General features: G+C 63.3%; 101 protein-coding genes and 4 pseudogenes (1 of these 105 cut by a window edge). 67 read left to right on the top strand and 38 right to left on the bottom strand.

All coding sequences use genetic code 11. The annotated features are described in order from the left end of the window. The first annotated feature begins 213 nt into the window (after positions 1-213). From NKH36_RS05160 to NKH36_RS05135, 6 genes are all read left to right on the top strand, one after another. Positions 214-591 (top strand): hypothetical protein, encoded by a 378-nt coding sequence (locus NKH36_RS05160; protein WP_352960621.1) that lies wholly within the window; start codon positions 214-216, stop codon positions 589-591. Next, positions 588-716, top strand: coding sequence for a hypothetical protein (locus NKH36_RS05155; RefSeq protein ID WP_352960619.1), 129 nt, complete (start codon positions 588-590; stop codon positions 714-716). The genes NKH36_RS05160 and NKH36_RS05155 overlap by 4 nt, the downstream gene beginning before the upstream one ends. Then, entirely contained in the window at positions 700-1104 is a 405-nt protein-coding gene (locus NKH36_RS05150; protein WP_352960618.1) for a hypothetical protein, read from the top strand. The genes NKH36_RS05155 and NKH36_RS05150 overlap by 17 nt, the downstream gene beginning before the upstream one ends. 171 nt (positions 1105-1275) lie before the next feature. Further along, a complete protein-coding gene (locus NKH36_RS05145; protein WP_352960616.1) occupies positions 1276-1641 on the top strand; it encodes a VanZ family protein in 366 nt (121 codons plus the stop codon). Between the two features lie 161 nt (positions 1642-1802). After that, entirely contained in the window at positions 1803-4985 is a 3183-nt protein-coding gene (locus tag NKH36_RS05140) for an SGNH/GDSL hydrolase family protein (RefSeq protein WP_352960614.1), read from the top strand. A 415-nt stretch (positions 4986-5400) separates the two neighbouring features. Beyond that, positions 5401-5766, top strand: coding sequence for a hypothetical protein (locus tag NKH36_RS05135; RefSeq protein ID WP_352960612.1), 366 nt, complete (start codon positions 5401-5403; stop codon positions 5764-5766). A gap of 155 nt (positions 5767-5921) precedes the next feature. On the opposite strand, the gene NKH36_RS05130 is transcribed toward NKH36_RS05135, so the two are convergent. The 3 genes from NKH36_RS05130 to NKH36_RS05120 all read right to left on the bottom strand — a co-directional run bounded on the left by NKH36_RS05130 (position 5922) and on the right by NKH36_RS05120 (position 8879). Continuing rightward, positions 5922-6470 carry an acyltransferase gene (locus tag NKH36_RS05130; protein ID WP_352960610.1) on the bottom strand — a complete coding sequence of 183 codons (549 nt, stop codon included), beginning with the start codon at positions 6468-6470 and terminating at the stop codon, positions 5922-5924. Between the two features lie 318 nt (positions 6471-6788). Further along, positions 6789-7700, bottom strand: coding sequence for an O-methyltransferase (locus tag NKH36_RS05125; RefSeq protein ID WP_352960608.1), 912 nt, complete (start codon positions 7698-7700; stop codon positions 6789-6791). Positions 7701-8699: 999 nt separating this feature from the next. Beyond that, complete coding sequence (locus tag NKH36_RS05120; protein ID WP_352960606.1) at positions 8700-8879, bottom strand: hypothetical protein; 180 nt, start codon at positions 8877-8879, stop codon at positions 8700-8702. A gap of 85 nt (positions 8880-8964) precedes the next feature. Between NKH36_RS05120 and NKH36_RS05115 the strand changes: the two genes are divergently transcribed. The 10 genes from NKH36_RS05115 to NKH36_RS05070 all read left to right on the top strand — a co-directional run bounded on the left by NKH36_RS05115 (position 8965) and on the right by NKH36_RS05070 (position 13236). Continuing rightward, positions 8965-9768, top strand: coding sequence for an N-acetylmuramidase family protein (locus NKH36_RS05115; protein ID WP_352960604.1), 804 nt, complete (start codon positions 8965-8967; stop codon positions 9766-9768). Next, the gene (locus NKH36_RS05110) at positions 9765-9983 is read left to right on the top strand and encodes a hypothetical protein (RefSeq protein WP_352960602.1); all 219 of its coding nucleotides are present in this window, start codon (positions 9765-9767) and stop codon (positions 9981-9983) included. The genes NKH36_RS05115 and NKH36_RS05110 overlap by 4 nt, the downstream gene beginning before the upstream one ends. A 1-nt stretch (position 9984) precedes the next feature. Continuing rightward, entirely contained in the window at positions 9985-10251 is a 267-nt protein-coding gene (locus NKH36_RS05105; RefSeq protein ID WP_352960600.1) for a hypothetical protein, read from the top strand. Further along, entirely contained in the window at positions 10236-10448 is a 213-nt protein-coding gene (locus NKH36_RS05100) for a hypothetical protein (RefSeq protein ID WP_352960598.1), read from the top strand. Before NKH36_RS05105 ends, NKH36_RS05100 begins: the two co-directional genes overlap by 16 nt. Continuing rightward, positions 10427-10771: a hypothetical protein gene (locus NKH36_RS05095; RefSeq protein ID WP_352960596.1), complete on the top strand. Its 345-nt coding sequence runs from the start codon at positions 10427-10429 to the stop codon at positions 10769-10771. Before NKH36_RS05100 ends, NKH36_RS05095 begins: the two co-directional genes overlap by 22 nt. 118 nt (positions 10772-10889) lie before the next feature. Beyond that, positions 10890-11183, top strand: coding sequence for a hypothetical protein (locus NKH36_RS05090; protein ID WP_352960594.1), 294 nt, complete (start codon positions 10890-10892; stop codon positions 11181-11183). Positions 11184-11616: 433 nt separating this feature from the next. Beyond that, positions 11617-11949 carry a hypothetical protein gene (locus NKH36_RS05085; protein WP_352960593.1) on the top strand — a complete coding sequence of 111 codons (333 nt, stop codon included), beginning with the start codon at positions 11617-11619 and terminating at the stop codon, positions 11947-11949. A 365-nt stretch (positions 11950-12314) separates the two neighbouring features. Then, entirely contained in the window at positions 12315-12620 is a 306-nt protein-coding gene (locus tag NKH36_RS05080) for a DUF1236 domain-containing protein (RefSeq protein WP_352960665.1), read from the top strand. Positions 12621-12719: 99 nt separating this feature from the next. Further along, positions 12720-12920, top strand: a complete 201-nt coding sequence (locus tag NKH36_RS05075; protein WP_127212224.1) for a hypothetical protein — start codon at positions 12720-12722, stop codon at positions 12918-12920. Positions 12921-12999: 79 nt separating this feature from the next. After that, a complete protein-coding gene (locus NKH36_RS05070) occupies positions 13000-13236 on the top strand; it encodes a DUF2934 domain-containing protein (RefSeq protein WP_352960590.1) in 237 nt (78 codons plus the stop codon). A 73-nt stretch (positions 13237-13309) separates the two neighbouring features. Here the strand turns inward: NKH36_RS05070 and NKH36_RS05065 are convergent, their stop codons facing one another. After that, entirely contained in the window at positions 13310-13639 is a 330-nt protein-coding gene (locus NKH36_RS05065; protein ID WP_352960588.1) for a hypothetical protein, read from the bottom strand. Between the two features lie 237 nt (positions 13640-13876). Here NKH36_RS05065 and NKH36_RS05060 point away from each other — a divergent pair, with 237 nt between their 5' ends. From NKH36_RS05060 to NKH36_RS05020, 9 genes are all read left to right on the top strand, one after another. After that, complete coding sequence (locus tag NKH36_RS05060) at positions 13877-14602, top strand: GntR family transcriptional regulator (RefSeq protein WP_352960586.1); 726 nt, start codon at positions 13877-13879, stop codon at positions 14600-14602. Positions 14603-14604: 2 nt separating this feature from the next. Beyond that, positions 14605-15639 carry an ADP-ribosylglycohydrolase family protein gene (locus NKH36_RS05055; protein WP_352960584.1) on the top strand — a complete coding sequence of 345 codons (1035 nt, stop codon included), beginning with the start codon at positions 14605-14607 and terminating at the stop codon, positions 15637-15639. Beyond that, on the top strand, positions 15636-16604 hold the full coding sequence (locus tag NKH36_RS05050) for a PfkB family carbohydrate kinase (RefSeq protein WP_352960582.1): 969 nt from the start codon (positions 15636-15638) through the stop codon (positions 16602-16604). The genes NKH36_RS05055 and NKH36_RS05050 overlap by 4 nt, the downstream gene beginning before the upstream one ends. Before the next feature lie 56 nt (positions 16605-16660). After that, on the top strand, positions 16661-17722 hold the full coding sequence (locus NKH36_RS05045; RefSeq protein ID WP_352960580.1) for an ABC transporter substrate-binding protein: 1062 nt from the start codon (positions 16661-16663) through the stop codon (positions 17720-17722). 28 nt (positions 17723-17750) lie between these two features. After that, the gene (locus NKH36_RS05040; protein WP_352960578.1) at positions 17751-18620 is read left to right on the top strand and encodes an ABC transporter permease; all 870 of its coding nucleotides are present in this window, start codon (positions 17751-17753) and stop codon (positions 18618-18620) included. After that, positions 18620-19408: an ABC transporter permease gene (locus NKH36_RS05035; protein ID WP_352960576.1), complete on the top strand. Its 789-nt coding sequence runs from the start codon at positions 18620-18622 to the stop codon at positions 19406-19408. Before NKH36_RS05040 ends, NKH36_RS05035 begins: the two co-directional genes overlap by 1 nt. Beyond that, the gene (locus NKH36_RS05030; RefSeq protein WP_352960574.1) at positions 19408-20475 is read left to right on the top strand and encodes an ABC transporter ATP-binding protein; all 1068 of its coding nucleotides are present in this window, start codon (positions 19408-19410) and stop codon (positions 20473-20475) included. The genes NKH36_RS05035 and NKH36_RS05030 overlap by 1 nt, the downstream gene beginning before the upstream one ends. 66 nt (positions 20476-20541) lie before the next feature. Then, on the top strand, positions 20542-21789 hold the full coding sequence (locus NKH36_RS05025; protein ID WP_352960572.1) for an aconitase X: 1248 nt from the start codon (positions 20542-20544) through the stop codon (positions 21787-21789). Next, positions 21786-22223: an aconitase X swivel domain-containing protein gene (locus NKH36_RS05020; RefSeq protein WP_352960570.1), complete on the top strand. Its 438-nt coding sequence runs from the start codon at positions 21786-21788 to the stop codon at positions 22221-22223. Before NKH36_RS05025 ends, NKH36_RS05020 begins: the two co-directional genes overlap by 4 nt. Here the strand turns inward: NKH36_RS05020 and NKH36_RS05015 are convergent. The 5 genes and pseudogenes from NKH36_RS05015 to NKH36_RS04995 form a co-directional block, all read right to left on the bottom strand. Continuing rightward, positions 22220-22648, bottom strand: a complete 429-nt coding sequence (locus NKH36_RS05015; RefSeq protein ID WP_352960568.1) for a siderophore-interacting protein — start codon at positions 22646-22648, stop codon at positions 22220-22222. The genes NKH36_RS05020 and NKH36_RS05015 overlap by 4 nt on opposite strands. Continuing rightward, positions 22645-23301, bottom strand: a complete 657-nt coding sequence (locus tag NKH36_RS05010) for a siderophore-interacting protein (RefSeq protein ID WP_352960566.1) — start codon at positions 23299-23301, stop codon at positions 22645-22647. The genes NKH36_RS05015 and NKH36_RS05010 overlap by 4 nt, the downstream gene beginning before the upstream one ends. Positions 23302-23303: 2 nt before the next feature. Then, positions 23304-23879 (bottom strand): TonB-dependent receptor domain-containing protein, encoded by a 576-nt coding sequence (locus tag NKH36_RS05005; protein ID WP_352960564.1) that lies wholly within the window; start codon positions 23877-23879, stop codon positions 23304-23306. A 52-nt stretch (positions 23880-23931) separates the two neighbouring features. Continuing rightward, positions 23932-25203: pseudogene (locus tag NKH36_RS05000) on the bottom strand (TonB-dependent receptor domain-containing protein); the annotation flags it as partial. 327 nt (positions 25204-25530) lie between these two features. Then, positions 25531-25797, bottom strand: coding sequence for a hypothetical protein (locus NKH36_RS04995; protein ID WP_352960562.1), 267 nt, complete (start codon positions 25795-25797; stop codon positions 25531-25533). A 32-nt stretch (positions 25798-25829) separates the two neighbouring features. Between NKH36_RS04995 and NKH36_RS04990 the strand changes: the two genes are divergently transcribed. Next, a complete protein-coding gene (locus tag NKH36_RS04990; RefSeq protein ID WP_352960560.1) occupies positions 25830-26234 on the top strand; it encodes an ABC transporter substrate-binding protein in 405 nt (134 codons plus the stop codon). Further along, positions 26138-26566, top strand: a complete 429-nt coding sequence (locus NKH36_RS04985; RefSeq protein WP_352960558.1) for an ABC transporter substrate-binding protein — start codon at positions 26138-26140, stop codon at positions 26564-26566. The genes NKH36_RS04990 and NKH36_RS04985 overlap by 97 nt, the downstream gene beginning before the upstream one ends. 66 nt (positions 26567-26632) lie before the next feature. On the opposite strand, the gene NKH36_RS04980 is transcribed toward NKH36_RS04985, so the two are convergent. Next, entirely contained in the window at positions 26633-27664 is a 1032-nt protein-coding gene (locus NKH36_RS04980) for a LacI family DNA-binding transcriptional regulator (RefSeq protein WP_352960556.1), read from the bottom strand. Between the two features lie 367 nt (positions 27665-28031). On the opposite strand from NKH36_RS04980, the gene NKH36_RS04975 reads away from it, so the two are divergent. From NKH36_RS04975 to NKH36_RS04910, 14 genes are all read left to right on the top strand, one after another. Continuing rightward, positions 28032-29645: an extracellular solute-binding protein gene (locus NKH36_RS04975; RefSeq protein ID WP_352960554.1), complete on the top strand. Its 1614-nt coding sequence runs from the start codon at positions 28032-28034 to the stop codon at positions 29643-29645. 77 nt (positions 29646-29722) lie between these two features. Further along, positions 29723-30583, top strand: coding sequence for a carbohydrate ABC transporter permease (locus tag NKH36_RS04970; RefSeq protein ID WP_352960552.1), 861 nt, complete (start codon positions 29723-29725; stop codon positions 30581-30583). Further along, the gene (locus NKH36_RS04965) at positions 30580-31539 is read left to right on the top strand and encodes a carbohydrate ABC transporter permease (RefSeq protein ID WP_352960550.1); all 960 of its coding nucleotides are present in this window, start codon (positions 30580-30582) and stop codon (positions 31537-31539) included. Before NKH36_RS04970 ends, NKH36_RS04965 begins: the two co-directional genes overlap by 4 nt. Continuing rightward, positions 31536-32627, top strand: coding sequence for an ABC transporter ATP-binding protein (locus NKH36_RS04960; protein ID WP_352960548.1), 1092 nt, complete (start codon positions 31536-31538; stop codon positions 32625-32627). The genes NKH36_RS04965 and NKH36_RS04960 overlap by 4 nt, the downstream gene beginning before the upstream one ends. Before the next feature lie 4 nt (positions 32628-32631). Next, entirely contained in the window at positions 32632-33708 is a 1077-nt protein-coding gene (locus NKH36_RS04955) for an ABC transporter ATP-binding protein (protein WP_352960546.1), read from the top strand. Between the two features lie 35 nt (positions 33709-33743). Continuing rightward, positions 33744-34841, top strand: a complete 1098-nt coding sequence (locus NKH36_RS04950; RefSeq protein WP_352960544.1) for a Gfo/Idh/MocA family protein — start codon at positions 33744-33746, stop codon at positions 34839-34841. A 26-nt stretch (positions 34842-34867) separates the two neighbouring features. Beyond that, positions 34868-35782, top strand: a complete 915-nt coding sequence (locus NKH36_RS04945) for a sugar phosphate isomerase/epimerase family protein (protein WP_352960542.1) — start codon at positions 34868-34870, stop codon at positions 35780-35782. A 68-nt stretch (positions 35783-35850) separates the two neighbouring features. After that, positions 35851-36792: a sugar ABC transporter substrate-binding protein gene (locus NKH36_RS04940; protein WP_352960540.1), complete on the top strand. Its 942-nt coding sequence runs from the start codon at positions 35851-35853 to the stop codon at positions 36790-36792. Positions 36793-36838: 46 nt separating this feature from the next. After that, on the top strand, positions 36839-37858 hold the full coding sequence (locus NKH36_RS04935) for an ABC transporter permease (RefSeq protein ID WP_502911963.1): 1020 nt from the start codon (positions 36839-36841) through the stop codon (positions 37856-37858). Positions 37859-37860: 2 nt separating this feature from the next. Then, positions 37861-38637: an ATP-binding cassette domain-containing protein gene (locus NKH36_RS04930; RefSeq protein ID WP_352960537.1), complete on the top strand. Its 777-nt coding sequence runs from the start codon at positions 37861-37863 to the stop codon at positions 38635-38637. 33 nt (positions 38638-38670) lie between these two features. Further along, on the top strand, positions 38671-39852 hold the full coding sequence (locus tag NKH36_RS04925) for an aldose 1-epimerase family protein (protein WP_352960535.1): 1182 nt from the start codon (positions 38671-38673) through the stop codon (positions 39850-39852). A 90-nt stretch (positions 39853-39942) separates the two neighbouring features. Beyond that, the gene (locus NKH36_RS04920; protein ID WP_352960533.1) at positions 39943-41031 is read left to right on the top strand and encodes a fatty acid desaturase family protein; all 1089 of its coding nucleotides are present in this window, start codon (positions 39943-39945) and stop codon (positions 41029-41031) included. A gap of 44 nt (positions 41032-41075) precedes the next feature. Continuing rightward, positions 41076-41390, top strand: a complete 315-nt coding sequence (locus NKH36_RS04915) for a MocE family 2Fe-2S type ferredoxin (RefSeq protein ID WP_352960531.1) — start codon at positions 41076-41078, stop codon at positions 41388-41390. A 36-nt stretch (positions 41391-41426) separates the two neighbouring features. Next, positions 41427-42227: a 3-methyl-2-oxobutanoate hydroxymethyltransferase gene (locus NKH36_RS04910; RefSeq protein ID WP_352960529.1), complete on the top strand. Its 801-nt coding sequence runs from the start codon at positions 41427-41429 to the stop codon at positions 42225-42227. Positions 42228-42359: 132 nt separating this feature from the next. On the opposite strand, the pseudogene NKH36_RS04905 reads toward NKH36_RS04910, so the two are convergent. Together NKH36_RS04905 and NKH36_RS04900 are read right to left on the bottom strand one after the other, a co-directional pair. Continuing rightward, positions 42360-43765: pseudogene (locus NKH36_RS04905) on the bottom strand (aromatic amino acid ammonia-lyase). Further along, complete coding sequence (locus NKH36_RS04900; RefSeq protein WP_352960663.1) at positions 43762-44763, bottom strand: ornithine cyclodeaminase family protein; 1002 nt, start codon at positions 44761-44763, stop codon at positions 43762-43764. The pseudogene NKH36_RS04905 and the gene NKH36_RS04900 overlap by 4 nt, the downstream one beginning before the upstream one ends. Here NKH36_RS04900 and NKH36_RS04895 point away from each other — a divergent pair. Further along, positions 44746-45690, top strand: a pseudogene (locus NKH36_RS04895) (MFS transporter); the annotation flags it as partial. The gene NKH36_RS04900 and the pseudogene NKH36_RS04895 sit on opposite strands and share 18 nt — an antisense overlap. Positions 45691-45840: 150 nt before the next feature. On the opposite strand, the gene NKH36_RS04890 reads toward NKH36_RS04895, so the two are convergent. The 11 genes from NKH36_RS04890 to NKH36_RS04840 form a co-directional block, all read right to left on the bottom strand. Further along, positions 45841-46728, bottom strand: a complete 888-nt coding sequence (locus NKH36_RS04890) for an amidohydrolase family protein (RefSeq protein ID WP_352960661.1) — start codon at positions 46726-46728, stop codon at positions 45841-45843. Further along, positions 46728-47861: a vWA domain-containing protein gene (locus NKH36_RS04885; RefSeq protein WP_502911962.1), complete on the bottom strand. Its 1134-nt coding sequence runs from the start codon at positions 47859-47861 to the stop codon at positions 46728-46730. The genes NKH36_RS04890 and NKH36_RS04885 overlap by 1 nt, the downstream gene beginning before the upstream one ends. Beyond that, positions 47858-48739, bottom strand: coding sequence for an AAA family ATPase (locus NKH36_RS04880; protein ID WP_352960527.1), 882 nt, complete (start codon positions 48737-48739; stop codon positions 47858-47860). The genes NKH36_RS04885 and NKH36_RS04880 overlap by 4 nt, the downstream gene beginning before the upstream one ends. 9 nt (positions 48740-48748) lie before the next feature. Next, entirely contained in the window at positions 48749-49753 is a 1005-nt protein-coding gene (locus NKH36_RS04875) for a xanthine dehydrogenase family protein molybdopterin-binding subunit (RefSeq protein ID WP_352571738.1), read from the bottom strand. 1 nt (position 49754) lies between these two features. Continuing rightward, positions 49755-51122, bottom strand: coding sequence for a xanthine dehydrogenase family protein molybdopterin-binding subunit (locus NKH36_RS04870; protein WP_352960524.1), 1368 nt, complete (start codon positions 51120-51122; stop codon positions 49755-49757). Between the two features lie 13 nt (positions 51123-51135). After that, on the bottom strand, positions 51136-51651 hold the full coding sequence (locus tag NKH36_RS04865; protein ID WP_352960522.1) for a (2Fe-2S)-binding protein: 516 nt from the start codon (positions 51649-51651) through the stop codon (positions 51136-51138). Positions 51652-51672: 21 nt separating this feature from the next. Further along, positions 51673-52467: an FAD binding domain-containing protein gene (locus NKH36_RS04860; RefSeq protein ID WP_352960520.1), complete on the bottom strand. Its 795-nt coding sequence runs from the start codon at positions 52465-52467 to the stop codon at positions 51673-51675. Between the two features lie 30 nt (positions 52468-52497). After that, the gene (locus tag NKH36_RS04855; protein WP_352960518.1) at positions 52498-52941 is read right to left on the bottom strand and encodes an SRPBCC family protein; all 444 of its coding nucleotides are present in this window, start codon (positions 52939-52941) and stop codon (positions 52498-52500) included. A gap of 97 nt (positions 52942-53038) precedes the next feature. Further along, a complete protein-coding gene (locus NKH36_RS04850) occupies positions 53039-53866 on the bottom strand; it encodes an AraC family transcriptional regulator (RefSeq protein ID WP_352960516.1) in 828 nt (275 codons plus the stop codon). Positions 53867-54041: 175 nt separating this feature from the next. After that, positions 54042-55040: an ABC transporter permease gene (locus NKH36_RS04845; protein ID WP_352954780.1), complete on the bottom strand. Its 999-nt coding sequence runs from the start codon at positions 55038-55040 to the stop codon at positions 54042-54044. 40 nt (positions 55041-55080) lie between these two features. After that, positions 55081-55821 carry an ATP-binding cassette domain-containing protein gene (locus NKH36_RS04840; protein ID WP_029351636.1) on the bottom strand — a complete coding sequence of 247 codons (741 nt, stop codon included), beginning with the start codon at positions 55819-55821 and terminating at the stop codon, positions 55081-55083. A 428-nt stretch (positions 55822-56249) separates the two neighbouring features. On the opposite strand from NKH36_RS04840, the gene NKH36_RS04835 reads away from it, so the two are divergent. Next, entirely contained in the window at positions 56250-57239 is a 990-nt protein-coding gene (locus NKH36_RS04835) for a sugar-binding protein (protein WP_135935564.1), read from the top strand. 135 nt (positions 57240-57374) lie between these two features. Continuing rightward, positions 57375-58190 carry a FadR/GntR family transcriptional regulator gene (locus NKH36_RS04830; protein WP_352960513.1) on the top strand — a complete coding sequence of 272 codons (816 nt, stop codon included), beginning with the start codon at positions 57375-57377 and terminating at the stop codon, positions 58188-58190. A gap of 289 nt (positions 58191-58479) precedes the next feature. On the opposite strand, the gene NKH36_RS04825 is transcribed toward NKH36_RS04830, so the two are convergent. Continuing rightward, the gene (locus tag NKH36_RS04825; RefSeq protein ID WP_352960511.1) at positions 58480-59418 is read right to left on the bottom strand and encodes an NAD(P)-dependent oxidoreductase; all 939 of its coding nucleotides are present in this window, start codon (positions 59416-59418) and stop codon (positions 58480-58482) included. Positions 59419-59571: 153 nt separating this feature from the next. Here NKH36_RS04825 and NKH36_RS04820 point away from each other — a divergent pair, with 153 nt between their 5' ends. Together NKH36_RS04820 and NKH36_RS04815 are read left to right on the top strand one after the other, a co-directional pair. Beyond that, entirely contained in the window at positions 59572-60468 is an 897-nt protein-coding gene (locus NKH36_RS04820; RefSeq protein WP_352960509.1) for an NAD-dependent epimerase/dehydratase family protein, read from the top strand. A gap of 98 nt (positions 60469-60566) precedes the next feature. After that, entirely contained in the window at positions 60567-61343 is a 777-nt protein-coding gene (locus tag NKH36_RS04815; RefSeq protein WP_352960507.1) for a FadR/GntR family transcriptional regulator, read from the top strand. A gap of 9 nt (positions 61344-61352) precedes the next feature. On the opposite strand, the gene NKH36_RS04810 is transcribed toward NKH36_RS04815, so the two are convergent. Next, positions 61353-61655, bottom strand: coding sequence for a DUF3175 domain-containing protein (locus NKH36_RS04810; RefSeq protein ID WP_352960657.1), 303 nt, complete (start codon positions 61653-61655; stop codon positions 61353-61355). 162 nt (positions 61656-61817) lie between these two features. On the opposite strand from NKH36_RS04810, the gene NKH36_RS04805 reads away from it, so the two are divergent. The 10 genes from NKH36_RS04805 to NKH36_RS04760 all read left to right on the top strand — a co-directional run bounded on the left by NKH36_RS04805 (position 61818) and on the right by NKH36_RS04760 (position 71061). Next, positions 61818-63050, top strand: a complete 1233-nt coding sequence (locus tag NKH36_RS04805; protein WP_352960505.1) for an MFS transporter — start codon at positions 61818-61820, stop codon at positions 63048-63050. Between the two features lie 117 nt (positions 63051-63167). Continuing rightward, positions 63168-63491 carry an ArsR/SmtB family transcription factor gene (locus tag NKH36_RS04800; RefSeq protein ID WP_352960655.1) on the top strand — a complete coding sequence of 108 codons (324 nt, stop codon included), beginning with the start codon at positions 63168-63170 and terminating at the stop codon, positions 63489-63491. Beyond that, positions 63488-63898: an SRPBCC family protein gene (locus NKH36_RS04795; protein WP_352960503.1), complete on the top strand. Its 411-nt coding sequence runs from the start codon at positions 63488-63490 to the stop codon at positions 63896-63898. Before NKH36_RS04800 ends, NKH36_RS04795 begins: the two co-directional genes overlap by 4 nt. A gap of 122 nt (positions 63899-64020) precedes the next feature. After that, entirely contained in the window at positions 64021-64242 is a 222-nt protein-coding gene (locus NKH36_RS04790) for a hypothetical protein (RefSeq protein WP_352960501.1), read from the top strand. A gap of 235 nt (positions 64243-64477) precedes the next feature. Next, a complete protein-coding gene (gene gntR / locus NKH36_RS04785) occupies positions 64478-65506 on the top strand; it encodes an HTH-type transcriptional regulator GntR (protein ID WP_352960499.1) in 1029 nt (342 codons plus the stop codon). A 295-nt stretch (positions 65507-65801) separates the two neighbouring features. Next, positions 65802-66926 (top strand): sugar ABC transporter substrate-binding protein, encoded by a 1125-nt coding sequence (locus NKH36_RS04780; protein WP_352960497.1) that lies wholly within the window; start codon positions 65802-65804, stop codon positions 66924-66926. 70 nt (positions 66927-66996) lie between these two features. Continuing rightward, positions 66997-68544 carry a sugar ABC transporter ATP-binding protein gene (locus NKH36_RS04775; RefSeq protein ID WP_352960495.1) on the top strand — a complete coding sequence of 516 codons (1548 nt, stop codon included), beginning with the start codon at positions 66997-66999 and terminating at the stop codon, positions 68542-68544. Next, positions 68541-69521, top strand: a complete 981-nt coding sequence (locus NKH36_RS04770; protein ID WP_352960493.1) for an ABC transporter permease — start codon at positions 68541-68543, stop codon at positions 69519-69521. The genes NKH36_RS04775 and NKH36_RS04770 overlap by 4 nt, the downstream gene beginning before the upstream one ends. Next, positions 69518-70504 carry an ABC transporter permease gene (locus NKH36_RS04765; protein ID WP_127314952.1) on the top strand — a complete coding sequence of 329 codons (987 nt, stop codon included), beginning with the start codon at positions 69518-69520 and terminating at the stop codon, positions 70502-70504. Before NKH36_RS04770 ends, NKH36_RS04765 begins: the two co-directional genes overlap by 4 nt. Before the next feature lie 29 nt (positions 70505-70533). Continuing rightward, positions 70534-71061 (top strand): gluconokinase, encoded by a 528-nt coding sequence (locus NKH36_RS04760; RefSeq protein ID WP_352960490.1) that lies wholly within the window; start codon positions 70534-70536, stop codon positions 71059-71061. A gap of 151 nt (positions 71062-71212) precedes the next feature. Here NKH36_RS04760 and NKH36_RS04755 read toward each other — a convergent pair whose 3' ends face one another. From NKH36_RS04755 to NKH36_RS04715, 9 genes are all read right to left on the bottom strand, one after another. Beyond that, the gene (locus NKH36_RS04755; RefSeq protein WP_352960488.1) at positions 71213-71662 is read right to left on the bottom strand and encodes an RrF2 family transcriptional regulator; all 450 of its coding nucleotides are present in this window, start codon (positions 71660-71662) and stop codon (positions 71213-71215) included. A gap of 254 nt (positions 71663-71916) precedes the next feature. Further along, entirely contained in the window at positions 71917-72903 is a 987-nt protein-coding gene (locus tag NKH36_RS04750; protein ID WP_352960486.1) for a sulfate ABC transporter substrate-binding protein, read from the bottom strand. 191 nt (positions 72904-73094) lie between these two features. Then, the gene (locus NKH36_RS04745) at positions 73095-74144 is read right to left on the bottom strand and encodes a sulfate/molybdate ABC transporter ATP-binding protein (protein ID WP_352960484.1); all 1050 of its coding nucleotides are present in this window, start codon (positions 74142-74144) and stop codon (positions 73095-73097) included. Positions 74145-74271: 127 nt separating this feature from the next. Next, positions 74272-75156 carry a sulfate ABC transporter permease subunit CysW gene (gene cysW / locus NKH36_RS04740; RefSeq protein WP_352960482.1) on the bottom strand — a complete coding sequence of 295 codons (885 nt, stop codon included), beginning with the start codon at positions 75154-75156 and terminating at the stop codon, positions 74272-74274. Next, positions 75149-76000, bottom strand: a complete 852-nt coding sequence (gene cysT / locus NKH36_RS04735) for a sulfate ABC transporter permease subunit CysT (protein ID WP_352960480.1) — start codon at positions 75998-76000, stop codon at positions 75149-75151. The genes cysW and cysT overlap by 8 nt, the downstream gene beginning before the upstream one ends. Positions 76001-76032: 32 nt before the next feature. Further along, the gene (locus NKH36_RS04730; protein WP_352960478.1) at positions 76033-77061 is read right to left on the bottom strand and encodes a sulfate ABC transporter substrate-binding protein; all 1029 of its coding nucleotides are present in this window, start codon (positions 77059-77061) and stop codon (positions 76033-76035) included. 243 nt (positions 77062-77304) lie between these two features. Next, positions 77305-78027 (bottom strand): M15 family metallopeptidase, encoded by a 723-nt coding sequence (locus tag NKH36_RS04725; protein ID WP_352960476.1) that lies wholly within the window; start codon positions 78025-78027, stop codon positions 77305-77307. 1 nt (position 78028) lies between these two features. Next, complete coding sequence (pbpC, locus tag NKH36_RS04720) at positions 78029-80119, bottom strand: penicillin-binding protein 1C (RefSeq protein ID WP_352960474.1); 2091 nt, start codon at positions 80117-80119, stop codon at positions 78029-78031. A 263-nt stretch (positions 80120-80382) separates the two neighbouring features. After that, on the bottom strand, positions 80383-85863 hold the full coding sequence (locus NKH36_RS04715; RefSeq protein ID WP_352960472.1) for an alpha-2-macroglobulin family protein: 5481 nt from the start codon (positions 85861-85863) through the stop codon (positions 80383-80385). 288 nt (positions 85864-86151) lie between these two features. Between NKH36_RS04715 and NKH36_RS04710 the strand changes: the two genes are divergently transcribed. The 6 genes from NKH36_RS04710 (at position 86152) to NKH36_RS04685 (ending at position 100891) form a co-directional block, all read left to right on the top strand. Then, on the top strand, positions 86152-88080 hold the full coding sequence (locus NKH36_RS04710) for an autotransporter assembly complex protein TamA (protein ID WP_352960470.1): 1929 nt from the start codon (positions 86152-86154) through the stop codon (positions 88078-88080). After that, a complete protein-coding gene (locus NKH36_RS04705; RefSeq protein WP_352960468.1) occupies positions 88080-94127 on the top strand; it encodes a translocation/assembly module TamB domain-containing protein in 6048 nt (2015 codons plus the stop codon). Before NKH36_RS04710 ends, NKH36_RS04705 begins: the two co-directional genes overlap by 1 nt. Positions 94128-94525: 398 nt before the next feature. Then, on the top strand, positions 94526-96178 hold the full coding sequence (locus tag NKH36_RS04700) for an ABC transporter substrate-binding protein (protein ID WP_352960466.1): 1653 nt from the start codon (positions 94526-94528) through the stop codon (positions 96176-96178). A gap of 227 nt (positions 96179-96405) precedes the next feature. After that, a complete protein-coding gene (locus NKH36_RS04695) occupies positions 96406-97440 on the top strand; it encodes an ABC transporter permease (RefSeq protein ID WP_352960464.1) in 1035 nt (344 codons plus the stop codon). 12 nt (positions 97441-97452) lie between these two features. After that, on the top strand, positions 97453-98610 hold the full coding sequence (locus tag NKH36_RS04690) for an ABC transporter permease (protein ID WP_352955132.1): 1158 nt from the start codon (positions 97453-97455) through the stop codon (positions 98608-98610). Positions 98611-98662: 52 nt separating this feature from the next. Beyond that, positions 98663-100891, top strand: coding sequence for a dipeptide ABC transporter ATP-binding protein (locus NKH36_RS04685; protein ID WP_352960462.1), 2229 nt, complete (start codon positions 98663-98665; stop codon positions 100889-100891). A 13-nt stretch (positions 100892-100904) separates the two neighbouring features. Here NKH36_RS04685 and NKH36_RS04680 read toward each other — a convergent pair whose 3' ends face one another. Further along, positions 100905-101495 (bottom strand): transglycosylase SLT domain-containing protein, encoded by a 591-nt coding sequence (locus tag NKH36_RS04680; RefSeq protein ID WP_352960460.1) that lies wholly within the window; start codon positions 101493-101495, stop codon positions 100905-100907. Between the two features lie 218 nt (positions 101496-101713). On the opposite strand from NKH36_RS04680, the gene NKH36_RS04675 reads away from it, so the two are divergent. The 3 genes and pseudogenes from NKH36_RS04675 (at position 101714) to NKH36_RS04665 (ending at position 106490) form a co-directional block, all read left to right on the top strand. Continuing rightward, positions 101714-103252 (top strand): trimethylamine methyltransferase family protein, encoded by a 1539-nt coding sequence (locus NKH36_RS04675; protein WP_352960458.1) that lies wholly within the window; start codon positions 101714-101716, stop codon positions 103250-103252. Between the two features lie 81 nt (positions 103253-103333). After that, complete coding sequence (locus NKH36_RS04670; RefSeq protein ID WP_352960456.1) at positions 103334-105775, top strand: GcvT family protein; 2442 nt, start codon at positions 103334-103336, stop codon at positions 105773-105775. A gap of 209 nt (positions 105776-105984) precedes the next feature. Beyond that, positions 105985-106490 (top strand): annotated as a pseudogene (locus NKH36_RS04665) (hypothetical protein). Between the two features lie 84 nt (positions 106491-106574). Here NKH36_RS04665 and NKH36_RS04660 read toward each other — a convergent pair. Both NKH36_RS04660 and NKH36_RS04655 read right to left on the bottom strand, forming a co-directional pair. Beyond that, a complete protein-coding gene (locus NKH36_RS04660; protein WP_352960453.1) occupies positions 106575-106757 on the bottom strand; it encodes a hypothetical protein in 183 nt (60 codons plus the stop codon). A gap of 84 nt (positions 106758-106841) precedes the next feature. Then, positions 106842-107618, bottom strand: coding sequence for a VOC family protein (locus NKH36_RS04655; RefSeq protein WP_352960451.1), 777 nt, complete (start codon positions 107616-107618; stop codon positions 106842-106844). A 176-nt stretch (positions 107619-107794) separates the two neighbouring features. Here NKH36_RS04655 and NKH36_RS04650 point away from each other — a divergent pair, with 176 nt between their 5' ends. Beyond that, positions 107795-108511: a gamma-glutamylcyclotransferase gene (locus tag NKH36_RS04650; RefSeq protein WP_352960449.1), complete on the top strand. Its 717-nt coding sequence runs from the start codon at positions 107795-107797 to the stop codon at positions 108509-108511. A gap of 166 nt (positions 108512-108677) precedes the next feature. Here NKH36_RS04650 and NKH36_RS04645 read toward each other — a convergent pair whose 3' ends face one another. After that, complete coding sequence (locus tag NKH36_RS04645) at positions 108678-108935, bottom strand: hypothetical protein (RefSeq protein WP_352960447.1); 258 nt, start codon at positions 108933-108935, stop codon at positions 108678-108680. A 207-nt stretch (positions 108936-109142) separates the two neighbouring features. On the opposite strand from NKH36_RS04645, the gene NKH36_RS04640 reads away from it, so the two are divergent. Next, positions 109143-109551 carry the beginning of an NAD(P)-dependent oxidoreductase gene (locus tag NKH36_RS04640; RefSeq protein ID WP_352960445.1) on the top strand. Its footprint extends 956 nt past the window's final position, so only the first 409 of its 1365 coding nucleotides appear in the window; its start codon is at positions 109143-109145; its stop codon lies off the right edge, out of view.

Genomic DNA, 109551 nt, shown 5'->3' with positions numbered 1-109551 from the left:
CCCTCGATCTTATCTAGGTCTTCCGGTCGGGGTGCTTATAGGTAGCGCTCGCCGTCTTCGCGGTGCTCGAAACAGAACCAGTGCGATGGCTGCCGCGGCTTGGCGAAACCCCATCCGGCATTCTTGCCGCAGTCGGGATGCTCACAGGAATGATGCTGGACGCCTGGCGCGGTGGCCTGCTCTGGTCTGGGAAGCCGAATTTCATCGCTCAAAATGGGCGCCTCCACCTGGTCGAATTTGTGGAAAGATTCCACAGCCCGTCTTGACGATCAAGGAAAATGTTCCTTATTCGTTCTCATGGCGCACGATCCGATCGACACGCTGGGCAAGGCGACCCGGCACAACATGCTCGTCAAGGCCGAGTGCAGCTGCGGCAACGTGCGCTACTGCCGTTCGGCGGACCTGATGATGGTCTACGGCGGCGGTGCCGATCCGCTGAAGCTGAACTTCGACTGCAGCCGTTGCAAGCCAACGGTGAAGATCACATTGCTTGAGGTTCATCCCGAGCACCTGCCAAAGCGCCTGATGATCCATAAGCCGATGAAGATCGGCGGCAAGATCCATTGGACCACGGAGCGGTTTCGGGGATGAGCGAGCGCCTCAAGGTGCGCCTCGCCTACCAGCGCGGCTTCCAGATCGTCGAAGGCAGCACCAACCGCCGCCGTTCGCCTGTTGACCGGCGAACGAGAACCCGTGCGCTTGGCGACAACGGCTAAGATCGCCCTCTATGGGCTGCAGACCATCGACAGCGTATTGGCGCAAGTGGGCGATCGGGTGCTGGTTAAGGACCAGCCGAATGCCGCGCAGAACGGCATCTATACGGCGAGCGAAGGCCACTGGTATCGGGCCGCCGACGCCCGCAGCGCGCACGCCTTGCAGAAGGGCACCACAGTGCGCGTGCAGCGGGGCAGGGTCTCGGCGCATTGCGTCTATGCCTTCGAAACGGCTGATCCAGTCATCGGCGCCGATGCCATTACACTCGCGTTCTACCTTTCCGACGACACGTTGGGCGACGCGATGGGCGCGGCAAGCGCCGCCGCGGCGACTGCGGCCGCGTGTCCCTTGCTCCTGAAATCGTCGCTGGGAATGGACCCAAGTCTGTAGTCGTTTCAAGGGCGATGAGAGCGACGGCCGCCTTTCTTACAACACAGGCTTGTGGTTCTGGCTTTGAAATTCCCAAACTGATGCGATCATTGGAACGGAAATCCACCTGGCCCATCCAGGCTTTTCAGATGAAGGACTGCCCCTATCTTGTTGCGCTTAGAGTCTTATCCGATGCTGGCAAGATTCGCCTTCCTGGTGACGTTGGCCGGGGTTCTCCTGCTTACTCTTCTGCCGGTGCGGTTCTTGCCGGATCTCGGCATGGCCGTCACGCTTCACGATGACAAGCTCCAACACGCTATCGCCTTCGCGGTGCTGGCGGCCCTGGGAAGCCTCGGCTGGCCGGAACACACGGCAAGGCTGGTTGTTCTCCTCGCCTTTACCGGCGCGGCGATCGAGGTTCTTCAGGGCGCGCAACTGATCGGGCGCGATCTGGATGGGTTCGACTGGGTTGCCGACTGCGCCGGCATGGCGTTCGGGCTGACAGTCGCCGGCTGGACAAAGAGGCGCGTTGGGAGGCGCGTTGGCGGATTGCCATAGGTCGCAGCGTTTTTGGGCTCCCTTTTTCTTTCGGGACCGAATAGCCCAGCCGCGCCGCCACCCTATGTGCGCCATGGGCCGCGTGTCCCGTAAGCGCACGCTGAAATCATAGAGCACTTTCAAGCCTCGCTTCGCGGGGCTTTTTTCATGGAGCAAGCCTGATGGCCCGACCTGCAACTGCCGCCGTTCGACTTCTGACCGGCGAACGCGAACCCGTGCGTCTGGCGACCACGGCCAACATCCTCCTTCATGGCCTGAAAACCATCGACGGCGTGCCATGCGAGGTTGGCGACCGCGTGCTGGTCAAGGACCAGTCCGACCCGACGCAGAACGGGATCTACACGGTGAGCGAAGGCGAATGGTTTCGCGCCGCCGATGCCCGTACCGCCCGCACCTTGCAGAAGGGAACGACGGTCCACACCCAGGTAGGGACAGTCAATGCCGACCGGGTGTTTCAGTTTACGGCCGAAGAGCCGGTCGTGGGCACCGACGCCATCGCCATTATCCCGTTTGTGCCGCCCGACGTTTCAGGTGTTGTCGATGAGGTGGAAGCGCTGCGCGATGAAACGCAGGTGCTGAAGGATGCCACTGAGGCCAGTGCCGGCCAGGCAGTTGCCAGCGCCTCCACCTCCGCCGCCAATGCCGGACAAACCGCCGCCGATGTCGTCACCACCGCGGCCAATCTGGCCAGCGCGCAGGCGGCACGCGACGCGTCCCTGTATGGCAAGGGCATCTTCCCGACGATCGCGGCGGCGATCGGCTTTGGTATCGTTGGCTACGGCGCGCTTGTGGGCGGTGCTGGCGGGACTGATGGGACGTTCGATCTCGCCATTACCGGCGGTGTTGGCTCTGGCGCTGCCGGTCGGTTCATCGTCGCTGGCGGCGTAGTCACTATGATCCTCATCACAGCGCCGGGTTCTTTTACTACCGCGCCTGCTTTTAGCTTTGGCGCGTCAGCCGGCCTCGCTGGTGCCAGCGCCCCACCGGTTCTTGCCCGGAATGTTGAGGTTGGTGAATACTTTTGGACCGAAATCGGCGCCGGTATCCTCGGAATGTACAACGTGGTGGCCGGGCCGGTTGCCATCGACACGGGCGTTCGCGCGTCAGCGGCGGAAGTCATCGCCTTGATCGGATCGCGGACAGTGGGTCCGGTTGCCATTACCGGCTCGGTCGGCGGCACGGCTATTACTAACACTTCTGTCTACTACTGGCCGGGGTCTCTGTCCGCGATAGATGAATATCTGTCGAGCGTAGAGCTCGGCTTCGGTGTGACAGGCGGGACCATTCATGTCGTCTTTGCCCACGTCGAGGACGATGGCACGCTGAGTCTCGTCTCTGAACAAACCATCCTTGTCGTTGCCGGCCCGTCCTCCGTCAACTCGGGGCTCTCGATCCTGAAACCGGCCGGCAGTGTCATGGGCCTCCAGCGCACCGGCTCCGGCACCTGGTACTACACGGCGGGGGCCATTCCGAACAGCGAAGCCGAGTGGTTCACGGCCGCGGTTCCTACGTTGAACACCGCCAAGACCATCGGCTTTACCAATGGCCCGCAATGGAAGGCAACTTTCACGGGCGAAATCGGCGTCAAGGCGCGTGCTGCCTATGCTACCGCAAACGAACTGGCCGATATTGTCGGATCAGAGCAGGTGGTTGGCTGGCCGTCACTGGTCAACACAGGCACGAATACCCCGTCGAACTACAGCGTTGTCATGCAAACGCCAGCGCCGTCCGATGGTTACATTACCGAAGTTGATGCCGGGGCAAGCGGTTCCGGCGCGGCCAACATTCACGTTATCCAGTACAACGGCGACCTGACCGTCAACGTGATCAGCACACATCAGATCACGCTGGCCAATGGTGTGACCGAAATTCCCCTAAGCATCCGGATTGCAGCGGGGCAATATCCTGCGATCAGCGGCGGCGGCTACAAATTTCAGAACAGCCTCAATCCGCAGGGCATTCCCGCATGGATCAAGGCCGGCGTGCTGTCGAACGGCACCACTGTGGCATCATCGACCCAGCACCGCTATGAGGTCGCGTTCACGATCAAAACTGGCCTCATCGCCGATGCTTCGCGGGCTTTGACCGGCGGTGCGCAAAACACCGGCATGAACCTGCTGGCGGACGCCGACCCGAATGGGGTCGTTGACGCGACCGCAATCTTTACTTCGGCCGGGGCCGCTCATCCAAATCCCTATGTGCCGCCCGGCAGCTTCGCGCTGACGGCCATGCCCAAGTCAGGCGACGGCTTTTGGGGGCCTGGAAAGCCGTTCGTCGGCGGCCGGAGGTTTTTCGTTCCGGCTCGCCCGTCGCTGTTCAATCTTTATGATGGCTTCCGGGCCAAGATGGCAGAGCATATCGCCAACAACGACGTGCTCTGCCTGATCGCCGACAGCATCGGTCATTGGGCGCTGGCCAGCAACGGCCCCGCACACTGGTTCAATCGCGTCACGCAGTTCGCAAATGTCGGTATTGCTGACGATGAACCGGGCATGACGGCGCTGCGGCCAAGCTCTACCTACACGCCCGCCTTCTATGGCGTCACGACCAGCGGAATCGTGTCAACGGGAACGCGCGGGCCGCTCGGCGAAAGCATCATCCTTGCGGATGGCGCGTCCCTGGCGTTCACGGGCGCCTATGAACAGGTCGACGTTCACTACACCCAGGACGCCGGTCAAGGCTCGCTCGCCTTCGCCTTCAACGGCGGTGCGGCGTACAAGACTGTGAACGCTGCCGGTGCTCTGGCACTCGATCAATATTCCGGCCCGTCCCTGACAGGGCAGGCGGCGAGCGGAAACTATACCCTCACGGTGGCAGGCGGACCTGTGGAGATCACTGGGCTTATCCGTCTCGGCATAAAGGCGGCCGGCTCGCGCCCGCGCCTGCGGACGCTGCGCGCCGCGCACGGAAGCTATACGTTCGCGTCCTTCAATGCGCCGCGCCTTGCTTCTGCGGTCGCACAATGCGGCTATGCTGGTGGCAAGATCGTGCCGGTCCTCGCCCTGGGCATCAACGACAGCTTTGGCACGCCGCCGGGGACGATTTCAACGAACATCACGTCGATCATCAACACGCTGGAAGCGGCCCTGGCGCCCCGCATCATTGTGATGCCGCCAACGCGCCCGTCCTCGTCTTGGGATGGCAGCTATACGGGCGGCCGAACATACGACGCAGCGCTTGGCGCGATCCGCCAAACCTACCGGTCGCGCAATGTGCTGACGATCCCGATCGACGGGTTCGATTACATCAACTCGGGGGCCTATCAAGAGGGCCTGCACTTCAACGACGCCGGCCACGACGGCAATGCGTTGCGCTTCATCGAATATGTCGCGGAAAGGGGATAAGGCCACGCCATCCGCAATTCAGTGCAAGGGTAAAGTGATCGCGACGCTCGAAAAGGGGAGGAACGGGTGATCGTCAGCAAGGAGATCCTGATCACGAAGCCAATGACCCGACTTATAGTCGAAAAATCACAGTGCCTAAGGACGATGCCTAAGGACGATGCCGAAGGACTCTTCGAAGTGTGGCTGGGAGGCGTCTAGTCCGCACTGGACGCGGTTCGCGCGCTGTGGCACGGTTGGCTTGGCGGGGGCGATCCTTCGCCGACAGCATTATAGCGATCTATGATGACTACTACGCAGATGGCAAAGTAGCCGCGAAACGCGAAATTGCTTCGCAGCAATCAGTTGGTCACATAGAAGCGATCCTCCCGGGGGAGACCTTCGAAAAGGTCCTTGATATGGGGCCGGTGAAGGGGCTGTGCTGGACAAGCTCAACAAGCGAAACCTGGCAAAGACACTCGGAGCCGTCGAGATTTCGACCTCGGGTATTGAGGCCATCAAGGCACGGAAAATCCCTGGTCTGAAGAGACTCGATGTTTTTGATGGCTCCCACATTCCGCACTCCGACAAGTCGTTCGATCTGGGGTTGGCCATCGTCGAGCACGAACGGATGTTTTTGATGGAGGCGGCGAGGGTGTGCAAGAAGCTCTACATCGAAGTGCCGCTGGAGCATACGAGAAACCTCAGTCGCCATTCGGATGTCCGGGCCGTATGGGCATATCAATTTCTACACGCCGCTGACGTTCGAAAATCTGCTCAAAACTTCCGGGCTCAAGGTCGATAGGCTGATGACGTTTGCTCACGATCTCGCTTATGAACAGCACCTGGCCGGGCGGTCCAAAGGATGGGTGAAATACAAGTTGCGGACCGAATTTCTCAAGGTCGCGCCCAAGATTGCGGTGCGGAACATGGCGTACATGGCCGGAGCGCTCTGCAGCACTAAGTACTTGATTCTGACAGGTTGCGGACCTTTTTAGCCGGAACTCCGGCAACGACCGTGAAGGGCTCTACGTCCTTCGTGACGACAGACGCTGCGCCGACGACCGCGCCCTTGCCGATCGTGACGCCTTTCAAGATTGTCACGCCAAAGCCGATCCAGACATTCTCATCGATTGTGACCGGCGCGATGCTGACACCCGACCAGTTCTTTTTGCCTTGATGCCACTCGGCGACATCGCTTGTTCGCTGCTTCCAATCCAGCGAGTGCGAGTTATGGTCAACGATCGTCGTACCCCATGAGATAACGACATCATCGCCAATAGTGATGTGTTCTGCAGCGACTAGGTGGCTCTTGCCGATGTAGCAGCGCCGTCCGATCGTGATCCGCGCTTCTGGTCGATCAAACGAGAAGTAGCAGTTGATGATCCCGTCCTCGCCGACCGAGTGATGGCCACGGCGGGCGGTGCGGACGCTCTGAATGGCCATCTTCGTGCCGGCGCCGACATTGACGCCCGCTAGGCGTTGCAGGAAGGGCGGCACAAAAGGCATGTCAGTGTCTTCCGTATCGTGTTTGTTGCTGCCTCTCGGCGATAACCTGCAAACCGTTGCAGAGCATGAGGTGCCGTGGTGGCATTCGCGTACCAAGTTCCTTTAATGCTGCCGCGCATCGTGCTCGTCGTCGGCTTCCATCATTGAGGCTGGGATGTGCCGGCCATCAATTGCTTGGACCGAAAAGCGCTTGAGGATTTGTGCGCCACCGGCATTTGCGGCAAGCACCTCCGAACTAGCTCGTCGGTCACAGCGGCGCCCCGGAGCTTAGAGCACTCAAGATGCACAAAAAAAGGCGCGCGCTACCGACCTGACCGCCTAAGCAGCTGCAGCGGCCTCTCTCCACCCGTGAGGGTTGCCTACCGCTTTGCTGACGCCGGCTATTGCGCGGAGGTCCCATTTACGCGGCGGCTTGGAGCCGTCCTTCCGGTAGATGCAAACGCCGACAATGCCGAAGTCCATCGCATCGGAAAAGTGTGGCTCTCGGACCAACTCATTCCAGCCGTCGCGCATATCCTGCGACCAAGAGATGTCATCGAACACGACAACCGCCCCATCGCTAAGTTTGGGACGGATGCGCTGCCAATAATGGATCGTTGCAATCTTTTCGTGGTGTCCGTCAATGAAGAGGAAGTCAATTGGGTCGATCGTTGGAAGGATATCGTCCAAAGCGTCATCAAAGAGTGCGTTAATCACGGTCGGGTTTTTGACTGTTAGCGGCAGCACCGATCTAGCGAGTTCGGCCAGGGCCGGGGAGCCTTCAATAGTCCTAAGCTGCCCGCAATGCGGTGATGATCCAATGTAGGAGCCGGAGATACCCGCACACGTTCCCAATTCGAGAATGTTGGCGGATCGATGCTCGCGGGCAAGAAGGTGCATGAACAGTCCCCAACGCCTCGTTTTCCCCGTCCTCGCAACCTGCTCCATGCTAAACTGCATTACCTCGCCGTGTGACGGGCGAAGATCAGCTGTAACTGTCGATCCAGCTGACCCGGGTTTTGGTGAATACAGAATATCCACCTTCTGGCTTCCGAACGAGGCTAGCCGATCCCTCTCTGCCTCGATGCGGTCTGCGATCTTTTCAGCCCTGTCGTCGGCCTTTTCAGAGACCAGATAAGTGGCAGCGGGAAGAGCAGTTTGTGGGAACCCGTTACTGGGCAAGCTTCGCAGCTTCGATTTGGCCACAATTTTTCGTGCACCGCGCACAAGTGGCCGAACGGCATTCAACATGATTCCTCCCCAGGATCGTTTTGGCGGCTGTTCAAATATCAGGACAAGTTCACAAAGACCAGTGCTTCTAATTCGCGTCCGGTTTCTGCTTTCCCGGCCACCAGATGAAGTAGATCGATCCAACCTTCCAAACCGGCACGTGCCGGTCGCGTTCGCGGGTTCTCAACTCGCGATAGGTCTTCATCTTCAGGTGCCGCCCGGCAATTTGATACGCACTGCCATCGGTTCAAACTCCCGCCGGCTGGGCAATGATGATGTGCAATGCAGCAAGTAGAGAACTTCCCCAAGGGAAGAGTCAACAGCCGATGGGCGCGTTTCCGACTGTTTCCGGAAGGATTGAGCGCAGGCGCCCGATAACGGGTTTTCAGGGCGTCAAACGCGTTGCCTGGTGTTGGTCAGAATCGTCCGGTGTACCCGGCTGGCCATCTAAAGGACGCTGGCGGTTCGACCACCAGGTGAAATACAGCGAACCCATCTTCAGAACCGGTATGCGGCGGTTGCGTTCGCGCCCCCGCAATTCCCGATACACCTTCATCTTCAAGGTGCCGCCCGGCAACTTGATACGAACGCCATCAGCCCAACCCCCATTGTGCAGCGCAGCAACTAGAGAGCTTCCGTTGCGGAAGAGTCAATGGCCGGTCATCGACTTTTTCTGGGGCTATCTTCTGGAATTTTTTCCGGAAGGGTCGGTGCGGCTCGGGATCATCGTTTTGGCGGGCGTCCGGACGGACGATCCGATATACTGCTCGGCCACCAGACGATGAAGTAATTTCCGACCTGCCAGACCGGAACTTCGCGCTTCTGTTCGCGGCGGCGCAGCTCGTCCCTCGTCTTGATCTTCAAGGTCCCGCCCGGAAGCCTGATCCTTATTGTCACGTGCCCTCCCGCACCCTGTGTCCCACAAGCTACGAACGGTTCATGGGAGCAGTTTCATCCCGGCTAAGCAATTTCGGATCGGGTGGCAAGACGGATAGAGCTGTTCTCAAATGGTCAACACCGTCACTTGAAGAAATCCGCCATGCCCTGGATGGCCAGGAACGCATAGAGGATCGGCCCGGCGACCAGCCCGCAATAGAGGCACAGGATCGCTGCCAGCGCCACAAGCAGGGGCCTGTCGCGGCCGACCGCGCATAGCTCGGCCTTCACCGTCCAGCGCGCCGTTCCTTCATCTTGCGACATGGGCCGCTGTCCTCCCCTTTGGGGCTCATTTCACACAATCGCTTGCAAACATCAACCTGCCCGCGAGGGCGGAAAGGACACGAACATGGACATGTCATTCAAGGGCGCCGCAAGGCGCCTGGACGACCTCGATCTGCCAAAACTTGGCGCCAGGATCGGCGTCGGCGAGGACGAGATCCACGCCTTTCTCGATGTCGAGACCAGCGGGCATGGCTTCGACGCCCATGGCCGGCCGATCATCCTGTTCGAGCCGCATGTCTTTTTCCGCAACCTGTCGGGGGCGAAGCGGGCGCAAGCTGTCGCGGCCGGACTTGCCTATGTCAGGTGGGGCGAAAAGCCTTATCCCCGGGACAGCTATCCGCGCCTGAAAGCCGCTATCGCGATCGACGAGACGGCGGCGCTCAGATCGGCATCGTGGGGCCTCGGCCAGGTCCTCGGCGAGAATTTCAAGGCGGCCGGCTTCCTCACCGTGCAGGCCATGGTCGAAGCCATGATGGAGGACGAGGCGCTGCAGCTGGCGGCGGCGGTCAATTTCATCGCCGCCAACCGGCTCGACGGCAAATTGCGCAAGCATGATTGGGCCGGCTTTGCCAAGGGCTACAACGGCGCGTCCTTTGGGAAAAACGCCTACGATATCAGGCTTGCCGATGCGTTCCGCAAATGGTCTGGGATCAAGGACACGCCGTGGCCGCCCGCTGCCCCAGCGCAGCCTCCAGCGCCTGTACCGATCCCGCAGACTCCGCAACTGAACGGTCCTCCGACTTCGGCCCCGGAGGCAGAGCCGGGCCAGGCTGGAGTGCGGCCCGGACTCTGGCCCGGACTCTGGGCCGCAGTCCTAGCCCCGTTGGTCGCCGCAATCCTCTCCTTATTTCGAAAGGTAAAGCCATGACGTGGTTCAATGCCAATGCCGCGCACAATCTGATCAATGTGCTGATCCTGTTGCTCACCGGCCTGGTCGGCTTCGACTGGACGCTGTTCGGCATCGACGCGGCCCTGGCGCTCAAGATCACCGGGATGCTGAGCCTGCTCAAGATCCTGATGAATGTCGTCCGCGACGGCGTCGCCGGCCTCGTCAGAAGACAGCCCGCCGTGGAGGGCAATTGAGATGTGGGTGCTTTCCATGCTGAGCGCGCTCGCCGGCAATACGACGATCATGGCGATCCTCGCCGCGCTGGTCGGCGGCATCGGCCTCTTTGTCGCCGGCGGCATCGGCCGGGCCAACAAGGATACGGCCAGGCGAGCGGCGGAAAAACTCGCCGCCGCGCAGGATCGCCTCGAGATGGACCGCGAGGCGACCGATGCCGAACGCGCGGCGCGCGACCTGCCGGACAAAGCGGCACGGCGGGAGGCGATGCGATGGGCAAAGCACTGATGATCGGTCTGCTGCTGGGGGGTCTGTTGCTCGCCGGATGCACAACGCCGGTTTCGCCGGCGCGCCAGGTCTGGTGCGACCACAACCAGGCGCGCCGTCCCTCCACCCTCGTCGTCGCCGCCATGACGCGGCCCGAGCTCGATGAGGTGAACGCCTACAACGCGAAGGGCGCCAGATGGTGCGGGTGGAAGCCATGATACAGGAATTTCTCGATGCTCTCGGCATCAAGGCGCCGGTGGTGGTCGCCGGCCTTTCCGGCGGCATTTTGCGCGCCTTGTCGCGCCACCGCTACAAGGTTCGCGAGATGGTGGCGTCGCCGATCTGCGGCGCGCTTGCGGCGGCCTACCTGACGCTTCCCGTGGTGCATTACTTCCGCGCTACCGGGGTGTCGATACCGGCGCCCGACGACGGCACCACGACGCTGGCCGCGGCGTTCCTCATCGGCGTCTCGGCGATGTGGATCTCGGACATCGTCTTCGAGGTGGTCGTGAGGCGGTTCAAGCCGGAGAAGGACGAGTGAGATCGCGCCTGTCTCGCGCCGCAGAAACAGCCTCTTGCGGGCGATGCCGCTCCGGGTGAAGGTTGCGGGAACCACGGGCGAAGGTGCGCGTTGGGCACGACCCTTGAGAGGATCTACCATGCCAGCTCGCCCAATCGTCTCGACAGCCGCAGCGATCCTGCTCGCCGCCACAAGCATGGCTTACGGCCGGCCGGATGCGCGCACCATGACATGCGAACAGACACAGCAGCTGATCCAGAGCCGGCGCGCGATCGTCCTGACCACCGGCCGCAATACCTATGATCGATATGTCCGCCAATATGGCAATGAGTGCGACTGGCCCGAAGTGCCTGTCACCTCCTATATCAGGACGCTTGACGGTCAATGTCGGGTCCATCGATGCGAGGAGCCGGTTTTCGATTTCCCGGACTGAGAGGCAGGCGACGCCTGATCCAAGGTCTCTTCGTGACACCGAGGCCGCCGATGCGCTAGAAACCGAAGAATTGCCGGCCTATCAAATATCCAACCGCAACGACCGCCAGGGGAAACAAGGCCGGCGCCAGCCGGCTGAGGACGGAACGCCTTGCCGGCTCCTTTGCGGCGCTCCTTTCGGCGTTTCCGAGGTTCTTGGTCATGGTCCAATATAGTAGCAATCGCTGATTAACGATTCCCCAACATGCTGCGCCCGCTCCGGAAACGGCGCGGTTTTTTCGCGTCTTCCACGGGGTTCGTCGCCATTGCCCCTCAAAACTGTCGTGCCGGTCGATTGAACCAGCATGGAGCCGGGCGCGTCGCAGTATACGGGAACCAATCGCTGCCCACCTGCTTTGGCAAGGAGGTGATCCTTCGCGGGAAAGGAGTTCGACATGAAACCTTTCGCATTCCTGCCGAGCGCGTTGATGATGGGCGTGCTCGGCGCATTGGCGTTAGCGGCGCCGGCTGCCGCCCAGACGGATAACCAGACACAAGACCAGGCGCCTGCCGGCCCCTGCCAGGCCCAGCCGCAGAACGGCCAGCAGCAGAAGCCGCCAGTCAACAACGGTGCCAGCGACAGCCTGACCGACGCGCTTGATCCCTGCGACGGCGTGCTGCAGCCGCCGCCGACCGGCGATCAGGGCATGGCCGCACCGCCGCCGGACCAGGGCAGGACACCGGTGCTCAAGCCCGGCGAGGTGCCGGCGCAGCCGCCGAAGCAATAGGAAGCAATAGGTTGGAGCCTTTGCTGTCCAGCCCCCTGACGCGTGCCCCGACGCCGGCAGGCTTTTTTGCCGCTGGGCGGAACATTAGCTCTCGCTAAATGTTCCTCTCGAAGCAGTCGATATCACCCCCTCCGGTATCGCTGCTGATCGGGCAAACCGATCGGCCCGCGTGCCTGCAACAGGAACGCGGGCCATTGCGGTCGGTCGCAGCAACGCACCCGGGCGGCGCCACTGCGGCGCCAATTAGCCCACGGAACAAGAAGGTTGCGCGAGCGTTTTTAAAGCAGGACCCGCCGATTCCCGACCGTGATGTGCTGTTGCCCCCCGTGGAAGGCGACGTCCGCCAACAAGAACAGGAGAAGACGATGAAGATCCACCTTGTTCCTGCCGCCGCCGGGCTGCTTCTGCTCACCGGTATCGGCGTGGCCACTGCAGACCAGGTGATTGTCACGCCAGAGCAGCAGACAGTCATCCGCGAATATGTGGACAGGCACCCGCTGGCCTCGATCAGCCTTCTGGGAGTGGAGCTCAACATCGGTTCCACTTTGCCCGACACGGTTGAACTTCACCCGATCGAGGTTCCCGACGTGCAATACAGATACGTAGTTGTCGACGATCGCACCGTGCTGGTCGATCCCGGCACGCGCAGGATCGTGCAGGTCATCGACTGACCTTCACCCGCCGCTCTCTCGGGAAGACGCGAGAGGAGCGGCGGCTCGCCGGCAGGCAGCCGGCTGTTGATCGTCTTGTCGCGGGAAGGAGCCATTTCCATGTTGCCGCATGTCGAGTCACGCAATGTGGCCGCATCCGTCGACAAGCTGCTTGCTGAACGGGGCACTGCCCTGTTGTCGATGAAGGAGTTGATTGCAGCGGTGCGTGAGCGAACCGGAACGGAGCGCTCGGACGCCGATCTGGCGGGGCTGATCACCAAAAAGGCGGCACTTCTCGGTGTCGCGGTTCTGTCCGACTAGGGCTGAAGCCGCTCAAGACGCCGACCGAAATTTCAGCTAAAAGTTGTCGCTCACGGATTTGAGCCGATGGAGGCAACAGGTGACGGACGACAGGCAGGAACGCATTCGCCGGCGGGCCCACGCAATCTGGGAGCAGACCGGCCGCCCCGACGGCGCGCATCAGCAGCACTGGGACCAAGCCTCAGCCGAAATCGACGGTGAGGAGAACCTGCCGAAAGCCAAGGCGGCTCGACCGAAGGAACCGGCGGCCGCCAAAGCCAAGCCCAAGGACAGTAAGCCAAAGACTGCTCGGCCGCGCAAAGGTTCGGCGAGCTAGAACAATAACGCTTCGGCCACGGGACGAAGCTCCGTACCGCGGCCGAAAGCGTAAGTCCCGAAATCGATCTCGGCTACTTGCCGCAATGGTTGTCGTTGACGGTCGGTGAAACCGTGCCGGGAGCCTTGTGCGTTGCATCAGGCATCGCACCCTGCGGGCCGACAGGGCAATTCTGATCGGCATTGGAATTCATGCCGTCAGGGTCCGCAATAATGCTACCGGTAATCCCGGGATCGACAGCATCCGGCTCGGCCAGGTTCGGATCGATCGGGGCCGGGTCCGTTACGACGCTTCTGTCGCTGCCGGTACCCATGTCAGCGTCTGGGTCGCTGGCATTCTGGGCCATCGCAGAGGTGGCCAGACCGGCGGCGAGTACGGACGCTGCGAGAATCTTCGTAAGCATGATTTGCCTCCATTTGTCTCCATTTTTTCGATTGTTGCCGCATCGCGACTACAGAAAAAACCGCTCGGGGGTGGTGAAGGTTCCCATAAATTCCAGCCTGCGACGAACCGTCGTGATCAGCAGGGCAATCTTGCCCGGATGCCGGGAACTCAAAAGCGTGCTCGGCACGAGCCGTTGACATGACTGCCATGGCACGATATTGAACAGGATTATACAGGTTTACTGAACAGGTATTCCATGGCGCGTCGCAGAACTCTGTCGTCTCCCGGAACGGGCAAGCCCGAACGGATCGCCACCGTCCTCGAACACGAGATCCGCTCCGGCGTGCTCGGCTTCGGCGACCGCCTGCAGAGCGAGAACGAGCTCGTCCAGCGTTTTTCCGTCAGCCGCAACACCATACGCAAGGGTCTCGAGGAGTTGTCCAGCCGCGGGCTGATCACCACCAAAGTCGGCATCGGCTCGTTCGTCACCTTCGACGGCATGCCGGTCGACGACGCCGTCGGCTGGTCGCGGGCGCTGGCCAATGCCGGCGCCAATGCCGAGACCCGCACGCTCAGGCTCGAAGTGATGCAGGATGCCAAGCTCGCTGGCAGGCTCGGCATCGAAAGCCCGTTCTTCATCGCCGTTGACCGGGTGCGCTCCAACGCCGATGACGGCCATGCCATCTCGATCGAGCGGAGCCGCTTGCCGCTGTCGCCCGAGCTGGAGGACGTGCCGCTGCGCGGACTGCGCGAGGGCTCGTTGCACCAGACGCTGCGAGAGGCGGGGCTTGTCCCCGATCACGGCGAGGAGTGGGTCGATATCGAAATGCTGAGCGCCGAGGACGCGGCCATTCTCGATTGCGCGCCCGGCTCGCCGTTCCTGCGCACGCGGCGGTTGACGCGCGCCGCCGACGGCCGCGCCATCGAATTTGTCACCAGCCTGCTCAATCCGGCGCATTTCGCGCTGCACCTGGAGTTCTGAGCATGGACACGGCCGAGGCGATCGACCGGGCGATGGGTGCGCTTATCGGCGGTGCGCTGGGCGATGCGCTCGGCATGCCGACGCAGCTGCTGTCGCCGGCCCGCATCGCCGAGCTCTACGGCCGTGTCGAGCATTTCGTCGCGCCAGTCGCCGACCATCCGGTGTCGAAAGGCTTGGCCGCCGGCACTGTTACCGACGATACTGAACAGGCGCTGCTGCTCGGCCGCATCCTGGTTGTTTCAGGCGACGGCTTCGACCACACGCGCTGGGTCAAGGCGCTGCTCGACTGGGAGCGCGAGGTCAAGGCGCGCGGCAGCTACGATCTGCTCGGACCTTCTACCAAGCGCGCCATCGACGCCATCAATGACGGCGTGCCGGCCGAGGAAGCAGGGCGCAGCGGCGACACCAATGGCGCGGCGATGCGCATCGCGCCGGTCGGCATCATGATGCCGCTGGAGCCGCTCGACGGGCTGGTCGCCAAGGTGGCGGAAACCTGCCGGGCGACGCACAACACCTCGATTGCTATCGCCTCGGCCGCAGCCGTAGCCGCCGCAGTCAGCTGCGGCGTTGTTGGCGGCGACTGGCGCGTCGCTTCGGCTTGCGCGGTTGTGGCGGCGGGGCGAGGCGCGGCGCTCGGCCACTGGACCACCGGCGGCGACATCGCCGCGCGTATCGACTGGGCGAGGGGCCTGGTTCGCGGCAAGGCTGTCGCTGACGGAATCCGGCTGATCGTCGATCTGGTCGGCACCGGCGTCGCCAGCCAAGAATCGGTTCCTGCGGCCTTCGCGGTGCTGGAAATCGCCGGCGGCGATCCCTGGCAAGCGGCCATCATCAGCGCCAATCTTGGCGGCGACACCGATACGATCGGCGCCATTGCCACCGGCATGGCCGGCGCCTGCGCCGGTTTTTCCCGATTGCCACAGGAAAACATCGCCCGGCTCAAAGGCCTCGACATTGCTCAAGTGCGCGCGCTCGCCGCCGACCTGGTCGCCGTGCGGATGGCGAAAGGCAGTTCCGGCAAGGATGCGCCGGCATGAGCGGGCGTCTCGTCCATATCGGCAGCGCGGTGGTCGACTATGTCTACCGCATCGACGCCTTGCCGGCGCTCGGCACCGAAAAGACGGCATCGAGCTTTGCCCAGGTCGCCGGCGGCGGCTTCAACATGATGGTCGCGGCCAGCCGCACCGGCATGAAGGTCGTCTTCGGCGGCCAGCTCGGCAGCGGACCCAATGGCGATTTCCTGCGTGCCGCTTTTGCCGCCGAAAGGATCGCAACGCTGACGCCGCCATCACCCGTGATGGACAGCGGCAATTGCGTCGCCATGATCAGTGGCGACGCCGAGCGCACCTTCGTGTCATGGCCTGGCGCCGAGAGTGTGCTCAGCCTCGGCATGATGGCGCCGGTCCGGGTTGCACCGGGGGATTGGGTGTTCGCCTCCGGCTATACGCTGAGCTATGTCGGGAGCCGCGACGCGCTGGCCGACTGGATCGAGGCGCTGCCGGCGGAAATTCCCTTCGTCTTCGATCCGACGCCTGTCGTCTCGGACATTCCGCGCGACATTCTCGACCGGGTGCTGGCGCGCACGAGCTGGCTGAGCTGCAACATAATGGAGGCGGCCGAGATCGCCGGCCACGGCGACGTCGAGGCCATTGCTGCCAGGCTTCTTTCCAATCACTGCCCGAGCGCCGAGGGGGTCATCATCCGCGCCGGGGCGAAAGGCTGCTTCGTGCGGCTGGCTGACGGCACCGCGCAGGCTGTGCCCGGTCTTAAGGTCGCCGCCGTCGATACCAACGGCGCCGGCGACACCCATATCGGCGCCTTCGTCAGCGCGCTGTCGCGCGGCGTGCCGCCCTTCGAAGCGGCGCGCTACGCCAATGCGGCGGCGGCGCTCTCGGTCACCCGCCATGGCGGGTCGTCGGCGCCGACCGACCAGGAGATCCAGACATTTTTCAGCCATGACGATCGATCCGCGCACGGCCGGAATCAAGAGGCCCATTTGTGAAAGCCTAAATGACGCAACAAGCCCGCCAACCGGGCAGAACAATGAGAGGAACGAACATGCGCATGCCCAAACTGACTGCTTTCCTGACGGCGACTGCCGTCGTCACCTCCGCGCTCACGCTGGCCGCCAGGGCCGCCGAAGTGCATGTGCTCAACTGGAAGGGCTACGGGGCCGACGAGCCCTGGGCCATTGCCGCCTTCGAGAAGGCGACCGGCAACAAGGTCGTCAACGACTTCTTCAATTCCGAACAGGAAATGCTGACAAAGCTCAGGACCAATCCCGGCCTCTACGACGTCGTCATGATCAACGCCGCCTTCAACGACCAAGCCATGGCGGAAAAGCTGATCCAGCCGATCGATGTCTCGAAGATCTCCAACTATGCCGACATCAGCCCGGACAAGGCAGGCTCGCCGATGCTCGCCCGCGACGGCAAGGTCTATGGCGTGCCATGGGTGTGGGGCTTGACCGCGCTCGCAATCAACGAAAAGGCCTTCGAGACGCCGCCGACCAGCGTCACCGAAATGTGGAACGAGGCCCATAAGGGCCGCGTGGTCATTCGCGACGACGCGGTCGAAGCGGTTCAGTTCGGCGCCATCGCGACCGGCCAGAACATTAACGACATCAAGGACATGGAAGCGGTCAAGGCGAAGCTGACCTCGCTGATGCCGCAGATCAAGACGTTCTGGAGCTCCGAGAACGACTGGAATCAGATGGTCGCCTCCAACCAGATCGACATCGGCACCTATTGGAGCGGCTCGGCCGACCGCGCCAAGACGCATTTCAAGCTGCCGGTCTCGCTGGTCATCCCAAGGGAAGGCGCCGTCGCTTGGCTCGACGCCTTTTCCATCCCGGTCGGTGCTAAGAATGTCGCAGGCGCCGAGGCCTTCATCAACTACATGATCGATCCCGGCTTCTACGTTGAATGGGTCACTAAGGTCGGTGCGCCGGTGTCGGCCAATACCAAGGCAGTCGCCGCGCTCCCGGAAGATGCCTTCAATCGCAAGGTGATGGGCGATCCTGATGTCGCCAAGCGCATCCAGTTCCAGGCGCCGATCACCGACGCGCAGCGCGAGGCTTATCTGGCGCTGTGGCAAGAGCTCAAGGTCAACGTGAAGTAACGGCGGGCTTTTCGGGGAGGAGGAGCATATGGCTGGACAGGTCGCGACCGGTTCGAGGAGCGGATTGCGATCGGCTTTGCCCCTGCTCCTGCCTGCCTATCTCTGGCTGACGGTGGCGATCTTCCTGCCGCTGTCGGCCATGGTGTTCTTCTCGTTTATGACCGAATTGCCCCTGGCAGGGAAGGTGTGGGCGTTCACGCTCGACAACTACGCCACCTTCTTCTCAGAGCGGCTGTATTTGACGCTGCTGCTGGCGTCGCTCAGGCTCGGGCTCGAGGTGACGCTGTGGTGCGTCGTCATCGGCTATCCCGCGGCCTATGTGCTGGCCAAGGTGCTGAAGGGGCGCAGCCGCGAGGCGATCTTCCTGCTCGTCATCCTGCCGTTCTGGTCGAACGGGCTGGTGCGCATCTTCTCCTGGGCGATGGTGCTGCGCGAAGGCGGCATTCTCGACACCGCGCTCAACGCCGTGCTGCCGTTCAAGATCAACATCGACCTGATGTATTCCTATCCGGCGGTCATCATCGGGCTGGTGCACTCCTACGTGCCCTACATGGTGCTGACCTGTTATCTCACGCTGCAGGCGATCGACGATTCGCTGATCGAGGCAGGACGTTCGCTCGGCGCCTCGCGGCTGCAAATGCTGAGACGGGTGATCATCCCGCTGTCCATGCCGGGGCTGGTCGCCGGAGCGGCGCTGATCTTCGTGCCCGTCGTCGGCTCGTTCATGGAGCCGCGTATCCTCGGCGGGCGCACCGGCACCTTCTACGGCACGGTTATCGAGGACCAGTTCGTTGCCGTCTTCAACTGGCCGCTGGGTGCAGCACTCTCCTTCATCCTGCTGGCCGTCGTGCTGGTCATCCTGGCATTGGCGTCGCCGGTACTGCGGAGGGCTGCGTGATGGCGACGACGCGTATCCTGGAATGGCTCGGCCGGCTCTACATCTGGCTGCTGCTCGCCTTCCTCTATCTCCCGATCGTCATCATGGCGCTGATGTCGTTCAACGTCTCGCCCTTCTACCAATTGCCGTTCGAATGGACGACTGAATGGTACGCGTCGCTGTGGCAGAACGACCAGTTGATCTCCGCAACCTGGAACAGCATAGAGATCGCGATCATCACCACCATCATCTGCGTCGTGCTCGGCTCGGCGGCGTCGCTAGCGCTTTTCCGCTACGAATTTCGCGGCAAGAAATTCCTGCAGGCGCTGCTGTTTCCGCCGATCGCCATTCCGTGGCTGATCACCGGCACGGCGATGCTGATCTTCTTCTTCGGCGTCGGTATCGGGCGTGGTCTGTTTGCAATCCTGCTCGGACATGTGGCGCTGGCGCTGCCCTATGTCATCGTCGTCGTCTCGGCCCGGCTGCAGACGTTTGCGCCGGAACTGGAGGAGGCGGCGCGTTCGCTCGGCGCCAACCAGTGGCAGGTGACTTCGCGCGTGACGCTGCCGTGGATCATGCCGGGCGTCATCGCCGGCGGGCTGTTCGCCTTCGCCGTGTCGTTCGACCAGTTCGTGGTGTCCTACTTCCTGTCGACGCCGGGCCAGACGACGCTGCCGGTCGAAATCTATGCGGCGATCCGCAAGGGTTTTACGCCAGAGATCAACGCCGTCTCGACGATCATCATCGTCGTCTCGATGGCGCTGATGCTGCTTACGGCACGGTTCTTCAAATTCGGCGGAGAGAAATAATGGCCGGCGTGCAGGTATCGAGTTTGTCGCGCAGCTTCGGCGCGCATAAGGCGCTGGACGACGTCTCCATCGATTTCGCCGACGGCGGTTTCTATGCACTGCTCGGGCCATCGGGCAGCGGCAAGACCACGTTGCTGCGGCAGATCGCGGGCTTCGATTTTCCCGACTCCGGCCGCATCGCGATCGGCGGCGAGAGCGTCGAGCGGGTGCCGGTCGAGAAGCGGCGCATCGGCATGGTGTTCCAGAACTATGCGCTGTTTCCCAATATGAGCGTGGCCGACAATGTCGCCTTCGGCCTTTCGGTGCGTGGCGAACCCAAGGCAACGATCGCAAGCGAGGTGCAGCGTGCGCTCGACCTGGTGCAACTCGGCAAGCTCGGTGGCCGCCGACCGCATCAGCTGTCCGGCGGCCAGCGCCAGCGCGTCGCGCTGGCGCGCGCCATAGTCACCAAGCCGCGCGTGCTTTTGCTCGACGAGCCGCTGGGCGCGCTCGACAAAGCGCTGCGCGTCGACATGCAGATCGAGCTGAAACGCATCCAGCGCGAGATCGGTATCACCACCATCTTTGTTACCCACGACCAGGAAGAGGCGCTGACGATGAGCGATCGCATCGGCATCCTGCGCGACGGCCGGCTGGTGCAGGAAGGACCGCCGGAGGACATCTACGACAGCCCGAAGAGCGAATTCGCCGCCACCTTCCTCGGTGACGCCAACATCTTGCGCGGCGAGACCACCGGCACCGGCATCCGCTTGCCCGACGGGACGGCGATCGCCGCCGGGGCTGGCGCGACGCTTGCCGCTGGCGCCAAAGCGAGCTGCGCGGTGCGGCCCGAACGCATCCGCATCGCCGCCGATTCCGGAGGCGCGGACCAGGCCAATGGCAATGTGCTCCGTGGCCAAGTCTCCAAGCGTATCTTCGCCGGCAACAACAGCACCTATTTCGTCGAACGCGACGGGCAAACGCTCAAGGTCATCGTGCAGAACACAGGCATTGAAAGGTTGGCGGAAGGACAAGAGGTGGTGCTGCGCTGGTCGCCGGAGAGTACGGTGCTGATCGCCGCGAACTGATCTTGCCAGGCGGACCACAATCAGTGAGAGCATGGTCGAGCATAGTGCGGGAAATCGGAGCACCCGATGACGCTTGAACTCAGTGCGGGCGACCAGTCGATGCTGCAGGGCGAGCACGGCCCGGCCGTGGCCGCAGCGATGAGGATCCTGGTCGCCTTTTCGAAGGCGGTCGGCGCGCGCAAGCTGCTGGATATTGCCGGTGCCCATATCGACGGCTGCCTCTATCACGGCCAGGCCAGTCTCGATTTCGTCGAGAGACTGGTCGAAGGCGGTGGCCACGTTCGGGTACCGACCACGCTGAATGTCGGCTCGTTCGACCTCATCCATCCCGGCCTAGTGAAGATGCCGCCGTCGCAAGAGGCGCCGGCGCGGCGGCTGATGAAGGCGCATCTGGAGCTCGGCTGCCAGGCGACCTTCACCTGCGCGCCCTATCAGACGCGGTTTCGCCCGGCTTTCGGCGACCAGATCGCCTGGGGCGAGTCCAACGCCATCGTCTTCGCCAATTCGGTGATTGGAGCGCGGACCAACCGCTATGGCGATTTCATCGACCTGTGCTGCGCGATGACCGGGCGGGCGCCGGCTTGGGGACTGCATTTGAGCGATAACCGACGCGGCCAAATCCTGTTCGAGCTGACCGGTTCTTTCGAGGCCGCCGACGCCCTGTTCGTCGGCGTCGGGCTGATCGTCGGAAAAGCGAGTGGCGACCGCATTCCTGTAATATCGGGGCTGCCGCAGCCGCGCGACGAAGACCAGCTGAAGGCGCTGGGTGCGGCGGCGGCAACGACGGGCGCGGTGGCGCTGTTTCATGCCGTCGGCATCACGCCGGAAGCAAAGACGCTCGACGAGGCATTTCACGGCATGGCGCCGGAGGAGACGATCCGGATCTCTCGCGCCGACATCGACCACGCGCTGGCCAGGCTGTCGAGTGTCCCCGACGGCGCGCCGCTTGCAGCAGTGTCGCTCGGCACGCCGCATTTTTCCCATGACGAGTGGATGCGCCTGCTGCCGATGCTGCGCCATATCGCGCCAGGCAGAGGCATCCCAATCTACGTCAACACCGGACGCGCGACGCTGACGCGGCTTCACGGCGAGGGCGAACTGGACGATGCGGAGGAGTTCAACCTTATTCCGGTGACCGATACCTGCACCTATGTCACCGCGATTCTGGAACGCCTCGACGGCGTGGTGATGACCAATTCCGGTAAATGGGCGCATTACGCGCCCGGCAACATCGGCGTGTCGGTGGCGTTCGGCGACATGGAAGACTGCGTTCGCTCGGCCGCTGCCGGTCGCGTCGTGCGAGGTGCGCGGTGAGCGAACAGGAAAGTCGAGCCCTGAACAGAGTTGGCACCTTCCAGCTTGCCGGTGAAGCGCAAGGAGCGGCGCTGGTACTTTCGCAAGCGCTCAGCTTCTGGGGCGGGATCGACGCCGAGACCGGCGACATAACAGATCATTCGCATCCGGATCTCGGCAATAATGTCGCCGGCAAGATCCTGGTCATGGCATCCGGGCGCGGCTCGTCGTCCTCGTCTTCGGTTCTGGCCGAGGCGATCCGCCGGGGCACGGCGCCGGCCGGCATTATCCTGGAGCGGCCCGATCCGATCCTGGCCGTCGGCGCCATCGTCGCCGAGTTCCTCTACGAAATCAGCATGCCGCTGGTCGTCTGCGACATATCAGGCATTGTCTCCGGCGACCGGATCACGATCGGCCTCGGCGAGGGTGCGCAAGCGACAGTGAGCAGGATCTAGCCGGCCATCAGTCCAGCCGCGCCACGTTGCCAATAGGCCGCAGCCAGCGTCTCGTCGCGGCCGAGCCCGAGCGTGCCGCGCCAGTGTTCGCGAACGATCCTGGCGGCAGCCGCTTCCGCGGCGAACCAGCCGAATGCCGAACCGTTTGGCCATGCCATCGACAGGATGGCGCGCGCCAGCCTTTCGTCGAGCCCGGCCGGCACGCCGTTTCTCGGCAGCCAGTGCAGCTCTATGCCGGTCGCGTTGTCGATCACCTGCCGTTCGCCATCGTCGGCGATCTCGATGTAGGCCACGCCTTTCGACTCGGCGGGCAGCGTCTCCAGCATCCGCGCCAGTGCCGGCAGGCCGGTTTCGTCGGCGCCCATGAGATACCATGATGCCGGCCGCACCGGGCGGCCGACCGGTCCCATGATGCCGATTTTCATGCCGCAGTTGCGTGCATGGCCCAGTGCGCGCCGACGCTGTCGCCGGGATGGATCAGGAAGTCGACGTCGATGATGCCGTTGGCCACGTCGAGCGCGCGGATCGTGTAAACGCGCGCCACCGGGCGCCTGTCGTCCGAAGGCCAGACCGGCAGACCATTGCTGCCGAGCATGGGCCACAGGGGATCGGGCACTTCCCTGGTCGGGAACAGCATGCGGATGTGCATGCCGCCGAATTTCGCAAAACGCCCCAGATCCTCACCAGCGAAGCGGATGCGGCGCATATGCGGTGTGAGATCGCCAACTTGGGTGACGACCATCTCGCGGAACTGAGCGAGATGGGTTTCCCCGGCCAGGTCGCCGGTCCAGACGATCTCCGGATTTTCTTCCTTGGCATAGACCTCGACGGCGGTGGCCAGCAGGTCCTTGATGCGCGCCAGCCCATCGCGGTCGGCGGCATTGGCCCGCATCACCAGCCGGTCCATGTCGAAGGATGCGCCGCCGAAGGCGAAGCGGAAGTCGAGCCGCTGCCCCTCTTGCGAGGCATCGGCATCGAAACTCTGCAGCCGGTCGCTGATGCGGTCGATGTAAAGCGGCAGGTTGGGCACGTTCAAACGCGCTTCGCAGGCCAGTCCGCTCGCCGATGCTTCGCTCATGCTCAACCTCCGATCCTGCCGGTCAGCGCCACTTTGAAGGTGCGGCCCTTGCCCTGTTCAGTCGCCGCCCACGTCGACCATGCGCTTTGCGGGTCGGTGTAGGCGGTGTCAAACACGTTATCGACGGCGAAATCGAGCCTGGCGTGATCATTGATGCGCCAGTTGGCGAAGACATTGACGAGGTCGAAGCCGTCATTGATTTCGGGCGGCCGATCCGGATCGGTGCGGCTGGTGCGGGTGATCTTGCCGACGCTGAGATATTGCGCGCCGATGGTGAGCTGGTCTTCCAGCATCCTGAAGCCGACGGTCGCCGAGAAGCGGTCGAGCGGCGTGTTGTTCAGCGCCTGGCCGGAATAGACGCCGCTGACGACCTTGGCGTCGATCAGGGCACCGACCAGATTCACGAAGCCCCAGCCATAGTCGTAGACCGCCTCGGCCTCGATTCCTTTCAGCCGTGCGTCGCCGATATTGATCGCCGTGCGCGGCAGGACGGTCAGGTCGACATCGATGTAGTCCTCGATGTCGGTGTGGAAAACGTTGACCTTGGCACGAAACAGGTCGCCCGCGGTCAGCAACATCGTCGTACTTCACATTGACGCCGGCTTCCCAGCTCTTCGCCGTTTCGGGCTGGAGAAGCAGATTGGGCTGGTAGCTGTCGCCACCGCCATGCGCACCGCCGCCGCGATAGACATCCTGCAGGCCCGGCGCCCGGTAGCCTTCGGAATAGGTGCCGTAGAGCTGGAAGCCTTCGATCGGCGTGACACCGACGGTGAGGCGCGGCGACCAGCGGTCGCCCGACATCGAGGCTTCATCCGGCGGCACGGTCTTCGTTTCGCCGTCGAGCTGGTAACCATCATAGCGCATGGCGGCGATGAGCTGCAGCCAGTTCTCATAGTCGCCCTGCCATTGCAGGAAGCCACCATAACCCTGCTGTTCGCCGGCGCCGAAATGCGCGGCTTCCGACGAGGCCTCCAGATAATAGTAGTCGAGCCCATAGGTGAGCGTGTGGGCCATCTCCCAGGCATCGAAGCGCGAGGAGTTCTTCAGGTTGAATCCTGACGTGGCGACGTCGTAGTAACGGAAGTTGCCGATGGCCGACACCGGCCAGACCTGCGTCTGCTCGGCGCGCGTGCGATTGTGGTAGAGATTGGCGCTGAGGTCGATCAGCTCGCTGTCGTCAGGCTTCCAGGTGTAGGCTGCCGTGTAGGTCTGGTTGGTCGTGTTGGTATCGTAGCGGCTCAACGTCGGCGAGGTCGAGCCGCTCGATCCGGTGATCTGGTCGCTGTAGCGCTGCAGGATGGCGCCGAGCTTGAGCTCGTGGCCGTCGGCGGGACGCAGCGCCGCCTTCATATAGCCGCTGGTGATGCTCTCGCCGGTCCATGGCACGGTGTCGCCATTGCCGTCGGTGTAGCTCTCGCGGTCGCGATAGATGAGATTGCCGATGATGTCGGCGTCGTCGCTGAAGCGGTAGGCGCCGGTGGTGCTGGTGGTGAAGCCGTCGCCATTGTCCTCATAGCCGAGCTTCTCGCTAAGCGCCCAGCGTTCCTCCTGCTTGAGGAAATCGCTGGCATCCTTGGTTTCGAAGGAGACGACGCCGCCGATGCCGCCCGAGCCATAGGCATTCGAGACCGGGCCGCGAATAACCGTCGCATCTTTGATCAGCTCGGGCTCGGCATGGAACGAGCCCGAGCCGTGGCCGACCCGCCAGTAATCCTGGCGGGCGCCGTCGAGCGTCACCACCACGCGGCCATATTGTTCCAGTCCGCGAATGTTGATGGCAGTCGCCGGATCGTCGCCGTTCATCGAGGCGGCAACGCCGGGCGTGGTGCGGAAAATGTCGGCGGCGGTGTCTGGATGGATGCGTTCGAGCTCTTCGGAGTCGACGGCGCTGATGGCGGCCATCGAGTCGATGACAGCCGTCTTGATCATCGTCGCCGAGATGGTGATCAGGTCGAGCACGGTCGGCTCGTTCGCTCCAGCCTGCTGGGAGGGCTTGGCCGGATGGTCGGCCTTGGCGGCGGCGCCTGGCTTTTGCTCCTCCTGCGCGGTGGCGGGCGGCGCGGCACACAGGCCGAGAGCGAAGGCGAGCGCTTTGCTCGCCATCAAGGTCTTGTTGCGTGTCAGTCTCATAGCGATGCCGCCCCCGGAAAAAGCAAAGATTGCTGGCGGCGGCCGTCGGCCCTGGCTGGCATAGTGGAGAAGCTCGACCGGCGGGTCGGGCAGGGCTACTTATTGAAACATGATGACACTAGTCAACTTTAATTTTATAGCCACGACCATCATCGAGGAATCTCGAGCGCAGGAGCAAGACGGCATGGTCGGCAGTGGCAGCGGGCGCAGGCAGATGCGCTGGTTTCGATCGGGCAGCATGGCGGTTATGCTGCTGTTGGCGCTTTCTGTTCTTGCGCCGTCTTGCGGATTCAAGACGCTGGCCGCCGAGACGGTCGTCGACGCATCGGGACGGACAGTCGCGACCGGTCCGGGAACCAGGATCATGACGCTCGGTTCCGACGTTACCGAGATCGTCGATGCGCTGGGTGCCGGCGGGCGGATCGTCGCCGTCGATCGCGGCAGCAAAATATCCCGCCTCCGTTGCGCAAAAACCCAGTGTCGGGTATCGACGGCAGTTGTCCGTCGAAGGCTTGGTCGCGCTTCGCCCTGATCTGATCCTGGCGGCGCAGGACAGCGGGCCGCCGGAGGCGATCGAGGTGCTCAAGTCGCTGGCGATCCCGGTCGTCTTCGTGCCGGAAGACAACAGCCAGCAAGGCATCGAGCGCAAGATCACCCTGATTGCGGCAGCGCTTCGCCTCGAGGACAAGGGCAGAATTCAAGGGACGTGCTCGACGCCTTCAAGGCCGCCGCTGATCTCGCCGCGAAAATTGCGCCCGAACGCCGCAAGAAGGTGGTGTTCTTCCACGGCCTCGTGCGGCTGAGCGCTGCCGGTGCCGGCACCGCGGCCGACGCGATCATCCGCTATGCCGGCGGCATCAATCCGATGGCCGTGGTGCAGGGCTACAAGCCAGTGTCGGAGGAAAAGCTGATCGAAATGGCGCCCGACGTGATTCTGATGATGAGCGACGGCAAGGGCGGCCCCACCGCCGAACAGGTGTTCGGCACCCGGGCGCTGAGCGCCACGCCGGCGGCGGAGACAAAGGCGCTGATCGTGCTGGACGGCGCCTATATGATCGGCTTCGGCCCGCGCACCGCCGATGCAATCCGCGACCTCGCGCAGGCTCTCTATCCGGAGGTGGCGGACGCGGATTAGGTCACGGACTTGTGACGCCACGGCCCGCACCTGTTGGCGCGGCCTCTGTTATCACGGGAGCTCCGTTCAGATCTCCGGAATGCTTTCCCTGAAGATTACCTGCAGCCGCGGCTGGTGCAATTCGTAGGGCAAGCCCCTGATCGCGTGGGTCAAAGTGTTCAGTGCTTCGCGGGCCTCGACGCGCGGGTTCTGGTCGATGACCGCGTCGAGCGTTCCGTCGAGTAGAAGCTCTTTGGTGCCTTCCGTCACCTCGTGGCCGAGAAACACGGTCGATAGCGCGCGCCCGCGCTCCTTCAGCGCCCTGGCGATGCCGGTGTTGCCGGCGCCGACATTGTAGATCGCGGCCAGATCCGGATGCCGGTCCAGCAGCGCGGAGGCCTCTGAATAGGCCTTTTCCCGATCGTCGAGCATTTCGCGCATCTCGACGATCTGCAAATTGGGCGATTCCTCCGTCAGGATGTGGCGGAAGCCCATCTCGCGCTCCTCGTGGCCGCGATAGGAGAGCGAGCCGGCGAACAACGCGACCTTGCCCGGACGATCAATGCCCATGAAGCGGTTGAGCAGATAGCCGGCGAGGCGGCCGGCGGCACGATTGTCGATGCCGATATAGGCAACCCTCGGCACGTGCAGGATGTCGGACGCGATGGTGACGACCTTAACGCCGCTGGCCGACAGCGAGCGGATCGCTTCGCGGACGGTCGGATGGTCGAGCGCAATGACGCCGACGCCTTGCGTCTGGCCATGCAAGTCCTGCAGCAGGCGGGCGAGCCGGTCGGGATTGAAGCCTTCGATCGTGGCGACGCGCACGTCGAGATCGGGCCGCGCCTGCGCCTGCGCCTCGATATGCCGGTGCAGCATCTTGATGAAGGAATTGGTGCCGGCGGGCAGCGCGAAGTCGAGCCGCATGACATCGCCGGGCAGCGCCGTACGTGAGTTCGGGCTGTTCGAATTTTCGGCGATGTAGCCTAACCGCTGCGCCGTTTCGAGCACGACTTCGCGGGTGCGCGCCCTGACGCCGGCGCGGTTGTTGAGCACACGGTCGACCGTGGCGGCGGAAACACCGGCTTCCCGGGCTATGTCTGTCAGGGTGGACCGCACAGTCGATCACCTCATGCTAGGCGCTACGGCGCATCAAAATCACGGATTTAACCGACGGATGTCGGACGATGACTTCATTGCCATCCGCGATTCTGATGGGAAATGATGTATCCGGCCTTAGCCGATGCGCAAGCCGGCGCGCTACACCAAATCGCCTGGGCGGACCACAACTTGCTGGCGTGGTGCATGGTCCCCTCAAATGCAAGCATCGGATGCTGTATGGTGATCTCAGCAGAATGCATTTTTCCTCCTCGATTGCGATGTTATGATGTATTTTGATTATTTATGATGTTGACAGCCTTATCCCAGTGCCGTCAATATCCATCACGAGGGCCATGGAGGAACAAGGCCCGAGGGAGGAGTTCCAATGTCGAATTTGATCCGCATGTCGCGGCGCCGTTTGTTGGCGTCCGGTGGAAAGGCGGCAGTGCTTGTTGCCGCAGCAGGTATCGCGCCAAAATTCATCCGTCCCAGCCGCGCCTACGCCGCCGACGCACTCGCGCCGGGCATGATCGGCGGCCCCACGGGTTTCGACGGCTCGGAGCGTTATCAATATGGGCCCGACACTCCGGAAGGCCGCGCCATCGAGGCGGCCAAGGCGATGAAGGGCGCCGGCAAGGCGCCGACCAAGATCGTGCTCGGCCTGTCCGACGGCTCGATCGGCCAGTTGACGCAGCCGTTTCCCGCTGGCGCGCCGTCGATCAAGGATCTGTGGGAGAAGGAAACCGGCATTCCGCTTGAGATCGTCGGCGTGCCGAATGGCCAGGAATTCACCAAGACGATGCAGGACATCTCTACCAAGGGTGGGGCCTATGACATCTATGCCGTCGAGTGGAACCGCCTCGGCGATCTCGCCGAAACTGGCGGCATCCTGAAGCTCGACGACTTCGTTGCCCAGCATAAGCCCGAATGGGACGACCCCGAGCGTGGTTATGTCAACGGCGCCAAGGGCGTCTCGCTACTCAACCAGTATCGCGGCTCGACCTATGGCGTGTCGCTGGACGGCGATTTCCAGACCTGGGTCTACCGCACCGATCTGTTCGGCGACACGGCCGAGAAGAAAGCCTTCTCCGACAAGCATGGCTACGAGCTGGCGCCGCCAAAGACCTGGAAGCAGCATGACGAGATCGCGGCCTTCTTCCAGCGCCCGGACAAGGGTCTGTTCGGCTCGACCGATCTGCGCAACCAGGGCTGGGGCTACACCAACTGGTATCAGCGTTATGTCTCAATGGTTTCGCCCAATCAGTTCCTGTTCGACGATACCGGCAAGCCGCTGATCAATTCCGAGCAAGGCATCGCGGCGACCAACGAATACATTGCATCGCTGGTCCATCATTCGCCAGATGCGATCTCGTGGGGCTGGCCCGAGCAGTACGGCAATTTCGCCAAGGGCGGCGCCGCCATGACCTGCGCTTTCTCCAACCTGCCGAAATTCCTCGACAATGCCGGCAACAAGGATTCAGCTGTCACCGGCAAAATCGGTTCGATGCTGCCGCCCGGCCGCGAGATCGACGGCAAGCTGATCAGCCGTTCGGTACTGTGGCTCAATCTGTCGGCCTCGGTCTCCTCGCAGGCCAAGCATCCGGAGGCCTGCTACCTGTTCCTGCAATGGCTCGGATCGAGCCGTATCTATGCCTGGATGACCGCCAATCCCGGCGGCTATTTCGATCCGTTCCGGCTGTCGGACTTCTCCGATCCGCTGGTCCGCCAGACCTACCACGCCTACCACATGGATGTGGTGCGCGAGACGGTCGCCCGCACCGTGCCGAGCATCAACTATCCCGGCGCCACCGCCTTCCACAATGCGCTGGACGAGAACCTCGTCGCCGCGTTGACCAAGGCAAAGACCGCCGAACAGGCGATGGCCGACACCGAGGCCGAGTGGAAGAAGATCGCGCGCCGGACCGGCGAGGAGAAGCTTCTCGAAGCCATCAAGACCAACAAGGAGGCATGGCCCACCGTTCTCGATCCGATCAGCTGATCCTCCCAGGATCGCGCCAAGGGAGGGGAGGAGTTGCTCTTCCCCTCCGCAAACGATGACTCCAGCAAAGCTGCAAGATGAAGCGTTCAATTCCCTTCGAGATATTCCGCTATGCCGCGATCCTTGCGGCAATGGCGGTGACGCTGGTGCCGATCCTGTGGATGGTGTCGATGGCCTTCAAGCCGATCGCCGAATGGTCGGCGACCGGCGCCGACCTGACCTGGTGGCCGAAGAACCCGACGCTCAGCAATTTCCGTTTCGTCTTCGGTGAATCGACCAACAATCTGATCGTCGCGCTCGACCGCACCGCCCTGAAGCCGATCCTGTCGTCGCTGCTGTCGGCGGTGTTCGGGACGGCGATCGCGATGTCTGCGGGCACCGCGGCGGCCTACGGGCTGTCTCGCTTCGGCTCGGGTCAGAACCTGCCGCTGGCGCTAATCCAGCTTCGCCTGTTTCCGCCCATGGCGGTCATGACCCCGGTGATGATCATGTGGGCCTTTCTCAACTTCACCGACAGCTGGTGGGGGCTGTCGCTGATCTATGGCATCGTCACGCTGCCTTTCGCTTTCTGGCTGATGAAGACCTTCTTCGACGACATGCCGCGCGAGATCGAGGAGGCAGCACTGGTCGAGGGCTGCTCGCGGCTGCGCGTATTCACCCGCATCACGCTGCCGATGATGCGCGCACCGCTGGCAAGTGCGGCGCTGTTCGTCTTCATCCTCAACTGGTCGGACTATCTGATAGCGCTGCTTCTGACGACGCGCGAATGGGTGACGGTCCCCGTATACATGGCCTCGCTGTCTTCCTCGATGACCGGACAGCTCTACGGCGCCAAGGCCGCGCTCGGTCTGATCGCCGCGGTGCCGCCAGTCATTATGGGCATCGCCATCCAGCGCCATCTGGTGCGCGGGCTGACCTTCGGGGCGCTCAAGCAATGAGCGCGGTGGCAGCGACGATTTCGGAGGACGTGATGAAGACCGTCCAAGTAAAGCCAGCCTTGCGGGACGAAGGCGCAAAGCTCGGCTTCCGGCTGACGCTGCCGGCGCAGATCCTGGTGCTGTTCATCGCCGTCTTCCCGCTCCTGATGCAGCTCTACATCAGCCTGACCGACTGGTCGCCGCTTTCGGGCCTAGGCTGGTGGAGCGCCTGGGCGCTGTGGAACAATTTCGCCAATTACACCGACCTTGCCGCCGACACGCGCTTCTGGAGCGCGCTGAAGCGCACGGCTATTGTCATGATCATCTGCGTGCCGGCGGAATTCCTGCTGGGCTTGGCGCTCGCCACGCTGTTTGCCGACGAGTTTCCGGGCAAACGGATCTTCTACTCGATCCTGTTGATGCCGATGATGGTGGTGCCGGCGGTGGCCGGCTACATGTTCTTCATGCTGTTCCAGTCGGGCGGCCCGGTGAACGACATCCTGTCGGCGATATCAGGCTTTCCCGTCACCATCGCCTGGCTTTCGGACCCGACGCTGGCGCTCATCGCCGTCATGGTTGCCGACATCTGGCAATGGACGCCGCTGATGTTCCTCATCCTGCTTGCCGGCCTGGTCGGGGTGCCCGAGGACCAGATCAAGGCGGCGACGCTGCTCGGCGCCAAGCCCTGGCAGCGCTTCGTCACCATCGTGCTGCCGAAGATGAAGACGATCATCATCATCGCGCTGGCGATCCGCATGATCGAGAACTTCAAGATTTTCGATACGCTCTACATCATGACCGGCGGCGGTCCCGGCGTCGCCACCGAAACCATCTCCGTCTACATCTACGAGCTCACCACGCAGGATCTGATCTGGGGCTATGTCGCGGCGATCGCGCTAGCCATCCTGATCGTGTTGTCCATCGCCGCGGTGTTTGCGATGAAGCGCATGGCCAAGGCGCGTGAGGTGCCGGCATGAGCGCGATCCATCTGCAGAACCTGGTCAAGAGGTTCGGCGACTTTACCGCATTGAAGACGATGGATCTTGCCATTACCGACGGCGAGTTCATGGCGCTGCTGGGCCCGTCGGGCTGCGGCAAGTCGACGACGATGAACATGATCGCCGGCATGGAAGAGCCGACCAGCGGCAGAATCCTGTTCGGCGAGCGCGACATGGCCGGCGTGCCGATGGGGCGGCGCGGCGTCGGATTCGTCTTTCAGAACTACGCCATCTTCACCCATATGACTGTACGGCAGAACCTTGCCTACGGGCCGAAGATGCGCGGCGCGCCAAAGGCCGAGATCGATCGCCGCGTCGGCGCTATCGCCGAGATGCTGCAGCTGACGCCGCTGCTCGATCGCAAGGCAGACAGGCTGTCAGTCAACATATTGCAGCGCGTGGCGATCGGTCGTTCCGCGATCATGGAGCCGGCGATCTTCCTGCTCGATGAGCCGCTGTCTAATGTCGATGCCGCCTTCCGGGCCGTCATGCGCACCGAACTGAAGCAGCTGCAGCGGCAGTTCCGGCAGACCATGGTCTATGTCACCCACGACCAGCTTGAGGCGATGACCATGGCCGACCGTATCGCGGTGATGGATCATGGTGTGCTGCAGCAGGTCGGCACTCCGCTCGAGGTCTACAACAATCCAGCCAATGTCTTCGTCGCCCGCTTCATCGGTGCGCCGGGCATGAACCTGCTCAAGGGCAGGCCTGCGGAAAGCGACCGTGGCCTGGTCATCGATCTCGGGCCGCTCGGCATCACGCCGCCGCTGCTGGCCGAAATCGCTGCCGCAGTGCGGCGCGCGCTGGGCGATGTGCTTTACGGCTTCCGACCGGAACAGGCGACGCTGGTTGAAGGCGGCCGCGGTCTTTCACTGCCGGTAAACTTCGTCGAGCGCATCGGCGCGCGCACCATCGTGCATCTCGGCCAGGGCGAGAACGCGGTGAAAGCGGTGTTCGACAACGATGTCGGGCTGGCGATCGGGCAGACAGCGGTCGTCGCGCCTGCCGCGCAGTCGGTGCGCGTCTTCGACGCCGCCACCGGCCTTGCTATTAAAGCGGGCTGAGACCATGGCCGATATAGTCTTCCGCGATGTGTCGAAACGCTACGGCAACACGCTCGCCGTCGACGACGCCTCGTTCACGGTTAACGACAATGAGTTCTTCTGCTTCTTCGGCCCGCCGCTGTCGGGCAAGTCGACGGTGCTGCGTCTGGTGCTGGGCCTGGAAACGCCTGACTCGGGCGAGATCCTGATCGGCGGCAGGCCAGTCAACACAGTCTCGCCGGCCGAGCGCAACGTCGCCATGGTGTTCCAGAACCTGGCGCTGTTTCCGCATATGAGTGCGCGCGACAATGTCCGCTTTCCCCTCGTCGAACGCCGGGTCGCAGGAGCCGACATCGAAAAGCGTGTCGCCGACGTCGCGGCCAAGCTGCATATCGGCCCCATCTTGCATAAGCCGCCGGCGCAGCTTTCAGGCGGCGAGCGGCAGCGTGTGGCGATCGCACGGGCGTTGGTGCGTGATCCCGCCGCCTATCTAATGGACGATCCAATCTCGGCGCTCGATGCCAGGCTGCGCGAGGAGACGCGCGTTGAGCTGAAGCGCATACAGCGCGAGCTCGGCAAGACGCTGATCTATGTGACGCACGACCAGGAAGAGGCGATGTCGGTCGCCGATCGCATCGCCATCCTGGAGAACGGCAAAATCAGGCAGATCGGCGCGCCGGCCGAGATCTATGATCGCCCGGCCAGCACCTATGTGGCGCGGCTGCTCGGCTCGCCGATGATGAATATTTTGAAGTCGGTGCGCGGCGAGGGCGGTGTCGAGGCGGCCGAAGGCACGATCCATATTGCGGACAAGGCCACTCCGGCCGATGCCGTCGAGATCGGGCTCAGGCCGGAAGACATCAAGGTGCGGCCCTGGCTGGATGGGGAAATATCGGATGGGCGCGCGGGGCGCCCGGCGCGCGTGTCCGAGGTCGAGCCGCTCGGCGGCTATACCGTGGTGACACTCGCCGCCGGGCAGGCGCGCCTTAGGGCGTTGCTGCGCGGCCAGCCGGACATAAGGCCGGACACCATGGTGGCGATATCCTGCGAGCCGGCCAGAGTGCATTATTTCGGCCAAAGCGGGGGAGCGCTGGCACGATGACGGCGGCTGCAAGAAACGAGCTTCGGGAGGATCAGATGGCAAGCAAAGGCTTCGAGCCGGACGTGAAGGTCCGCACGAAAGAGTATAGGATCGGCTGCGTCGGTGCCGGCATGATCATGGCCGAATGCCATCTTGCCGCGTACAAGGAAGCCGGCTTTCCGGTGGTGGCGATCGCCTCGCGGACCAAAGCCAGCGCCGAGAAAGTGGCGAAGCGCTGGGGCATCCCGACCGTCCATGACACGCCGGAGCAATTGATCGAGGACGAAAATGTCGAGATCATCGACCTAGCCTTTCCGCCGGACCAGCAGCCGGCGCTGATCCGCCATGCGCTGAAGCAGAAGCACATCAAGGCGATCCTGGCGCAGAAGCCGCTGGCGCTGTCGCTCAAGGATGCGATCGAGTTGCGCGACGAGGCCGCCAAGGCCGGCAAGATCCTCTCGGTCAACCAGAATATGCGCTACGACCAGTCGATGCGCGTGCTGAAGCAGATCATGGACAGCGGCGCGCTCGGCGACATCGTCTTCGCGCAGATCGATATGCACGCGATCCCGCACTGGCAGAGCTTCCTTGAGGAGTACGACCGGCTGACGCTCGCCAATATGAGCGTGCACCATCTCGACGTGCTGCGCTTCCTGTTCGGCGATCCCTTGGAGATCACCACGCTGACCCGTAAGGATCCGCGTACGAAGTTCGATCATTCCGATGGCATCGCCGTGTCGACGATGCGGTTCCCGTCGGGCGTGCTTGCCGTGTCGCTGGAGGATGTCTGGTCGGGTCCGCGCCAGGATGGCTACAAGGACGACCAGCATATCAACTGGCGCGTCGACGGCACCAAGGGCGTCTCCAAGGGCACGATCGGCTGGCCGACTGGTTCCGCCTCGACGCTGACTTATGCTTCGACCGAAACCACTGGCGGCGAATGGGTGACACCCAGCTGGGACACGATGTGGTTCCCGCACGCCTTCATCGGCGTGATGGAGCAACTCCAGCACGCGGTGAAGACAGGTGAGCCGCCGGCACTCTCGGTCGCCGACAACGTCAAGACCATGGCGCTGATCGAAGCGGGTTATCGCTCGATCGACGAGGGCCGCACCGTCAAGCTCTCCGAAATCTCGACAAACTTAATCAACTGAATCATTTACAGGGAGGACTTCATATCATGATGCAGGCAGGTATTTTCACGGGCTATTTCCCGTACAGCCTGAAGGAAACCGCGCAAAAGATCCGCGCCCTCGATTTCAACACGGTGCAGCTCGACCTGCATTTCAAGGATGTTGACCTGTCGGCCGGGCAGATCACCAAGGACAAGGCCAGGACTGTTCGCGACACCTTCCGCGACCACAATCTGCCGGTGTGCTGCGTGTCGGGCTACACCAACATCATCCATCCGGACAGAGCGGAGCGCGAGAAGCGCGTCGGCTATCTGAAGGAGATCATCCGCAGTGCCCGCGATTTCGGCTCGCCTTATGTGATCTCGGAAACCGGCACCTACAACACCGAGTCCGATTGGGTGCACCATCCCAAGAACAAAACCGAGGAAGGTTTCGAGGAATGCCGCAAGGTCATCGCCGACCTTGCCCAGACCGCCTACGACCACGGCGCGATCTTCCTGCTCGAAACCTATGTCAACAATGTCGTCGGCTCGGTCGAGGAGACGGTGAAGATGTTCGCGCAGGTCGACCATCCCGGCCTCGGCCTGTTGATGGATCCGACCAACTATTTCGAAACCCATAACATCGACAGGATGGACCAGATCCTGAACCAGGTGTTCGACACGCTGACCGACAAGATCAGAATAGCCCACGCCAAGGACGTCAAGCGATCGGGCGGCGACAAGTCGGAGAAGCACGCCGATATCGGCGACGAGGACGCGCTGGAGAGCCACACTTTCCGTGGTGTCGGCGAGATCGAACTGCCGGCGCCCGGCCTCGGTTCGCTGAACTACGACCTCTATCTGCAGCGGCTTGCCGAAAAGCACCCGAACATCCCGGTCATTATCGAGCATCTCTCGGAAGACGACGTGCCGCGCGCCAAGAAATTCCTCGACGGCAAGTTCCGCGCCAACGGCCTCTGATAGGAGTCCTGCGTCGCCGCTATGCCGCGGCGCTTTCCACCGGGAGGAAATATAATGGAGGAAACGAAATGTTGAAATTCGGATTGAAACTGGCGGCGGCCGCGGCTTTGTTTGCAGGGATAGGGTTGGGCTCGCCGGCATTCGCACAGGACGACCAGAAGACGTTCTATCTCCTGTCGCATGGCGGCCCATCGGATGCATTCTGGCTCGACTGGAATGCCGGCGCCACCAAGGCCTGCGACCAGCTCAAGGTGACCTGCAAGATCTCCTTCAGCGGCGGCGACATGGCGGCGCAGAAGGAAGCGTTCAACTCAGCACTTGCCGCCAAGCCGGACGGTATCGCCACCACCTCGGCGCAGCCCGGGCTGTGGACCGAGGAAGTCAAGGCGGCCAAGGCAGCGGGCATCCCGATCGTGTTCTTCAACACCGACGATCCGGCGACTGGACGGCAGGCCTATGTTGGCGCTGATCTGAAGGAGGCCGGCGTTATCTGGGCCAAGTACCTAGTCGACCACAAGATGGTGAAGCAAGGCGACAAGGTGTTCCTGCCGGTGGAGGTGCCGGGCGCCAGCTACCAGCAGCTCGAGACGGAGGGCATCGCCAGCGTCTTCGATCCGCTTGGCATCAAATATGACGTGGTCGATTGCGGCACCGATCCAGCCGGCATCATCGCCAAGATGACCGACTATATGGTCGCCAACAATCCGCCGGCGATCATCGCGCTCGGCGATTCCGTGGCGGCCAGCATCAAGCGGGTATTCGACGGCGCCGGCGTGCCGGCCGGCAAGATCCCGGTCGTCGGCTGGGGTAATTCCAAGGAGACCGCCGAAGCCGTCAAGGCCGGCTTCGTCAACGCGGCCGCCTGGCAGTTCCCGTCGGCACAGGGCTTCATGCCGGTCGCGCTGCTGGGGCTTGCCGCCTCGGGTGAACCGATCGGCTACGACATCCACACCTTCAGCCTCTACGACGCCACCAGCGTCGAGCCGATCCTGAAACTCTATAACAAGTGATGGAAATTGACGTCCGCCGCGCAGGCGGCGGGCGTCGCTCCAAGGTATGGTTCAAACCGTTATGACAATTGTCGCAGAAGAGGAAATGCCTGTTGTGAAGCGCAGGTCGAGCCTGATCCGCTCGCCGCAATTCTCCTCGCTCGTCATCCTCGTCGTGCTGCTGGCGGTGTTCGCCATCGCCGACGCCAACTTCCTGTCGCCGCTGAACATCTCCAACATGATGGCGTTCCTGCCCGAACTCGGCATCATCGCCCTCGGCATGACGTTGCTTCTGACGGCGGGCGAGTTCGACCTTTCGGTCGGCGCCGTGTTTGGTCTGGCGCCGGTCGTGGTCATGCTGCTGGTGCAGAGCGGCCAGGTTGACATCGGCATGGCGCTGCTGGCGGGGCTTCTGTTGTGCGTGGCGATCGGCGCGGTCAACGGGCTGATCGTCACCAAGATCGGCATCTCCTCGTTCCTGGTGACGCTGTCGATGCTGCTCGTCGTGCGAGGGGCTGCGCTCTACATCACGCAGGGCTTCCCGCTGAAATCCTGGGACCAGCCCGGCTTTTTCGTGACGCTGCTGGCCGGCAGTTTCAACATCGGCTCGTTCCGGTTCTACACCTCGCTGTGGTGGTTCGTCGGCCTGTCGCTGCTGGCGATCTACGTGCTGCACTACGCCAAGCTCGGCAATTGGATCAGCGCCATCGGCTCCAACCGCAACGCGGCGGTGGCGCGCGGCGTGCCGGCCGATGCGGTCAAGATTGGGCTGTTCATCATGACCTCCGTGCTGGCGGGTCTGGCCGGGATGATCAGCGCCTTCCGCATCTCCGCCGCCTCGCCGGTCGCCGGTACCGGATACGAACTCGAAGTGATCGCCATGGTGGTGGTCGGCGGCACGGCGCTGACCGGCGGACGCGGCACGATCCTGGGCACGATCGTCGGTGCGCTGATGCTGCGCAGCATCAGAAACGGCATCGTGCTGATCGGCGTGCCTGGGCTCGCCTACAACATCTTCGTCGGCGTCATCATCCTCGCCATGCTCATCCTGCACGCTTTGCTGCAGAAGAACGCCGCCAGGAGCTGAATATGGAAGTGCTTCGGCTGCAGAACCTGCAAAAGTCCTTCGGCAGCGTCCGCGCCCTGAAGAGCGCCTCCTTCACACTCAATGAAGGCGAGGTGGTGGCCCTGCTCGGCGACAATGGCGCCGGCAAATCGACGCTGATCAAGGCGATCTCCGGCGTGTTTCCCGTTGACCGCGGCGAGATCTATGTGCGCGGCCAGAAGGTCTCAATCCGCTCGACGCGCGATGCGATGGACCTCGGCATCGAGACTATCCATCAGGACACGTCGCTGGCGCCGGATCTGAGCATCGCGCGCAATCTCTTTCTCGGCCGCGAGCCGGTTAATCTGAAATGGCTGGGCGTGTTCGCGCCGCTCGACCTCGCCAAATTGCGCGACGCCGCCGCGGCGCTTTTGAAGCGCGTCGGCATCTCGAAAAAGCTCGACGCCGATGCGCTGGTCAGCACGCTGTCGGGCGGCGAGCGCCAGTCGATCGCCATTTCGCGCGCCATGCAGTTCGCCGCCAAGGTCATCATCCTCGACGAACCGACCAACAATCTCGGTGTCGAGGAAACACACGGCGTGCTGCGCTTCGTCAAGGAGGTGCGCGCGGCCGGTCATTCGGTGCTTTTGATCACCCACAACATTCACCATGTCTTTCAGGTCGCCGACCGCATCATCGTCATGCGCCGCGGCGAGATCGTCGCTGAGCAGACGGTCGCCGATACCGATCTGTTGACCGTGGAGAGCATCATCACCGGTGCCGACTTGTCGGCCCTGCTCAAGGAGACTCGTTCGAAATGAAGGCGGGAGCAAAGTGAAGGAACTGGCCGTCACATGGTAGAGCTTTACGGCAAGACGCTTTCGCGCCGGCAGGTCTCGGAGCGGTCCGGCATGCTGTCGCAATTTGCCGGCGTGCGGCTGATGACGCTTGGCGACGGCGTCGAGCGCGGCATACGGGTGCTCGAATTCCGCACCGGCTCAGGCCTGCGTTTCACCGCGCTCGTCGACCGGGCACTCGATATTGCCGATTGCGACTTCAAGGGCCAGGCGATCGGCTGGCATTCACCGAGCGGCTTCCGCCATCCCGGTCTGCACGAGTACGAAGGCGAGGAGGGGCTGGCCTGGGCCCGGTCGTTTTCCGGCCTGCTGCTCACTTGCGGTCTCGACCATATCCTGTTCATGGATGAAGTGCCGGCCGACAGCTACAATTATCCGCCGAAGAAGACGGTGCGCCATTCGCTGCACGGCCGCGTCAGCACTATTCCGGCGCGGCTGACCGGCTATGGCGAAGCGTGGGACGGCGACCGCTGCGTGCTGTGGGCCGAGGCGATCATCCAGCAATCGACGGTATTCGGCGAGGATCTGCATCTGCTGCGGCGGATCGAGGCCGATGTCGGCGGCAATGAGATCCGGCTTTCGGACCGTGTCGTCAATCACGGCTTCAATCGCACGCCGCATATGTATTTCTACCACATCAATGTCAGCCATCCGGTGCTCGACGAAGGCTCGCGCTACCTGGCGCCGATCCGGGATGTGGTGTGGGCCGGGCATGCCGGCGAGCGCTACGAGGCGCAGAAGGTCGGCTATCGCACGGTGCCGGCGCCGCAATTGGGTTTCCAGGAACAGGTCTGGCAGCACGAGCTCGGCGCCGACGGCGCCGGGGAAGTGCCGGTAGCCGTGGTCAACGACCGTCTTGGCCTCGGCCTCGAAGTCGTCACGCGCAAGGATCAGTTGCCTTGCGCCTATGAATGGCAGAATTTCCAGGCGGGGCAGTACGCGCTGGGCATCGAGCCGTCGACGCATCACGTGCTCGGCAATCTGGCCGCGCGCGAACGCGGCGAGATGATCTGGCTGGAGCATGGTGAAAGCCGCTCCTACGATGCGGTGTTCCGGGTCCTTGACGGCGCTGGCGATATCGCGGCCGCCGAAAGCCGGATCGCGGCGATTGTCAGACAGCCGCAGCAGGATTACCCGCCGCCGTCGGGCAATTTTCCGGTGCTCGGAGGCAGGTCGTGATGATGGCGAGGACGATGCGAAACACCAGTTGGGAGGCTGATCGCGGTCGGAGCGGGGAGGGCTCGCGGCCATCGAGATTTGGAGGTCACAATGGCTGACAAGATGAAGCGTGACTACAGCCTGGTCGGCGAAAGCACGCGCAGAGCAATCGAAACCGGACTGGCCTCGGCCGAATGGTACCACACCGACGTCTCCCGCAAGGCGATCAAGGAGTTGATGCAGCGCTCCGACGGTCCGGCGATTCGCGACACGATCATCTGGATCGTCGCCATTCTGGGCTCGGCGGCCGGTGGCGTCTATTTCTGGGGCACCTGGTGGTGTGTGCCGTTCTTCTTCGTCTACGGCGTGCTCTACGGCTCATCCAGCGACTCGCGCTGGCATGAATGCGGCCATGGCACTGCCTTCCGAACGCGCTGGATGAATGATGTGGTCTACCAGATCGCCAGCTTCATGCTGATGCGCAATCCGGTGACCTGGCGTTGGAGCCATGCCCGCCACCACACCGACACGATCATTGTCGGACGCGATGCCGAGATCGCCGTGATGCGCCCGCCGGACCTTTTGCGTGCGGCGCTCGCTTTCACCGGTATCCTTGATTTTCGCTATTCGCTTCCGGCGCTGGTACGCCAAGCGTTCGGCAAGCTCACGCCCGACGAGAAAAGCTACGTTCCCGAGATGGAACAGCACAAGGCCGTCATCGCGGCGCGCTGGCATATCGCCGTTTACATCGCGACGATCGCGCTCGCCCTCACTATGCGGTCGTGGGTGCCGCTGGTGCTCATCGGCGTGCCGCGCCTCTACGGCACCTGGCACATGGTGCTGACCGGCCTGCTGCAGCACATCGGCTTGGCCGATAACGTGATCGACCACCGGCTCAACACCCGCACCGTATACATGAATCCAATCAGCCGCTTCATCTACTGGAACATGAACTACCATGTGGAGCATCACATGTTCCCGATGGTGCCCTATCACGCGCTGCCCAGGCTGCACGAACTGATCAAGCACGATCTGCCGGAGCCGAACCCGTCGATGTGGCATGCCTATCGCGAGGTCTGGCCGGTCCTGCTCAGGCAGCTCAGATATGAGGACTATTTCCTCAAGCGCGAACTGCCGCCGACGGCGCGGCCCTATCGTGGCGAGTTCCACGAGGTGAACATGTCGGCGGCGGCGGAATAGCCACCGCGCACCGCCGCATTGCAGAAATTTCAGGAGAAATAGAGATGGCCGATTGGGTCGAAGCGTGCGCCGTGGACCATGTCGAAGAAGAGGATGTCATCCGCTTCGACCATAACGGCCGCACCTTCGCGATCTACCGTTCCCCTGATGACGAGTTTTTCGCCACCGATGGGTTTTGTACCCATGAGAAAGCCCATCTGGCCGATGGGCTTGTCATGGACGACATCATCGAATGCCCCAAGCACAATGGCCGCTTCAATTACAAGACCGGCCAAGCCAAAGGGGCTCCCGTCTGCGTCAATTTGCAGACCTATCCGGTCAAGGTCGAGGCTGGCAAGGTGATGATCCAAATCGCCTGACCGGCCTTCCATTCACGCAACAAAGGGACCAAATCGATGAGCCGTAAAAGACCCACGATTGCCGATCTGCGCGCCATGAAGGGCAAGCGGCAACTGACCATGCTGCGCGTGTTGACGATGGATGAGGCAGAGGCCGCCGAAAGGGCCGGGATCGATATCGTCTCGGTGCCGCCGGAACTGGTGCTCAACCCGCAATATCGCGATGCAGCCCCCAGCCTGTTCACAATGCCGGGCGACAATTTCTACGAGATCGGCACAGCCGACGATTTCGCGCGCTGGGCGTTCCGGCTCTACAAGGCCAGCGCCGACGCGGTCTATTGCAGCGCCGGCTTCGCCACCGTCAAACGGCTGGCCGATGACAATATCCCGGTGATCGGCCACGTCGGCCTGATCCCATCGCGCGCCACCTGGACCGGCGGCTTCAAGGCCGTCGGCAAGACCGCCGACAGCGCCATGCAGATTTTCGAGGCTGTCAAGCAGTATGAGGCCGCAGGTGCGGTCGGCGCCGAGATCGAAGTGGTGCCGGTGGAGGTGGCCAAGGCGATCTCGGAACGCACTTCGCTGATCATGCTGTCGATGGGGGCGGGCACCGGCTGCGACGCGCAATATCTGTTCGCCGACGATATCCTTGGCCAGAACCGCGGCCACATGCCCCGCCATTCCAAGGTCTACCGCAACTTCGCCGCCGAATATGACCGCCTGCAGGCGGAACGCATCGCCGCTTTTTCCGAATATGTCGCCGACGTAAACAGCCTGGCCTATCCCGAAGAAAGGCATGTCGTGCATATGGACCCGGACCAGCTCGGTCTGTTCATGAAAAGGGTCGACGCCGGATGAGACGCGCCGGCTAGGGCCTGCTCGACGATATCGTCAGCCGGCACATGCGACGGCCCGTGCTACGGCTGCCATGTTCCGGTAGCCAGCGCAGCGTAAAGCGCCTCGGCGTCAATACCCAGCGCTCTGTCTTCCCTAAGCGGCGCGACGAGGGCACGCACGGCTGCGTGAATTGCGGCTGTGGCCGGCCAGCGTCAGCCCGTCGCGCAGGTCGACGGCCTGGGCAGCGGCCATTAGTTCGAAGGCGATCAGCCGCTGCCACAGCACGATCATCTCGGCGCATTTCGAAACGGCCAGCGGCGCTTGCGTCGCATGATCCTCGACGCCTTCCGAGACCGGCAGGAAGTCGAGCATCACCGGGTTGGCCTTGTGGCGGATGGCGACGAGGATAGCGCTCACCGTCTGTTGCAGCGGCACGAAGCCGGCCGAAGCACCGCCGACCGGCGACAGATATTTGGGCAGGCCGTTGCGGCCTGAGCCGGTGAGCTGGATGAAGCGGGCGGCACAGGCAGCCGCACATTGGGCGATAGCAAGGCCAAGCGTCTCGAAGGCAAGCGACAGCGACGGGGTGTGGAAATTGCCGGTCGACAGCACCATGTCGTCGTCGCTCAGCACCAGCGGGTTGTCAGCGGCGGCGTTGAGCTCGATCTCGACGGCTTGCCTGGCCTGATCGATTGCCTGCAACAGTGCGCCATGGATCGACGGCACGCAGCGGATCGACAGCGGGTCCTGCAAAGTCGTCGGCGCCGGCGTCTCGTCGCGTGCCAGAAGGTCGCGCAAGCCTTGCGCGGCCTGCTGCTGGCCGGCGGCTGGTCGCGCCGCCTGCAAGCGCGGGTCGAGGATCGTCTGATTGGCGCCGATGCCTTCCATCGTCAGCGCGCCCGCCTGCTGTTGTTGCGCGAAGGCGGACAGTGCGTCGACCACTACCAGCGCGCCGCTGCCGGCGGACACCGCCGAAGCGCTTATCAGCGACAGCCCGTCCTTGGGGGCGAGGCTGGCGGGGGCGAGGCGGGCCATCGCCAGCGCTTTGGCGGCCGGCATGCGCCGGCCCTGAAAATCGGCTTCGCCGTCGCCGGTCAGCATGAGGCCAAGCGTTGCCATCAGCACCAGGTCGCTGTCGCCGATCGAGCCCAGCGACGGCATCACCGGATGCACGCCGGCATTGAGCGCGTCGGTGAGCGTGACGAAAACCTCTGATGAAATGCCCGAACCGCCGGCCGAAAACATCGCCGCTCGGGCAAGCATCGTCGCGCGCACGATGTCTTGCGGCAGCACGTCACCCACGGCACCGCTGCGGCCATCCAGCAACTGGCGCTGGAAGGCGCTGCGTCGCCGCTGACCGATGTGCCGAGATTGGCGCCGAGCCCAGTGTTGAACCCATAGATCGGCTGACCAGAAGCGGCGGCGCGGTCGAGCACTTTTCGCGCCCTCTCCAGTTTTCCGATGACAGTGAATGCCACCTCGACCCTGCGTCCGTCACGGGCGACCGCCGCGACATCCTCGACGCTGACGCCGGCTCCGGTGAGGATGAGCGCACTCATGCGAAGCGCAGCCGCTGGCCGATGCCCTGCGCCTGCGCCTTGGCAAGGATCGCCTTGCCCAGCGCGATATCGGAGAGCGACAGGCCGCGATGCCAGAACAGGATCGTCTCGTCGTCGCTCTGGCGTCCTGGCTTTAGACCGGCGGCAATCTGGCCAAGTTCGGCGTGCAGCGTCTGTTCGCTCAGGCGTCCGGTCTCGACATGGGCGCGCAGCGAGCCGAGTTTACCGCCCTTGCACTGGCCCCAGTCGTCGACGACGATCTTTTGCATGATGTCGGTCAACGACAATTCCACCGCGCTCATCGTGCCATAGGGCACCACCAGCGCGACGGGCTTTATCCATTCGGTCTTGAGAAGCGGCTGCGGTTCCGGCAGCCGCGAGGCCTCGATGACGATATCGGCGCCATCGACGCAGGAGCGCCAGTCGGCGACGGCTGTAACCTTCTTGCCGAGATCGGCGGACAGCTTGGCGGCAAAGCCGTCACGGCTTTCCGGTCGACGCGAATGCACGCGGATCTCGTCGAAGTCGAAGAGATGGTCGAGCAGGCGCACGTTCCAGTAGGCGGTGCCGCGCGCGCCGACATGGCCGAAAACCTTGGACGTCTTGTTCGCCAGATGTTTTGCGCCGATGGCGGTGACGGCGCCGGTGCGCATGTCGGTGATCACAGTGGCGTCGAGGATGGCACGCGGCGTGCCGGTGCGCGGATCGAACAGGTTGAGGATGCCGAACTCCGACGGCAGGCCGTGCAGGTAATTGTCGACATAGTCGCCGACGATCTTGACGCCGGCCGCATCGAGCGGCGCGACGTAGCCGCGCAGGACATTGAAATGGCCGTTGAAGGACGGGTCCGGCTCGAGATGGACGCGCTGCTCGATCACAGTCTGGCCCTTGCCCTGCGCCACCAGTCCGGCCTCGACCGCTTCGATGATCTCCGCCTCGGTTATATCAAGCGCTTGGATGTCGAGGGCGTTGAGATAAGCGACTTCATTACCACCTATCTCTCCTGGCACTGGAATTTCTTCATTAACATTCCGCTCGGGCTGGCCGGCCTGGCACTGGTCGCCCGCTTCATTCCCGGCGACCGCGATTCCGAAACCAGGCCGCTCGACTGGCCGGGCTTTCTTCTGACCTCGGTCGGGCTCGCCTCAATGCTCTACGGCCTCGAGCGCATCGCGCATCCGGAAGACGGCGCCATGCCGACCGTAGCGCTGCTTGTCGCCGGCACCTTGGTCGGCTGGCTGGCCGTGCGTCATCTGGCGCGCGCCAAAAATCCGCTGCTCGACCTCACGGCATTCAAGGTACAGACTTTCGCCATATCGACGCTGTCGGCCGGCACCATTTTCCGGGTCGCCATCAACGCCACGCCGTTCCTGTTGCCGCTGCTGTTCCAGGTCGGATTCGGCCTGAGACCCGTCGATGCCGGCATGCTGATCCTGGCCTATTTCCTCGGCAATCTCGGCATGAAGACGTTGACGACGCCGACGCTGAGGCGCTTCGGTTTCCGTTCGGTGCTGGTCGTCAACGGCGTGATCGCATCGCTGTCGATCCTGGCCTGCGCACGCGATATCGCCGCAGACCCCGCAAGCGCTGGTGGTGGCGCTGATGCTGATCGCCGGGCTGTCGCGTTCGATGCAGTTCACCGCGCTCAACACGCTAGCCTTCGCCGACGTGGCTTCATCGCAGCGCAGTTCGGCGGCGACATTGTCCAGCATGCTGCAGCAGGTGGCGATGCTGTTCGGCGTCGCGGTCGCGGCGGCACTGCTCAACCTGTCGCAGATCGCGAGGGCGGGCCGGCGCTCGACCTCGTCGAGTTCCGCCTCGCCTTCCTGGCGATCGGCGCTATCGGGCTCGCGACCTCGTTCCGCTTCCTGGCGCTGCCGCCAGCCGCGGGCGCCGAGGTTTCAGGCCATTTTCCGCGGAACTGAAATCGACGGCAGTCGAAGACATTAATTGAGCTTATCCCGTCCGTCCTGTGCCGGCGGAGCGAAAAAATTATTGCGCGGCCGTGCATCAGCGACGTTTGTTCGCTCGAAGAATCAAACGTTTGACGTGAAGGAGCGAAAGGAAACGCCGCGCTACACCGGCCGATATACCTTCTCCGCAGTGTTCCAAAAGATGTCCGCCTCTGCTGCCGCACCATGCTTGGCCACCGCCTCCCGGTGCGCCTTGATCAGCTCGGCGTGGCTGGTCCATAGTTTCTCGATTGGGAAATTCGAGCCGAACATCAGACGCTCGCTGCCGAGGATGTCGATCGCGTTGTCGACGATATAGGCGATCAATGCCGGGTCGTTGCGGTGGACGAAGGTGCCGAGGCCGGAGAGCTTGGCGTAGAGGTTGGGTGCTGCTGAAAGCGTGCGCAGGCCGGCTTTCCAGGCTTCCGTGGTTTCCTCCGACATGTCGGTCAGCATGCCGGCATGGGTGAGGATGAAATCGGTCTCAGGATTTTCGCCGACAAGCGTCAGGCCGTCCTTCATCTGGGCCGGGAAAAGCTGCAGGTCGAAGGACAGGTCATAGTCCTTCAGCCGCGCCACATTGGCCCGCACCTTCGGGTCGATGACCTGATCGGGGCAGGCGGCGAAGCGGAAGGCCGGCGTTTCGTGCCAGTGCAATTGCATGCGCACGCCGCGCAGCAGCTTGTATTTTACTAGCCGGTCGATCTGATGGCGCACATCGTTGACCGTCATGTCGGCATAGCCAACGATGGCGTGCGGCCAGCCGGTTTCGTCGGCGGTTTTCTGCAGGAAGGCGACTTCGGTCTCGAAATCCTCCTTAGCCCAGTTGGTCTGGACGTAGACCGCCTTCTCGACGCCAGAGCCTTGCTGGTCGGCGAGGAATTCGTCGATCGGGTAGTCGCGGCGGATCGGCTCGTAGGGTCCGAAGATGCGCGGCACCATCGGCCCGCGCAGCCAGGGCTGATCCTCTCGGCGCCAGATGTGGAAATGCGCGTCGATCGCCTTCTGCATCATGAAACCCTCTTCCAGATTGCTGCGGCCGCTGGGGCAGGGCGGGCGAGCGACAGAATGAAATCGGCGAGACCCGAGATCGACGAGCCATCGATCAGATCGTCGAGCACCGGCAGGATGGCGCGAAGTGCTGCCGTGGCCGGCCGGAAGCGCGGATCGCCGGCCAGCGGCGTCGCCAGCGAGAGACGGAAGGCGCGGGAACTCAGCCGGCCCATCGCCATTTCCAGCTCGGCATGGTTGCCGCGCTCCAGCGCATCGGACAGGATGACGACCGCCGCCCCGCGTGCAAAGGCGGAAAAGCGCGGCACCGACAGGAAGGCGAGCAGCGTCGGTCCCATTCGCGTGCCGCCATCCCAGTCATCGACCAGTGCTGCCACGCGGGCCAGAGCCTGGTCTCGGTCGCGAATGCGCAGCGCCGGGGTGATGCGGGTCAGTCGCGTGCCGAAGGTGAAAATTTCAGCCCGGTCCGCGCCTTGCACCGCCGCATGGGCCAGTTTGAGATAGTCCGATGTGTGCAGCTTCATCGAGCCGGACACGTCGATCAGCAGCAAAAGCTTGCGCGGCACGGTCTGCCTTCGGCGCAGCAGCGGCGATGGTATATCGCCGTCGGCGCTGACGATTTCGCGGAGCGAACGGCGCAGATCGAGCTTGCCGCGCGTATGCGTGCGCATGGTGCGGAAGGAGCGGCGGGCGGGCAGGGCAGTAGCGAGTTTGCGGCGAAAGGCGGCAAGCCCGTCGCCGTCGCGCTGGAAGTCGCGGGCGCTCAACTGTTCGGCACCGGACGAGAGCTCGCCGCCTTTCTCCTGGCGCGCCACCTCGCTCTCTTCATCGCGGGTGCCGCCGTCGTCCTTAATGCGGATTTCCTCGTCGGTCTCGCCTTCGGCTAAGGCCGCGGTGTTGCCGTAGAAATGGCTCTGGAAGTGCGCCTCGAACTCGTCGCGGCGGTCGGGCGGCGGTGCCAGCGTGGCGAGGGCGGCTTCGTGCATATCGGCCATCGAGCGGGGCCCGAGCAGCGTCACCGCCTGCATGAAGCCTGACACCTGCTCCGGCGCCACCGGAAAGCCATAGCGGCGCAGCAGCCGGCCAAAGCCGAGCAAGGGTGCAGCCGCGCGGGGCAGGGCCACGGCGCTCACGCCAATGCTTCCTCGACGATCCGGCCGAGCTCGGGCGCGATGTAGGACAGATCCTCCTCGTCCTTGATCAGCACGCCGATGGCGCGGCGAAAAGCTTCCGGCCACGGGCTGCCGCCCTTCTCGAGGATGGTCGCGGCATTGGCCCATTCGACCGCCTCGGCAATGCCGGGCGGCTTGGCCAGCGGACGGGCGCGGATGTCGCGCACGGCAGCAGCCACGGCGCGTGCGGTTGCCTCGGCGACGTCGCCGGCGCGCAGCATGATGATGGCGGCCTCGCGCTCGGCGTCGGGATAGGTGATCCAGTGATAGACGCAGCGCCGTCGCAGCGCCTCTGCCAGTTCGCGGGTGCGGTTCGAGGTCAGGATGACGATCGGCTGCGCCGTCGCGCGGATGGTGCCTCTCTCAGGAATGCTGATCTGGAAATCGGAAAGAAACTCCAGCAGCAGCGCTTCGAACTCATGATCGGAACGGTCGATCTCGTCGACCAGCAGCACGCGCTTTTCCGGCGCCTTTAGCACCTGCAGCAGCGGCCGCGCGATCAGGAAACGGTCGTCATAGATGTCGACCTCATGCTCGCCGGCGTGGCGGATGGCGAGCAGCTGGCGCTGGTAGTTCCATTCGTAGAGCGCATGCGCAGCGTCGATGCCTTCATAGCATTGCAGCCGCACGAGGTCGCGCCCGAGCACTTCAGCTATCGCCTTGGCCGCTTCCGTCTTGCCGACGCCCGGCGAGCCTTCGAGCAGCAGCGGCTTGCCCAGCCGGATCGCCAGGAAGACGGCAGTCGCCAGGCTTTCATCGGCCAGATAGCGCGAGGCGGCGAGGTGCGACGCCACCGCCTCCGGCGAGGTCGCGACAGTCTCGGCGCTTCTCTTGGGCATTTCCAACACTCAGTTCGGGGCTTGCGCCTTCAACGCGCGCAGGATGCGTTCCGGCGTGATCGGCAGCGTGTCGATGCGCACGCCGACCGCGTCGAACACAGCATTGGCGACCGCCGGGATCTGCGGGTTGGCGCACATTTCGCCTGGCCCCTTGGCGCCGTACGGGCCGTCGGCTGAGGGTCTTTCCAGCACGATGATCTCGGTTTGCGCAAGATCACCCGGTCCCGGCATCAGATATTGGTTGAAGTCGGTGCCGCCATGATCGCGATTGGGATAATAGGGTTCGGTCGTCTCGTAGAGCGCATGGCTGATGCCCATCCACGAGCCGCCAACCAATTGCTGCTCGACCATTTTCGGGTTCAGCGCGCGGCCGATCTCAAAAACGTTCTTGACGGTCAGCACGGTGACTTCGCCGGTCTCGTCGTCGACCTCGACTTCCGCCACCGTGCAGGCATGGGCGTAGCAGGTCGACGGCTTCATCGCGCCGGTCTCCTTCTCCGGATACGAGCGCGGGATGAGAAACATGCCGCGGCCGGAAATCGAGCGGCCGCGCTTGAAATGCGCCGACAGCGCGACATCGAAGATCGAGATTGATTTCTGCGGCGCGCCCTTGACCAGGATGTTGCCCTGGCCGTCGGTCTCGAGGTCCGACGCATTCACTTCCAGTTCCTCGGCCGCCACTTCCAGCATCACCTGGCGGGCTTCCCTGGCCGCCTGGATGACGGCGTTGCCGGCGCGGTGCGTGCCGCGCGAGGCGAAGGTGCCCATGCAATGCGGGCCGGTATCGGTGTCGGCGGTGTCGACGACGACGCGGTCGGTCGGCACGCCAATCGTCTCGGCGCAGATCTGCGCCATGATCTGCTTCATGCCCTGGCCGAGATCGACGCTCGACAGCGTCACCATGAAATTGCCGGTCGGCGTCGAATGCACCAGCGCCTGGGTCGGGTCACCGCCGAGGTTCATGCCAGTCGGATAGTTGATTGCGGCGACGCCGCGTCCGCGCCTGATCGCCATCTCAATTTCCCTTCGCGTAGGACGACATAGAGAGGTACTTTTCCGCCACCGGCCAGTTGGCGACGCGCGACGCTTCCTGCATGCACTCGATCAGCGCCGCGCCCTCGGTCGGCTGGCGGTGCGCCTTCATGTCGCCGTCGCGGTAGGCGTTGATGAAGCGGAATTCGAGCGGATCCATGCCGATCAGCCGGGCCAGCTTGTCCATCTGCACCTCCAGCGCGAAATCGCCGATCGTGACGCCGAAGCCGCGCATGGCGGAGGAGGGGGTGCGGTTGGTGTAGACGCAGTAGGTGTCGATCCAGACATTCGGGATCGTGTAGGGGCCGGGATAGTGGCCGGCGCCCTTCTGCGCGCCATAGGGCGAATGGCGCGAATAGGCGCCGGCATCGGTGTAGCCGGTGACTTTCCGGGCGACGATGCGGCCGTCATTCATGACGCCGTCCTTGATGACGACCTTTTCCGCGGCGCGCGGCGAGGAGATCTGCATCTCCTCCTTGCGGCTGTAGATGAAGGAGACCGGTCGCCCGGTCAGCTTGGCGCCGAGGATGGCGATCGGCTCGACAATGACGTCGACCTTGCCGCCAAAACCGCCGCCGACGGTGCCGCCGACGAAATGCAGCTTGTTGCCGGGCATCTGCAGGATGATCGAGGCATTGTCGAGGGTGAAGAACATCGCCTGCGTGTTGGTGTAGCAGGTGAAGCGATCGTTGCCCTCCGGCGCGACGATGCAGCCGGTCGTCTCGGTCGGGGCATGCTCGATCGGCGAGGATTGGTAGGTCTGTTCAAGCACGTGGTCGGCCCCTGCGAAGCCGGCCTCGACATCGCCGAAGCGTACCTTGCGGCATTCGCCGCTGTCGTAGAGGTAATAGTTCTGGCCGTGATATTCGTTCACGATCGGCGCGCCGGGCTTCAGCGCTTCCTCCATGTCGAAGACGGCCGGAAGCACCTCGTAATCGACCTTGACCTTGGCGGCGGCCTCCTGGGCGGCACGCTCGGTCTCTGCCAGCACCGCCACCACCGCCTCGCCCTTCCAGCGCACCTTGCCGTCGGCCAGCACCGTCTCGTCCTCCGGCCCGATCTGGATCAGGATCAGGATGGTGTAGACATTGTGCGGCACATCCTTGGTGGTCAGCACCTTGACCACGCCCGGATGTTTTTCCGCCTCTGATATGTCGATGCTGCGGATGCGGGCGTGATGGTGCGGGCTACGCACCATCTTCAGATGCAGCATGCCGGGGAAATTGCGGTCGGCGAAATAGGCGGTCTTGCCGGTGACGTGGCCGGGTGAGTCCGAACGCGGACGGGGTTGGCCGATCTCGTGCAGATCGTCCTTGCGCTGGTCGGCGAAGTAACCTTTGCGGAGTTCCATCTTTTTACTCCCCTCAAGCCGCGTTCTGCGAATTGGACCGCGCGGCGGTCAGCACCGCCTGGATGATCGGCTCGTAGCCGGTGCAGCGGCAGATGTTGCCCGACAGCGCCTCGACTACCTCGTCGCGGCTGGGGTTGGGCGTGTGGTCGAGCAGCACCTTGGCGGCCATGATCATGCCCGGCGTGCAGAAGCCGCATTGGGTGGCGAAGGCGTCGAGGAAGGCGCGCTGCAGCGGATGCAGCACACCGCCTTCCGAAAGCCCCGATGTCGTGGTGATGGCCGCACCGTTGCAGGTCTCGGCCAGCGTCAGGCAGGAGAGCCGGAGCTCGCCGTCGATGATGACCGAGCAGGCGCCACATGTGCCTTGGTGGCAGCCGCCTTTCGGCGAGGTGTCGCCGATCTTGTCGCGCAGTGCGTTGAGCAGCGTCGTGCCGCTGTCGATGAATTCGGCCTTTTCCGCACCGTTGAGCGTGAACTGAACCGGGACCTTTGCCATGTTTTCCTCCTTGCGCGCTTGCCGTGCGGGCAACCGCGCTCCCCAAAGGGTATTTCAGGCGAGCAAAAGCCGGCCGAGATGGACCGGCAGGACTTCGTTGCGATACCAGGTACTGGCGATCGGATCGGTCACGGGCGAGGTGCCGTCGCTCGCGACAGCCAGCGCCGGGGCGATGCCGTCGCTGGTGAGCTTCCTGCCGAGCAACGCCTTCTCCGCCGCAGTCGCACGCATCGGACGGTCGGCCATGCAGCCAAGCGCGATCCGCGCTGAAGAAACGGTCCCGTCACGCTCCTGCTCCAGCACAATGGCGATGCTCAGCACGGAGACGCCCTTCGGCTTGACCCTCGACACTTTCAGGAAGCGAAAGCCGCCGTCCACTGGCAAGCTGAAGCCGACCGCGGTGACGATGGCGTGATTGCTTTCTCGTCTTGCCAGGAAGGTTTCGATCGGTAGGTCGCCGTCCTCGGTGCTGACGGTTGCGTCCAGCGCCAGCAGCGCCACGGTGAAATCGCCATAGGGCGCCGGGGCGAAGAGATTGCCGCCGACGGTCGCCATGTTGCGGATCGCCGGGCCACCGACGGCGCGCGCGGCGTGGGCGAGGGAAGAGAGATCCGGGTGACGGGCGATCGCCGCCATGGTCACCGAAGCGCCGATGCGGACCTTGCCGGCGGAAACAGTGATGACCAACAGCGCCGCTGCGGTCGACCTGATGAGGCCGGAGACCGAGACATCGCCTTCATTGGCGGCGCGCACGACCAGCGTGCCGCCGCCGAGATAGCGGGTGCCGGCGGCTTTCAGCGCCGCATTCGCGTCCGTCACCGTCGAGAAAGTCTGCAGTGCAAGCGCCATGGAACGCTCCTGTTTGTCAGCCCATTCAGTTCAACTTTGGCCGGCGAAATGACTTTTCAAAGCGTTGAAACCGCCCTGGAAGACGTTGGCGCCCATGCTCTCGGCCAATTTGTCGGCTTCCTCGGGAGCGGCATCGAAGTTGGCGGTCCATTCGGCATAGGTGCGGTCGCCGTCGGTCACCCTCCGCAACTGCAGCGTTGCCTTGTGATTGGTGAGCGGCTGCGGCGTCTCCAGGATAGAGTAGCTGACGAGGAAGTTTTCGTCGGAGAAGTCGAGCAGCTTTTCGCGGATGCGGGCGCCGCTGGCGAGCTCGAAATTGCGCACGCAGCCGATCGTGCCGGCATCCTTGCCGTCCTCGATATAGCTTTCGACCATGCGCGGGTGCCAGTTCGGCAGGCCGTTGAAGTCGCGTATGCGCGCCCAGACCTTTTCGACCGGTGCGTCGATGACGCTGGAGATAGTGACTTTCGCCATATGATGCTTCCCTTGCAAATATCGCGAGGGTAGGGCGGCGAGCCCGGCGGCGCTTATCAATGCGTCTTGAACGCCTATCAATAAGTCTGAAAATGGTTCAGGAAATCGCCCGCGCCGCCTCGCGATAGAGTGTCGGCGGAACGCCGACATGATCGCGGAAGAAGCGCGAGAAATTGCCCTGCGTGGTAAAGCCGAGATTGCAGGCGACAGAGATCAGCGGCTCCTGCGACCATTGCAACTGCCGCACTGCTTCCTCCATGCGCAGCGTGTTCCAGTAGACGTTGGGCGTCAGATTGGTCTGTTCCTTGAACAGCGCGAAGAAATGCGGCCGCGACAGGCCGACGCTGCGCGCCACATCGTCGAAGCAGATGCGTTCGCAGACATTGGCCTTCATCAGCTGGATCGCCTTGCGAACACGGAAATCCTGCATGGTGTGGACGCGGGCGCGTGCCACTTGCGGTGCCGAGGCGTCGGCGGCGTCGAGCACGCTGTCGATGAAGCGCTCGATCTCGTAATTGGCGATGTCGTCGATGCTCTCATTGTCGCTGAGATGGTCGAGAAGGTTGGCTGCCGCCTTGTGCAGCCAGGGCTCCAATGTGATCGCCGGTGCTGAAAATAGCGGCGCGGCGGACGGCAGGTCGCGGCGCCGGCGCGCCCAGTCCGGATGGATGTAGAAGGCGAGGAACAGGCCGGGCCGGCCGTCGCGGGACAAAGCGTGGCTGTGCGGCTGGAAGGAATTGATGCCGGCAGCGGTGCCGGGTCCAAGCCGCACCGTCTCGCGGCCGATGGTCATCTCGCCGGCCGTGCCTTCCAGCCAGATGATAATATGCGCCTCGACATGGGCATGGGTGACGAAGTCGCTGGCGACGTTCAGGACAGAAACATGTCCGAACCGGCCCCAGTAGAGCCTGATCGCTTCCGTCATGGGTATATCCTCCCGCAGGCGACTGGCCTCCCTTCGCCTGCAATGGGGATAGTGCGGCTCAGTCCGGGCCTGCGTCAAGGCACATGCGCACGCCTGGGGCCCGTCATGGGCCGTAGCGGCCGATTTTCAGACTGAGCGATAGCAAGGGAAACGAATAGCGCTCGTGACCTGCGGCCTATTCGTTGCGCCTGAAATTGCGGAGCCGGTCGAACAGGACCGCCAGCAGAATGGCGCTGCCGATGAACACGCCTTGCCAGAAGGCATTGATGCCGAGCAGGCCGAGGCTGTTGCGGATCACTTCGATCAGCGCCGCGCCGACGACGGCGCCAAACGCCGTGCCCATGCCGCCGGCCAGGTTGGCGCCACCGATGACGGTCGCGGCGATGACCTGAAGCTCCATGCCGTTGCCAAGATTGGTGGTGACGGCCCCAAGCCAGCCGGTCTGGATGATGCCGGCAATGCCCGCCGCCAGCGCCGAGATCATGTAGACCGCGACCTTGATCTGGCGCACCGGAACGCCGGTCAGCGTCGCCGCATGCTCGTTGCCGCCGATGGCGAAGATGTGCCGGCCGAATTTCGTCCAGCGCAGGACGAAGCCGGTGATCAGCGCCAGCACGATCGTGTAGAGCACCGGATTGGCGATGCCGAACACAAAGGCGCCGCCGCCCAGCGCCAGAAGCTTGTCGTGATCGGGCCCGAACTGGAAGACGACGGTGTTGTTGGAGGCGACCATGGCAAGGCTGCGCGCGATCGACAGCATGCCGAGCGTCACCACGAACGGCGGAAAACCGAGATAGGCGATCAAGATGCCGTTGAAGGCGCCGATGACCAGCGCTGTCGCGATTGCAGCGGCAATGCCGATCTCGATGCCGTAGCCGGCATGCATGGTCACCGCCAGCACCATCGAACACAGGCAAAGCACCGAACCGACCGAAAGGTCGATGCCGCCGGTGATGATGACGAAAGTCATGCCGAGCGCGACGATGGCGACGAAGGTGACGTTGCGGGTGATGTTGTAGAGGTTCTTCGTCGTGGCGAAGGAATCCGTGGCGACGGACAGGAACAGGCAGGCGAGGATGACCGCGATCACCACCCAGAAAGTCTGGCTGGCAAACACCCTGGTCAGCAAAGTGTGCTGTTTCTGCGCGATCGTCTGGTCAAGAGTTACTGCCATCGTCGACCTTTATCTGCTTGCGTGGTGAAACCGGCTGGCATCAAACCTGTTCGATGGCGCCGGTGATAAGCCCGGTGACTTCCTCGGGCGAACTCGACGCGATCGTCTTGTCGGCAACCTTGCGGCCGCGCCGCATGACGATGACGCGGTCTGCAACGTCAAAGACATCAGGCATGCGGTGACTGATCAGCACGACCGCAATCCCCTGGTCGCGCAAATGACGGATCAGATTCAGCACCTCGGCGACCTGCCGGACCGAGATCGCCGCCGTCGGCTCGTCCATCAGCACGATCTTGGCTTGCGAAAGCATGGTGCGGGCGATCGCCACCGCTTGCCGCTGGCCGCCCGACATCTGCTTGACCAAGTCGCGCGGGCGGGTTTCGGATTTCAGCACGGCAAAAATCTGGCCGGCGCGCTTGTACATCGCGGCGTAGTCGAGGATGCGAAACGGCCCGACGCCGCGGCGCAGCTCGCGGCCGAGATAGACGTTGGCGGCGGCCGTCAGATTGTTGCACAGCGCCAGATCCTGATGGACGATCTCGATGCCGTGCTGGCGTGCCTCCACCGGCTTGTGCAGGATCAGCTCTTTGCCGTCCATCTGCATCGTGCCGTGGCTCGGGCGGAAATTGCCGGCGATCATCTTGACCAGCGTCGACTTGCCGGCGCCGTTGTCGCCCATCAGGCCGACCACCTGTCCGGCCTCGATCGACAGCGAAACGTCGTTGACCGCCTGGATGGCGCCGAAATGTTTCGAGATGTTGGCGAGTTCGAGAACCGACACCAGACTGCTTCCTCCCCGTGCTTCCGGCCTGCGGTTCTGCCGCGGCCCTCGCTCTTCCCAGCCCCTCCCGGGAACAGCGCTTTCGCCCATTTACGCACATGCCCCCTTGCCGTCAACAGCGGCTTCTTTCGAAAAATCCGTTTTGTAGGACAAATAGCAATTGACGTCGGTCGCAAGCCGATATTAGCTAGGCGTCGGAGGAGATTATGCCGATCTCCTGTCCCGGTGCGCTGGGCGGGATCGGCGGAGGTTTATCGGTTGAGGATCTGGCAGCGTCCATATCGCGCTGGTCTGCGATCGCATCTGGAAATACTTATCGGCCCGGCTTGGCGACACGAGCGCTCGCGAAACGAACCTCTGTCATCGGGCTTCCGGGCTGGTCTGTGTGGCGGGCACGCCGTGTCCGTCTGTTTCAAGGGAGGACTGAAATGAGGAAATCACTATTGCTCGCTGCCGTCGCCATGCTGGCGTTGGGCGCCGGGCCGGCTATGGCCAAAAAACAGCTCGTCATCGTGGTGAAGGGGCTCGACAATCCGTTCTTCGAGGCCATCAACCAGGGTTGCCAGAAATGGAACTCGGAAAACGCCAACTCGGAGTATGAATGCTTCTACACCGGCCCGGCGTCGACATCGGACGAGGCCGGCGAAGCCCAGATCGTTCAGGACATGCTGAGCAAACCGGACACAGTGGCGATGGCCATTTCGCCGTCCAACGCGCCGCTGATCGCGCAAACGATCAAAAGTGCCAATCCGTCGATCCCAATCATGACGCTCGACGCCGACCTCAGCAAGGAAGATGCGGCGCTGCGCAAGACCTATCTCGGCACCGACAACTACCTGATGGGCTACAAGATCGGTGAGTACATCAAGAAGGGCAAGCCGGAGGGTGGCAAGATCTGCACCATTGAGGGCAATCCGGCGGCTGACAATATCCTGCGCCGCGCCCAGGGCATGCGCGACGCGCTTTCCGGCCAGAAGGATCTCCCGGCGCTCGCCGGCGAGGGCGGCTGGACCGAGGTCGCCGGTTGCCCGGTGTTCACCAATGACGACGGCGCCAAGGGCGTGCAGGCGATGACCGATATTCTCGCCGCCAATCCCGATCTTGACGCGTTCGGCATCATGGGCGGCTGGCCGCTGTTCGGCGCGCCGCAGCCCTATCGCGACTTGTTCAAGCCGATGGCCGATAAGATCGCCAAGAACGAGTTCGTCATCGGTGCGGCCGATACGATCGGTGACGAGGTGGCCATTGCCAAGGAGGGTCTGGTGACCGCATTGGTCGGCCAGCGGCCGTTCGAGATGGGCTACAAGGCACCTTCGGTGATGATCGACCTGATCGAAGGCAAGCCCGTCGCCGATCCGGTCTTCACCGGTCTCGACGAGTGCACCAAGGACACGGTCGATACCTGCATCCAGAAGTAGGTTCGCAGTTTTCGGGGCGTCCGCTCGCCGGGCGCCCCGTCACACCGGTTCACGAAAACCTACGAGGTGAAATTGCTGGGGCGAACCGCTCCTGCTTTGCCGCGCCTTGAGTTCAGCCTGTGCCGGGGAACATGGATGTCGGACGCAAGATCGAAAAAGCGACTTACTACGGTCAAGGCAGGGGCCACGGTCAAGGCACGGGCCAAGGTCAAGGCACAGGCTGCCCGTCCGCCCGGCGCGCGCCGTACCGACGCGGCGCTGATCCCCGGATCGAGCGTGCATGCGTCGCTGGCCAACGAGATCGGCCTCAGGATCGTGCGCGGCGACTATCCGCCGGGAACCATCCTGCCCAATGAAGCCAAATGGTCCGACACTTTCAACGTCAGCCGCTCGGCGGTTCGCGAGGCGATCAAGATGCTGATGGCCAAGAGCCTGCTGGCCTCACGCCCCAAGATCGGCAGCTGGGTCGAGCCGAAGGAGCGCTGGAACCTGCTCGATCGCGACGTGCTGGCCTGGTACGCGACGTCGCCCGACCGCGAAGTGTTCCTCAGAACCGTGCAGGAGTTCCGTCATATCATCGAGCCGGAAGCCAGCGCCTTTGCCGCGATCCGGCGCAGCGACGAGCAGATGGCCGAGATCAGCCAGGCCTGCCGTGAGATGGGGGAGGCGGCTACGCTGCAAGAGCGCACCCGCGCCGACACGCGTTTTCATCTCGCCATCCTGCGAGCCTCGGGCAACGACCTCCTGGTGCCGCTCGGCGTGCTGATAGAATCCGCACTCGATCATCTCTTCGTTTTCGTCACCCGCGAAACCAGCGACCAGCCTCGGGCGCAGGCGCTGCATGAGGCGATCGAGAAGAACATCAGGCTCAGGCGTCCGGTGGCGGCGAGGAGTGCTGTGCACAGGCTGCTCGCCAACACCGACGAGGTTATCGGGCGGTCGCGGCGGTGATTTCATGCACCAAGGCTGGCGCTGCCTGCCCCTGACTTACGTTGGCGATTGGCGAAAGCCGAAGTGACGTCCAATCTCCCCCCTTGCGGGGGAGATGTCCGGCAGGACAGAGGGGGGTGGGAAGGATCGCCAACTTCGACTTCAGCCATTTCCTACCGAAACAGCCTGAGGGTGTGGCTGCGATGGGTTGACAGGTCGGAGGGACAGCACCCCCCTCTGCCCTGCCGGGCATCTCCCCCGCAAGGGGGGAGATCGGCAGCTTCGCCGACAGCGCCTGCCGCTTATCGCCTCAAATCGTCTGTTTCTTCCCATCCTTGCTTGGCGTCAGGTCGACGCCGTTGACCTTGCCGATATGCGTCGCCAGCATCGGCACATACTGATCGGCGGGCCCGGCGGCGAATGCGCCGGCGAAAGCGTTCTTCGCGGCATTGCCAAGCGGGTTGGCGATGCCGGCAGCACCCGCCATCGACTCGAGATAGGTGAGGTCTTTGAAGGCGTTGGCGACGGTGAATTTGTGCGCGTTGCGGTCGCCTTCCAGCGTCCAGCGCATAAAGGTCTGGTAGAAGCCGCAATCCATGCGGCCGTTGCGGATGACGCTGTCGAAGCGCGGCGGCGAGATGCCGACCTTCTCGGCCAGCGCCAGCGCCTCGGAATAGATCGCCGCATAGCCCAGCGAGATGAAATTATTGAGCAGCTTCATACGGTGGCCGTCGCCAGTGTCGCCGATATGGACAATGCGCCCGGCCCAGGTCTCTAGCACCGGCTTCAGCCGGGCAAAGACCGCGTCGGATGCGCCGACCATGGCATCGAGCGTGCCTTCCCACGCCTCCTTCGGCGTGCGGCTGAGCGGGGCATCGACATAGTCGATGCCGAGCGCCTTGAGTTCGGCGGCAAGCGTTACCGTCGAGGTCGGGTCCGACGTCGAGCAATCGACAACCACCGAACCCTTCTTCAGGCCTTCCTTGAGGCCGCCGGGCCCGCGGATGATGGCTTCGACCTCGCGCGAGCCGGTGACGCAGATGAAGACGATATCAGATGCCACTGCCACGTCGCGCGAGGTCGCGGCTTCCTCCGCACCCCGGCCGAGCAGGTCTTCCGCCGGAGCGCGGTTCTTGCGGCCGAGAAACGTTAGGGAATAGCCCTTGTCGACGATGTTCTTCGCGATCCCGTGTCCCATCAAGCCAAGTCCGATGAAGCCGATCTTTTCGCTCGCGGCGGTGGTGTTCATGGCGTGTAATCCTGTGTTGCGGTCTCGATGACGGCGCTGCACTTTGGCAGGCGAATTGTTGCAGCGGGTTTTCGCCGCAGGCGGTGGCAGGCGATTGCGGAGTTCGATATTGTCTGACAATACACATGAATCTTGGGGAATGTGGAGAGCAAAATGACGAAGCGGATCATGTTCACCGGCGGCAGCGGCAAGGCCGGGCGTCATGTCGTGCAGTATCTGGTCGAGCAGGGATGCCAGGTGCTCAACATCGACACCAAGCCGCTCGACAATCCCAAGGTGCGCACACTGATCACCGACATCACCGACAGCGGGCAGGTGTTCAATGCACTGTCGAGCTATATGGGCCTGCATGAATTCGACCCGTCGCTGCGCGCCCAGCCGGTCGATGCCGTGGTGCACTTCGCGGCCATCCCGCGCATCATGATCACGCCCGACAACGAGGTGTTCCGTATCAACGCGCTCGGCACCTACAATGTCATCGAGGCTGCGGTGAAGCTCGGCATCCGCAAGCTGGTGATCGCTTCCAGCGAGACGACCTATGGGCTGGTCTTCGCCAACGAGCCGCGCGACCCGACGCATTTCCCGCTCGACGAGGAATACGATGTCGATCCCATGGACAGTTATGCGCTGTCCAAGATCGTCAATGAGAAGACGGCGCGCGCCTTCGCGCTGCGCAGCGGCATCGACGTCTACGCCTTGCGCATCGGCAACGTCATCGAGCCGCATGAATATTCGCTGTTCCCGAACTGGTTCGCCGATCCGGGTTTCCGAAAACGGATCGCTTGGAGCTATATCGATGCGCGCGACCTCGGCCAGATCACGCTGCGCGCCGTCGAAAAGGACGGGCTCGGCTATCAGGTGTTCAACGCCGCCAATGACGACACCTCGTCCGATCTGCCGACGGCCGAACTCTTGAGGCGGTTTTATCCCGACGTGCCGGTCAAGGTTGAGCTCGGCGAGTACGAGACGCTGCTTTCGAACCGCAAGGCGCGGGATGTGCTCGGGTTCCGCCCGGAACACAGCTGGCGGAAATACGTCAAGACGGCATGACGGGGTCGATCCGGGCTGATATGTGCACAGAAGCAGGCTTTGCAGCCCGAGGCTTTTCGCGTGCTTGACAGCTTTCGGAATCCGGACTTTGTGAACGCATGCGGGACGGGAAGCCGAATAAGAGAAAAACACCGGCCAAGGCGGCATCCGCCGAGCGCCCGGCAGTCGTGCGCCGCGCCGACGCGGCGCGTATGCCTGGGTCGAGCGTGCATGCGTCGCTGGCCAACGAGATCGGTCTCAGGATCGTGCGCGGCGACTATCCGCCGGGAACCATCCTGCCCAACGAAGCCAAATGGTCCGAGACCTTCGACGTCAGCCGCTCGGCGGTGCGCGAGGCGATCAAGATGCTGATGGCCAAGAGCCTGCTGGCCTCACGCCCCAAGATCGGCAGCTGGGTCGAGCCGAAGGAGCGCTGGAACCTGCTCGATCGCGACGTGCTGGCCTGGTACGCGACGTCGCCCGACCGCGAAGTGTTCCTCAGAACCGTGCAGGAGTTCCGTCATATCATCGAGCCGGAAGCCAGCGCCTTTGCCGCGATGCGGCGCACGGACGAGCAGATGGCCGAGATCAGCCAAGCCTGCCGAGAGATGGGGGAGGCGGCTACGCTGCAAGAGCGCACCCGCGCCGATACGCGTTTTCATCTGGCCATCCTGCGCGCCTCGGGCAACGACCTCCTGGTACCGCTCGGCGTGCTGATCGAATCGGCGTTTGATCATCTGTTCGCCTATACGACGCGGGAACTGGACGATTTGCAGCACGCGCAGAAGCTGCACGAGGCGATCGAAAAGAACATTCGCCTGCAGCGACCGGATGCGGCGCGCAACGCGGTCCGCAAGCTGTTGGCCAATACAGATAGCGTCATCAAGTCGAGGTAGGCCGATCCTCTAATCTTCTCTCGGGCGCCCAAATGCGGCTCGCAGTTCGTCCTTGGCGTCCTCCAGCACTTTCTTCTGCTTGGCCGGCAGGTTTTTGCCGGCACGGTTGATGTAGAAATTCAGCATCGACATGGCGGACTGGAACGGCTCGGCCTTGCGCCGGTCGCTGTGCTCGGCCGATCGCTTCAGCGAGGCCGCGATTTTCTTGGGATCGTGGGATTCGAAGACGTGTTCCTCGAGGTCCAGCGCATCGCTGTGCTCGGTCACCTCGGCCGACCATTTCTTTTCGCGGTCATGACAAACTCCTTCCATTGGTGAGTTGATGGAAAACTCCGGGACGGCGGCCACTGTTCCACTTCATCTTAAATCCCTGGAGCCACGGATTTGCATGATGTGGCGCTGCACGGCGCCGTGAATGCGCCGATAGTAGCGTCGAACCGGTCGATTTTGTCAGAACCGCGGACAGGAAACGCCTTGACCACAACCGTCTCCAGCCAGGCAAGCAGCCCCGGCATCGACAGCGTCTATGCCTGGATACGGCTCGGCGTTTCTGTGCTGCTGGCGACGATCGGCGGCGTCGGCATGTGGGCAGTGGTCGTGGTGCTGCCCGCCGTGCAGGCGGAATTCGGCGTCGATCGGGCGGCCGCGTCGATGCCCTATACGGCGACCATGGTCGGTTTCGCCGCCGGCAATGTGCTGGTCGGCCGCGCCATCGACCGCATGGGCTACTGGATCCCGGCACTCATTGCCTCGGTGGCGCTCGGCGCCGGTTTCCTGCTGGCGTCGCTGACCACTTCGATCCTGCAGTTTACTCTTGTCCAGGGGTTTTTGATCGGCGTCGGCACGTCGGCAATCTTCGGGCCGCTGATCGCCGACATCTCGCACTGGTTCAACCGCCGCCGCGGCGTCGCGGTGACGGCCGCCGCCGCCGGCAACTATCTCGCCGGGGCGATCTGGCCATTGGCGATGCCCTTTGTCATGCAGGCCGAAGGCTGGCGCTTCACCTATGCCGCGATCGGCGTAGTCTGCCTCGCGACGATGGTGCCGCTGATCCTGCTGCTCAGGCGTGGCGCACCACCTGCCGCCGCTCCCGGTTCGCCCGGCAGCCGTCCCGTCCAGCCGATCTCATTGTCACCGGCAGCCCTGCAGATGCTGCTCGTCGTCGCCGGCCTTGGCTGCTGCGTGGCGATGTCGATGCCGCAGGTCCATATCGTCGCCTATTGCATGGACCTCGGCTACGGCGTGGCGCGGGGCGCCGACATGCTGTCGATCATGCTGGCGGCGGGTGTCGTCAGCCGGCTGGCCTCCGGCTTCCTTGCCGATCGCATCGGCGGCGTGAAAACCCTGCTGATCGGCTCGGTGCTGCAAGCCCTGTCGCTGTTGTTCTACATCCCCTTCGATGGGCTCGCCTCGCTTTACGTCGTCTCGCTGGTCTTCGGCCTATCGCAGGGCGGCATCGTGCCTTGCTATGCGATCATCGTGCGCGAATACATGCCCGCCAAGGAGGCCGGCCAGCGCGTCGGCATCGTCATGATGGCAACCATCTTCGGCATGGCGATCGGCGGCTGGATGTCGGGCTGGATCTATGATCTGACCGGGTCCTACGCCGCCGCATTCCTCAACGGCATTGCCTGGAACCTGCTGAACATAGCGGCCATGGTGCTGCTGCTGTGGAAGGCACGGCGCAGCGCCGCGGCGATTGCCTGAAACGGAGCACCTGGGCCCCCTTCCGACGTCCGCAATCGCCAGGTCCACATTCCTACTTGACTTACACATATCTCGGTGGTTATTGGTTTATCAATAGCCAGCGAGTTATCGATTGCCATGCCACAGCCCCACGAGGTCCTTTTCAGAACGCTTGCCGATCCGACGCGACGGGCCATCTTCGAGCGGCTGTGTCGCGACGGAGACCAGACCGTCGCGGCCCTGACCGCTCGGGCCGGGGTCTCACAACCGGCCGTGTCAAAGCATCTTGGGGTCCTGAAGCAGGCCGGGTTGGTGCGCGACCGCCATGAAGGCCGCAACACGCACTATAGCGCGGAGCTCGGCGCCTTGGCGCCGCTGATCGACTGGACAAACCAAATGGCTGGGTTCTGGCAAAGCCGGTTCGACAACCTCGAAGATTTGCTCAAAAGGATGGACCAATGACCAATACTGCGACCGAAACGCGCGCCGTCGTTGTCGAACGGGAGGTCGCTTTTCCGCCGGAAAAGATCTGGCGCGCGCTCACGCAATCACACCTGATCGAGGAGTGGCTGATGAAGAACGATTTCAAGCCAGACGAGGGCCACCGTTTCAATCTTAGCGCGGACTGGGGGGCGGTCGATTGTCAGGTCCAGGCCGTCGAGCCCAATAAGATGCTGTCTTACACGTGGGATACCAAGGATCTCAAAAGTGTCGTCACGTGGACGCTCACCCCTACGAGCACGGGGACCCATCTGCGCATGGAGCAGTTGGGCTTCCGGCCGGATCAGCAGCAGTACTACCAGGGTGCCCAACACGGATGGCAGCGGTTCCTAGCGAACCTGGAGCAGGTCCTGGCGCGGATAGAGTAAGGCGTGCCGGCGCCAACGGGCAATGGCCAACAAGACGTCATCAAATCAAAGAAGCTTGCAAAGAAGGCCGCCGCCAAGCGGGTCGCCCGATCCGCTTCAGCTCGTCTTCAGAGGAGGTGCTCATGAACTGGAACACGTGGATTCGGCAATTCCACCGCTGGCTGTCGATCATTCTTACGGCGGTCGTCGCTGCCATCTTCATCAGCTTGGGCGTGGGTGTCGAGCCCGCCTACTGGGTATACCTCATGCCGCTGATCCCGCTCGGCTTGCTCATGCTCAGCGGTCTCTACTTGTTCGCGTTGCCCTATGCCACGAGGTGGCGCAGCGGACGACGCACGGCGTAGAAGCCTGAACACGATGGACGGCAAGACGCCCGCGAACCCACCCACAGCCGAAATTCAAACTGTGGCGCTACCCGAGTTCGGGTAGCTGTCCCGGCTGGTTTGCTTGACAATGGGGTAAGGCTGCGCGACGCCAGACGGGTGCGGCAAGTCGGGTTGGCATGGCGACAGTGGCAAAGACGCTGAACAGCATTTCGTGGCCGCGCTTCGGCGAAGGCGCCGCGTTCGGGACAAGGCTATGACCAAACCGCGCTCGCGCCGCGGCGGCGGCCGTCCGACGATCGCCGATGTCGCGCGTAAGGCCGGCGTCGGCGCCATCACCGTTTCCCGCGCCTTGCGCGAGCCGGGGCGTGTTTCGGAGGATCTGCGCCGCCTGATCCAGGCGGCCGTCGATGAGCTCGGCTATCTGCCCGACCCGAATGCGCGAGCATTGGCTTCGGCGCGCGCCGAGGTCTTTGGCGTGCTGGTGCCGTCGCTCACCAACAGCGTCTTTGCCGAAGTGCTGCGCGGCATCTATGACAGCCTGTCCGACAGCTCCTACCGCATCCAGCTCGGCAATACCCATTATTCCGGCCTCGAGGAGGAACGGCTGCTGCAGGTGTTCGGCCCGCAGCGCCCGGCGGCGCTGATCGTGGCAGGTATCGACCAGACGCCAATTTCGCGAAGACTGCTCGAGACGGCTGGCTGCCCGGTGGTGCAAGTCATGGAAACCGGGCCCGATCCGGTTGACATGATGGTCGGCTTCTCGCATTTCGACGGCGGCAAGGTGGCCACGGAGCACATGATCGAAATGGGCTATCGCCGCATCGGCTTCATCGGCGCGCGCATGGACCCGCGCTCGCAGCGTCGGCTGGCCGGCTATCGCGCGGCGATGGAGGCGGCCGGCCTGTTCGACGCACGGCTGATCACCACCACGCCAGTGCCGTCCAGCGTGACGCTCGGGCGCGAATTGTTTCGTGACGCGCTGGCCAAGGTGCCGACGCTCGACGGGGTTTTCTGCAACAATGACGACATTGCGCTCGGCGTACTGTTCGAGTGCCATCGCGCCTCGATCGCCGTGCCGAAGACGATCGGCATCACAGGCTTCAACGATCTCGACATGATGGAAGTGGCATTTCCATCGGTCACCAGCATCCGGACCCCTCGCTACGAGATCGGCCGGCGGTCGGTCGCCATGGCGCTCGCGGCGATTGCAGGCAAGCGGCCGCAAGAGCCGGTCGTCGATCTCGGCTTCGAACTCAAGCGCCGCGAGAGCACGGCCCGCTGAGCTGCCTTGAGACGCAGTGAAATGGCGCTTTACACAATGTCATGGTAGCGCTACCATCCACCTCTGGCAAAAACTCACGGCAAAGGAGCTAGTTTGTTTATTATACATAATCGACAGCTAACGGTTGTTTATTATGTATAATATGATAGTTTTTACTGTGGTTGCCGAGCGGCAAGGGAGGAGATCGGGTCGGCATTCGGCCACCTAGTAAAGCGCGACGGGCAAGGCGGGAGGTGCCGGGCCGGACGCGCGAGACGCGTAAGACAATCAAAAATTGCAACTGGGAGGAATATCGATGTTCAAGTCACTTGTTGGTGGCATCGTTGCCGCCACCGCATTCGTCATGCTGAGTTCCTCGGCGCTCGCCGAACCCGAAATCGTCAACGGCCCGTCGGCCGAGCCGGACTGCTTCGCGCCGTGGGCCGCCGACACGCAGTTCTTCAAGTTCCCCAAGAAGGAAGGCCCGTACCGCGTAGCGCTCGCCAATGGCTATATCGCCAACACCTGGCGCATCCAGATGGTGCAGACGGCGAAGGCCTATGCGGCGCAGCCGGATGTCGCGGCGAAACTGAAGGAATTCAAGGTCGTGTCGACCGGCGAAGACGTGCCGGCGCAGATTTCGGCGATCAACAACTTCATCGATTCCGGCTATGATGCGATCGTCGTCAACGCGCAGAATCCAACGGCGTTCGGGCCGGTCATCAAACGCGCCAAGGAAGCCGGCGTCGTGCTGGTCGCCTTCGACAACATTCTCGACACCAAGGACGCCATCAACGTCAATGTCGACCAGAAAGGCCTTGGCGAGTTGTGGGCTAACTGGCTGGTCAAGCATATTCCCAATGGTGGCAAGATCCTCGAGGTGCGCGGCGTTGCCGGCACGTCGGTCGACACCGACCGCCACAATGGCATCCACGAGGTCTTCGATGCTTCCGGGAAGAAGTGGGAGGTCACCGAAGTCATCGGCAAATGGGACGATGGCGTGGCGCAAAAGGCTACGGCCGACGCGATCGCCACCAATGGTCCCTTCGACGGCGTCACCGGGCAGGGCGGCGACACCGGCATCGTCCAGGCGATGATCGACGCCAAGCATCCGTTCGTGCCGTTCGGCGGCGAAACGGAAAATGGCTTCCGCAAATTCTGCGCCAAGTTTGCCGCAGAAGGGCTGAAATGCTCGTCGGCTGGAACCGGTCCCGCCCAGGTGGCGGTCGCCATCAAGACGGCGATTGCTGCGCTCGAAGGGCAGGTCGTCCCGCAAGCGGTGAAGCTGCCGCTGGCAATCGTCGAGGATCCGAACTTCAAGGAAGGCGAGGACTATTTCCCCGACCAGTCCGACAATTTCTTCGTCGGCAACTCTTTCCCGACCTGCGGCATCAACTTCACCGCGCAGGAAATCATGGGCCAGAGCAAGGAAAACCAGTAGGCTGATCGCTCGGAGCCGCGGGATATCCCGCGGCGCCGAGCCCGAAGAACAAGCGCCTTGGGAGGGGCCGATGGACGGTGCGGTTCCGATCTTCCGCATGGAGGGCATATCCAAGCGCTATGGCGGTGTGCGGGCGCTGGAAAAGGCCGAGCTTTCGGTTACGTCAGGCAGCATTCACGCCATCCTCGGCGAAAACGGCGCCGGCAAATCGACGCTAATCAAGGTCATGGCCGGCGTCGTCGCGCCTGACGAAGGCCGCATGATGCTGGACGGAAGCGAAGTGACCTTCGCGTCGCCGGCCGCGGCCAACCAGGCCGGCATCGTCTGCATCTTCCAGGAACTGTCGCTCGTCCCCGAACTCAGCGTCGCCGACAACATCGTCATTTCCGATCCCCCCACGCGTTTCGGCATGATCGACCGCAAGGCGCAGCGCCGCATCGCGGAAGAAGCCCTTGCTCGCGCCGGCGCTGCCGACATCCACCCGCTGGCGCTGGTTAAGGATCTTCCGCTTTCAAGAAGGCAGATGGTCGAGATCGCCAAGGCGCTGGCACGCAGGCCGCGCATCCTGATCCTCGACGAGGCGACCTCGGCGCTGACCGCGGCCGACGTCGCCAAGATCTTCGGCGTCTTGAAGCGGCTGCGCTCGGAAGGGCTGGCGCTGCTCTACATCTCGCATCGGATGAACGAGATCGCCGAGCTTGCCGACCAGTGCACGGTGTTTCGCAACGGCCGCAATGTCGCCAGTTATGCTGCGGGCTCGAAGAGCGACAATGAGGTCGTCGAGCTGATGATCGGCCGCGAATACAGCCATATTTTCCCGCCGAAGCCGATGCGCGCCCCGGCCACCGCCGCGCCGGTGCTGGAGGCGCGCAAACTGTCCTGGACCGATCGGCTGGACAATATCTCGCTCACGGTCGGGGCAGGCGAAGTCGTCGGCCTTGGCGGTCTCGACGGCCAGGGCCAGCGCGAGTTGCTGCTCGCCTTCTTCGGCGTGCTGCGCGGCCTCAGCGGCCAGATATTGATCGACGGCAAACCGGTGGCGATCGCCAGCCCGGCCAAGGCCCGCGGGGACCGGATCGGCATGGCGCTGATCCCGGAAGATCGCAAGACGGAAGGCCTGATGCTGCCGATGACGGTGCGCGAAAACCTCTCCTTCGCCGCACTCGACCGGCTGTCGAAGGCCGGCATCATCGACCGTGCCGCCGAGCAGCGGCTGATCGACGACATGGTCGCTCTGCTGGCGATCAAGACGGCCGGCCTCGACATTCCGGTCGGTGCGCTGTCCGGCGGCAACCAGCAGAAGGTGGTGATCGCCAAATGGCTGATGCGGCAGCCGCGCATCATCCTGCTCAACGACCCGACGCGGGGCATCGATGTCGGCACCAAGCAGGAACTGTATCAGCTGATGCGCAAGCTTGCCGACCAAGGCGCGGCGATCCTGTTTTACTCCACCGATTATGACGAGCTGATCGGCTGCTGCGACCGCGTGCTGGTGCTCTATGACGGAGCGGTCAAGCGCGAGCTGGTCGGCGCCGAGATCACCGAGCGGGCGCTGATCGCCAGCGCGCTCAACATCCATGGCAAAGAGATGCCTGTTAGCCAAGGAGCGGACGCGTGAAGGACTGGCGCTACTGGCTTGCCGAACAACGCGGAACGCTGCTGGCGTTCGGAATCTTCATCGTGATGTTTACGATCTACACCTCGAACCATCCGGCGGGCTTTACCGCCAATGTCGTGCAGACGGCTTCCAACAAGGGCGTGCTGCTTGCCTTCGTCGCCATGGCGCAGACGCTGGTGGTGATCACCGCCGGCATCGACCTTTCCGTCGGCATGATCTTCCTGCTGACCAACTGCCTGGCCTCATGGCTGGTCATCGGCACCGGCATCGAGACCGCGTTGGGCGTCGTCGCGGTGCTCGGCACCGGGCTGCTGTGCGGCGCGATCAACGGCGCCATCGTCATCTACGGACGGCTGCAGCCGATCGTCACCACCATCGCCACCGGCGCGGTTTATTTCGGCATCGCGCTGCTTTTGAGACCCTTCCCGGGCGGCTCGGTCAACGAGGATCTCGCCGACGCGATGACCGGGCGGCTGTTCGGCGTGGTGCCGGCGAGCCTGGTGGTGCTGCTGGCCGTCGTGCTCGTCGTCTGGGTGCCGTTCAGCCGGTCGGTGCTCGGCCGTGCGGCCTATGCGGCCGGATCGTCTGAGATGGCGGCCTACATGTCCGGCGTGCCGATCCGCCGCGGCAAGTTTGCCGCCTATGCGCTGGCCGGCCTGCTGGCCGCGATCGGCGGGCTGTTCCTGACCTTCTTCACCTATACGGGCGAGGCGGCCTATGCCAGTGGCAATGCCTATACGCTGTTCTCGATCGCCGCCGTGGTGCTTGGCGGCGTCTCATTGTTCGGCGGCAAGGGCAGCGCCATCGGCGCGATTTTCGGCGCGCTCGCCTTCCGTACCATCGGCGACCTGCTCTTCGTCTTCGATTTCGATCCGCTCTGGCAGCCGCTGTTCCAGGGCGTCATCCTGCTGATCGCGGTCAGCCTCGGCGCCTTCGCCCTGTTCAGGGTCCGCAACCGGCTGGAGTGGTTCCTGTGAGCGAAACGACCATCGGCGGCATCGCCGGCCGCATGCCGAAATTCATCCGCCGCGCCGACCCGGCGGTGCTGACCGCCTTCGCCTGCATCGTGCTGCTGTTGTTTGTCGGCAGCCTCTATTCGCGCAGCTTCCTGTCGCCGGAATATCTACTGCAGCAGCTCAAGGTGGCCTCGTTCCTCGGCGTCATCGCCACCGGCATGATGCTGGTCATCCTGCTCGGCCAGATCGACCTGTCGGTGCCGTGGTCGGTGGCGGCGGGCGCAATGATGGCCTGTGCGGCCGCCGCCTACGGCCCGGTCGGCGTGGCGCTGGCGATCCCGTTCGGCATTTTCTGCGGTGTCGCGATCGGCGTCGTCAACGGCATCGGCGTCGCTTATCTGCGCATTCCCTCGATGATCATCACGCTTGCCACCAATGCCGTCGCGCAAGGGCTGATGGTGGTCTATACGGGCGGCTTCTCGCCGCAGGATTCGGCAACCCGGGCGATGCGCTATCTGGCGACCGGCTTTGCCATTCCGGGCGTGCCCAACGCGGTCGTCATCTGGGCGCTGATCGGTGCTGCGATGGTTTTCGTGCTGACCCGCACCGGCTTCGGCCGCACGGTCTACGGTATCGGCAACCGCGAGCGCGCCGCTTACCTCTCCGGCATCGACACGCGGCGCGTGGTGCTGATCGCCTTCGCCGTCTCCGGCGGGCTCTCCGCCTTCGGCGGCGTGCTTCTGGCCGGCTATGCCTCCAAGGCGGCGCAGTCGATGGGCGACGCCTATCTCCTGCCGTCGATAGCAGCGGTCGTGCTTGGCGGCACCTCGATCCTCGGCGGCCGCGGCTCCTATCTCGGCACCGTCGCTGGCGTCATCCTGATCACGCTTTTGCAATCCATTCTTTCGGTCATGCAGATGCCGGAGGCGGGGCGGCAGATTATCTACGGCGTCGTCATCGTCGCCATGCTCCTGCTTTACGGCCGCGCGCCGGCCAGCCGCTGACCCGCATCGTGGACGAAAAGACAGCACAGATGCAGAGGGATCTGGTTCGGTCCGCACCGGCCGTTGTGGTGATGGGCGTCGCCGGTTGTGGCAAGTCGGCCGTCGGCGAAGCGCTGGCTGCAGCGTTGGGCGCCATCTTCGTCGAGGGCGACAGGCTGCACCCGCCCGAAAACGTCGCCCGCATGGCACGCGGCGAGCCGCTGACCGACGCGTTGCGCGAAGGCTGGCTCGACGCGATCGGCCGGCGCATTGCTGGATCGATCGGCGATGGACAAGGCGTCGTCGCCGCCTGTTCGGCGCTGAAGCGCAGCTACCGCGAGCGTCTGCGCGGCTTTTGCCAGGACATCGTTTTCCTCTATCTGGAAATCGATCCCGCGACCGCAAAGCAGCGTGTCGGCTCCCGCCAGGGCCATTTCATGCCGGCAAGCCTGGTCGACAGCCAGTTCGCCACGCTTGAAGCGCCAGCAGCCGACGAGAACGCATTGACGCTCGATGCGACGCGCCCGATCGCCGACATTGTAGGCGACGTCGTTAGCCTGTTAGAGGCGAATTCATGAGCGGGTGGCCGGCGCGGATCCTGCTTTAGGGCGCGCCTAATTGGGGTGTTTTGATAGTCAGGTTGATGCCGGCCTGCAAATGGCGGCTTCCTGCGCTTCCGGTACGTATCCAATCGTTACGCTCCGTTCCGTTCTCGGAAATCATCACACCCTAGATCTGCGATGTCAGTTCGACTGGAAAATCGTCATTGTCGGCGTCGCGCATCGCGGCGAGGCTGCGATTGTCCAGCACCTCGGCGATCGCCTGGCGCACCTCCAGCATCATGTTCCGGACCTGGCATGTCGCTTCGTCGCAATCCTCGCAGCGCTGATATTGGGTGCGGCTGGCGCAAGGGATCGGCGCCAGCGGCCCGTCGAGGACACGCACGACATGGCCGATCTTGATCTCGGAGGCGGGACGGGCGAGGCGATAGCCGCCTTCCTTACCCTTGCGGCTCTGGACGAAGCCGGCGTTGCGCAACTCGCCCAGAATGGCATCCAGGAATTTCTTCGGGATTTTGTTGGCGACGGCAATGTCGTTGACGAATGCGAGCTGACCGACCGGCAGGCCGGACAGATGCACGAGGGCCTTGAGGCCGTATTTGCCTTTTTTAGTGAGCATGCCCGATTCAGTTCATGAAAACCCCAACCGCCCGCATCTGGCGGTTGTTTGTGTGTAAATCATGACGTTTTGGTCGCGCGATGCCGTTTCGCGAAAACAAGCCGTCTGATGGCACGGTAGGCACAAACACATTGATTCTTCGTGACGTTTTGGATGGTCCGCCCGGAAAGTGCGGAAAGCCACGCTTCCAGCGTGCGAAAACGAAGAAAGCCGGCAAAAGCCGGCTTTCTTATCAATTTTGAAGATCGCTCGCTTCAGCGACTGCCATAAGTCTGGTCGAGCAGGCCTCCCGCTGCAAAGTGCTCGGCCTGGATCTTGGCCCAGCCGCCGAAGACATCTTCCACCGTCAGCAGGCGGACATCGGGGAACTCAGCCTTGTATTTGGCGGCGACAGCCGTGTCGCGAGCCCGCAGGCCATTGCGGGCGGCGATGTCCTGGCCCTGCGGCGTGTAGAGGAAGTCGAGATAGGTCTTGGCGAGGTCACGCGTGCCATGCTCGTCGGCGACCGTGTCGACGATCGCCACCGGAAACTCCGCCAGCAGGCTGACCGAGGGCGTCACCTGCTCGAACTTGTCATCGCCATACTCCCTGCGGACGCCGCGCGTTTCCGACTCGAAGGTGATCAGCACGTCGCCGATCTCGCGCTGAACGAAGGTGGTGGTCGCCGCGCGACCGCCGGAGTCGAAGATCGGGACGTTATTGAACAGTTTGGTGACGAATTCCTTCACCTTGGCGTCGTCGCCCTTGAAGGCTTCCTTGGCGTAGGCGGTGGCCGCGAGATAGGTGTAGCGCGCATTGCCCGACGTTTTCGGGTTGGGGAAGATCACCTGCACGTCATCGCGCACGAGGTCGTTCCAATCCTTGATGTTCTTCGGATTGCCGGCGCGCACCAGGAAGGACGGCAGCGAATAAAAAGGCGAGGCGTTGTCGGGGAAATCCTTCTGCCAGTCGGCGGAGATAAGACCCTTCGAGACCAGGAAGTCGATGTCGATGACTTGATTGAAGGTGACAACATCGGCGCCGAGGCCCTCGGCGATGGCACGCGCCTGCGCTGATGTCCCGGCATGCGACTGGTCGATGGTCACGCCGGGGTGCTTGGCGATGAAGGCCTTGTTGACCTGCGCAAACAGTTCGCGGCCGACATCATAGGACGCGTTCAGCAGTTTGTCGGCCGACCAGGCTTGGGAGGATGCGAGGAACAGGCCGGCTAATGTGGCGACGCCAAGCAAAAATCGCTTCATGAAAACAGGCTCCCTGAAAATACCGTCTGTCGAATGCCTAAAGGATAATCGGGCGGCACCCGACGCGACGAGGCATGCAAGCCGGATCTATGGCATTGCCGTGAGAAAAAGCGTTGCCGAAAACAGCCGGTTGGTAGGATTTCTTTCCAAACAAATCTTTTGGCGGTACGAGACCTGCTTCAGGGGTGGCCCTACGCGGCCGGCGCCGCCGGAAAAAGCTTCCAGCGTCCCGGCCGGAACGCCACGCGACTTTTTTGCGCCGCCGGATGGTTGACGGGCAGCTCGATCTCGACCCGCTGGCGCTCGCCGCCGATTTCGAGCTCCACACGTCTGGTGCCGGCAACGCGGCGGCTGGCGGCGACCGTGCCGGCGATGCAGCCATTGCATTCGTCCACCAGTTCGACATCGTGCGGACGGAAGAACAGCGTCGCTTCGCCTTGCGGTGCATGCGGCGCGGACAGCCCGATCGGGCGGTCGGCGATCCAGACCTGGCCGTCTTCGACCCTGACGGGAAGCGCGCTCGATTCACCGATGAAGCCGTAGACGAAGGGCGAGTTCGGCGTGTCGTAGATTTCATCGGCGGTACCGACCTGCTCGATCCTGCCCTGGCTCATCACCACGACGCGATCGGCAAGCTCGAGCGCTTCTTCCTGGTCATGGGTGACAAAGACCGTGGTGTGGCCGGTGGCGTCGTGAATGTCGCGCAGCCAACGGCGCAGTTCGCGGCGGACCTGGGCATCCAGCGCGCCGAACGGCTCGTCGAGCAAAAGCACGGCCGGTTCGATCGCCATCGCCCGGGCAAGCGCCACACGCTGGCGCTGGCCGCCCGAAAGCTGCGCCGGATAGCGCTTTTCCAAGCCGGACAGCTGGACGAGGTCGAGAAGCTCGGAAGCCCGGCGGCGGATTTCCTGCGCCGACGGACGTGTCGGCCCGCGCCGAACTTTTAAGCCGAAGCCGATATTGTCGGCGACCGTCATATGGCGAAACAGCGCATAATGCTGGAAAACGAAGCCGACATTGCGCTCCTGGATCGACTTTTGCGACGCATCCTCCTCGCCGAAGAAGATCCTTCCTTTCGTCGGCCGCTCCAGCCCGGCTATCAGCCTGAGCAGCGTCGTCTTGCCGGAGCCGGAAGGCCCGAGCAGCGCGATCAGCTCGCCGGACTTGATGTCGAGCGAAACGTCGTGGAGCGCCGGAAACCGCTCAAACTCCTTGCGCACGTTGGCAACGCGAACTTCCATCAACCGTCCCTTTTTTGTCGATGCATGTCGTTATCCCAAAACCGCTACACACTTTTGGGCGACATCAAATCTTTGTTTCATGCATGTCGTTATCCCAAGACCGCTGCGCACTTTTGGGTGACATGCATTAGTGTCCGCGCGTCGCGGCAAGCTCGGCGCCGTAGCGCATCTCGAGAAGTGTTTTCAAGACCAGCGTGACGAGCGCCAGGCCCGCAAGCAGTGAAGCGACGGCGAAGGCGGCTGCCGCATTGTACTCGTTATAGAGGATTTCGACATGCAGCGGCATGGTGTTGGTCAGCCCGCGTATGTGGCCCGACACGACGGAGACCGCGCCGAACTCGCCCATGGCGCGGGCATTGCACAACAAGACGCCGTAGAGCAGCCCCCATTTGACGTTGGGCAGCGTCACGTACCAGAACGCCTGCCAACCATTGGCGCCGAGCGACAGCGCCGCCTCCTCGTCGCCATTGCCCTGTTCCTGCATCAAGGGGATCAGTTCGCGGGCAACGAAGGGAAAGGTGACGAAGATGGTGGCGAGCACGATGCCCGGCACGGCAAACAGGATGGCAATGCCATGCGCCTTCAGCCAGGCGCCGAACAGGCCTTGCGCGCCGAACAGCAGCACATAGACCAGCCCGGAAATGACCGGCGAGACCGAAAACGGCAGGTCGATGAGCGTGGTCAGGAAAGCCTTGCCCTTGAACTCGAACTTGGCGATCGCCCAGGCGGCGGAGATGCCGAAGACGACGTTGAGTGGCACCGAGATCGCCGCCACCAGCAGTGTCAGATGGATCGCCGAGCGCGTGTCTGGGTTGGTCAGCGCCTCCGTGTAAGCGCCGAGACCTTTTGCGAAGGCTTCGTTGAAGACGACGATCAGCGGCAAGAGCAGGAAAATGCCGAGGAAGGCAAAGGTCACGACCATCAGCACGGCTTTCGCCGGGCGGCTTTCGGTCACTGCCGCCGACTGGCTTTCGTGGTGCGGTGCGTAGGACTTGATCTCCGGATCAGCCATAGCGCTTGCGGCTCCACGTCTGCACCAGATTGATGACCAGCAGCATCACGAACGACAAAGCGAGCATGATTGCCGCGATCGCGGTCGCCGCCGCATAATTGTATTCCTCCAGCCGGATGACGATCAGAAGCGGCGCGATCTCGGATTTGTAGGGCAGGTTGCCGGCGATGAAGATGACGGAGCCGTACTCGCCGACACCGCGTGCGAAAGCCAGCGCGAAACCGGTGACAATGGCGGGCGCGAGGCCTGGAAGCAGAACCCGGGAGATGGTCTGGAAGCGATTGGCGCCGAGCGTGGCGGCCACTTCCTCCACCTCCTTGTCGATCTCCTCCATGATCGGCTGGACAGTGCGCACGACGAAGGGCAGGCCGATGAAGATCAGCGCGATGACGATGCCGAGCGGCGTGTAGGCGACCTTGATGCCGAGCGGCGCCAGCAGGCTGCCGAGCCAGCCATTCGGCGCGTAAAGCGTGGTCAGCGCGATGCCGGCCACCGCCGTCGGCAGCGCGAATGGCAGGTCGACCATGGCATCGACGATTCGGCGGCCAGGAAAGCTGTAGCGCACCAGCACCCAGGCGACGATCGTGCCGAAGACGACATTCACCATGGCGGCAATGAAGGCGGTGCCGAAGCTGATTTCAAGCGCGTTGATGGTGCGGCGGTCGGTAGCAATCGCCCAGAAATCGGCCCAGCCGAGCGCGGCCGATCGCCAGATCAGCCCCGACAGCGGAATGAGGATGATGAGCGTGAGGTAGGCAAGCGAGAAGCCGAGCGTCAATCCGAAACCCGGAATGACGCTCGGCCGTCTGAACCGCCACCCCGCCTTGGCGGGTGCTGTGGTCATGTCGTCCTGATCTAGAGTCTAGCTAACTGGGTCTACTGGGCCGGCTTGTAGATCTGGTCGAATATACCACCGTCGCCGAAATGGTAAGGCTGTGCTTTCTTCCAACCGCCAAAAAGTGGATCGTCGATGGTGATCAGCTTGATCTCCGGCAGTTTGGCGAGGTCCTCCGCCGGCACCAAATCGGGCTTGGACGGGCGATAGTGGTTCTTGGCGATCAGCGTCTGGCCTTCCTTGGAGTAGAGATAGCTCAGATAGGCTTCAGCGACTTTGCGCGTGCCCTTGGCATCGACATTGGCGTCGACCAGGGCGACCGGCGGCTCCGCCAGGATCGAGGTCGGCGGATAGACAATGTCGAAATTGTCGGCGCCGAATTCGTCGAGCGCCAGATAGGCCTCGTTTTCCCAGGCCAGCAGCACGTCGCCCAGCCCTTTTTGCGCGAAGGTCACGGTTGCGCCGCGCGCGCCGGTGTCGAGCACCGGAACATGAGCGTACAGATTGCCGACGAATTCCTTGGTCTTGGCCTCGTCACCGCCATCCTTGGCGTTGGCATAGGCCCAGGCGGCGAGATAGTTCCAGCGTGCGCCGCCCGAGGTCTTGGGGTTCGGCGTGATTACCTGGACGTCGTCCTTGACCAGATCGCCCCAGTCCTGGATGCCCTTCGGGTTGCCCTTGCGGACGAGGAAGATGATGGTCGAGGTGTAGGGCGCCGAATTGTTCTCGAACTTGGTCCGCCAGTCGGGATTGATCTTCTTCGATTTCTCGACGATGGCGTTGATGTCGCCCTCGAGCGCCAGCGTCACCACGTCGGCGTCGAGGCCGTCGATCACGGCGCGGGCCTGCGCGCCCGAACCGCCATGCGACTGCTGGACGGTTACAGTCTCGCCGGTCTCGGCCTGCCAGTGGGCGGCGAAGGCCTCGTCGAATTGCTTGTACAGCTCACGCGTCGGATCGTAGGACACGTTGAGGATAGTGGTATCGGCAAACGCGAAACCGAGTGTGCCGAACTGGACCGATGCAGCGACCAGTGCGCCGAGCAGTTTCCTGAAATGAGGATTGGTCATTTCCGCCTCCGTTGAGATCACCTCAATCTACTGAATTGGTAGAAATTAGATGCAATCAATGTTGCTTTTTTTGGCCTTGTGAAGCAATTTTTCGCCGGCCTTTGACCTCATGAGGAAATTCTTTCCTCGCAACGCTGCAGTGCGGAATCCGGGCTCATGAAGCGATCTATCTAGAGACCGGTCGCGCCTCGGCAATGGCTGGGTGAAGTGCGAGCGCGATTTGCGTTCGCCGCGGCAAGCGATTCAGTCGGCGGTGACGGCAAAATCGAAGCGCTGCTTTGGAAACGGCTCGTTTTCCAGCGTGAAGTGCCACCATTCGCGCGGATAATTCCTGAAGCCGCCGGCGCGCATGGCCTCGACAAGCTTCTTGCGGTTTGCGGCTACTTCCTCGGCGAGCGAACGGTGCGCCGTTTCACTCATCGGGTCGAAACAGTCGAAGCCGGTGCCGAAATCGAGCGTGTCGGCATCTGATACACCGCAGGCCGGTTTCGGGGCGGTGCTGCGGTCTGCCCGGGCGATTGCGACGTCGACGGTCGAGCCGCGCGAATGCGTCGACAGGTCGCCGATATAGCCTTTGGCGATGAGGTCTTTGCGCCTGACCGCCGGATACCATTGCGGGTCGGGTGGTCCGCCTTCTCTAGTCCATTCGCCCATGTCGGAGACGGCGCGCGCTGGGCGGTAGCAGTCGAAGACGACCAGCGTGAGGCTCTCCGCGGCAATCACTCTCTGGACACCGGAGAGTGCTTCCGCCGCTTGTCTGGTGAGGATGCAAACCGGCGCGTCGTAGCCGGCCGCCCTACGGTGCAGGAAATTGTTGAAACCGGCGTAGCGGATGTCCTGCCGGATGGTGCGATCGATGTCGGCCAGCCGAACGAAGCCGGCGGGGAGGTCTGCGGCGGCAGCGGTGGCAATGCCAGCCGCCGACTGCAATGCGCAAAATGCAATGCGCTGAATCGCTTGGCGCATTCTATTCAACGAACACTTTCACACTGGCCGCGCGCCCGGCCGCGTCGATCACGGTCAATGTTGAATAGCCGGCGCCGTCCGGCTGCCAGGTCGCGGTGCGCCGCCGGTCGATGCCGACCAGCGGCTTGCCGTTGGCCAGCCAGTGGAACGGGGCGCGGCCGCCCTGCAGCTTCAGCACCAGTGGCGTGGCCTCGGCGGCAGTGGTGCCGAGATCGACGCGGGCGCCGTCGGGCGGAAAGATGATCGTTGGCGCGGGCTCGGTCGGCGTTGCCTGGACCAGCCCGTCGGCGCCAGAACCGAAGCGCGCCAAAGTCACCGGCAGTTCGTCGCGCCTGGGGCTGACGACGCCGGCTGGCTGGCTTGGCAGCGGCACGGCAGCCAGGCCGGAGCGGACAAAGCCCTCGAACAGGATCGGTGCGGCCGAAATATAGCCGGACAAGCCGGGCACTGCGCCGGCATCGGGACGGCCGACCCAGACGCCCAGCACGTAGCGCCCGTCGAAGCCGACCGACCAGGCATCGCGGTAGCCGTAGGAGGTGCCGGTCTTGTAGGCGATGCCGCGCCGGGCGGCACCCTCGGGCGGCTTGACGCCCGACAATATATCGGTGATCTGCCAGTTTGCCTGATCGTCGAGGATGGTGGCGGTGGAGCGTTCGGCATTCGCCGGCTCGGTGCCGTCATGCAGCGTGTGTGCCTTGCCGCCATTGGCAAGCCCGGCATAGAGCTGGACGAGGTCGCGCAGCGTCACGCCGACGCCGCCAAGGCCGATGGCGAGACCCGGCGCCTTGTTGACCGGCAGGATCGGCGTGACGCCGGCCTGCCGGAAGCGCGCGAGCAGACGCGCCGGCCCGACCGCGTCGAGCACACTGATCGCCGGCACGTTGAGCGACAGTTGCAGCGCTTGCCGGATGCTGACGTCGCCCTGGTAGCCCATGTCGAAATTCTTCGGGCGGTAGCCGGAAAAGTCTGTCGGCCTGTCGTCGATCAGCGTTTCCTGCGCGACCAGTCCCTGCTCGAAGGCGAGCCCGTAGATGAACGGTTTCAACGTCGAACCGGGCGAGCGGACGATCCTGGTCATGTCGATCCAGCCAGAGCGGCTGGCGTCGAAATAGTTGGCGGAGCCGACCTCGCCAAGGATGTCACCGGTGCGGGCGTCGGCCAGCACCATGGCGACCGACAGGCGGGGGCCGAGCCTGGTGGCGGCATCCCTGGCCACCTGCTCCAGCCCTTCCTGGACGCTTTTGCGGATCGTCAGTTGCAGCTTCTGGCCGGGAACGGCCCTGGGCAGCATCGCATAGGCAGCATGAGCGGCGAGCGCCGGCAGCGTGCGGCGGATGGCGGGAACGTCATCGAGCGCGGCACGCGCGGCCTCGCGCTCGCCAAGCAGGCCTGATGAGACCATCCGCGTCAGCACCCGGTCGCGGGCGGCGTGAGCGATTGCGAGATTGCGGTCGGGCCGGCGCTTTTCCGGCAGTTGCGGCAGGGCGGCCAGCAGGGCCGCCTCCGAGACGGTCAGCCGCTTCGGCTCCTTGCCGAAATAGGCCAGCGAGGCGGCGCGCACACCTTCGAGATTGCCGCCATAGGGGGCCAGCGTCAAATAGCGTTCGAGGATCTCGCGCTTGGTGAGCCGCCGCTCGATCTGTAGGGCGCGCAGCAGCTGCTTGATCTTCGAGCCGAGGCTGCGGCTGTCGCGCGGTTCGGTGAGCCGGGCGAGTTGCATCGACAGCGTCGAGCCGCCGGAGACGATACGGCCATTGGTCGCGAACTGGCCGGCGGCGCGGGCCAGCGCCAGCACGTCGACGCCTTCATGGTCCCAGAAACGCTTGTCCTCGTAAGTGACCAGCATGTCGACAAACTGTCTGTCGACCTGGTCGAGGCGGGTCGAGAGCCGCCAATAGCCGTCCGGTGTGGCGAAGGCCCGCAACAGCTGGCCGTCGCGGTCCTGCACTTCGGTCGATACCGTCAGCGCGGCCGGCAACGGCGGCGGAAAGGCGCGGTCGAGTTGCCAGAGGGTGGCAGCGGCGATTGCCGCAAGGCCGGCGAGGGAGGCACCTGTGACGGCTGCCCGGCGCAGGAGTTTTCTGGAAAGCATGGCGCCGCCTTTCTTCCTTCTCCCCTTGTGGGAGAAGGTGGATTGGCGCGCAGCGCCAAGACGGTTGAGGGGTGCTGGCCAGAGCGCTAATGGTGCCAAGCTGGAACACCCCTCATCCGACCTCGCTTCGCGAGGCCACCTTCTCCCACAAGGGGAGAAGGGAGAGCCGGCTGCGACCTTGGCTCCCTTTCTGCACCGCTGAAGATTGGCAAAACCCTTTGCGAAGGTGCCATCGCTATGTTCCTGTTCGCCACCATTGGCGCCTACGGCGCCTTGACCTCCATCATGCCGGTCGCGGTGCGGGCCGAATACTGCGGCCGGTACATGTCCTCGACACTTGCCGCCGGATGGGCATAGGTGCCCGGCGTAACCGCACGCACGACATAGGCGAGCATGATGTTGCGGTCGCCGTCGCCATCGTTCGGATTGAAGGCCGCGACGAAACGGTCGTCGCGGAATTCGAGATGGGCGGCGTCGGTCTGGGCCAGCCAGGAGAAGTTCGACAACTGGGCACTGGAAACCAGGCCCGGATTGTCGATTTCGAATCCGGCCGGCAGCAGATCGGTGATCACCAGCCGCGACGGCCATTTGTTCTGCTCGTAGATATTGAGCACGACGACATAACGTTCATTCTGGGTCGCCTCCGTGACATTGGCTTCGGTGCCGTCGAGCTTGTAGTAGGTGCGGCCGATGGTGAAGCCGTTGCCGGCGGCCGGCAGCGGCTGGATCGGCGAGGCCACTGTGGTGACGACCGCCTGCAGCGGGCTGCTGCCGGTGTTGGCGACGGTCAGCGGGCTGTTGGCAATGTCCCTGCCGGCAATCTGGTCCGAATAGGCGCCGGCATGCGGCGCGCCGTTGATGGTCAGCGCGATCGAATCGTTGCCGGCCTTCAGTGCGCGGGCCGCCAGCAGGATCCAGGACTCGTCCTGCGTGGTGGTCCATCTGACGGCGGCGCGTTCCTGCGTCACCAGCTTCACCAGCGCCGGCACGATCGTCGGCACCGGCTTCGATTCGGCGGCAAGCGCCAGCATCGCCGCGCCGTCACGCAGCGGCGAGCCATAATCGGACCTATAGTAGTCGTATGCCGAGCTTGAATTGGCCAGTTGCAGGGCGGCCTGGAAGGTGGCTTCCGAGCGCTGCGTGTCGCCATAGAGCGCCAGGCCCGCCGCCAATTGGGCGACAGCCATCGGGCTCGTAAAGGCTTCGATCTGAGTGTCGGCATAGTAGCGCAGATCGCCGATCGAGGCCTTTTTGTTGCGGGCCAGCACATAGAGCGCATAGGCGATCTCGCTGCCGCGATCCTTGACGTCCTGGTCGTAGCCGATCGCGTTTTGCAGATTGCTCAGCGCCTGGTTCATCGCCAGGGCCGGCACGTCGTATTTCTGCTCGCGCGCCCGGGTCAGGAAATCGGTGACATAGGCGTCGAGCCACAGGTCGCCGGAGCCCGGGCCCCACAGGCCGAAGCTGCCGGCCGAGGCCTGGTAGCTCAGCACCTTGTAGATGGCATCCTGGATGCGGCCGTGCAGGTCGGCGTCGCTGGCCACGCCGACGCCCGACGCCATCTCGTTGACATAGAGAAGCGGCATGGCGCGGCTGGTGGTCTGCTCGGCGCAGCCATAGGGGTAGCGGTCGAGCGTCATCAGGAGCGACGGCACGTCGAAGGCCGCGGCCTGCGAAACGCCGACGCTGACCGAAGCGCCGTCGAGCAGGCTTGCCGCCAAGAGCTCCTTGTCGACGCGCAGTGACCCGCCGTTGCCCTTGAGGTCGACCACCATGCGGGTGGTCACCGGCAATTGCGCCGGCCGCACCGGAACATAGAGCGTCTGCTCGACAGCGGTGCCGTCGGCATGGGCGAGCTTGATGGTGATCGAAGCGTTGCCCGGCGTTTCGGCTATCAGCGGCACGGTCAGCGTCTGCCGCTTGCCCTTGGCGAGCGTCAGCTTTTCGGGGAGGGCGGCACTGCCGGTCGAAAGATTGCCTGACGTGTGTATCGACAGTGCATAGTCGCCCTCCGGACCGTCGGCGTCGGTGACATCGAGCCGCATGACGGCCGAATCGTCGGGCGCCAGGAAGCGCGGCAGGCCGGCGGTGATCACCACCGGATCGCGCACGATCACGTCGGACTGGGCATGGCCGACCCCGTCCTTGGTCCAGGCGACGGCCATGACCCGCACGGTGCCGTTGAACTGCGGGATGTCGAAGTCGATCCGCGCCTTGCCGTCGGCGTCGAGCTGGATCGGACCGGAGAAGAAGGCGACCAGCTTTTCGGTCGGCGGGCTGCCTTGCGACTGTATGTTGGCGCCGTCGCCGCCGGTGCGCAGCTTGCCTGACGTGCCCAGCGAGCCGTCGATCAGGCGGCCGTAGAGGTCGCGTACTTCTAGGCCGAGCATGCGCTGGCCGAAGAACCAGGTCTCCGGATCCGGCACCTTGTAATTGGTGAGGTTGAGGATGCCGACATCGACGGCCGCGACCATGACATAGGCGTTGGCGCCCGGCTGCACGCCGGCCACCGAGACCGGGATCGACAGCTGCTGGCGCGGCATGGTCTTGTCCGGCGGCGTCAAGGTGACGGTGAGCTTCTTGGAGCCCGGATCGACCTTCAGCCATTTGACGCCGATGGCGCGCGCCGGCATGCGCGTTTCCTGCGCATCGCCCGGCCTGAACAGCGTTGCCGTGACATAAGCGCCGGCGCCCCAGTCGTCGCCGACCGGGATGTCGATGGTGCTGCCGCCGGCCGGCACGCTGGCGGTGACGGTCTTCAAGAGCTTGTCGGCGCCGATGGTGACGAGCAGCTCGCCGGCAAAATGCGGCGACACTTTGAGCTTGGCCACTTCGCCTTCGGCGTAGTTGTCCTTGTCAAGGGCGATTTCCAGGCCGTCAGGCGTCTCTGTTGTGGTGGAGCTGACATACCAGCCGGCGTCGAACTCGTAGCTGGTCGCTGGGCCTTCCGGGTCCGATGTCTCGATCTCGAGCCGATAGCGGCCCCAGTCGACCGGCAGCGAGACGGTGGCTTCGCCGTCAGCGTTCAGGTCGACCTGGCCGTTGGCCACCGACTTGGTGAAGGTGACCGGCTCATAGTTCCAGGAATTGCTGGAGCGGTACCATTGGTAATTGCGTTCGACCTTGACCAGCGACCATTGCGCGCCCTGCAGCGCCTCGCGCTTGCCGTCGGGATCGACGGCGATCAGGCTGAACTTCGCCGTGCCGCCTTGCGGCACCTCGTCGCCGTCGAAATCCGGGCGGATGCCGATCATGTGGCCCTGCGGCCGGATGCCGATGTTGAGCGAGCGCTCGACGGCGCGGCCGCCGGTTTCGCGCATCCTGACCGTAACCTTGGCATCGACCAGCTTGGTGGTCGAGGGCAACTGGTCGACGGAAACCGGGAAGGTCGCCTTGCCGTCCTCACCGACCACCGGCAGGCCCGTGAACGGCGTGACTGACGGTTCCGCCGACTGCTCGTCGGCGAGGCCGAAGGAATAGCCCTTGAAGCGGTCCCAGTCGCGAGTGGTCGACAGCGTCAGCTCACCTTCGAGCGCCAGTCCGGCGGCCGGCGCGCCATAAAGGAAGCGGCCGTCGACGGTGACGTTGGCAGTTTCGCCCTGCGCGATCTCTTGCTTGTCGGAGGACAGATCGAACTCGATGCGATCCGGCATGAAATCCTCGACCAGGAACATCTGGCTGGCGACCGCCGCCTGGTTGGGATCGGTGTGGATCGCCACCGTCCAGGTGCCGCGCATGGCGTTGGGTTCGAGCGGCAGGTCGACGGCATGGCCGCCGGCCGATGCGCCGTCGCTGACGATGCGGCGGTTCTCGACGCCGTCGGGACGGGTGAAAATGAAGGTCAGCGGCAGGTTCTCGACCGCCTTGGCGGCGCCGTCGCGGGCAAGTGCTGCGACATGGACGTCCTCCCCGGCGCGGTAGATGCCGCGTTCGGTCCAGGCATAGACGTCGAGCGCGCCCGGCGCCGGACGCCCGGTGACGCCGCGATCGGAAAGATCGAAGCCGGCGCGGCCCATGTCGAGGAAGACGAAGTCGCTGTCACCCTGCTTGGCTGTCAGCACGGCCGGGACCATGCCGCCGTCGCCGCGCGTCAGTCCGGGGTTGAAGACGGCTCGGCCTTCGGCGTCCGTGGTTGCGGTGCCGAGGATCTCATTGTTCCTGGCCAGCAGCGTCAGTTCAGCACCTGATATCGGCTTGGCGGTTCCGAGCGAACGGGCAAAGACGTTCAGCCCATCCTGCCCGGTATAGGTCGACAAGCCGATATCGGAGACGACGAACCATTGCGTGGCGCGCGAATCATAGTCGTTGTCATTCTCGTCGACCGGTTGCGCGGTCAGCACATAGACGCCGGGCTTGCGCTGCGGCAGCGCTTCGTCGACCGGGAAGGACGTTGTGACTTCCTTGTTCAGGTCGTTGGCGATGTCGAGTTGGCCTTGCCAGACCGGCTCGCCCATCTGATCGGAAATGTTGGAGATGTCATAGCCGTCTAGCTGGCGCAGGAACTGGTAGCCGGACAGAAGCTGGGTCAGCGAGCGGTCGCCGATGCGGTAGAGCTTCATTTCGGCGACGTTCATGTTGACCGTGACGACCGGGATGCCGCGGCGCGCGCCGGCAGGCAGCACGAAGCTGTCGCCGGTGAAACGGGCTGATGGGGCGCGGTCCTGCACATAGATCGACAGCACCACCGGGGTGGTGATCATCTCGCCAATGGCGGCCGGCAGGCCGGGGCGGAAGGTCACGTCGTAATGCTGGCCGTGCTGGAGCCCCTCGACGCAGATCTGCTTGTCCTTGGCCTCGACGCCCTTGGGGGCGGCGTTGTCGACGGTAACGAATTGCGAGTAGTCGACACCGGTCTTGACCAGGTCCTCGGAAAACTGCGCGCAGATGCGCGGCGCGCTGGTGTCGGCATCGACCGTGTGATCGACGACGCGGAAGCCCTTGCGGGCCTTGAGATCCTGATAGGCGGCCGAGACCCAAGGCGAACTGACCAGCGCGAGGCTCGCTTCGTAGGCCTGCAGGGCGGGCCGAGAGAGATCGCGGCGATCGAGCCCGTCGCCAAGCAGTGCCAGCACTTCGGCGCGCGTTTTTGCGGTGCGCAGCAATTTGTAGGCGTTGAATCCGGCGGAGGTGGCGTTCGCCGGCAGGCTGGACGCCTCCGCGCTGTTGGCGGTCGGCTGCACGGCAAGCGTTTCCCGCGCCAGTTCAAGCCAGAGCTGGCCATCGTCGGGCAAGACCGAAATCAAAGCCTCGTATTTTTGGATGGCCAAGCGGTGGTCGCCGGTCTGCGACGCTTGTTTTGCCGCCTCCCTTAGCGCCGTCAGCCCTTCGGTGGGCTTGGTATAGGCCGGGCCCGTGAGCTTGTTGCGGTATTGCTGGGCCTGGTCGGCCATCCAGGCGGGGAAGAAGGCGAGGTCCGGCGGCGCGCCGATATCGGGGTCGCCATCGACGTTGACGACCTTGCCGGCGACGGCGCCGTTGAAGGGCTTCAGCGTGTTATAGTCGGATTTGAGAAAGCACCATTTGACTTTGGGGTTATAGGTGAAGGCGCGGCAGGCGGGATCCCCGAGACATGTCGTCTTGCACTGATCGAGGCTGACATTCTGGTCGGATCTGAGATCGAAACCGAAATAATCGGAATTGTCCGATGTCATCACCCGGCGCGCTTCGGCCGCTTGCGCGACACTGCTCCAGGCGAAAAAGAGAAGGAAAAAGATCGACAGACCACGAGCCGCGCGCATTGCCATAACACTCCTCCAGACACTGCTTACGTTACGTCTACGTTACGTCCAGACATGTTCAAGCTCAGTCACGCCTGTCAACTCGAAGACGCGGCAGGTTCCGCCTGCCAACGGTTTCCTTTCCGGCCGATGACCGGTAATACCTCCATAGGACAGGGATCACGCATTCTTGCGGCGACGCAGAAGGTGTGAATTCCAAGCCCTGTCCATTTCAGACAATTGGATTGTGGCTCCTTTACGAGCAATTCAGAACTTCATTCCAATTTTAGCTTTGGCAGCTAGTGTAGAGTTGTAATGTCGGCGTATGAAAGGCAGATGTCGGGAGGAACCGCGCCACGGCGTGTGCTTTCGCACGCCTTGCTTTTCGCCTTGCTGTGTTCGACTGCATTGATTGCCGCGAGCGGAAATGCGGTCGCTTTCGAGATATTCGGCATCAAGCTGTGGGGGTCATCGGAGGACGAAGACGCCGACATCGTCGATCCGTTACGCTATGCCGTGACCATCGAGGCGCCCGACGCCGACGAGGACCTCGCCGAGAAGCTCGAAAACGCTTCGGCGCTGAAGGACGACGAAGAACGTCCGGTCTCCGGTTCGCTCGGCCTGCTGGCCAAGGCGCGTGGCGACCGCGATCAGCTTGTCGCCGCACTTTACGCGGACGCCCGCTACGAGGGCGTCGTCACCATCACCATCGAAGGCAAGCGGCTCGACGATTTGCCGCCCGACGCCGAATTTTCGGGTCCGCAGCCGATTCCGGTGGTGATCAACATTGCGGTCGGGCCGAAATTCACGCTTGGCGACATCAGGCTGGAGGGCGATGCGGCGGGGCTGGCGGGCGCCGATTTCGGCCTGATCGCCGGCGGCGATGCCGGTTCCGGTGCCGTGCTCAAGGCCGAGGCGTCGATCGTGCGGGCGCTCAAAGAGGAAGGCAGGCCGCTGGCCAAGGTGACGGACCGCGAGATCGTCGCCGACCACGCGACCTCGACGCTCGACGTAACGCTGACCGTGGCCGCCGGGCCGGTTGCCGGCTACGGCGGCACCACGGTCGAGGGCACCGAAAAGGTCGACCGCGATTTCACCGAATATATGACCGGCCTGAAGCGCGGCCGCCAATATTCGCCGGAAGAGATCGACGAGGCGCGCGACAGGCTGCTCGGGCTGGAAGTCTTCAACAGCGTGACGCTGAAGGAGGCCGACGGTCTCGACGCCGACGGCAACATCCCGATCGGCGTCGAAGTGAGCGAGCGCAAGCCGCGCTACTTTGGCCTTGGCGGCACCTTCTCCAACACCGAGGGCCTCGGCCTCGAAGGCTATTGGGGCCACCGCAACCTGTTCGGCCGTGCCGAAAAGCTGCGCATCGAGGGCGCAATCAGCGGTATCGGCAGCAATGAGCTGACCGAGCTCAACTACAATGCCGGCATCATGTTCGAAAAGCCGGGCGTGGTCGGGCCGGCGTCGAAATTCTTCGCCGGCGTCAACACCGTATTAGAGCATCCCGACGCCTACGACCATTTCTCGGTCAAGGGCAACACCGGCCTGTCTTATGAACTCGACAGGCAGCAGACGGTTTCCGCGGAAGTCGCGCTCGACTATTCGAAGATCACCGATTCCTTCGGCAAGCACACCTATCTGATCGCCAGCGTTCCGCTGCGGTATGTCTTCGACAATCGCGACAACCGGCTGAACCCGACGACGGGATTCAGGGCGCTGGCCTATGCCGAGCCGAGCTACGACTTTTTGAACGGCGCAGCCTTCGTCAAGCTGAGAGGGGAAGGATCGGCATATCAGTCGCTCGATGCGGCCTCGAAGTTCGTCCTGGCCGAACGTGTCGCCATCGGCTCGATCATCGGTGCCGGCCTTCAGGATGTTCCGGCCGACCGGCGCTTCTATTCCGGCGGCGGCGGCTCGGTGCGCGGTTATGCCTATCAGGGCATCGGTCCGAAGGACGCCGACGGAGAGCCGATCGGCGGGTTATCCTTTTTCGAGACCTCGGTCGAGATGCGCATCGCCATCACCGACACGATCGGCGTCGTGCCGTTCGTCGATGCCGGCACCGTCTCGACCAATCAATTCCCGGATTTTTCTGGCATGAAGGTCGGCGCCGGCGTCGGCTTGCGCTATATTACGCCGTTCGGACCGCTGCGCATCGATGCAGCGGTGCCGCTCAACCGGGGTCCCGGCGACCCGAGTTTCGGCATTTATGCCGGCATCGGCCAGGCGTTCTGATGACAATGTTCAAGCGCGTCCTTCGCATTGTCCTTTATACGCTGCTCATCGTAGTGGCGGCGGTGGTCGGTGCGCTCGTCGTGCTGACCAAGACCGAGCGCGGCCGCGACAATCTCGCCGGCATCATCTCGACCGTGGCGTCAACCGGTGACCGGAAGGTGACGGTCAGCGGCATCGACGGCATCTGGTCCGGCGCGCTGACTGTTGACCATGTCGTGCTGGAGGATCGCCAGGGCCCATGGCTGGTGGCGCGCAAGGTGGCCGTCGACTGGTCGCCGCTGGCGCTTCTGTCGAAAAACTTCAGCGCCGGCCGCGTCGCCGCTGATCGCATCGAGCTCGCGCGGCTGCCGGCGGCCGGCACGCAGCCGAGCCAAGGTGGCGCCACCACGCTGCCGGTGTCGCTCGACATCAAGCAGATCGACCTGCCAGAAATCGCGCTCGGCCAGGCGCTGGCCGGCAGCGGTATCGCCGAACTCGCAGCCAAGGGTTCGTTCAAGGCCGACGCGGCGCCATTGGCGCTCGAAACCAGCCTCAACATCACCCGCCACGACGGCAAGCAAGGCAAGGTCGACGCCAACATTCATTTCGCGCCCGCCGACAACAAGCTCGACCTCGATCTGAAGGCATCGGAGCCGGCCGGCGGCATCATCGCCAATCTGCTCAAATTGCCGGATGCGCCGCCGGTCAACATCGTCGTCACCGGCACGGGGCCGGTCGCCAACTGGAGCGGCATCGGTACTTTCGTCGTCGACGGCCAGATCGTTACCCAGCTCACCGGCCGCCACCAGCTCACCGACAAGGGCAACTACGTCGAGGCAAAGGGCGACGGCGACTTCCAGCGCTTCTTGCCCGACAATCTGAAATCCTTGTTTGCCGGCAAGACCAGCTTCGACCTTGCCGGAACCGCGATCGTGACGGGCGGCGTCGAAGTCGAGCGCGCCAGCATCGACAGCGATGCCGTGCATGGCACCGCCGCGGGCATTATCGACCCCAATGGCGCCAGCGACCTTTCGGTGGAGCTCGCCGCCAAGGGCCCACCGATCGTGCTCAGCCTCGGCACTGTGGCGCAGCCGGTGACCGTCGCGATCACCGGCGCCACGGCCCGCGCGTTCGGCGGCGGCAAGGCGCCGATAGTCGACATCGGCGCGTCCCTGGTTTCGGTGGTGGCGGGCGGCACGCGGGTGGACGATCTGGCGGCTGAAATCCATTCCGACGGCTTCGACATCCAGGACCGCAGCGGACCGATCACCATCAAGCTTACAGCCGGCGGCCTGAATACCGACGTGGCGACGCTGGCGCCGCTGGTGACCGGCAGGGTGACAGCGGAGCTCACCGGTTCCATCAGCAAGGATGAGATTGCCGTCGATCAAGGCACGCTGCGCAGCGCCGCGCTCAACGCCTCCGTGACGGCCAAGGTGACGCTAGCTGATCTGGCGATGACGCTCAAGATGAATGCCGATGCCGTCTCGACGGCGCTGCCGCCGCAGATCCGCTCGGTTCTCGGTGAGCGCGTGACATTCTCGGCGACCGCGACCCGCGATCCGCAAGGTTCCTTTGCCGCTAATACGCTGCAACTCACTTCGGGCTCGCTCAGCGCCAGCGGCACCGCCAGCGCGACGGGCACAGACATCCAGGCCGATATCAAGGGCACGCTCGGCGACGTTTCGGTGCTGTCGCCCATGGTTGGCGTACCGGTCGGCGGGGCCGTCGATTTCGCGCTGACGGCGAGCGGCGCGCGCACGGCGCCGGATTTCTCGGTCTCGGCCGACAGCGACAGCCTGACGGCGTCCGGTCATACGGTCAAGACGATCAAGCTGGCGGCGACGGGGAAGGCCGACATCGCCAATCCCGCCGCCGATATCTCACTGACCGGGTCCGTCGACGACCAGCCGCTCGATCTCAAGGCATCGTTGGTCACGCGTGACGGAAAGCGTTCCATCAACGGACTTAGCCTGTCGCTGGCCGACAACAAGGTCTCCGGTGATCTCGCTCTCGACGACAGCTTGCTGCCGCTCGGCATGCTGACACTCGAAGCGCCCGATATCGGCCCGCTGGCCGCACTTGCCGGGCAGACGGCGGCGGGCGACGTGCAGGGCACCATTCGCCTCTCGAGTGATGGTGGCGCGCCCACCGTTGCGATCGATATGACGAGCGCCTCGATTTCGCGCGGCGATCTGGCGGCGAAGACCATCGCCGTCAACGCGCTGGTCGCCAACTATCTCAAGGCACCGGCGATCTCCGGCACCATCAAGGCCGATACGGTCACGTCAGGCGCTACCGTGATCAGCGGCATCGGTGTCGATTTGAAGCGGGACGGCGACTGGACCGGCTTTTCCGGCGGCGCCACCGTCAAGGACATTCCGGCCAGGGCCGCCGGCCGCGTCAGGGTCGCCAATGGCACGACGACGGTCGAGCTCACCTCCGGCCAGGCGACCATGCGCGGCATCAAGGCAGCGATCGCGCACCCGTCGACCCTGAGCGTCGCCAATGGCATGGCCAGCATCGAAAAGCTGATGCTCGATGTCGGCGGCGGATCGGTGACCGTATCCGGCACCGCCGGCCCGACGCTCGACCTCTCAGCAGAATTTTCCGCGCTGCCGGCCGCCCTTGCCAATGATTTTTCACCCGGCCTCGACGCCGCGGGCACGCTCGGCGGAACGGTGCAAGTGACGGGACCGTCGGCAGCCCCAGATATTCGTTTCAATGCACAGCTCAGCGGCGCCGAGACCAGCCAGACCCGCCAGGCGGGGCTCGGGCCGCTCAATGTCGATGCGGCAGGCAGCTTCTCCTCCGCCGGCGGCGTCGCCATCGACCACGCGACGCTTGCCGGAGACAAAATTTCCGGCAAGGCCGCCGGCACCATCAATCCGAACGGCATCAGCGATTTTGCGCTCGACCTGGCCTCGACCGGCCCGAGCCTGCCGCTGGCGCTTGGCAGCACCGAGAGCCCGATCAAGCTCGAGCTGCAGGCGCTTTCGGTAAAGGCTGCGGGGCAGGGCACGCAGCCGAAGCTCGATATCTCCGCTGTCCTGCCTTCGGTCGCGACGAATTTTACCAAGGTCGAGGGGCTCACCCTGGCATTGCATTCGGACGCCTTCGACGTGAAGGGCCGAACAGGGCCGATTTCCGGCACGGTGACGGCAAACAAGATCGGCCTGGACAATCCGACCATCGCGCCGCTGTTCGCCGGCAAGATCACCGCTAAAGTTGCCGGCAGCCTCGCCACTGACACCATCGTCATCGACAGCGGCTCGGTGACGGGCGACGCGCTGAACACCGGCTTCAATGGAAGGGTCTCGCTGGCCGACGGCGCCATCGATCTCAACCTCAGGGCGGTTGCGGCTTCCGCAGCACTGCGGGCGGCAGCGCGCGGCGTGCTCGCGGAGCGGACGGAACTCAGTGCCGCGCTGAAGCGTGACGCCAATGGCAATGTTACCGCCAACGCCATCAGGCTGGTATCAGGTGCATTCAGCGCCGACGGGCAGGCCAGCCTCGCCGACAGCAAGCTCACTGCCGACATCAAAGGCGCGCTGGCCGACATCTCGCTTCTGTCGAAGGACGCCAAAGGCGCCATAACGTTCGCGCTGAACGCGCAGGGCTCCAGCACCGGGCCCGACTTGTCGCTGACGGTCAACAGCGACCGGCTTTCGGTGGCCGAACGCGAGATCACCGGGCTGAGGCTCACCGCGACGGGGAAGGCCGACGCCGCCAACCCGGCGGCCAATGTCCAACTGACCGGAAATGTCGCGGGCCAGCCACTGCAAGGCAGTGCCGTGCTGGCGACGTCCGAGGGCAAGCGCGCCATCAACGGGCTGTTGCTGTCGCTCGGCAAGAACCGGATATCAGGCGACCTGGCGCTTGATGAGACCTTCGTGCCTGAAGGCACCGTGGCGCTCGACCTGCCTGACATCGGACCGCTCGCAGCCCTTGCGCTGGAAAAGGCGGAAGGCGACGTGCGCGGCACGATCGTCTTCTCGAAGACCGGCAATGCGCCTCAGGTCACCATCAAAGCTTCGACGGCTTCGATTTCGCGCGACGATCTTTCGGCAAAGACAGTCACCATCGATGCATCGATCGCCAACTATCTCGCGGCACCGGTGATCTCCGGAAAGATCCGTGCCGACAGCGTCACCTCCGGCGGCACCGTCATTCGCGGCATCGATGTCGATCTCACCCGCGACGGCGACTGGACCGGCTTTTCCGGCGGCGCCACCGTCAAGGACATTCCGGCCAGGGCCGCCGGCCGCGTCAGGGTCGCCAATGGCACGACGACGGTCGAGCTCACCTCCGGCCAGGCGACCATGCGCGGCATCAAGGCGGCGATCGCGCAGGCCTCGACCATCACCATCGCCAACGGCACCACCAGCCTGGATCGGCTCGCGCTCAACCTCGGCGGCGGCACGGCGACGGTTTCTGGCAAGGTCGGCGAGGCGCTCAATCTCAACGCGACGCTGGCGCGTGTGCCGATGTCGCTCGCCAACAGTTTCTCGCCGGGCCTCGATGCCGCCGGCTCGATCTCGGGCACGGTGAAGGTGACGGGCGCGCCGGCCAATCCGGCCGTCGCCTTCAAGATCGACGCCGCAGGCGTCCAGACGTCGCAGACCCGCGGTGCCGGTTTCGGCGGCATGGGCGTTTCGTCCTCCGGCACGTATTCGGGCAACAGACTGACCTTCGACGCCAGCATGAGCGATGCCGCCGGTCTCGGCCTCAAGGGCGGCGGCACGATGACGACATCAGGCACGCCCACCCTTGATCTCGACTTTTCCGGCAAGGTGCCGTTCGCCTTCCTCACCCGGACACTCGCCGCGCAAGGCCTGTCGTTGAGCGGCACGGCCGACGTCAATTTGAAGGTGCGCGGCCCGGCGACGTCGCCGGTGATCACAGGCACGGTCCGCACGTCGGGTGCCCGCCTGATCGATGCACGCTCGGGACTTGCAATCAACGATATCACGGCCGACGTGGCGATCGGCGGTGGCGTCGCCAGGATCAACCGCCTGACCGGCAATTTGTCGACGCGCGGCAGCCTGTCGGCCAGCGGCACGGTCGGCATCAATCCGGGGCAAGGTTTTCCGGCCGACCTGTCGGTCAAGCTCGTCGACGGCCGCTACACCGACGGCAGGGTGGTCACCGCCAATCTCAGCGGCGACCTGACCATCAAGGGGCCGCTCGCGTCGGCGCCGGTGATCTCGGGTACGATCAACCTGGCCAAGACCGTCATCACCGTTCCCGAAAAGCTGCCGGGCTCGCTTGCGGCGCTCAACATCAAGCACAAGAACGCACCGGCCGCCGTGCGCGCGCAGGACAAGGCGTTGCGCCCGGCGACGGCGAGCGGCAGCAGCGGTGGCGGCCTCAACCTCGATGTCACGGTCAATGCGCCGAGCCAGATATTCATCCAGGGCAGGGGTGTCGATGCCGAGCTTGGCGGTTCGCTGCGGCTGACCGGCCCGGCATCGTCGCCGCAAGCCGTCGGCACTTTCACCTTGCAGCGCGGGCGGCTGACGATCGTCGCCAAGCGGCTGACCTTCACCGAAGGCACGGTCGGCTTTTCAGGCTCGCTGGTGCCTTATCTCAACCTCACGGCGACGTCGACGACGAGCAGCGCAACCGTCACCATCGTGGTATCGGGCGAGGCGACCAATCCGAAATTCAACTTCTCGTCGGTGCCGGCGCTGCCGGAAGACGAGGTTCTGGCGCAATTGATTTTCGGCCGTTCGATGTCGAACCTGTCGCCGCTGCAGATCGCTCAGCTTGCCGAAGCCGCCGCGCAACTGGCCGGTGTCGGTGGCTCGACCTCGCTGCTCCAGAACCTGCGCAGCGCGATCGGCGTCGACGATCTCGACGTCATCACCGACGAGGAGGGCGGCACCGCGGTCTCGGCGGGCAAATATCTCAACGACCGCACCTATGTGACGATCCAGAAGGGCGACAAGCCGGGTTCGGGCAAGGCGGCGATCGATCTCGACGTCGGGCGCGGCGTCAAATTGCGCGGTGAGGCCACGGATGCCGGCGAAGCCAAGGGCGGCGTTTTCTACGAGCGCGAGTACTGAAGCCGGCCGACGCGAAAAGGTCTGGTAATCCGACAGTCGTCTCCGTTCTGACACCCGTCCGGGATCGGCTGGCACTCTACAAAGCTCCGCGCATGACCCCCAAAATCGGAATCGATTTCGGTTAGGGATTATGCGCAAAATCAAAGTGCTACGGCGTCCTTTGCGCGTCCAACAGGACGTGCGGCGCTGTCGTGAATGTCTCAGTTTGATCGATGCCGGAGATTCGGACGAAATCTGCCGGGCAATAGCAATTTTGCGCCAAGACTGTCGTTATCACGCGAACTGCTTCCCTTCCAAAGTTGCACATTCCTTGGCATGTTCCCAATCCGTGCCGTTTTTGACATCATGGCCCGGATGCGGAATGGTAAAAGGCAGAAAGCCAACAATGGGAGTTCGTGATGACAATCTACAAAAGTAATGGCGATCGCGTTCCGGATCACATCCATGCAATGGCCGAAGAAGCCAGGGCCGGACGTGTCGATCGCCGCGAGTTTCTCGCTTTGGCCAGCGTCTTCGGCGCGTCCACGGCGATGGCCTATGGTATGCTCGGCCTGGCCGACCCGACGCCGGCGAGAGCCCAGGACGTACAGGGCAAGAAGGGCGGCATATTGAAGGTCGCTATGTGGATCAAGGATCCGAAGGATCCGCGCAAGGCCGACTGGTCGGAAATCGCCAATGCCGAGCGCCAGGCAATCGAGCCGTTGGTCAAGTACACAAACGAATACACGTTCCGCCCCTACCTGCTCGAGAGCTGGGACGTCAACGACGATGCCACCGAGTACACCCTGCATGTGCGCAAGGGCGTCACCTGGAACAACGGCGATCCGTTCACCGCGGACGATGTCATCTTCAACTTCAAGCGTTGGGCCGACAAGAAGGCCGAAGGCAATTCCATGCCCGGCCGTCTCGGCTCGCTGGTCAAGGACGACAAGCTGGATGAGAGCGCAGTCACCAAGGTCGACGATTTGACGGTGAAGCTGAAGCTCAGCACGCCGGATATCGCGCTCATCCCCAACGTGTGCGACTATCCCGGTCTCGTCGTTCACAAGACCTTCGACGAAAAGGGCGGCGATTTCAAAGCCTGCCCGATCGGCACCGGCCCGTTCGAGCTCGTCTCCTACGATGTCGGCCAGAAAGTCGTCTACAAGCGCCGCGAAGACAACAAGTGGTGGGACGGCGAGGTCTTTCTCGACGGCATCGAGTTCATCGACTACGGCACTGATCCGGCAGCCACGGTCAGCGCCTTCGAATCGGAAGAGGTCCATACCAATTTCGAGACGTCGGCCGACTATGTGTCGATCCTGGACGGTGTCGACCTAGTCAAGTACGAGGTGGTCACCGCAGCGACCATCGTCTGCCGGACCAACGTGGCCAACAAGCCTTACGACGACCAGAAGGTTCGCAATGCGCTGCAGCTCGCGGTCGACAACTCTGTCGTGCTCCAGCTGGGGGGTGGCAATGCCGGTACTGTCGCCGAAAACCACCATGTCGCCCCGATCCATCCGGAATATTACGAGCTGCCGAAGATTGCCCGCGATCCGGCTAAGGCAAAGGCGCTAATGGAGGAAGCCGGCCAGGCCGATTTCGAGCACGAGCTGATCACGGTCGATGAAGACTGGCACAAGAATACCGGCGATGCGATCGCCGCGCAGATGCGCGACGCCGGCATCAAGGTGAAGCGCACGGTGCTGCCGGGTTCGACGTTCTGGAACGACTGGACGAAGTATCCGCTGTCGATGACCAACTGGAACATGCGGCCGCTCGGCGTCCAGGTTCTGGCGATCGGCTACCGCACCGGAGAGGCCTGGAACGAAACCGCCTGGTCCAATCCCGAATGGGATGCCAAGCTCAACGCCGCGCTTTCGGTCGCCGACGCCGCCAAGCGCAAGGAGATGATGAAGGACATCGAGCAGATCCTGCAGGATTCCGGCATCATCATCCAGCCCTACTGGCGCAAGCTCTACAGTCACTCGGTGGCTGCCGTTAAGAACTACGCCATGCACCCGACCTTCGAGCGCGACTACGGCAAGGTCTGGCTCGACGAGGCCTGATCGGATCGATCGTGGAAGGGGCGGTCCGCCCCTTCCACCCACGCCATGCATGATTCCAGAACCGAAAGTAGGCGCAGCAAGAAAAGCGCGGACTCTTCGGATAGGGACGTGCAATAAGACAGGGTTGATCGCATTCTGAGGGTCCGTTTGACAGCCAGTTCTGCCGATAGCGGCTGAGTTGGCTCCAAGCCGGCCTCAACCCCAACCAGACCGGCAGGGGGACCGCCATGCTTTCTTTCATCCTTCGACGCCTCGGCACCATGGCACTGACGATGCTGTGCCTGACGATGGTCGTGTTCTTCCTGATCAATCTCGACCCCAATCTGAAAAAACTGGCGATCAGCCAGACCGAAATGCACACCTCGGCCGAGCAGCTCGAAAGCTGGCTGGTCAACCACGGCTACCGCCAGAATTTCTTCTCCCGCTACGGCCAATGGCTGGGTATCGTGCCCAAACAGCCAGTTACAGACCCGGCAACGGGCAACCCCGCGCGACGTTTTTCGTTCTGCAACGATCCTGTCGAGCCGACGTTCTCCGGCGTGCTACAGGGTGATTTCGGCTGCTCGACCAAGTTCAAGACGACGGTCGCGTCGAAGCTTTTCCCGGCGCTCGGCGCCACCGGTATCCTGATGTTCTGGGTGCTTGTGGTGATGGTGCCGATCTCGCTTTTGATCGGCATCCTCGCCGGCATGCGCGAAGGCTCGCGAACCGACCGGACGTTATCCGTCGCCTCGATCGCCTCGACGGCGACGCCCGAATATGTGTCGGGCGTCATTTTCACCGTCATTTTCGCCTCATGGCTCGGCCTGCTGAACGGTTCGGCGGCTTCGGCCAGCCGGGGCATCACCTTCTACAATTTCACGCTGCCTGTCATGACGCTGGCGATTTACGGCATCGGCTACATCGCCCGGATGACCCGCGCCTCGATGGTCGAGGTGATGACGCAGCAATATATCCGCACCGCCCGGCTGAAGGGCCTTTCCTTCGGCAGCGTCGTGGTCAAGCACGCGCTGCGCAACGCGCTGATCGCGCCGTTCACTGTCATTATGCTGCAATTTCCCTGGCTGCTCACCGGCGTCGTCATCGTCGAGGTGATGTTCCGCTACCAGGGCTTTGGCTACACGCTGGTCGAGGCGGCCGGCAATAACGACATCGATCTTTTGCTCGGCTGCTCCCTGGTCTCGGTGTTCATCGTCCTGATCACGCAGCTCATTTCCGATGTCGGCTACGCGTTTCTCAATCCGCGTATCAGAGTTCAATAGAGGATCGGGCGGATGCAGCTTGAATATATCGGCGCCTTCAATGTGGTGCTTGGCGTGCTTGCGCGTTTCTGGCCGGTCTGGATCGCTCTCGTCCTGGTGATGGGGGCGAGCTTTGCCTACAAGAAGAGGCTTGGCCTCTACGGTCAGCTCTTCGACAGCAGCGTCGGCATCGTCGGCGTCGGCATCTGCCTGTTCTGGCTGTTCACGGCGATCTTCGCGTCGACCATCTCGCCCTTCAATCCGCTTGTCCAGATCCCGATCATGAAGGATGCACTGCCGGGCGCGGTCGAGCCGCAATCGGGACTGGTCTACCTGTTCGGCGGCGACAAGCTTGCCCGCGACGTGTTCAGCCGCATGGTCTATGGAAGCCAGATCGTGCTGATCATCGCGCCGGCGGCGACCGGTTTCGCGCTGATGGTCGGCATCACGCTTGGCCTGCCGGCCGGCTACTACGGCGGCAGGATCGATACGGTGCTGTCCTTCCTCGCCAACCTGGTGCTCGCCTTCCCGGTGATCCTCCTGTTCTACCTCCTGGTGACGCCAGGCATCATGGAGACGCCGATTCCCTATGCGATGGCCGGCCTGTTCTTCCTGTTTCCGATCATCTTCTTCAGCGTGCTGTTCTGGACGCGCTATAAGAAGCGGCCCGACCGCCTTTACATCCTACTGGGACTGACGCTGATCATTGGCGGCTGGGTCTATGCCGGGCTGGTCTTCGATGCCGACCCGTTCAGGATCATCCATATCGATCCCAACCAGCTCAACATCTTCGTGGCGGTGGTGTTCGCCTCCAGCCCTGGCGTGTTCCGCATCGTACGCGGCCTGGTCATGGACATCAAAACGCGCGACTATGTGGCGGCGGCGCAGACGCGCGGTGAATCGCCCTGGTACATCATGCTGTGGGAGATCCTTCCCAACGCACGGGGGCCGCTGATCGTCGATGCCTGCCTGCGTATCGGCTACACCACGATCCTGCTCGGTACGCTCGGCTATTTCGGCCTGGGGCTGGCGCCCGAGAGCCCGGACTGGGGCACCGCGATCAAGGACGCCAGCCGGCTGCTGCGCTCGTTCATCCATCCGGCGCTGCCGCCGACGATCGCGCTGATGTCGTTCGTGCTGGGCCTTAATCTGTTGGCCGACTCGCTGCGTGAACAATCGATGAAAGATTGATGGACGGGTTCTCGGCCCGATATGCTTGAAAGAACAAGGATTGGAGCGACCCATGAATGAGGCAGTTCGAAATCCCGCCAAGCCGACCAATGGGCCGACCAATGGGCCGATCATCGAGATCGAGAACCTGTCGATCTCCTTCTTCACCCGCAAGGGTGAGATACCGGCCGTTATGGACTTCTCCTGCACGGTCATGCCTGGCGAAGCGATGGGCATCGTCGGCGAATCCGGCTGCGGCAAGTCGACCGTGTCGCTCGGCATCATGCGCGACCTCTCCAACATCGGAAAGATCGTCGGCGGCCGGATAAAGTTCCAGGGCAAGGACATGGGCGAACTGTCCGACGAGGAACTGCGCGCCATCCGTGGCAACAAGATCGCGATGATCTACCAGGAGCCGATGGCCAGCCTGAACCCGGCAATGAAGGTCGGCCAGCAGCTGATGGAAGTGCCGCTGATTCACGACAAGGTGTCGAAGGAAGAGGCTTATAGGCGCGCGCTGGAAATGGTGCGCTCGGTCAGGCTGCCCGATCCCGAGCGCATGATGCGCTCCTTTCCGCACCAGCTTTCCGGTGGCCAGCAACAGCGTATCGTAATCGCCATGGCGCTGCTGTCGAAGCCGGCGCTGCTCCTGCTCGACGAGCCGACGACGGCGCTGGACGTGACCGTCGAGGCCGGCATCGTCGACCTGGTCAAGGGGCTCGGCGAGAAGTTCGGCACCTCAATGATCTTCGTATCGCACAATCTCGGCCTGATCCTGGAAACCTGCGACCGCATCACGGTGATGTATTCGGGCGAAGCGGTGGAGACCGGCAAGATCAAGGACGTCTTCGACCGGATGCGCCATCCCTACACGCAAGGCTTGTTCCGCTCGATCCCGCTGCCCGGCGCCGACAAGAATTCACGGCCTCTGATCTCAATCCCGGGGCAATTGCCGCTGCCGCACGAACGGCCGAAGGGCTGCAACTTCGGCCCCCGCTGCCACCATTTCGTCGAGGGGGTCTGCAACGCCGCCGAAATCCCGATGATCGCGGTCGACGGCCATGAAGGCCATTTTTCGCGCTGCGTACGCTTCAACGAGATCGACTGGGAGGCGCTGCCACCCGGCGCCAAGAAGGTCAACGAGCGCGTCGAGCCCGGCGCGCCGGTGCTCAAGATCGAGGATCTCAAGAAGTACTACAAGGTCGGCGGCAGCGAAGTGTTCGGCTCGAGCGAAGGCCGCGTCGTCAAGGCCAACGAGACGATCTCGTTCATGGCACGCGAATCCGAGACCGTCGCCATCGTCGGCGAGTCCGGTTGCGGAAAGTCGACGCTGGCCAAGGTGCTGCTCGGACTGGAGACGGCAAGCTCGGGCAGCGTGACACTCGGCAACCAGCGGATCGAGTCGACCGGCGTCGAGAAGCGCAGCGTCGAGACGGTGTCGTCGATCCAGATGGTGTTCCAGAATCCGTTCGACACGCTCAATCCCAGCCACTCGGTTGGCTCGCAGATCATCCGCACGCTGGAAAAGTTCAACGTCGGCAATACCGTCGCCGACCGCCGCCAACGCATGCTGGAGCTTCTCGACCTGGTGAAGCTGCCGCGGGCGTTCGAGACCCGCAAGCCGCGCCAGCTTTCCGGCGGCCAGAAGCAGCGCATCGGCGTGGCGCGGGCCTTTGCCGGCGACGCCAAGGTGGTGGTGGCCGACGAGCCGGTCTCGGCGCTCGATGTGTCGGTGCAGGCTGCGGTGACTGAGCTCCTGATGGACATCCAGCGCAAGAACAAGACGACGATGCTGTTCATCAGCCATGACCTGTCGGTGGTGCGCTACATCGCCGACCGCGTCGTCGTCATGTATCTCGGCTATATCGTCGAGCAGGGCACGACCGACCAAATCTTTTCGCCGCCCTATCACCCCTATACCGAGGCGCTGCTGTCGGCGATCCCGATCGCTGACACCAGCGTAATCAAGAAGCACATCGTGCTGGAAGGCGACATTCCGTCGGCGATGAACCCGCCGACCGGCTGTCCGTTCCAGACCCGCTGCGGTTACAAGAAGCTGGTGCCTGACAATCTTTGCGAGACGCAGGTGCCGCCGGTCAAGCATCTCGGCGACGGCCATATGAGCCTGTGCTGGCTTGCTGACGATGTGCTGGCGAAAATGGAGCCGGTGATCAAATTCGACAAGGAGCATGCCGCCCGTGAGGGAGTGCCGGACGACGCGCCGCAGGGCATCGGTCCGGGCTTTGCCGGCGCGCCGCCCAAGCGTCCGCGTGGCAAAAAGCCGAAGTTGACGGATGGTTAGATCCGTGGCGCCATCAAGGCGCGCATTGGCGTAGCTGTGCGGCGTAGTCCCGGGCCATCTGCTCGGTGGCCCGCGCATAGCGCTGCACGCCGGCATCGCCGCGGTTGCCGCGGCCATAGGCCGTCCAGCCGAGATAATAGGCCAGATAGAGATTGTAGGTGTCGTTGCGGGCGACGCCGAGCGTGTCTGATGTCTTGGAATGATACCAGCCGACGAAATCGACGGCATCGGCAAAGCTGGTGCGGCGCGCCGCCCAGCTGCCGGTCTCGCTTTGGTATTGCGCCCAGGTGCCGTCGAGCGCCTGCGAGAAGCCGGTGGCGCTGGAGACACGTTTCCAGGGAATAAAACCGAGAAGCTTGGTGCGCGGCGGCCTCGCATTGCTCTTGAAGCCGGATTCCTTGCGCACAGTCGCCATCAGCACGGGAACCGGCACGCCGTGCTTCTGTTCGGCGCGTTCGGCGGCCGCCTGCCAGTTGTCGAACCAACCGTCATTCTGGTCGAACACGGCGCAAACATTGTTGATATGGCGTGGCGGCGTCGCGCAGGCCGACAACGCCAGCAGCACGGCAACAGTTACAACTTTACTAAAGCTCGACCTACCCATTGGAAGAGGATTAGGCCGAAAACATAAAAGGAATCTTGCTGCGCTCCTTAACGGCCCATCGGCCGCTTTGGTCACGGCAGAGCGAGGATAGATATTCCGACGTTTTCTGTCGCTTTTGTCGGCATGAAATTCCCGACATGCCGCCTTGGCTAAAATCACGCCCGCGGGTGGCGGATTTCTGACAGCCCGATCCTCGTGCCGGCGCTTTGATGCGCCGCATGAACGAACCGAGACGCAAGCGCGGCGCCGAGCGAACCAGCAACCGGGGACCGGCCGCCATTCCGCAACTGCCGTTGCGCCGCGTGACAAATCCCTATCCGCCAATGGCGATGCTCTCGGTCGACCAGATCGAGGCGATCCACCAGGCGTCGATGCACATTCTGGAGAATCTCGGCATCGAGGTGATGAGCCCGCGGGCGCTTTCGCTGTTCGAGAATGCTGGGGCCAAGGTCGATCAAGCATCGATGACTGTCCGCATCGACCGCGGTATGGTCGACCAGGCACTGCGGACGACGCGGTCCAGCTACACGCTGACGCCGCGCAACCCGGCCCATACCGTCCATCTCGGCGGCAACACCATCAATTTCACGCTGGTCGCGGGACCGCCCAATGTACACGACATGGAACGCGGCCGCCGCGCCGGCAACCTGCGCGACTATTGCGATCTCACCCGGCTGGCGCAGCATTTCAACTGCGTACACATGCTCGGCAACCAGGTCTGCGCGCCCGTCGAACTGCCGGCCAATTCCCGCCACCTCGACACCTATTTCGCCAATCTGACGCTGACCGATAAAAGTTTTCACGTCTCGGCGATCGGCCGCGGCAGAGCGCTGGACGGCATCGAAATGATGGCGATTTCGCGGGGCCTGAGCCTCGATCAGATGTGCGACGATCCCGGCGTCACCACCATCATCTCCGTCAATTCGCCGCGCCGCTTCGACGAGATGATGGCCGAAGGGCTGATGACCATGGCCGAGTTCGGCCAATCGGTCGCGGTGACGCCGTTCACGTTGATGGGGGCGATGAGCCCGGTGACGCTGGCCGGGGCGCTGGCGCAACAGAACGCCGAGGCGCTGTTCGGCGTGGTCTTGACGCAGCTTGTCCGCCCTGGCGCTCCGGTCATGTATGGCGCCTTCACCTCCAATGTCGACATGAAGTCCGGTGCGCCGGCCTTTGGCACGCCGGAGAACACCAAGGCCAACGTCGCCTCCGGGCAGCTGGCACGGCGCTATGGACTGCCCTACCGGACGACGCCGGGCTCGGCCTCCAACGCCGCCGACGCGCAGGGCGCTTATGAGACGCTGATGGCGCTGTGGGGGGCGGTGCTCGGCCACGGCAATCTCGTCTACCACGCTGCCGGCTGGCAGGAAGGCGGGCTGACCGCGTCGTTCGAAAAGTTCATCATCGACATCGAGATGATCCAGCACATGATGGAGTTTTTGCGCCCGATCGAAGTCAACGAGGCGGAACTCGCCGTCGAGGCGCTGGGGGCGGTGCCGACCGGCGGCCATTTCTTCGGCGAACCGCACACGCTGGAGCGCTACGCTACCGCCTTCTACCAACCGATGCTGTCCAACTGGCAGAACTACGAGGCGTGGCAGGAGGCCGGCGGGCTCGACGCCACGGCGCGGGCGACGCGGCTGTGGAAGAAAGCGCTGGAAGATCATGTCGAACCGGCGATGGATATTTCCGAGCGCGAGGCGCTGGAGGCGTATGTGGCCAGGCGCAAGGAAGCGATCGGGCAGGGCGAGCCGTGATGGCTTTGATATCGGTCCGCTCAACTCCTGTCATCCCGATTCACTTCACCCGTCCAACTCACTGAAATAACGAGAAAACCCATGAAATCGCATGCAAAGGTCGTGGTCATTGGCGGAGGTGTCGTCGGCTGTTCGGTGCTGTTCCATCTGGCCCGTCACGGCTGGACCGATATCGTGCTTCTGGAGCGTGACGAGTTGACCTCCGGTTCGACCTGGCATGCGGCCGGCGGCATGCACACGATCAATGGCGATCCCAACGTCGCCAAGCTGCAGAAATACACGATCTCGCTCTACAAGGAGATCGATGAACTGTCCGGCCAGGCGACCGGCGTGCATCTGACCGGCGGCGTGCTTCTGGCGGCGACCGAGGCGCGGCTCGACTGGCTGCGCGGCGTCGTTGCCAAGGGCCGCTATCTCGGCATCGACCTCGAGGAGATTTCGCCTGACGAGGCGGCCGAGCTGATGCCGCTGCTCGACCCGAAGCAGTTCGTCGGCGCTGTCCGCAACAAGGAGGACGGCCATCTCGATCCCTCTGGGGTCACCCACGCCTATGCCAAGGCGGCGAGGAAGCTTGGCGCCGAGGTCGAACGCTTCACCAAGGTCGAGGACATAGTGCGCCGCGACGACGGGCTGTGGCGCGTCATCACCAACAAGGGCGAGGTGGTGGCCGAGCATGTCGTCAACGCCGGCGGCCTATGGGCGCGCGAGGTCGGCCGCATGGTCGGGCTGGAACTGCCGGTGCTGGCCATGGAGCACATGTACCTGATCACCGAGGACATGCCTGAGGTCGCCGCCTGGAACCAGAAGACCGGCACGGAGATCATCCACGCGGTCGACTTCGACGGCGAGCTCTATCTGCGCCAGGAACGCGGCGGCATGCTGATGGGTACCTATGAGAAGGCCAACAAGCCATGGTCCGAATTTTCCACGCCGTGGAATTTCGGCCACGAACTGCTGGAGCCCGACATCGACCGCATCGCGCCGTCGCTGGAGGTCGGCTTCCGGCATTTTCCGGCCTTCCAGAACACCGGCATCAAGCAGATCATCAACGGCCCCTTCACATTCGCGCCCGACGGCAACCCGCTGGTCGGGCCGGTGCGCGGTTTGCCGGGCTTTTGGGTCGCCTGCGGCGTCATGGCCGGCTTTTCGCAGGGCGGCGGCGTCGGCCTGGCGCTGTCGAACTGGATGATCGAGGGCGATCCCGGCGCCGACATCTGGGCGATGGATGTCTCGCGCTACGGCGACTGGGCAACGATGGCCTACACCAACGCCAAGGTGCGCGAAAACTATTCGCGGCGTTTTTCCATTCGCTTCCCCAATGAGGAGCTGCCTGCCGGGCGGCCGCTCAAGACCACGCCGGTCTACGACCTTTTGTCGGCCATGGGCGCGCAATGGGGCGTGGCCTACGGGCTGGAAGTGCCGCTGTGGTATGCGCCCGAGGGCGTCAGGGACGAGTTCTCGTGGCGACGCTCAAGCGATTTCGAGCATATCGCAAAAGAGGTGAAAACAGTGCGGACAAGTGTCGGCCTGTCGGAAATCTCGTCATTCGCTAAATACAAAGTGACGGGCGAGGGCGCGGCAGCATGGCTCGACCGCCTGCTTGCCTGCAAGCTGCCAAAAGCCGGCCGCATGGCGCTGGCGCCGATGCTGAAGGAAGACGGCAGGCTGATCGGCGATTTCTCGCTGGCTAATCTCGGCAGCCCCAATTCCAACGGGGAGGACTGGTTCCTCGCCGGCTCCGGCATTGCCGAGCAGTATCACATGCGCTGGTTCGAGGCGCATCTGCCGCAAGATGGCTCGGTCCATATCGAGGCGCTGGGGGCGAGACTGACTGGCCTGTCGATCGCCGGACCGAATGCCCGGGACGTGCTGGCAAAAGTCACGCGGGCGGATGTGTCGAATGCGGCGTTTCCGTTCATGGCCATCCGCAAGATGGATATCGGCATGGCGGCGTGCCTGGTTGGCCGCGTCAGCTACACCGGCGATCTCGGCTACGAGATCTGGGTGGCGCCGGAATATCAGCGTGCCGCGTACCAGACCCTGATGGCGGCTGGCGAAGAATTCGGCATCGGCCTGTTCGGCTCGCGCGCGCTCAATGCGCTGCGGCTGGAGAAGAACTACGGCTCGTGGGCGCGCGAATACCGGCCGATCTATGGTCCGCTGGAGGCCGGGCTCGATCGCTTCGTCGCCTACGGGAAAGAAACCGATTTCATCGGCAAGCAGGCTGCACTGGCTGAGCGCAAGCAAGGCGGTAAGCTGCGGCTGCGCGCCTTTGTCGTCGATGCGGCAGACGCCGACGTCATCGGCGACGAGCCGATCTGGTTCGACGGCGCCGTGCGCGGCTGGGTCACGTCAGGCGGCTTCGCGCATCATTCGAAGGCGTCCGTGGCTATGGGCTACGTGCCGAAGGAAATCGCCGATGAGGCCGACGGTTTCGAGATCGAGCTCTTGGGTAAGCGCTATCCCGCGCGCGTGCGGCCGACACCGCTGTTCGACGCGAATCTCGAACGGATGCGGGGATGAAGGCGCCGTTTGTGGCGGCTCAAGCGCTGCGGCGGTTGTCCAGCGCCGTGCTCGATGAACTGCAACGCGGTCATGATGCGCAGAATACCCAGCACCTGCGGTTGGCCTGCCATCAACAGCCGGTGATTGGGATGTTCCTCGTCCTTTTATTCTATCTAAGATTGCATAAAGATCGCTATAGTTGTATTGAAAGCCAGACACTCCAAACCATGTGGGTTCCGTTTGCCATGAGAAAAGTCCTCGTCAGCCTATTCGCCATCCTTGCAGGCACCAGCGTCGCCATGGCCGACGACGCCGGCTGTGCTGCTTTCAAATGGCCGGTGACGCGCGAGGAGGCCCTGTTTGCGGCGGCGCCCGCCGCGCAGTCCGGCGCTGACCTTTCGGTCGGCGAGGCTGCAGATGTGGCGTTGGTGCCGGTCGACACGATCAGCTTCACTGTTCCGCCGGAACGCGCGCCGGCAGCCGGTACATTCGGCGCGACGGCAAGCGTGGCCGTGCCCCCGGAGGGAGAGCTCCAGATCAGCCTGTCCGATGAGGCCTGGATCGATGTCGTTCAGGACGGCAAGCCGTGAAGTTGGCGGCTTTCAGTGGTATGAAGACCTGTCAGGGGATCCGCAAGAGCGTGCGCTTCAAACTGGACGCCGGCCCGGCGACCATTCAGCTCAGCGGCGCCAGGAAAGAGACCCTTAAGGTTGCGGTGCTGGCGCCGGAATGACTTTGCGCCCTGAGGCAATTCATTTGCCCGCATCGCACCAAAGGTGCGGTGCGGCTGTTCAATTTTGATAGGTATCGGGCTGGTTCAGTGCCCCGGCGCGATCAGCGCGAGAGGCGGGCGAACCGCCGCCATGGGCACGATAGATTTCGCCTGAAGAACATCACCCGGATCGAATGGTACTTCGGCTCCCCGAAGCTCTTTCGCTAACTCGCGCTCCCAATTCTTGTCGTCGCCGAACGACACATAGCCGATGCCGCGACCGTCCAACTTAACGGCGCCAAAAGGCCGGTCTCAAAATTGCGGTGCTGACGCTGGAAAGATCCAGCGGCAGCACTCGGTTGGTCAGGACGCCTACCGCACTGGCCCCGTCAGCGCGAAATGAGCGCCTTGCGGATCCGTGCACTGCACGATCCAGCCGCCGCCGGGGACCTCCATCGGCCCCATCAGAATCTCGCCGCCATTATCGGTCACCCGCTTGGCCGCCGCGTCGATGCTAGGTACATTGAAATAGAACAACCAGACCGGCGCGGGAATCTGCTCGGGCTTGTTCATCATGCCGCCAATAGGTTCGCCGCCGGCGGCGAAGAGCTGGTAGATGCCCATCGGCCCCATATCCATGGCGTCGCCCTTGGTCCAGCCGAACTGGCCGGAATAGAAATCGAACGCAGCCCGCCAGTCGGTCGTGTAGAGTTCATGCCAGCCGACATGGCCGGGAGTGGTGGCCGGCACCGGCGGCTGGTCGGGGCCATCCGGCTGCAGGAAGTTGAAGGCCGCGCCTTGCGCATCGGCGACGACGGCAAAGCGGCCGACGCCCGGAATGTCATCGGGTTCGCGATGAACCGCACCGCCGGCTTCCTTCAACGATTTCGTCGAAGCGTCGACATCCCTGGTGTGGATGTAACCGATCCAGGCCGGCGGCATACCCATTTTGCGCACTTCGTCCGGCTGCGCCATCAGCCCGGCAACGCCGCGCTCGCCGACATTCATGACGATATAGCGCGGCATGCCGGGCGCGCCCTCGAAGGGTTGCGCCTTCCAGCCCACGACAGCGGTGTAGAACGCTTCGGCGGCGTCGAGATCGGTGGTCATCAGCTCGTACCAGAAAAAGGGCATCGGGGATTTTGGCATTGTCGTGCTCCTTGGGTTTCCAGTTATCGATCATGCGTGATCCATCGAGGACGATCCTCGCGACGGAATTCCGACATCTGGGCCAGAAATCGATGGCGGCAAGGCGCCCCTCGTTCGCAATCTTGCGCATGCTGCGGTTTTCGACTTTGCTTATCGTCAACGGAGAGTGTTGATCCATGCGCCGGATGTCGCTCACTTCAGAGCTTGTCGCGCTATGCCATCGGGAGGAAACCGATCCCGGTCCCGATGGCAGCTGGACGCAACTGAACGATGAGGATTTCCAAACCCTTGCGTCGCGGCTATCTGATGAAGCAGACGCCGGCCCGTTGTGGGTGTTCGCCTATGGCTCGCTGATCTGGAAACCGGCCTTCGAGTCCGTCGAGCGACAGCGCGCCACCGCTTTCGGCTGGCATCGGTCCTTCTGCCTCGACATCGCTCGCTGGCGCGGCAGCGCTGCGCAGCCGGGACTAATGATGGCGCTCGAACGAGGTGGGCGATGCGAGGGTGTGATCTACCGCTTGCCGGAGGGGGAAAAGTTGCTGCAGATCGAAAGACTGTTGCGGCGCGAGATCGACGATCACGAGAGCGTCGGCTCTGTCAGATGGCTTCCGGTGCGTACGGCTCAAGGTTCACTGCGGGCGCTGGGCTTCTGGGTCGGTGTGACCGGCAGGGGGACGTCGCTCAACCAGCCGCTGGAGAGGGTAGCGCAAGTGCTGGCGCGGGCGTGCGGGCATGTCGGGTCCGGCGCCGAATATCTCTACAACACCGTCCATCATCTGGAAGAATTCGGCATTCGCGACCGCAATCTGTGGCGGCTGCAGGAACTGGTCGCGAACGAGATCAGGTCGATCCATAGCCGTGCCCTTGAAATCGATCTCCTTTCTGCGCCCTGAGCGACGACGTTCGCATCGAGCACGCCGGACCAGATGCTGCGTGACATCAACAGTCAGATCACCGCTACTCCGGGCGCTGAAACCGCGGACAGGATCCTGATGCCGTATTCGTGCTGCTAGACAGCTCGGCGCGCCGCATCTGCTGTGAAGCGACGTCTCCCAACTGTTATGCCTTGAAGGCAGTACCCTGTTTCGCGTTCATAATATAGCGGACGGTACCGCTTCCCCCTCGATACTCAATGCATGTGACTTCAAATTGGCCGTCAAGCTGAAGCGGCCTGATGTCGGTCACCTCAGCGCATAAGAGGCCATTGGCATTTATGATGAACGCCGTCATTTCCTTCAATTCGCCTTCTGTCATCGCAAGCACTTGACTCGTGAATGCCATTGAGGCTGCGATAATGGTTCCAAATATTCTTTTCATTCCCTTGAATCCCCAGGCCCCTTGTAAGCGACATCTGGACGCTATCGCCAATACCTATCTCGGTCGCTTTGGATTGAGATTTAAAACATGAGTAAAGAAATCATGTTTTTGTCGTGCCTTTTCAGCAACTTGGCTGAAAATTGACCAATTGATAAAAAAACAAAACGTGTTAGCCTTCCCCAAAACCACAAGAAATGGGGAAGCGGAATGGCGACTGGTCATTTCAAGCAGGGCATTGCCGGCGGCCGGCTTTCGCCTGAACAATACGCGGATAATTTTTCCGACCTGCATCCGCCGCTCGATCATCACGAGGCGCTGGTCGAGTCCGATCGCTGCTATTTCTGCTATGACGCGCCGTGCATGAATGCATGCCCGACCTCGATCGACATCCCGTTGTTTATCCGCCAGATATCGACCGGCAATCCGATCGGCTCGGCCAAGACGATTTTCGACCAGAACATTCTGGGCGGCATGTGCGCCCGCGTCTGCCCGACCGAGACGCTGTGCGAAGAGGTCTGCGTGCGCGAAGTGGCCGAAGGCAAGCCGGTGCAGATCGGCCGCCTGCAGCGTTATGCCACCGATGTCGCCATGGCGCAGGACAAGCAGTTTTATCCGC

Origin of the sequence: Mesorhizobium sp. M1312, assembly GCF_040318115.1 — a bacterium.
Lineage (GTDB): Bacteria > Pseudomonadota > Alphaproteobacteria > Rhizobiales > Rhizobiaceae > Mesorhizobium.
Note: the sequence above shows the minus strand (reverse complement) of the source record. Positions and strands in the feature narration are given on the sequence as shown.

Coding starts and splice junctions, on each gene's coding strand:
- NKH36_RS05160 (WP_352960621.1), top strand. CDS start 214: ATGGGCGCCTCCACCTGGTCGAATTTGTGGAAAGATTCCACAGCCCGT.
- NKH36_RS05155 (WP_352960619.1), top strand. CDS start 588: ATGAGCGAGCGCCTCAAGGTGCGCCTCGCCTACCAGCGCGGCTTCCAG.
- NKH36_RS05145 (WP_352960616.1), top strand. CDS start 1,276: ATGCTGGCAAGATTCGCCTTCCTGGTGACGTTGGCCGGGGTTCTCCTG.
- NKH36_RS05140 (WP_352960614.1), top strand. CDS start 1,803: ATGGCCCGACCTGCAACTGCCGCCGTTCGACTTCTGACCGGCGAACGC.
- NKH36_RS05130 (WP_352960610.1), bottom strand. CDS start 6,470: ATGCCTTTTGTGCCGCCCTTCCTGCAACGCCTAGCGGGCGTCAATGTC.
- NKH36_RS05125 (WP_352960608.1), bottom strand. CDS start 7,700: ATGTTGAATGCCGTTCGGCCACTTGTGCGCGGTGCACGAAAAATTGTG.
- NKH36_RS05120 (WP_352960606.1), bottom strand. CDS start 8,879: ATGTCGCAAGATGAAGGAACGGCGCGCTGGACGGTGAAGGCCGAGCTA.
- NKH36_RS05115 (WP_352960604.1), top strand. CDS start 8,965: ATGGACATGTCATTCAAGGGCGCCGCAAGGCGCCTGGACGACCTCGAT.
- NKH36_RS05110 (WP_352960602.1), top strand. CDS start 9,765: ATGACGTGGTTCAATGCCAATGCCGCGCACAATCTGATCAATGTGCTG.
- NKH36_RS05105 (WP_352960600.1), top strand. CDS start 9,985: ATGTGGGTGCTTTCCATGCTGAGCGCGCTCGCCGGCAATACGACGATC.
- NKH36_RS05100 (WP_352960598.1), top strand. CDS start 10,236: ATGGGCAAAGCACTGATGATCGGTCTGCTGCTGGGGGGTCTGTTGCTC.
- NKH36_RS05095 (WP_352960596.1), top strand. CDS start 10,427: ATGGTGCGGGTGGAAGCCATGATACAGGAATTTCTCGATGCTCTCGGC.
- NKH36_RS05090 (WP_352960594.1), top strand. CDS start 10,890: ATGCCAGCTCGCCCAATCGTCTCGACAGCCGCAGCGATCCTGCTCGCC.
- NKH36_RS05085 (WP_352960593.1), top strand. CDS start 11,617: ATGAAACCTTTCGCATTCCTGCCGAGCGCGTTGATGATGGGCGTGCTC.
- NKH36_RS05080 (WP_352960665.1), top strand. CDS start 12,315: ATGAAGATCCACCTTGTTCCTGCCGCCGCCGGGCTGCTTCTGCTCACC.
- NKH36_RS05075 (WP_127212224.1), top strand. CDS start 12,720: ATGTTGCCGCATGTCGAGTCACGCAATGTGGCCGCATCCGTCGACAAG.
- NKH36_RS05065 (WP_352960588.1), bottom strand. CDS start 13,639: ATGCTTACGAAGATTCTCGCAGCGTCCGTACTCGCCGCCGGTCTGGCC.
- NKH36_RS05060 (WP_352960586.1), top strand. CDS start 13,877: ATGGCGCGTCGCAGAACTCTGTCGTCTCCCGGAACGGGCAAGCCCGAA.
- NKH36_RS05055 (WP_352960584.1), top strand. CDS start 14,605: ATGGACACGGCCGAGGCGATCGACCGGGCGATGGGTGCGCTTATCGGC.
- NKH36_RS05050 (WP_352960582.1), top strand. CDS start 15,636: ATGAGCGGGCGTCTCGTCCATATCGGCAGCGCGGTGGTCGACTATGTC.
- NKH36_RS05045 (WP_352960580.1), top strand. CDS start 16,661: ATGCGCATGCCCAAACTGACTGCTTTCCTGACGGCGACTGCCGTCGTC.
- NKH36_RS05040 (WP_352960578.1), top strand. CDS start 17,751: ATGGCTGGACAGGTCGCGACCGGTTCGAGGAGCGGATTGCGATCGGCT.
- NKH36_RS05035 (WP_352960576.1), top strand. CDS start 18,620: ATGGCGACGACGCGTATCCTGGAATGGCTCGGCCGGCTCTACATCTGG.
- NKH36_RS05030 (WP_352960574.1), top strand. CDS start 19,408: ATGGCCGGCGTGCAGGTATCGAGTTTGTCGCGCAGCTTCGGCGCGCAT.
- NKH36_RS05025 (WP_352960572.1), top strand. CDS start 20,542: ATGACGCTTGAACTCAGTGCGGGCGACCAGTCGATGCTGCAGGGCGAG.
- NKH36_RS05015 (WP_352960568.1), bottom strand. CDS start 22,648: ATGAAAATCGGCATCATGGGACCGGTCGGCCGCCCGGTGCGGCCGGCA.
- NKH36_RS05010 (WP_352960566.1), bottom strand. CDS start 23,301: ATGAGCGAAGCATCGGCGAGCGGACTGGCCTGCGAAGCGCGTTTGAAC.
- NKH36_RS05005 (WP_352960564.1), bottom strand. CDS start 23,879: ATGTTGCTGACCGCGGGCGACCTGTTTCGTGCCAAGGTCAACGTTTTC.
- NKH36_RS04995 (WP_352960562.1), bottom strand. CDS start 25,797: ATGATCCTGGTTCCCGGACCGGTCGCGACTGTCCGTCCCGATGCGTCG.
- NKH36_RS04990 (WP_352960560.1), top strand. CDS start 25,830: ATGCGCTGGGTGCCGGCGGGCGGATCGTCGCCGTCGATCGCGGCAGCA.
- NKH36_RS04975 (WP_352960554.1), top strand. CDS start 28,032: ATGTCGAATTTGATCCGCATGTCGCGGCGCCGTTTGTTGGCGTCCGGT.
- NKH36_RS04970 (WP_352960552.1), top strand. CDS start 29,723: ATGAAGCGTTCAATTCCCTTCGAGATATTCCGCTATGCCGCGATCCTT.
- NKH36_RS04965 (WP_352960550.1), top strand. CDS start 30,580: ATGAGCGCGGTGGCAGCGACGATTTCGGAGGACGTGATGAAGACCGTC.
- NKH36_RS04960 (WP_352960548.1), top strand. CDS start 31,536: ATGAGCGCGATCCATCTGCAGAACCTGGTCAAGAGGTTCGGCGACTTT.
- NKH36_RS04955 (WP_352960546.1), top strand. CDS start 32,632: ATGGCCGATATAGTCTTCCGCGATGTGTCGAAACGCTACGGCAACACG.
- NKH36_RS04950 (WP_352960544.1), top strand. CDS start 33,744: ATGGCAAGCAAAGGCTTCGAGCCGGACGTGAAGGTCCGCACGAAAGAG.
- NKH36_RS04945 (WP_352960542.1), top strand. CDS start 34,868: ATGATGCAGGCAGGTATTTTCACGGGCTATTTCCCGTACAGCCTGAAG.
- NKH36_RS04940 (WP_352960540.1), top strand. CDS start 35,851: ATGTTGAAATTCGGATTGAAACTGGCGGCGGCCGCGGCTTTGTTTGCA.
- NKH36_RS04935 (WP_502911963.1), top strand. CDS start 36,839: ATGGTTCAAACCGTTATGACAATTGTCGCAGAAGAGGAAATGCCTGTT.
- NKH36_RS04930 (WP_352960537.1), top strand. CDS start 37,861: ATGGAAGTGCTTCGGCTGCAGAACCTGCAAAAGTCCTTCGGCAGCGTC.
- NKH36_RS04925 (WP_352960535.1), top strand. CDS start 38,671: ATGGTAGAGCTTTACGGCAAGACGCTTTCGCGCCGGCAGGTCTCGGAG.
- NKH36_RS04920 (WP_352960533.1), top strand. CDS start 39,943: ATGGCTGACAAGATGAAGCGTGACTACAGCCTGGTCGGCGAAAGCACG.
- NKH36_RS04915 (WP_352960531.1), top strand. CDS start 41,076: ATGGCCGATTGGGTCGAAGCGTGCGCCGTGGACCATGTCGAAGAAGAG.
- NKH36_RS04910 (WP_352960529.1), top strand. CDS start 41,427: ATGAGCCGTAAAAGACCCACGATTGCCGATCTGCGCGCCATGAAGGGC.
- NKH36_RS04890 (WP_352960661.1), bottom strand. CDS start 46,728: ATGCAGAAGGCGATCGACGCGCATTTCCACATCTGGCGCCGAGAGGAT.
- NKH36_RS04880 (WP_352960527.1), bottom strand. CDS start 48,739: ATGCCCAAGAGAAGCGCCGAGACTGTCGCGACCTCGCCGGAGGCGGTG.
- NKH36_RS04875 (WP_352571738.1), bottom strand. CDS start 49,753: ATGGCGATCAGGCGCGGACGCGGCGTCGCCGCAATCAACTATCCGACT.
- NKH36_RS04870 (WP_352960524.1), bottom strand. CDS start 51,122: ATGGAACTCCGCAAAGGTTACTTCGCCGACCAGCGCAAGGACGATCTG.
- NKH36_RS04860 (WP_352960520.1), bottom strand. CDS start 52,467: ATGGCGCTTGCACTGCAGACTTTCTCGACGGTGACGGACGCGAATGCG.
- NKH36_RS04855 (WP_352960518.1), bottom strand. CDS start 52,941: ATGGCGAAAGTCACTATCTCCAGCGTCATCGACGCACCGGTCGAAAAG.
- NKH36_RS04850 (WP_352960516.1), bottom strand. CDS start 53,866: ATGACGGAAGCGATCAGGCTCTACTGGGGCCGGTTCGGACATGTTTCT.
- NKH36_RS04845 (WP_352954780.1), bottom strand. CDS start 55,040: ATGGCAGTAACTCTTGACCAGACGATCGCGCAGAAACAGCACACTTTG.
- NKH36_RS04835 (WP_135935564.1), top strand. CDS start 56,250: ATGAGGAAATCACTATTGCTCGCTGCCGTCGCCATGCTGGCGTTGGGC.
- NKH36_RS04830 (WP_352960513.1), top strand. CDS start 57,375: ATGTCGGACGCAAGATCGAAAAAGCGACTTACTACGGTCAAGGCAGGG.
- NKH36_RS04825 (WP_352960511.1), bottom strand. CDS start 59,418: ATGAACACCACCGCCGCGAGCGAAAAGATCGGCTTCATCGGACTTGGC.
- NKH36_RS04820 (WP_352960509.1), top strand. CDS start 59,572: ATGACGAAGCGGATCATGTTCACCGGCGGCAGCGGCAAGGCCGGGCGT.
- NKH36_RS04815 (WP_352960507.1), top strand. CDS start 60,567: ATGCGGGACGGGAAGCCGAATAAGAGAAAAACACCGGCCAAGGCGGCA.
- NKH36_RS04810 (WP_352960657.1), bottom strand. CDS start 61,655: ATGGAAGGAGTTTGTCATGACCGCGAAAAGAAATGGTCGGCCGAGGTG.
- NKH36_RS04800 (WP_352960655.1), top strand. CDS start 63,168: ATGCCACAGCCCCACGAGGTCCTTTTCAGAACGCTTGCCGATCCGACG.
- NKH36_RS04795 (WP_352960503.1), top strand. CDS start 63,488: ATGACCAATACTGCGACCGAAACGCGCGCCGTCGTTGTCGAACGGGAG.
- NKH36_RS04790 (WP_352960501.1), top strand. CDS start 64,021: ATGAACTGGAACACGTGGATTCGGCAATTCCACCGCTGGCTGTCGATC.
- gntR (WP_352960499.1), top strand. CDS start 64,478: ATGACCAAACCGCGCTCGCGCCGCGGCGGCGGCCGTCCGACGATCGCC.
- NKH36_RS04780 (WP_352960497.1), top strand. CDS start 65,802: ATGTTCAAGTCACTTGTTGGTGGCATCGTTGCCGCCACCGCATTCGTC.
- NKH36_RS04775 (WP_352960495.1), top strand. CDS start 66,997: ATGGACGGTGCGGTTCCGATCTTCCGCATGGAGGGCATATCCAAGCGC.
- NKH36_RS04760 (WP_352960490.1), top strand. CDS start 70,534: ATGCAGAGGGATCTGGTTCGGTCCGCACCGGCCGTTGTGGTGATGGGC.
- NKH36_RS04755 (WP_352960488.1), bottom strand. CDS start 71,662: ATGCTCACTAAAAAAGGCAAATACGGCCTCAAGGCCCTCGTGCATCTG.
- NKH36_RS04750 (WP_352960486.1), bottom strand. CDS start 72,903: ATGAAGCGATTTTTGCTTGGCGTCGCCACATTAGCCGGCCTGTTCCTC.
- NKH36_RS04745 (WP_352960484.1), bottom strand. CDS start 74,144: ATGGAAGTTCGCGTTGCCAACGTGCGCAAGGAGTTTGAGCGGTTTCCG.
- cysW (WP_352960482.1), bottom strand. CDS start 75,156: ATGGCTGATCCGGAGATCAAGTCCTACGCACCGCACCACGAAAGCCAG.
- cysT (WP_352960480.1), bottom strand. CDS start 76,000: ATGACCACAGCACCCGCCAAGGCGGGGTGGCGGTTCAGACGGCCGAGC.
- NKH36_RS04730 (WP_352960478.1), bottom strand. CDS start 77,061: ATGACCAATCCTCATTTCAGGAAACTGCTCGGCGCACTGGTCGCTGCA.
- NKH36_RS04725 (WP_352960476.1), bottom strand. CDS start 78,027: ATGCGCCAAGCGATTCAGCGCATTGCATTTTGCGCATTGCAGTCGGCG.
- pbpC (WP_352960474.1), bottom strand. CDS start 80,119: ATGCTTTCCAGAAAACTCCTGCGCCGGGCAGCCGTCACAGGTGCCTCC.
- NKH36_RS04715 (WP_352960472.1), bottom strand. CDS start 85,863: ATGGCAATGCGCGCGGCTCGTGGTCTGTCGATCTTTTTCCTTCTCTTT.
- NKH36_RS04710 (WP_352960470.1), top strand. CDS start 86,152: ATGTCGGCGTATGAAAGGCAGATGTCGGGAGGAACCGCGCCACGGCGT.
- NKH36_RS04705 (WP_352960468.1), top strand. CDS start 88,080: ATGACAATGTTCAAGCGCGTCCTTCGCATTGTCCTTTATACGCTGCTC.
- NKH36_RS04700 (WP_352960466.1), top strand. CDS start 94,526: ATGACAATCTACAAAAGTAATGGCGATCGCGTTCCGGATCACATCCAT.
- NKH36_RS04695 (WP_352960464.1), top strand. CDS start 96,406: ATGCTTTCTTTCATCCTTCGACGCCTCGGCACCATGGCACTGACGATG.
- NKH36_RS04690 (WP_352955132.1), top strand. CDS start 97,453: ATGCAGCTTGAATATATCGGCGCCTTCAATGTGGTGCTTGGCGTGCTT.
- NKH36_RS04685 (WP_352960462.1), top strand. CDS start 98,663: ATGAATGAGGCAGTTCGAAATCCCGCCAAGCCGACCAATGGGCCGACC.
- NKH36_RS04680 (WP_352960460.1), bottom strand. CDS start 101,495: ATGGGTAGGTCGAGCTTTAGTAAAGTTGTAACTGTTGCCGTGCTGCTG.
- NKH36_RS04675 (WP_352960458.1), top strand. CDS start 101,714: ATGAACGAACCGAGACGCAAGCGCGGCGCCGAGCGAACCAGCAACCGG.
- NKH36_RS04670 (WP_352960456.1), top strand. CDS start 103,334: ATGAAATCGCATGCAAAGGTCGTGGTCATTGGCGGAGGTGTCGTCGGC.
- NKH36_RS04655 (WP_352960451.1), bottom strand. CDS start 107,618: ATGCCAAAATCCCCGATGCCCTTTTTCTGGTACGAGCTGATGACCACC.
- NKH36_RS04650 (WP_352960449.1), top strand. CDS start 107,795: ATGCGCCGGATGTCGCTCACTTCAGAGCTTGTCGCGCTATGCCATCGG.
- NKH36_RS04645 (WP_352960447.1), bottom strand. CDS start 108,935: ATGAAAAGAATATTTGGAACCATTATCGCAGCCTCAATGGCATTCACG.